Raw genomic sequence first — 111770 nt, 5'->3', positions numbered from 1 at the left:
ACTTCTGCAAGGTCTCGGCACTGTCTGTGGCGCTCATGCCGTCCTGCTCGTGCTTCAGCATCCCCGCATACAGCGCCTCGACCTCGGCCCGGAGGGAAGAGACCGGCTTGATCCGGGTCGAGATGTAGCCATCCTCGGTCGGCGCCACCAACGCGTAGACCCAGTAAAATCGCCCGCAGATCCGCCGGTTCTTGACATAGGCCCCGGTCGGCTTGCCCGCCTTCAACCGTTCCCAGAGCATGTGAAACACGCCCTTCGGCATGTCCGGGTGGCGGATCAGCTTGTGCGGGGCGCCAAGCAGCTCTTCCCATTCATGTCCCGCGACACGCTGGAACACCTCGTTGCCCGCCTTTATCACCGCCCGCTTGTCGGTGCGGGAATAGAAAGCCTCGTTCACCTGGAACGTGGCCTCTGATTTGGACACCCCGGACGGGAATGCGGGATCGAGTTCGGACATGGGCGCGCCTCCTGCTTGGGGACGACCCTAAAACGCAAACCCTTTTCGAATCCTGAACGCAAACGCGCGGCACCGGGGTGCCGCGCGTCCGATTTTCGTTGGATTTGATCCTTAACCCGGGCTCATACCCCGCATCTTCTCCGACCGGCGGCGCAGGATCTCGACCGTGGTCAGCAGCATGATCGAGATCGCGACAAGGATCGTCGCAACCGCCAGGATCGTCGGGCTGATCTGTTCCCGAAGGCCGGTGAACATCTGCCAGGGCAACGTCTGCTGCTGGGCAGAGCCGACGAAGATCACAACCACGACCTCGTCAAAAGAGGTGATGAAGGCGAACAGGCCACCCGAAATCACCCCCGGCAGGATCAGCGGCATCTGCACGCGGAAGAAGGTCGTGACCGGGTCCGCGCCCATATTGGCCGCCGCCCGCGTCAGCGAACGGTCGAAGCCCACCAGCGTCGCGGTGACGGTGATGATCACGAAGGGAATGCCAAGCGCGGCATGGGCCAGGACCACGCCCATCAGCGTCCCCTGCAGGCCGATCCGCGAGTAGAAGAAGTACATGCCGGCGGCCGAGATGATCAGCGGCACGATCATCGGCGAAATCAGGATCGCCATGATCGCCCGACGGAACGGCACATGTTCCGAGCTGAGGCCGATGGCCGCCAGGGTGCCGAAGCTGACAGACAGCAGCGTCGCCAGCGGCGCGATGATCAGCGAGTTGCGCAGTGCCTGTTGCCATTCCGACGAGGTAAAGAAGTCGCGGTAATGCTTGAGGCTGTAGCCCTCGGGGTCGAACCGCAGCATCTCCGGCGTGAAGGTAAAGAAATCCTCGGCGTTGAACGACAGCGGCATGACCACGAGGATCGGAGTGATCAGGAAGACGAAGATCGCGCCGGCGATCACGCGGAAACTGTATTCCCACAGCACCTGCCCGGAGGTCAGGTAGGGCGGCAGCGGGACGCGGTGACGCCCCATGCCGATCCAATAGGTGAACCAGCCAAAGAACCAGCCGAAGATCGCACCGACCACGAGGCCCGGCAGGCCACCGAGCAGGTAGCCGGCCACCGCCATGACGGCGATCAGGACCAGCTTGAAGGTCTTTTCCAGTTTCGGGTCCAGCACGGCCAGCGCGACAAAGGCCAGCGCGGCCAATATCACGAACCCCAGCAGGATGCCCATCAGGACCGATCCGTTGGCGGCCCCGACGAAGACCCCGGCAAAGCCCCCTGCTGCCCCGACCACGGGGGCGGAAAACTGGATCGGCTGTTTGACGGCTTGTGTCTCGACGGCCATTGCTCAGCGCTCCTGCGTCTTGGGCGCGGACATTGCGCGCGCCTTTTCGATTGCCGCCCGCATCACGTGCGGACGGAATTCGGTATCGGGCTGTTCCAGAAAAATGGTCATCCTCAGCCCCCGAGCTTCACGTTGTCGATGCCGACGATCCGGTCGTAGGCCCAGTAGAGGATCAGCACGACCGCCAGCAGGATCGTCCCAAGCGCGGCCGCGAGGCCCCAGTTCAGCGACGACGAGATGTGATAGGCAATCCGGTTCGAAATGAACGTACCGGTGGTGCCGCCCACGATCTCGGGCGTGATGTAGTAGCCGATCGACAGGATGAAGACCAGGATGCTGCCTGCGCCGATCCCCGGCACGGACTGCGGGAAGTAGACCCGCCAGAAGGACGTCCAGTTCGTCGCGCCCAGCGATTTCGCCGCGCGGACGTAGGTGGGCGGGATCGTGGACATGACCGAGTACATCGGCAGGATCATGAAGGGCAGCAGGATATGGGTCATGGCGATGATCGTGCCAAGCTGGTTGTTGATCATCACCAATCGCCCGTCATCGGCCACAAGTCCCAGCCAGACCAGCACGTCGTTGATCACCCCCTGTTGCTGCAGCATGACCTTCCAGGCCGAGGTCCGCACCAGCAGCGAGGTCCAGAAGGGCAGCAGCACCAGGATCATCAGCAGGTTGGCGGTACGCATCGGCAGCGTCGACAGCAGGTAGGCCACCGGGTAGGCCAGCGCGATACAGCTGAAGGTGATGACAAGGCTCATGAACATCGTTCGCTTGAACAGCAGGCCGTAGATGCGTTCGTCCTCGTCCCGCATGGCGGCGCCATCCGGCGTCTTCTGCATGTCCACCGCGTTCAGGAAATAGCCGTTGGTGTAAGCGGGGCTGTAGGTCTTGATGGTCTGCCAGACCCGTGTGTCCAGCCAGTCCTCGTCGATCTCGCCGAATGCGGCCTGAAGATCGGCAGTCTGGAAATCAGGGCTGTCCACCAGCGCGTCGGCTGCCTTGAGCATCTCGGCGCGGGGTCCGTTATAGGACGAGACATCGCCATCACGCAGGTCTTCGTAAAGCCGGGTGACAACGAGGGTCCAGGGTTCTTCCTCGAACGGGCTGTCCTCGTCCTCGTCACGCACGAAGGTCGCGAACCGGCTATAGGCCTCTGCCGTGCGCGGCAAGACATCGGCGATGTCGTCGCGCATCTCGAAGGCCGGGATAGGATCGTTGAAGTCCTCGTTGTTCTCCTTGGCCTTGTCCTCGGCTTTGACCCAGGCCTTGTAGGCCGCCACGCTGTCGGCGGTGCCCATCAGCTCTGCCCAGGGCAGCGCCTCGTCCCAGGCCTCGTCGAGGTCCTCGAACTGGTCCAGGTAGACTTCGCCGATGTCGTCCAGGCCACGACCCGACTTGCGGAACAGCGAAGACACGCCGGTCAGCTCGTAGTTGAGACGCGAGCCCAGCCGCGTGTGCAGCTTGTATTCGGCGGCCAGGAAGATGTCCGTGTAAGCCGCGTCGAAGACCGCATCGCCCGGCAGCTCGCCGCTGGTGTCATCCCAGTCGGCCAGCGCCTCGACGGTGCGGGGCAGCGTGTCGCGCACGATCTGGTTTTCCACCGACCGGAACAGCATGTCCGCGATGGGGGCAATGAAGGTCAGCAGCACGAAGATCAGCAGCGGCGCGATCAGGGCCAGCGCGCGCATCTTCTGCGCCCGCAGGGCCCGCGCCAGGCTGCGTTTCAGGGGTGTCCCGTCGGCGGCCAGCACCGGGCCCCCATTGCCGGAGCCGTGCCGCGGTTCACTTTCCCGCGCGTCCAGTGCGGCCGCCTCGTGAAAGGCATCCTCCGGCGTCGGTGCGTCGGACGTCTGCGGTCCGGATCCCTTCAGCGTGCTCATGCCGCGCCCTCCACTAGAATGAGTGTGCCCTCGGAATGGGCCTGTCTGATTTTCACGAGGTCCTGGTAGGCCGGATCGTGATAGGCGGCCTTGGCCGCGTCATAGCTGGGATAGGCGATCACCACGTGGCGCGCTCCCAGTTCCCCCTCGAGCACTTCGGCCCGTCCGCCGCGCACGATGTACCGCGCGCCAAAGCCGCGCATGATCGGGGTGTTGCCGTCGACATAAGGCTTGTAGGCCTCGGGATCGTTCACCGTCACATGGGCGATCAGGTAGCCCAGCGGCGCCTCGCCGGCCGGCTCGGGCAGATCCTCGTCATTGCCTTCGGCGACCATGATCGCGCTGGTCGCATTGTCCCGGCGGATCTTGGCAACGTCCTGGTAGTCGGGGTCGTGATAGGCCTTCAGCGCCGTATCGTAGCTGTCGAATTCAAAGACGACGTGCCGCTCGTTGGCCGTTCCCTCGACAACTTCGGCCTGCCCGCCGCGCACCAGGGGCCTGGCGCCGTAGCTCAGCAGGATCGGCGTGTCCCGGGCCACGTACTCCTTGTACGGTTCGGGATCGGTCACCGTGATGTGGCCGATGATATAGCCCTTCGGCATGTGGTGTCCCCGTCGTTTGTCTTGGTCCGTGGCGGGCGGTGCCGCCCGCCACGAACGATGTTGTCCTCACGGGGCGGGGATCATCCCCGCCACGGCGCGAGATCAGTTCTGGGCGAGCCAGGACTGGAATTTCGCGTCGATGTCGTCGCGGTAGTCAGCCCAGAACTCGTAGTTGTAGAGCAGGGTGTTGCCCGCGTTCGCCGGATCGGTCGGCATGTGCGGCGCCATGTCGATGCCCAGTTCGGCGTGCTGCGACACCATCGGGGCCGAGCTTTCGCGCGCCGGACCGTAGGAGATGTACTTGGCCTGGTCGGCCAGACGCTGGGTGTCGGTCGCGAAGTAGAGGAAGTCCATCACGCGCGCCAGGGCGTCGTCGGACAGGCCCTCGGGCACAATCCAGCCGTCAAGGTCGAACACCTGCATGTCCCAGAGCATCGCCACCGGCTGGTCCTGCTCCTCGATGACCGAGAAGAGGCGGCCGTTGTAGGTCGAGCCCATGAAGATCTCGCCATCCGCCAGCAGCTGCGGCGTGTCGGCGCCGGCCGACCACCAGACCACCTGATCCTTGATGGTGTCCAGTTTCGCAAGCGCGCGGTCCTGGCCTTCGTCGGTTTCCAGGACGTCGTAGATCTCGTCCTTGGCCACGCCGTCACAGTACAGCGCCCATTCCATGTTGTTCAGCGGGCGCTTTTCCAGCGCGCGCTTGCCCGGGTAGGTTTCCAGGTCGAAGACGGCGCAGACGTCGGACGGCGGCTCGACGCCTTCCGGCACCATGTCGGAACGATAGCCGAAGGTGGTCGAGTAGACGATCTGCGGGATGAAGCAGTCGGAGACGATCAGGTCGCCGAAGTCATCTTCCGCGCCGGTGCCATCGGGCGCTTCGGCCAGCACGTCGTCAAAGTCGATTTCCATCGCCAGGCCTTCGTCGCAGAGGCGGATCGCCGATGCGGCGGTCACGTCCACGAGATCCCAGGTGATGTTGCCGGCTTCGTTCATCGCGCGCAGCTTGGCCACCGCCTCGGCAGAGCTTTCGTCCCATGCCACCGACACATCCGGGTGCATTTCCAGATAGGGTTCGACGTAGGCTTTCAGCTGCGAGTTCTGGTAGGCACCGCCCCAGCTCACGATGGTCATGTCTTGCGACATGTCCTGAGCCGAAACGCCCGCGGCTGCCACGGTCAGGGCCGTGGAGGCCAGCAGTGTCTTTGTGAGTTTCATTATTTAACTCCCTAGTTAACCCGTTATCTTGGTTGAGGCGATGTTACGGGTACGAACCTCGCCCCAAGGTCGCGTCCCCGCGCGCGTGCAAACGGCGCAGGCGACGGCATTCGGATCACCCGGCGTCGAGTGCCCGGCAATCTTCGGGCAGCCAGCCGATCTCGATCTGGCTGCCGGGCTCCAGACGCACCTGGTCGGGTGCGTTACGGGTCTTGATGACGAAGTCGTCATTGCCCGCGACACGGAGCCTCGTACGGAAGATATCGCCCATGTAGATGAATTCCAGCACTTCGGCCTTCAAAGTGTGCGCGCCTTCCTTCAGGCGGTCCTTGTTGAACTCGACCCGCTCGGGCCGGATCGAAACCCGCGTGCGCTCACCCACTTCGCTGACGTTGACCGGAGTCGCGTCCAGCATCTCGCCGCTGTCCAGCTTCACCTCGCAGGTATCGCCCTTCATCGCCGTGACCACGCCTTCCAGCGTGTTGTTCTCGCCGATGAACTGCGCGACGAAGCTGTTCTGCGGCTTTTCGTACAGTGCGTCCGGCGGCGCCAGCTGCTGGATGCGCCCGTCGTTGAAGACGGCGACGCGGTCCGACATGGTCAGAGCCTCGGTCTGGTCGTGCGTGACGTAGACCACGGTGATGCCCAGCTGGTGCGCCAGGTTGGTGATCTCGAACTGCATGTGCTCGCGCAGCTGCTTGTCCAGCGCGCCCAGCGGTTCATCCATCAGGACCAGCTCGGGCTCGAAGACCAGCGCGCGGGCCAGCGCGATCCGCTGCTGCTGACCACCCGACAGCTGCGCCGGGCGGCGGCCGCCAAAGGCACCCATCTGGACCATGTCCAGCGCATGCTTGACCTTCTTTTCCCGGTCGGCCTTGCCGATCTTGCGCACCTCCAGCGGAAAGCTGAGATTCTCGGCCACGGTCATGTGCGGGAACAGCGCGTAGTTCTGGAACACCATGCCGATGCCGCGCTTGTGCGGCGGGATGTTGTTGATGCTGATGCCGTCCAGCTTGATTTCGCCATGCGTGGCGGTCTCGAACCCGGCCAGCATCATCAAACACGTGGTCTTGCCTGACCCGGACGGCCCGAGCATCGTCAGAAATTCGCCCTTCGGCATGCTGAGGTTCAGGTCTTTGACGACGAGCGTTTCGCCATCATAGCTTTTTTGCACGCGCTCAAAGGCGACAAATGCGTCGCCACTAGCTCCATCAGCCACGTCAGACTCCCTGTCTGTTATTTCGCGGATGTTTCTCCGCTGTATTGTGCTCAGACTAAAGCGCGTGACGTTTGGACATGCAAGCAAATCGCTGAAATCTGCGTATGCGGCAGGCAAATACGGCTCTTCCGGTTACAAAAACGGCGTGCAACCAGCCGATCGGAAGGTCAAATCGCCCGATTCGGGCAATATGCCTGCGCCCTTGACAGCGGTTTTGACCGCCCCGGCCCGGCACGACACGCCATGACCACTGGTCAACGGAGCCGTCCGGGCAGAGTCCGCGCCAGGGTTTCGGGCACGATCAGCCGTGTCTCGGGCGTGATCCGGACCGCGATCTTCAGCAGGTGGTCCGGACGGAATGCGATGCAGCCTTCGGTCGGGAACCCCGGTCGGCGCCAGCGGTGCAGGAAGATGGCAGAGCCCCTGCCCCGTTCGGCCCGGGGCCAGTTCCAGTCGGTCAGCAAGACGAGATCATACAGGCGGTCGGCACGGCGCAGGCGCTCATGGCTCCCCGCGTAGGGCGCGCGCACCATGAGGTTATAGTCCTCGTCGCCGGGATCGTCCGACCAAAGGTCACCCGGCCCGATCGGCACCGCCCAGTCGGCGGGTCGCGCGATCCGGTCAGGGCGGTAAAGCATGCCCGTGATGCGGTGCTCCCCCGCCGGGGTGGCGCCATCCCCCTCACGCTTGTCCGTACTCACGCCACCCCGTCCCACAGAACAGGGCCAGACCCGCCCTGCGAAACGCAGCCCGCGCGGCGTCAGGATCATGTCGCCGGCGCTCATCGTATTCCGGGCTCCAGCTCGCTCGGATCGGCGACCTCGACGCGCCAGAACGCGCGCGCCTCGGGCGGCAAGGCGGCCAGCGCGCTTTCCCACTCCGGCCCCCGGATGGCGCGCCGCAGGGCCCAGGCCACCGACTCTATGCAGCTGTCCGGGGTCAGGTTGTGATTAGGTCTGAGCGCCTGCGCCTCCCGGATCAGATCATCGCGCGATGCCCAGGGCGCAGGCGGCACCTCTGGCTGCCAGCCCGCAACGAAAATCGCCCGGGGCACGCTGGGCAGCACACTGGCAAAGCGCAGCCCCTCTTCCGCCGTCACCCGTCTCCGGAAAACATGAAACACGCCATCCAGCGCCGTGTAGGCCATGTTGTCCGACTCGAGGTTCATCCGCGCCTTCAGATCGTCCAGGAAGGCCCGGTATTCGCGGCTGGCGTGGCGGTATGTCCAGGGCTGCGGCACGGCTCAGGCCGCTTCGGCGCGGTTGATGCGCTGCATCACCTGGGCGCCGATCTCGAAGGATCGCAGGCGCGATGCGTGGTCGTGGATCTGCCCGGTCAGGATCACCTCGTCCGGCGCGAACCGGTCGATAAAGCCCCGCAGTTGCGCTTCAACCTGCCCCGCGTCGCCCACGGCACTGATCCGCAGCGCCTCGTCCAGCGCGGGCATCGCGCCCGGGGGCACAACAGAGGACAGGTCCTCGACCGGGGCGGGCAACTTGCCCGGCTTCCCGGTCCGCAACCGGAAAAAGGCCTGCTGCATTGTCGTACGCAGCCTTCGCGCCTCGGCCTCCGTATCGGCGGCAAAGACGTTGATCGCCACCATCGCATGGGGCCGGTCCAGCGTGGCGGAGGGCCGAAAATGCCGCCGGTAGACTTCCAGCGCCTGTTCCAGCGCCTGCGGCGCGAAATGCGAGGCAAAGGCATAAGGCAGCCCCAAAAGAGCCGCCACCTGCGCCCCGTGCAGCGAAGACCCCAGGATCCACAGCGGCACCTCGGTCCCCTCGCCCGGCAGCGCGCGCACCGGGCGGCCTTCCTGCGGCGGCCCCAGTAGCTCGCGCAGCTCGCCCACCTCGGCATGGAATTGCTCGGCGCGTTCCGGATGCACCCCCAGCGCCCGCATCACCATCGCGTCGCCCCCAGGCGCGCGGCCAAGGCCAAGGTCGATCCGGTCGGGGTACAGCGTCGCCAGCGTGCCAAAGGCCTCGGCCACGGCCAGGGGCGCGTGATTGGGCAGCATGATGCCCCCGGCCCCCACGCGCATCCGGCTGGTCAGACCGGCGACATGGCCCACAAGGACCGCCGTCGCCGCCGAAGCGATGCCCGGCATGTTGTGATGTTCCGCCATCCAGTAGCGGTGATAGCCCCAGGCCTCGGCCTTTTGGGCAAGATCGCCGGTGTTGCGCAATGCGTCGGCGGCGGTGAACCCCTCGGGCACCGGCGACAGGTCGAGCAGGGAATAATGCATGTGCGTCTCCTTCGGACCAAAGCTAGGCACGCGAGGCCGCGCTGACAACGCCGCCTCCGCTGCGCCACCGGCTTGGGACCGCCTATCGTTTCTTTGGGCTGAAAATACCTTTGGGGGTCCGGGGGCAAGGCCCCCGGCGACCGCCACGGGCGCTCACTTACAGCAGGTGCCCCGACTTCGCCGCCTTCACCGCCAGATAATGGGTGTTGTGCACGGTCTCGCCCACCTTCAGCGGGACGCGCTCGGCCACGCCAATGCCGCAGCTTTCCATCATCCGCATCTTGGCCGGGTTGTTGGTCATCAACCGGACAGCGGAAAAGCCCATCTTGTCCAGGATCTGCGCCCCCAGCCGAAAATCGCGCTCGTCATCCTCGAACCCCAGCCGGTGGTTCGCCTCGACCGTGTCGAACCCCTGGTCCTGCAAGGCATAGGCGCGCATCTTGTTCGCCAGACCGATCCCGCGCCCTTCCTGTTGCAGGTACAGCAGCACGCCCGCGCCTTCCTGCCCCATCTGCATCAGCGCCGCGTTCAGCTGCGGGCCACAGTCGCATTTCAACGATCCCAGCAGATCGCCCGTAAAACAGGCCGAATGCAGCCGCGCCAGCACTGGCCGGGCACGGTCGGGGCGGCCGATCTCGATGGCATAATGTTCTTCGGACCCGTCCGCGGGGCGATAGATGTGCAGACGCGCGTTTTCGGCGGCGCGCAGGGGCACGCGGGCGGAGACCACATGCTCCAGCTCCGGCAGGGCCTCCAGCAGCGGGGCCGCCTCCATGCCGTCTATTTCCAGCAGGCCCTGTGCCGCGGCGGTTCCGGGCGCCACGGGCACGACCAAGGCTGCCGGCAGCAACCGCGCGCCCTTGCACAACTGCAGCCCCAGCCGGTGCAGCATGACCGAGCCGTCGCGCCGGGTCTGCAACGGGCCTTTCATCGGGTTGGCCAGGTCATCGGCGGGATCGGCTAGGTCCTGCACCCAGGACAGGCGCGCATCCCCGGGCACGATCACCCGCGCCACGTCGCCGTCATAGGCCCGCGCCTTCAACGTGGCCGCCCGCCGGTCGGTCAGGGCCAGGTCCAGAGGCCCCAGCGCCCGCATCGCGCACAGCCGCGCCTCGGACAGGGTCTCGGCAGCGGCGACGAGCACATGCGCGCCATCCGCGCGCAGACCCACGGGCACCCCCATGCGCAGGTCCGCCCGGGCCCGCGCCAATGTTTCATTCAGGTCCGGACCCAGTCCCACCTCTGCACCCTCCGGCTGGTCAACTCCCCGGCATCCTGTAACATTTCCGCCCTCAGCACACGAGGACGTGAAAGTCTTGCAGCAAAGCTTGCCGGAGGCGCACTCTGTCCACATCTGCGAGAAAAGGCAACACGGAGGGCCGCACAATGGCGCAACTGCGAAACATCCTGCTGGTCGACGACGAAGAAGACCTGCGCGAGGCCCTGGCCGAGCAACTGGTCATGACCGAGGACTTCGAGGTCTTCGAGGCGGATGCAGGCGCCAGCGCGATGGCCCGGGTCAAGGAACAGATCTACGACCTGGTGATCCTGGACGTCGGCCTGCCCGACACCGACGGGCGCGAATTGTGCCGGTTGATGCGCAAGCAGGGCGTGAAGTCGCCGATTATCATGCTGACCGGACATGACAGCGACGCCGACACGATCCTTGGCCTCGATGCGGGCGCCAACGACTATGTGACCAAGCCGTTCAAGTTCCCGGTCCTGCTGGCGCGTATCCGCGCCCAGCTGCGCCAGCACGAACAGTCCGAGGACGCGGTGTTCACTGTCGGCCCCTATACCTTCAAACCCTCGATGAAGATGCTGGTCACGGAAGACGAAAAGAAGATCCGTCTGACCGAGAAAGAGACCAACATCCTCAAGTTCCTCTACCGGTCGACAGAGGGTGTCGTGCCGCGCGACACCCTGCTGCACGAGGTCTGGGGCTACAATGCCGGCGTGACGACGCACACGCTGGAAACGCATATCTATCGCCTGCGGCAAAAGATCGAACCCGATCCGTCGAACGCGCGCTTGCTGGTGACAGAATCTGGCGGATACCGCCTTGTAAGCTGAGTGGCACACACTTAGGTCGCATTGCACGGAACAAAGATGCACGGCTAAGTTTTGTTTCGAGCGGATTTGACCCAGATCATAGTTTCATGACTCGGTCATGTTTTAATCTGGCTCCAAGAGGTCCCGTCGCATGTGCGGGTTATCGCATGCACCTCCCTGTTGGACCTGGCCGGGCATCTTGCCCGGCCTTTTTTTGTTCCGATCCGTCAAGGGGTTCCAATACGCACACAAAGGGTCGGGTCCCGGCGATGACACCGGGACCCCGGGGTGCGTCCCGTGAGTGCCGAAGGGGGCGTTCCCGTGTCAGTGCTATCCCGATTTACGCGCGAGGGCATAAGGGTAAACAAGGGGCCGTCGTTCCCCTTGGCCGCCACGCCGACAGAGCCCTAGGCGGCGGGATCGTTCCGCACGGGGTCCAGTTCCGCCTCGTCGCGCAGGTTGTCGCGCAGGGTCATCACCTCGTCTCGCAGTCTTGCCGCGTCGCTCATGGTCAGCCCCGCCCGTTCCAGGAAACAGCGCGCTATATCCGCGCTCTGGGCCTGTAATGCGCGCCCCTCCTCGGTCAGCCGGATGCGCACCTGGCGTTCGTCCTCCGGGTCGCGGCGCCGGGTCACAAGGCCCTTGGCCTCCAACCGTTTGACAAGGGGCGTCAGCGTGTTCGAGGCCAGTTGCATCTGCACCGCCAGCGATCCCAGCGGCCGGTCATCCGCCGACCAAAGCGCCGTCAGCACCAGGTATTGCGGATAGGTCAGGCCAAGCGGATCCAACAGCGGCTTGTAGGCCTGCTGCATGGCGTGGCCCGCCGAATACAGTGCGAAGCAGAGCATTTCCGAGGGAGAGAGAGAACTGGACATGACACAGGAATAGATCGCGCAGGATAAAATCGCAAGCATTGACAAATCCACACACGACACAGATGTTTCGCACACGATAAATTCCTGCACGAAAGGAGAATGTCATGAGTGTCGACACGAAATATTGGACCGAGGCCTGGGCCACCGGCGGCGGCCGCAACGGCTCTGCCGGCCTCGAGTCGGGGATGCTGACGGTCACGATGACCAGCCCGACAGAGCTGGGCGGCTCGGGCAAGGGTCACAACCCCGAAGAGCTCTTCGCCACCGGCTATGCCGCCTGCTACCTCGGCGCCATGCGCTTTGTCGCCCAGAACGAAAAGCTGGGCACCGTGCCCGAAGACGCCAAGGTCACAGCCCATGTCGGTATCGGTGGGCGTAGCGAAGGTGGCTTCGGCCTGAAGGTGAAACTGGCGGTCTCGATGCCCGGCGTCGACCGTGACGTGGCCGAAAAGATCGCCGAGCGCGGCCACTTCATCTGCCCCTATTCGCACGCAACCAAGGGCAATATCGAGGTCGAGACCGAAGTCGTCTGACCCAGTTGGCGCGGGGCGCGGCTTCAGCCGCCCTGCGCCTCTATGAACTGGCGCACGGCCTCCTGGACATGGCGGAAACGATCGCCGCCCAGGTGCTTGCCACCGTACCAGCGCGTCACCACCACGATGGTGTCGCGCAGGTCCTCACGCTCCAGCATGCGCAGGATCACCATGCCGGCGCCGCTTTCGCCATCGTCGTTCTTGAGCGGGCCGCCCTCGGTCAGGCAGGCCCAGGTGTTATGCGTGGCCTTGGCGAATTTCTTGCGCCGTTTCAGCTCCTTGAGAAAGGCCGCCGCGTCGTCGGCACTGCGGCAGGGCCCGCCGGAGACCGCGTAGCGCGACCCCCGGTCGCTGATGATATTCTCCAGCACCAGCACGGGCGCCTCAATGTGTCCCGGTGCGCGGCAGCCGGTCCAGGAACTCTGCCGGGTTGAAGAGATCGACGTAGCCGCCGACACCATAGGCCCGGCATTCCAGGAAACGGTCCGGCGCGCAGCGGCGGTACAGGTCGTCGGTCAGGGCCAACACGCCATGCACGTCGTCAAAGGCCCAGCTTATGAGGAACCCCGGCGCGCTGACCGCGCGCACGGAATTGCCCGTCGCCCCGTCCAGCCAGACGGCGACCTCGTCCCGGTCCAGCGCCTCGCGCGGGGCCGGCAGGGCATTTTCGCGGTACTCATCCCACAGCATGATCTCGTCGATGCCCAGCGCCTGCAGGTAGTCACTCAGCATCGGTTCCATGATCGCGGGCATGCAGTCTTCTTCGGGCGGATAGATGCCCTGCGCCGTGCAATAGCGGGTCAGCGCCGCGCGCATCCCGTCGTCGGTATCGTCGCGCTCGATGTTCAGCGCCCAGAGCCAGACCGTCCGCTCGAACAGCGCCCGGTCCCGGGCGCCAATCGCCTGGCGCACCGCCTCCCAGCGCAGCGGGCTGCCGCTCTGCTTGATGAGGTCGGGAAACTCGTCCGGCGCCGGGTTTTCAGGCACGGGCGGGGCCTCGGCCAGCGCGCTCAACTCGTCGGCGGAGGACACGGTGATGCGCGCAGGCCCGTAATGGGTCGTGTCCGGATGATGCCCCGGAACGGTGAAAAACGGGTTGTAGACCGCAAAGACGTGGTCGTAGTCGCGCGCCCAAAATTCCAGGACGGGAAGCTCTGTCGGGGGATGCTGAATGGCCCGGCCAATGTGATGCATGGGGTCCTGTCGTCGTCTCGTATCAAAGTGCAAACGGGCGGCCCAAAGGCCGCCCGTCCGGGAAACTGCCGAAGGCGCGTGCCGCCGGCGGGCAGCGGGGATCACTCCTCCGCTTCTTCCTTTTGCTTGGTGATCTCTTCACCGGTCTCCTGGTCGACCATCTTCATCGCCAGGCGCACCTTGCCGCGGTCGTCAAAGCCCAGCAGCTTGACGTAGACTTCCTGGCCTTCCTTCAGAACGTCCGAGGGATGGTTCAGGCGGCGGTTCTCGATCTGGGAGACGTGCACCAGCCCGTCACGCTTGCCAAAGAAGTTCACGAAGGCGCCGAAATCGACGATCTTCACGACCTTGCCCTTGTAGACCTTGCCCTCTTCCGGCTCTGCCACGATCGAATAGATCATGTCATAGGCCTTCTGGATGGACTCACCGTCCGGCGAGGCGATCTTGATGATGCCCTCGTCGTTGATGTCCACCTTGGCGCCCGACACTTCGACGATCTCGCGGATCACCTTGCCGCCCGAGCCGATCACTTCACGGATCTTGTCGGTCGGGATCTGCATGGTCTCGATGCGCGGCGCGTGCACGCTGAACTCACCGGCCGAGGACAGGGCCTTGGCCATCTCGCCCAGGATGTGCAGGCGACCGTCCTTGGCCTGTGCCAGCGCGGCCTTCATGATCTCGGGCGTGATGCCCGCGACCTTGATGTCCATCTGCAGCGAGGTGATGCCGTTCTCGGTGCCCGCAACCTTGAAGTCCATGTCGCCGAGGTGATCCTCGTCGCCCAGGATGTCGGTCAGGATCCCGTAGGAGCCGTCATCTTCCAGCACCAGGCCCATCGCCACACCGGCAACCGGCGCCTTCAGCGGAACGCCCGCATCCATCATCGACAGCGAGCCACCGCAGACGGAGGCCATCGAGGACGAGCCGTTGGATTCGGTGATCTCGGAGACCACGCGGATCGTGTAGGGGAAATCGGTTGCCGCCGGCAGCACCGCCTGCAGCGCACGCCATGCCAGTTTGCCGTGGCCGATCTCACGACGACCGGGCGAACCAACGCGCCCAACCTCGCCCACCGAATAGGGCGGGAAGTTGTAGTGCAGCAGGAAGTTCGACCGGTAGTTGCCGTGCAGCGCGTCGATGATCTGCTCATCGTCGCCGGTGCCCAGCGTGGTCACGACCAGACCCTGGGTTTCGCCACGGGTGAACAGCGCCGACCCGTGGGTCCGCGGCAGCAGGCCGGTTTCGCAGACGATCGGGCGCACCTGGTCAAGGGCGCGGCCGTCGATGCGGCGGCCGTTCTTGACCACATCACCGCGCAGCACCATCGATTCCAGCTTCTTGATCGCGGAACCCAGGTTCGGATCTTCAAGCTGTTCCTCGCTGAGGCCGGCCTTGATCTCTTCCTTGACGGCGGCAACCGTGGTCACGCGCTCCTGCTTGTCCGAAATCGCGTAGGCGGCGCGCATCTTGTCTTCGCCCGCGGCCTTGATCACGTCGAACAGGGCCGAGTAATCCGGCGGCTGGAAGTCGAAGGGTTCCTTGGCCGCGTCTTCGGCCAGCGAGATGATCAGGTCGATGACCGGCTGGATCTGCTCATGCGCGAAAAGAACCGCGCCCAGCATCTCGTCTTCGGTCAGTTCGTAGGCTTCGGACTCGACCATCATGACCGCGTCCTTGGTGCCCGCGACAACCAGGTCGAGTCGCTGCTCGGGGTTGTTGCGCAGCTGGTCCATGTCCTCGACGGTCGGGTTCAGGACGTATTCGCCATCTTCAAAGCCGACGCGCGCACCGGCAATCGGGCCCATGAAGGGCGCGCCGGAAATGGTCAGCGCGGCGCTTGCGGCGATCATCGCCACGATGTCCGGGTCATTGACCAGGTCGTGCGACAGGACGGTGCACATCACCAGCACTTCGTTCTTGAAGCCGGGGACGAACAGCGGGCGGATCGGACGGTCGATCAGGCGCGCGGTCAGCGTTTCCTTCTCGGTCGGCCGTGCTTCACGCTTGAAGAAGCCGCCGGGCACCTTGCCGGCCGCGTAATATTTTTCCTGGTAATGGACGGTCAGCGGAAAGAAGTCCTGGCCTTCCTTCTGCTGCTTGGCAAAGGTCACGTTGGCCATGACGCTGGTCTCGCCCAGGGTGGCGATGACGCTGCCGTCGGCCTGACGGGCAACCTTGCCGGTTTCCAGTGTGAGCGTTTCCTCGCCCCACTGCATCGACTTTTTGACTTCTTTGAACATCAGTTATCCTCTAGGAGGCGCTCCGGCCCCTGCCGGTCCTCCGTTTGAATGGCGGCCCCATTGCCGCCGACCCCTTCATCATCCCATGCGCCGGGGTCAAAGCGTCACGTCTCAGATGACTGGCGCCATACAGCAGCAAGCGCCTTTTGTGAAGCCGTTGCGTTCCATGCCAGCCGCCCCAAAGTCCGATTTTTTGCGGCCCGGCAGGTTCTTGGCGGCGGGTTCGGCCCGGATCATTGCCATTTGCCGTTACCAGAGGGCGTGCTACAGCGCGGAACGTGATTTCATCAGGCCAAACCCATGAACATTCTTCAGATTGCTTCCCTCCTCATCGTCCTTGCCGCGGTCTTTGGTGCCATCAACTATTTCGTCCTGCGCCTGCCTTCAGCGATCGGCATCCTCGTCGTCGCCCTGCTGACCTCGATGGCGGCCCTTGCGCTGGACACGATGGTGCCCTCGCTCACCCTGGCCGAGGATCTGCGCGCCATCGTCACCGGCATAGATTTCTCCGACGCCCTGCTGGAGGGGATGCTGGGACTGTTGCTGTTTGCGGGCGCCCTGCACGTCAAACTCTCGGACCTGCGCGCGGTCTGGCCCACGGTCCTGCTGATGGCCACCATCGGCGTGGCGCTGTCTACCGCGGTGATCGGGCTTGGCTTTCACTGGCTGACCGGCGCGCCGCTGCTGATTGCGCTGGTCTTCGGGGCGCTGATCTCGCCCACGGATCCCGTCGCCGTCATGGGCGTCCTGAAACAGGCCAACCTGCGCAAATCACTGGAAACCCAGGTCGCGGGCGAAAGCCTGTTCAATGACGGCGTGGGCTATGTCGTCTTCCTGGTGCTGGTCGGGCTGGCCTTTCCGGCGCTCTCGCATGGCCACGGCGATGCCGCCCACGCCAGCCCCGCGCTGGACGCGGCCAGGCTCTTTGCACAGGAGGCGCTCGGCGGTGCGGTGCTGGGCCTTGTCCTGGGCTGGCTGACCTTCCGCGTCATGCGCCATATCGACGATTATTCCCTCGAGGTGTTGATGACCTTGGCGCTGGCCTTCGGCGGCTACGAACTGGCCATCGCGCTGCATGTCTCGGCCCCCATCGCGGCGGTCTGCGCCGGCCTGCTGATCGGCGACATCGGGGCCAAGCACGGCATGTCCGAGGAAACCCGCGAATACGTCGAGAAATTCTGGGTACTGGTGGACGAGATCCTGAACGCCGTCCTCTTCATGCTGATCGGGGTCGAAATCTTTGCCGTGCAACTTGAAACCGACATGCTGGTGACCGGCGTCATCTGCATCGCGCTGGCGCTGTTCGGGCGGCTTTGCGCGGTGGTGGTACCGATCCTGATGCTGCGGCCGTTCCGGAGTTTCGCCCCCGGCGTCATGCCGATCATGACCTGGGGCGGGCTCAAGGGCGGCATCTCTGTCGCCCTCGCCCTGTCGCTGCCCGACAGCGAGTGGAAGCCGCTGATCCTGACCGTCACCTACGTGATCGTGGTCTTCTCGATCATCGTGCAGGGGCTGACCATCGGCAAGCTGGCCAACCGGGTCGGGCGCGAACCCGACCTGGTCTGAGTCACAGGCCCGCCCTGTCCAACGTCGCGCGCTCTGCCCGGTTCAGCCGCTCGAGCGCCTCGTCCGGGCCACCGGCACGGCGCCAGATCGCCAGGCAGGATTCCGGCGACCAGGGCAGCACCGCCCCGGCCATCCAACGCCGCAGCGGCGCCGGCAGGCTGTCGTAGACCCGCATCGCGTCGCCCCGGCGGCGGCGCGGCCTGATCGCCACCGCACCACGGTTGCCGTTGCGGCGGGCCATCACGCCACCTCTCGCGCGTCCCGCCACTGGGGGAACGGGTCCGGTTGTTCCGCCCCCGTCACCTCAGACACAAGACAGGCTTCCAACCGCGCCTTCAGGTCGGCCCAGTCGATCCCCGCACCGATAAAGACCAGTTCCTGCCTCCGGTCGCCAAAAGGCTCGGCCCAATGGGCCAGGAAATACTCCTGCGCCCGCGCATCCTTGGGCCAGTTCTCCTTCGGGACCGTCGCCCACCACTTGCCCAGCGGTTTCACGCTCGACAAGGCGCCCGCCAGCGAGAATTCGGCCACCCAGTCGGGCCGCGTCGACAGCCAGAAATGCCCCTTTGCCCGGATCACGCCCGGCAGGCTGCCGTTCAGCAGCGCGTGGATACGCTCCGGGTCAAAGGGGTCGCGCGCCCGGAAGACGTAGCTGGCGATGCCGTATTCCTCGGTCTCGGGGACGTGATCGGCAAAACCGTACAGTTCCTTCGCCCAAGCGGCATGTTCATGCGCCTTGTCGAAATCGAACAGTCCGGTTTCCAGGATCTCGGCGGTCGCCACCTCGCCGTGATCCGTGCGGATGATGCGCGCATCGGCATTCAGGCTGCGGATGATCTTTTGCGCTGCGTCCACCTTGAGCGCGCCCGCATCGCTGACCTTGTTCAGAACGACGACATCGGCAAACTCGATCTGGTCCGTCAGCAGGTCGACAAGGGTGCGCTCGTCTTCCTCGCCCAGGCTTTCGCCCCGGTCCGCCAGGAAATCATGGCTGGAGAAATCCTCCAGCAGGTTGCAGGCATCCACCACCGTCACCATCGTGTCCAGCCGCGCGACATCCGACAGGCTCTGGCCCGCGTCATCCCGGAAGGCAAAGCTTGCTGCCACCGGCAGCGGCTCTGCGATGCCGGTCGATTCGATCAGCAGCGTGTCGAAACGCCCCTCTTCAGCCAGCTGCCGCACCTCGATCAGCAGGTCCTCGCGCAGGGTGCAGCAGATACAGCCGTTGGACATTTCCACCAGCGTCTCGTCCGTCTGGCTGAGGTTCGCGCCGCCCGCGCGCACAAGGTCGGCGTCTATGTTCACCTCGGACATGTCGTTCACGATCACGGCGACGCGCCGCCCTTCGCGGTTGTTCAACACCCAGTTGAGCAGCGTGGTCTTACCCGCCCCCAGGAATCCGGAAAGCACGGTCACGGGGATGCGGGGATCGGTGTCGGGCATGGTCAAGCTCCCTATTCGACAAGAAACAGGTGTATGTTATAGTATAACATAACAAACCCGGCCAGCCCCAAACTCCACTGCGCAAAGAAAAACCGCGCTTCCCGGAGGGGAAACGCGGTCAATCCGTTCAGCGACGGGACAGTGCCTTAGCGGCGGATGCCCAGGCGGCCGATCAGCGAGCGATAGCGCTCTTCGTCCTTGCCCTTGAGGTAGTCCAGCAGCTTGCGGCGCTGGGCAACCATCATCAGAAGGCCACGACGCGAGTGGTTGTCCTTCTTGTGGGTCTTGAAGTGTTCGGTCAGGGTCGAGATACGCGAGGTCAGGATGGCCACCTGCACTTCGGGCGAACCGGTGTCGCCTTCCTTGGTGGCGTATTCCTTCATCAGGCGGGTCTTTTCTTCCGCGGTGATCGACATCGGGGTCTCCTTTCGGATCAAAGGGTTATGGCACAAGCCGGGATGTCGTCCAGCAAGGCCCGTGGAGAGGTCCGCCAAAGCGGATGCGCGCAGGTACGCGATTCCAGCCCCCTTGGCAAGCCCGCTAACCTACGTCGCCAGGTCCAGCGCGGCGGCATCGCTTTCGCCCACCAGCACGATCGAGGACAGCGGCGGCGCCTCGGCAGTGAGCAGGCTGGCCAGAACCGTCCCGCCCAGGCGGATCTCGGTCGTCTCCGGATCATCCTCGCGGGCGGACACCTCCAGCTCGGGTTCCGGTCCGCCGGCGCTGTCGTCATAGACGATCACCAGCTGATCTTCCTCCGCGTCGTAGTCCAGCGGGTCCGCGCCGGCAAGCTCTGCCGACGCGTCGTTCGGCGCCGCCGGCACATCGACCCCAAAAGACTCCAGCTGCAAGGCCCCTGCGCCCGTCTCTGTCCCCGTCTCTGCCAGCTCAGCATCCTCGACCGGGTCCAGCCCGGCGAGGTTGATCAACCCCATGCGCGCAAACAGCGACCGCCCGTCCTCAAGCGCGGCGCCCTCCGGCGTGCCCTCGTCGATCCCCTGCGGAAAGAACTGGAACACCCCCAGTGAGGCCGGCGACAGGGGCGAGGCCGGCAGGCCATCGTCCCCATCGTCGCCCGTGTCGGCAAGCGCCTCGTCCGCATCGTCACCGATGCTGACGATGGCCACCGAACCAAGCGCTATCAGCCCCATGAGCCCGGCCAGTAGATACATCGTTGCAGCCCCGTTTTCCGCCGTACCGGCAACGACGGGCACACCACGCCGCCCCGGTTCAGGCCGCGACTATGGCAGCACGGGGTAAAGCAAGGCTTACTCGGCCTCGTCGATCTTGATTTCCTCGATCAACGCGGTCGCCCAGTCGCCCAGGATCGGGATGAACTCGATCTGGCTCAGCAGCAGGACAACGACCGAAACCAGCGCCGTGGCCCCCAATGCCGTCCCCAGGCCCAGCATCATGCCCCGCAGGAACTGAAAGGCCATCAACCGCGCCAGGTTGTTGTGCACCCGGACAAAACGGTGCTGGTTCAGGCGCTTGACCTCATCGGCCAGGCGCGCCACTTCCTGCCGCAGGGCCTCGGTCTCTGTTTCAGGCGGCATAGCGCATCTCCATCGGCCAGGGTTCGGGGTGGACCGCGTAGGACACATAGAGCGGGTGGCGCGGGTGGCCCGCCTTTGTCAGACCCAGGTGGCGCACATCGCCCCGCAGCAGTGGCGCCGCACGCGGCCCCGCCCCTTGCAAGGCGCCATGCACACCCCAGGCCGCCAGCGTCAGATCCGCCGCGCCCGACCAGTCGCGCAACAGCGCGGCATTCTCCGGCCCTTCCGGGTCCTCGGCGCGGCGCAGGTCCTGGGGCCGGGTGGCGCGAAAGGCGAACAGGTTGGCGATCCGCATCGCCCCGTAGCCCAGCGCCTTCGTCCGTCGCTGGCAGCGCTCGATGGTCGGGTCGTTCGCCAACTCACTGGCCGTCGAGGGGTTGAGCATCACGAACAGCACCTCTCCCGCGCCCGGATCCCAGACCCGGCGCAGCCCGTAACGATAGCGCTCGCAAGGCGAATACCAGGCGGTGCTCCGCTCTCCATCCTTTTCCGCGTGCCTTTCGATCATGGCCGCAAGCTGCCCCGCCCGCGCCGGGGGTTCAAGGGCGATTGACATTCACACCTGCCTGCGGCCCCCTGCCGCCACAGTCACCGGAGCACCCCATGAACATCCAGATGATCGAGGCCGCCGCCACCCGCGCCCGCAGCATCACCCGCCGCACGCCGCTCTTGTCCTCGCCGGCGCTGGACGCCATCGCCGGGCGCCGCGTCCTGGTCAAGCCCGAGTGCCTCCAACATACCGGCAGTTTCAAGTTCCGCGGTGCCTGGTCGGCCCTGACCGCCCTGCCGGAAGACCAGCGCGCCAAGGGCGTGATCGCCTTTTCCTCGGGCAACCACGCGCAGGGGGTGGCGCTGGCCGCGCAAAAGCTGGGGGTTCCGGCGGTGATCCTGATGCCGTCAGACGCGCCCGCCGCCAAGATCGAGGGCACTCGCAGCTACGGCGCCGAGGTTGTGCTCTACGACCGGACAACCGAAAGCCGCGAAGAGATCGGCGCCGCGATTGCCGCCGAACGCGGGCTGACGCTGGTCAGACCCTACGACGAACCGCAGGTCATTGCCGGCCAGGGCACCTGCGGACTGGAAATCGCCGAACAGGCCGCCGAGGCAGGTGTGACAGAGGCCGACGTGCTGGTCTGTTGCGGCGGTGGCGGCCTGACCGCCGGGATCGCCCTGGCGCTGGAGGCCCGCGCGCCGGGGCTGCGCGTGCGCCCCGCCGAACCCGAGGGCTACGATGACACCGCGCGCTCGCTGCACTCGGGCAGTCGCGAGCGTAACGCGCAAGAGGCCGGTGGTCTCTGCGACGCGATCCTGACCCCGATGCCCGGAGAGCTGACCTTTCCGATCAATGCCCGCCTCTGCGGCCCCGGCGTGGTGGTGACGGACCAGGAGGTGCTGCGTGCCATGTCGCTGGCCCTGCGGCACCTCAAGCTGGTGGCCGAACCGGGCGGCGCCGTGGCCCTTGCGGCGGCGCTCTTTCACGGTGACGAACTGGCCGGTGAGGCGGTGATCTGCACCATTTCCGGCGGCAACCTGGATCCGGCCATGCTGGCCCGCGCGCTCGAGGTCTAGGCGCGCCGGGAGGTCAGGAAAACCCCGCTCCCGACGTTGCGTCAACCTGCTATACTGCAGGCCAGACACGCCTGTTGGGAGACACCCATGTTCCGCCGCCTGACCATTGCCGCCGCGCTCCTGCTTGCCACGCCGCTGGCCGCGCAGCAGGACCGCCTGCTTGGGTTCGACCTCGACAGCTTTGGCAAGACCGTCCTGTCGCGCAAGCAGTTCGGCAGCGATGTCATCCCCGAGGCCGCCTACGGCGCCTACAACAACGAATTCATCTCCGCCTATTCCAGCCAGTCGGTCTTTGCCCGCATCGGGCGCTCCGTCGGGCGGCTGGACGTGGCGACGGACAAGGGCGTTTTTCCCTGCACCGCCTTCCTGGTCGGTGACGACATCCTGATGACCAACCATCACTGCGTGCCCGGCATCCTCGACGACAGCCGGGCCGCGGCGAAATCCATCGTCGGCGTGCGGTTCGTCATGGGCTACACTCAGGAAGGCGTGACCGAGGGCACCAGCTCCTTCCTCGTCGACCCGGTCCCGGTCGAGACCTCGAAACCGCTGGATTACACGCTGCTGCGCATCCTGGGCGACACGCCGGGGCGCGATTTCGGCACGCTGGAACTGGCCGCCGTCACGCCCCATGACAACGATCCCTACTGGATCATCGGCCACCCGATGGGCGAGGCGCAGCGGATCAGCCGCGAGAAATGCCGCGCCAATGCCCCCGCGCTTTCGGACAACAAGCTGCTGCACACCTGCGATACCATGCCGGGCAACTCCGGCTCTCCGGTGATTGACGCAGGCACGCGGCAGGTGGTCGGGCTGCATCATGCCGGATCGGCGAACAACAGCGTCAACTATGCCATTCCGATGGCGGCGATCCTGGCCGCCTCGAACCTGCTGTCGCCCGCCAAGGGGTCCGGCGGTCCGGACAATGCCGAGGGCCGCGCCCTGACGCGCCTGTCCGACGCGCTGCTGATCGACGATGACGACGACCGCCGCAGCGCGCTTGAATCGCTGGTAACAGAGGCGCCCGGCACCTCTGCCGCACGCACCGCCGCCCGGCTGCTGGCGGCACTGCAACCGGCCCCACCGCCCCCGCCCACGCTGGCGGAACGCATGGCGGCAAATGCCGACGTGCAGGCCTGCGACCGTCTCGCCGGGGACAGGTTTCACCCCGACCGCGCGGCGGGCTTGATGCGCAGCGACGGCACGGTCTTCGAGGCAATGGATGCCAGTGCCGCCATCGCGGCCTGCCAACGCGCTCTGGACAGCTTTCCCGCTCACCCCCGCATGACCGCCTTCCTGGCAGAGGCATTCAGCGCCGCGGAACGCTATGACGAGGCCTTTTCCGCATACAAGGCCGCCGCCGACACCGGCGACGCCGTCGGCCAGGCGGGCCTGGGCGTTGCCTACCTCTGGGGATTGGGCACACCGAAGAACCAGAACAAGGCATTGGAGATGTTCGAGAAATCCGCAGAACAGGGTCACCCGATCGCCAAGACCGGGCTGGGCGTGATCTACCAGCACGGCCAGGGTGTCCCCGCCGATCCCGACCGGGCCCTGACCCTCTACCGTGAGGGCGCCGAGGCCGGTTATCACGGCGCGCAGGACCAGCTGGGTGACCTCTACCTGGCCGGAACCATCGTTGATCAGTCGGACGAAACCGCCGCCTACTGGTTCGCCAGGGCCGCCGAACAGGGCAACGCCGCGGCGCAGTTCAACCTCGCCCTTCTGTACGAAAACGGGCGCGGGGTCGACAAGTCCATGACAACCGCCGCCCGCTGGTACACCGCCGCCGCCGAACAGGATTACGCGGAAGCCCAGCAGGCTCTCGGCACTCTCTACATGACAGGGACCGGCGTGACCGCCTCCGATGCCACGGCGATCGGCTGGTATCGCAAGGCGGCGGCGCAGGGTGACCCGGTCTCGCTCGCAAGCCTGGCATGGATGACCGAGAATGGGCGCGGCACCAGCCAGGACCCGGCAGAGGCGGCCCGGCTCTACATCGAGGCCCTGCGCGCAGGCAGCGACGGGCCCGTGACCCGCGACACCGCCGACTGGCCCCGCGACACCGCCCGCGCCTTGCAAGAGGCCCTGGCCCGCGCGGGCGTCTACCAGGGCCCCACCGACGGCCGCATCGGCCCCCGCACGCGCGAGGCGATGCGCAGCCTCCTGCCCTGACGCCCGGAATCGCCCCTGCCTTGCTCCCCTGTCCTCCCCCGGTGTACGAACAGGCGATATGGCGAAACGAAACCCAAGCCCGATGATCCGATCCTTGCTCGCAGTCCTGGCGACAACCTGTCTTCTGGCCAGTCCCGCCGCGTCCGACTACGAAAACATCTTCCCGACCGACAGCTTCGGGGACACCGTCCTGCCTCTTCCGCTCTGGATGCAAGGCGACCGTGGCGAGGGATACCTGCCTTTCGGAATGCCCGAAATCGAAGAGGTCGCGCGTTTCGGCAAGACCTCCATGATCGCGCAGACCGGACGCCCGGTCGGTCGGCTGGATGTCAGCACCGGTACAGGCGTCCTGTCCTGCACCGGGTTTCTCGTCACCGTGGATCTGCTGCTGACCACCGCGCTCTGCGCCCAAGGCACCCCTCGCCCGGCGGGCAAGGCCGCAGAGATCGAGTCCATCCGTTTTACCCTCGGCTACCTGGACAAGACCGATCCCGACAGCGCCGAAGCCTTCGAGGTCGATTCGACCCCGGTCGAAATCGACGAGGCCCTGAATTATGCGGTTCTCAGGATCACGTCGGGCCAGCCGGGCGAACGCTACGGTACCCTTGCGCTCACCCACTCAGCCCCGCTCGGCCATCAGCCTCTCCGGCTCTACGGGCATCCTTTGGGCTTTCCCCAAAACGTCGCTTACGAGGATTGCTGGGTCGCCACACCGGCCATACTGGACGGCGATCTACGGCACACCTGCGATACCCTGCCGGGAAACGAAGGCTCTCCGCTTGTCCACGCTCTCGAAACCCGGGTGATCGGCCTGCATCTCGGCGGGTTCGGGAACAGCGTCGAACACGCGATCCCGATAGGCCGAATCCTCGAACGCTCACGCGTTCTCAAGCCCGCGGTTCAGGACTGACCCTCAGTCCAGCCGCCGCGCCTCGTCCTGCAGCATGACCGGGATGCCGTCGCGGATCGGATAGGCCAGCCCCGCCGCCGTGCTGATCAATTCCTGCCGGTCCACGTCATAGCGCAGACCAGTCTGCGTCACCGGGCAGATCAGCGCCTCCAGCATCCGCCGGTCAAATTCAACGCTCATTGAATCAGGTCCTCCTCGCCGCCGCGCAGCGCATATTCGATCAATGTCACCAGCGTCTCGCGCCGTGTGCTCAAAGAGGGCGCTTCCAGCAGCGCCTGCTTGTCCTCGGGGTTGAAGTCCAGCAGCATCGACAGCGAGTTCACCAGCAACTCGTCATCCGCCTGCTGCAGCGTATCCCAGTCCGCCGACAGGTCCTTGGCCGCGAAAAAGCGATCCAGCAAGTCCATGAAACGCACCCGCTCAAAGCACGTGTCCGTCTCTGCCCCCTGCTGGTCGCGTTCGAACCCGTCCCAGTTGACCTCGCAACAGCGGTAAGGCGTGAACCCCTCGACCTCTCGCACGATGCGAAAGCGCGATATTCCGGTCAGCGTGATCATGTAACGCCCGTCCTCGGTTTCCGAGAACTGCGTCACCCGGCCCGCACAGCCGATCCGGTGCAGGCCCCGTTCCTCGCGGCCCGGCACCTGGTGCGGCTGGATCATGCCGATCAGACGGGTTTCCGTTTTCAGGCAATCGTCGAGCATCGCGAGGTAGCGCGGCTCGAAGATGTGGAGCGGAAGGCGCGCCCGCGGCAGCAGGAGCGCCCCCGGCAGGGGGAAAACCGGGATCTTGCCCGGCAGATCTTTGAGCCGTGTCATGCCCGACAAGGTAGACTGCGCGACCGGTCAGGCAAATATCATCGAGCTCAATTTGCGGCGTCCGTTCAACGCCACCGGATCATTCGGCTTCAGCGCCTCGAAGATGGTGAAAAGCTGCGCCTTTGCGGCGCCGTCGTTCCACTCGCGGTCGCTGCGGAAGATCTCCAGCAGCTGGTCCACCGCGCCAGCGGCATCGCCATTGGCGTACATCGCCTGCGCCAGGTCGAACCGCGCCTGCTTGTCCTCGGGGTCGGCTTCGACCTTGGCGGTCAGTTCGGCCACCGGGCCCGCATCCGCCGCCTGTTTCGCCAGTTCCAGCGCCGCATGGGCCGCTTCCAGTTCCGGTGCCTTGGAAATCTCGACCGGGGCGCCGTTCAGGATCGCCTCGGCCTGCTCCAGGTCGTCCATCGCAATGTGGGCGCGCACCAGTCCCGCGTAGGCGGCGGCATTGGCCGGGTCCTCTTCCAGGATGGCGGCAAAGGTCTGCGCCGCATCCACCGCCGCGCCCTGGTCCAGCATCTCTTCGGCTGCGGCCACGGCATCATCCAGCCCGCCCGAGGCATCGCCACCCGCCGCCTGCACGACGCGATCGACAAAGGCCTTGAGTTCGGATTGCGGCAGCGCGCCCTGGAACCCGTCCAGCGGCTGACCCTTGAAGAAGGCATAGACCGTCGGGATCGACTGGATGCGCAATTGCCCGGCGATCTGCTGGGCCTCGTCTACGTTGACCTTGACCATCTTGACGGCGCCCTTGGCCGCCTTGACCGCATCTTCGAGCATCGGGCCAAGCGTCTTGCAGGGGCCGCACCAGGGCGCCCAGAAATCGACGATGACGGGAACCTCGGCAGAGCCGTCCACGACTTCCGCCATGAACTCCGCTTCGGAGATGTCTTTGATCAGGTTGTCCGCAGCCGGTTGGCCGCCGCCCAGTTCCAGCATGTCGCCCTCACGCGGTTGAATATGTTCAGTGGCGTAGATGGCGTAGCGTGGCCCGGGATGCAAGGGCGGCGGCCCGGTTCATCCGGTTTGGCCGCCTCCGGCGCGTTTTGTACGTTTTGCCGATTTCGACGTACAAAACGTACGTTTTGTACAAAAAACTAGAGGTCGAAACTGGCAAAGACGGGCGCGTGATCCGACGGTTTTTCCCAACCGCGCGCGTCGCGCAGGATACGGCTGCCGTGCGCCGCGTTGGCGATGTCCGGCGTTGCCCAGACGTGGTCCAACCGCCGCCCCTTGTCAGCGGCATCCCAGTCCTTCGCACGATAGGACCACCAGCTATAGAGCTTGCCCACGGGCAAGTCCTTGCGGGTCACATCCACCCAAGCCCCAGCATCTTGTGCCTCGCCCAGCGCCTCGACCTCGACCGGCGTGTGCGAGATCACCTTGAGCATCTTCTTGTGATCCCAGACATCATCCTCCAGCGGGGCGATGTTCAGATCGCCCACCAGTATCGCCTTTTGTGGTTTTTCAGAGGCAAACCAGTCGCGCATCCCGGCGACGTAATCCAGTTTCTGGCCGAACTTCACGTTCTTGTCGCGGTCCGGCACATCGCCGCCAGCGGGAACGTAAAAATTGTGGATTGTCAGACCGTTATCCATGCGTGCCGCAACATGGCGCGCGTGCCCCAGGTCAGCGAAATCCTTGTCGCCCACGTCCTCGATGGGCAGTTTCGACAGGATCGCCACGCCGTTATAGCCCTTCTCGCCCCGCGCAACCATGTGCGGATAGCCCAGCGCTGCAAAGATCTCGTGCGGGATCTTGGCCACCGGCGACTTGCATTCCTGCAGGCACAGCACGTCCGGCGCTTCCTCGGTCAAGAGCTTCTCGACCAGCCCCGCCCGCAGCCGGACCGAGTTGATGTTCCAGGTGGCAAGCGTAAAGGGCATAGGCGACTCCGGGTTTCAGGCCCGGCGAGACTGCCAAGCCGGGACGGCCTGCGCAACCACGTTTCCCCACGCCGGGAGTGTGGAAATAAACTCTTTGAGATCAATCAGATGATCTCATCCTCATCGAAGAGGGGCGGCGCCTCCAGGTCGGCATCGAACCGTTCCGCCGCCGCTTCGGCCTTTTCGGGTTCCAGCGGTTCGGCAATATGGAACAGGGCATCGCCCTCGTTCACCACGGGCAGGTCGGACCGTCCCACCAGGATGCCGGTCACATCTGCGATCACCTCGGCCTCGCGCTCTCCGAACGGGTCGGAGACGACGCCCAGCACCTGCCCGGCCTCGACGTAATCGCCCCGGCGTTTCAGCGTGCGCAGAAGCCCCCCGGAGGAGGCCCGCACCCAGGACGACCGCTCGCAGATCACCGAGCCGACCCGGGCGCGCGGCACACCGCGCCCCGCGATCATGCCCAGCCGCGCCATCACCCGCAGGATCCCCGAGACCCCGGCACGGGCCGCGTGTTCGTCGAACCGCAGCCCCTCGCCCGCCTCGTACAGCAGCACATCGACACCGGCGTTCTGTGCCACAAGGCGCAGCGACCCCTCGCGGGTCTTGGACATCATTGTCACCGGTGCCGCAAAGGCCCCCCCCAGTTCGCGCAGACGCGCATTCCCCGCCGTCAGTCGGATCTGCGGCAGGTTAGTGCGGCCGACGGCGGCGGAATGCAGGTCGATGCCGACGTCGCAGCGGGTTACGATCTCGGTCAGGAAAAGATGCGCAAGGCGCGCCGCCAGCGACCCCTGAGGAGAGCCCGGGAAACTGCGGTTCAGGTCGCGCCGGTCAGGCAAGTACCTGGAACGATTGATAAAGCCGAAGGAGTTGACGATCGGCACCGCCACCAGCGTCCCCGACAGCCGCGCCACCGGCGCCGCCCGCAAGAGGCGCCGAACGATCTCGACCCCGATGACCTCGTCGCCGTGGATGGCAGCCGAGACGAACATGACCGGACCGGGCCGTTTGCCATGCACCACATGTGCAGACAGCGTCACCGGGGTATGATCGGACAGCACGGAGACCGGCAGATCCACCGTCCGCCGTGTGCCGGGGGCAACCCTCTGGTCGCCAAGAATGAACGGGTCCCGCATGGTGAGGCCTCCTGTTCCATTCCGATTAGGCCGCGACGTCCCCGCGTGCAAGCGCCCGGTATCAATGAAAACGGGCGCCCCACATGGGACGCCCGCCTGTCTGTCGGGTCCGGGGCCGGATCAGGCCGGCATCTTGGTGGTGCGCAGGTAAGGCAGCACGACGTTGACCTCGCCGAACTTTTCCTTGGCCTGCTCGTCGTTCAGCGACAGCGCCACGATCACGTCCTGGCCCACGGTCCAGTTGGCCGGGGTGGCGATCGGGGTTTCATAAGTCGCCTGCAGGGCGTCCAGCGCGCGCAGGACCTCGGCAAAGTTGCGTCCCACCGACATCGGGTAGGTCATCATCAGCTGCACCTTCTTGTTCGGCGCAACGATGAAGACCGAGCGCACCGAGGCGCTGTCAGCGGCGGTACGACCATCGGGCAGGTAGGCGTCCGCGGGCAGCATGTCCAACGCCTTGGACACCGCCATGTCCTCGTCCGCGATGATCGGGAACGCAGCCGCCGCACCGGAGGTCTTTTCGATGTCACCTTTCCACTGCTTGTGCTCTTCGACACCGTCGACGGAAATGCCCATCACTTTGGTGCCGCGCTTTTCCCACTCGGCGGCCAGCTGTGCGACGGCGCCGAATTCGGTGGTGCAGACGGGGGTGAAATCCTTGGGGTGCGAGAACAGGATCGCCCAGCTGTCGCCAATCCAGTCATGCAGAGTGACCTCGCCCAGGTCGGTGGTCACGGTAAGGTTGGGAAGTTCGTCGTTGATACGCAGGGCCATAATCAGATGTCCTTTCCTGTCCGAAATGCTCGGGTTTGACTATGCTTGTTTAGATACATTCTAAATTGCAGATGTAAAGCCCCGTCTTGCGCCTCTGTGGAGGGGGTGACAGAGTGCCGCAAAACGGGCGTCCGGCCGTTTCGGGAGCTTTCCGGAACGGCCGGACGCCTGTCTTTCTACGCAGGAGTTATGACATGATCGAGAAACGTCAGTTCTACATCAACGGCGCCTGGGTCGAGCCGCTGGCGGGCACCGCCCACGAGGTGATCGACCCGTCCACGGAAGAACCCTGCGCCGTGATCTCGCTGGGCGGCGAAGCCGATACCAATGCCGCCGTGGCGGCCGCCAAGGCCGCTCTGCCCGGCTGGATGGCCACGCCCGTCGAAGAGCGCATCGCGGCACTGGAACGCGTCTACGCAGCCTACAAGACACGGACCGAGGACCTGGGCACTGCGATCAGCATGGAAATGGGCGCCCCCATCGACATGGCCAAGACGCTGCAGGCCGGCGCCGGCATCCGTCACCTCAAGACCTTCATCCAAGCGGCCAAGGAATTCCCCTGGGAACGTCCGCTGGGCGACCACGCCCCGAACGACCGGATCATCCACGAGGCTGTGGGCGTCTGCGCCCTGATCACCCCGTGGAACTGGCCGATGAACCAGATCACGCTCAAGGTGGGCGCGGCGCTGGTGGCGGGCAACACGATGGTCCTGAAGCCCTCCGAGGAAAGCCCGCTGGACGCCATGATCTTTGCCGAGATCATGGAGGCCGCCGACCTGCCGCCGGGCGTGTTCAACCTGGTCAACGGGGACGGTACGGGCGTCGGTTCGCAACTGTCCAGCCACCCGGACGTCGACATGGTCAGCTTTACCGGCTCGACCCGCGCGGGGCGGCTGATCTCGATCGCCGCGGCGGACACGCTGAAGCGCGTGCACCTGGAGCTTGGCGGCAAGGGCGCGAACCTGGTCTTTGCCGATGCGGATGAAAAGGCGGTCAAGCGCGGCGTGCTGCACATGATGAACAATTCGGGGCAAAGCTGTAACGCGCCCAGCCGGATGCTGGTCGAGGCGCCGATCTATGATCGCGTGGTCGAAGAAGCGGCGGCGATTGCCGAGAAGATCACGGTGGGTCCGGCCTCCGAGGAAGGGCGGCACATCGGGCCCGTGGTCAATGGCAGCCAGTGGGACAAGATCCAGGGCCTGATCGAAAAGGGCATCGAGGAAGGTGCCCGGCTGGTCGCAGGCGGTCCCGGCCGTCCCGAGGGGTTCAACAAGGGCTTTTACGTCCGACCCACGGTCTTTGCCGATGTCACCAACGACATGACCATCGCGCAGGAGGAGATCTTTGGCCCGGTGCTGTCGATCCTGAAGTTCGAGGACGAGGACGAGGCGGTGCAGATCGCCAATGACACGCCCTACGGGCTGACCAACTATGTCCAGAGCCAGGACGGCGCGCGGCGGGCGCGGATGGCCCGCGCCCTGCGGTCGGGCATGGTCGAGATGAACGGCGAAAGCCGGGGCGCGGGCGCGCCCTTCGGCGGCATGAAGATGTCCGGCAATGGCCGCGAGGGTGGCAGTTGGGGCATCCATGATTTCGTCGAGGTCAAGGCCGTGTCGGGCTGGGCAGCGGAGTGATCCGACGCCACGCCTGACAGTCTGCCGGCGCGAAGGGATTTCGACGCAACGCCCGCGTGGCGTTGCGTCGACGCCCCTACTGGCCGCCCTGAAAGGACCATTGCCCCGGGGCCCTTATCGGCGCGCATGTCGAAGCAAGTCGCAGCCACCTGCAGACACGGCTCTGTGGATCAGGATGAAGGAACCGGCGTTCGAGCGGCGACAGTCCTTCCATCGGCGCCCGCAGATCCCGCAATAGCCAAGCCAGCGGTAGCTGCTCGACCTGGTGCCAATGCGCTGGGTCCCGGTTCCGGGTTCTGAACGCCTTCGCCGACTTCGGCGCGGGATGCCTGAATGCCCGCGTAGACACATCCATCAACCGCAGAAGGGCCGCCCGCAAGGCGGATCGCTTTGCGCGATCAAGCGACAGGACTCAACGACCGCAAGCACCACCTTCCCTGGTCCCCCTTTCGACGGAGCACCCGGCGGGAGCGTCCTCAGCGTTTGGAAACAGCCCCACTGGATTGGACCAACGTAACGATGCGGAACAAGGGTATAGCAGTTCAGCGCAAACCATCGCCGAATTGACAGTCAGTTGGCCCTGTGCGTGACTATTCTCCGAATTGTTTTGGCGACGGGGTTTCGAAAATGTCATTTGATGGGACGGGCAAAGAAAGCCCGGGCGACCTTATTCTCGAACTGACCGTCGCGCGGAAAGTGAATTTCGCCTCTTCTCAGAATGGTGTTTCCATCCTGAAAAAGGTGCAATTGCAGAACTTGTCCGATACGCCGCTCGACAATATTACACTCGATTTGACCTGCATGCCCGGATTGATCCGTTCAAAAAGCTGGACGCTGGATCGACTGGTCCCCGGGCAGCGACAAGATCTGCATGACCTGGAGACCCCGTTGTACACCACCCTCCTGGGTGGCCTCAACGAGGCCGAATGGGGAGACCTGCACTTCCTTGTCCGGCAGGGCGACACCGACCTGCTGATTGAACGACGCCCGATTGAAATGCTCGCTCGTGACGAGTGGGGCGGAGTGGGCGACATGGCGCATCTGCTTGCGGCCTTTGTGTCGCCCAACGACGCGGTCGTTGCCGGCATCCTCAAAGAGGCCAGCCGACTCCTGGAAGGCGCCGGGCAGAACGGCGCGATGGACGGTTATCAATCCCGTGATCCCGCCCGCGCGTGGATGTTGGCCGGCGCGATTTGGTCGGCAGTCACCGGCATGGGGCTGACCTACGCGGTGCCACCTGCGAGCTTTGAAACGCGTGGTCAAAAGGTCCGCGATCCGGGCCGGATCAAATCCGAAGGTCTTGCAACCTGCCTGGACAGCGCCCTGTTGCTGGCCGGTTGCTTCGAGGCCGCAGGTCTCAATCCCGTGGTGCTGTTCTCCGAGGGGCATGCCTGGACCGGTGTCTGGCTGACCGAACGGGATTTCGGGACCGTCAGCGAGCCGGACGTAATGACGGTCCGCAAGGCGATAGATGCGCGTGAGTTCGTGGTCATGGAGACCACGCTGCTGACGAAGAAACCCAGTGTCGGTTTCGAACAAGCTGTCGAAACCGCGCGAGAACTGACCTCCGAGCGGAATGAACACAGCTTCGTCATGGCGGTCGACATCCGGCGCGCCCGGGCCGCAAGGATCCGTCCGCTTGCAGGCCATCGTCTCGAACGAGAATCGGAGGTGGAAGAGCCGGTCGCAAGCCCGGCCGCCTTGCCGCAACCGCTGGATCTGGGCCTGCTGCCGGGAGAGTTGATCGAGGACGCAGCCGCGACGCCGGCGGACCGGATTTCCCGATGGCAGCGCAAGTTGCTGGACTTGTCGCTGCGCAATCGACTGTTGAACTTCAAGGACAGCAAGCAGACGCTGCCTTTCCTGTGCCCTGATGTCTCGGCACTTGAGGACCAGCTTGCCGACGGCAAGAAGTTCCGCGCCTTGGCACTGAAGGACGAGGACCCTGTCGGCACGCGCGATCTCCTGGCACAGGAAGAACCCAGGCTCCTTGCGGAGGTCGCAAAGGATGCCTTCGGGAAAGGCCAGATCGCGGTGCCGCTGACGCGCAAGGAAAGCGACCGAAGGCTGCTTGAACTGCATCGCCGGGCCAAGAGCGACATGCAGGAGGGCGGTACGAATACGCTGTTCCTGGCCGCCGGTTTTCTGCGCTGGAAAAAGTCCGAAGGAGATACCCGCAACTACCGCGCCCCCTTGCTTTTGGTGCCGGTGAAAATCTCGCGAAAGTCCGCGCAATCGGAGTTCGTGATCGAACATCACGAAGACGAGGTACGCTTCAACACCACGTTGCTGGAATTCCTCAAGCGCGATTTCGACCTGCAAGTACCAGAGCTGGAAGGCGACCTTCCGCGCGACGAGAGCGGTTTCGACCTGCCTCGGATCTTCGAGATCATGCGCCACAAGGTCCGCGACGTCGCCGGTTTCGAGGTGGTCGAGGAACTGGCGCTCTCGACCTTTTCTTTTGCCAAGTTCCTCATGTGGAAGGACCTGGTAGAGCGGACAGACAGCCTGCGCGAAAGCGCGCTGGTCAAGCACCTCGTCGACAACCCGACCGAGCCCTTCCTGGCCGAAGACATGCCGGGGCTGCCGATGGCGGTCGATGTAGACAGAAGGCTGGCACCGCGCGACCTGTTCACGCCGTTGCCCGCGGATTCCTCTCAGCTTGCCGCCGTCCTGGCCGCGCAGGAGGGACACGATTTCGTCCTGATCGGCCCGCCGGGGACCGGCAAGAGCCAGACCATCGCCAACATCATCTCGCAATGCCTCGCCATGCAGAAAACTGTGCTGTTCGTGGCCGAGAAATCGGCAGCGCTGGACGTGGTGCAGCGGCGGCTTGCGTCGCACGGGCTTGGTGATGCGGTGCTGGAACTCCATTCCAACAAGTCCGACCGAAAGTCGGTGCTGAGCCAGCTTGGCCGCAGTTGGGCCCGTTCCGCCAGCGGCGCGAGGGACGAATGGATCGAGGTGACGGATGAGCTATCCGTCACCCGGGAACAGTTGAACACATACGTTACGGCGCTGCACGCAAAGGGGACACAGGGTTTCAGTGTCTTCCAGGCCATCGGGACAGCCACAGGCCACGAACACCCCTTCAGCCTGTCCTTCGCGCACAAGGACGCTCATGACGCGGAAAGCTACACACACCTTCGGAAAATGGCCGAGTCCCTGGGACGATGCCGGGAAATCGTCGCGGACCGCAAGCCCCTTCCACTGGTGCAGGCAGAAGAGTGGTCCTTCGGCTGGCAAGCGGATCTTCTGGACCGCTGTGCCAAGCTGAGCACGGCAACCCGAGAGCTGGCCGAGGCAACCGAGGCCCTCGCTCATCATGCCGGGTTGACCTGGACGGGGACCGGCGAGACTGCCGAGCTGGCTCCACTGCTGGCCCTGTCCTCGATCCCCGCCGATGGTGACGACGTGAGCTGGGCACTGGCGCACGATGTCGAGGAAATGCAGGCGCAGGCCGAAATGCTGCGGGACAGGCTTGCGGCCTACACCGCCGCTGCCGGACGGACCGCCGGGCGCTATCCGATGGATCGGTTGGATTCCATTCCGTTGGATCAACTCGATGCCGATTGGCGGCTCGCGCAGACCAAGATGTGGCCTTTCTCGGTCTTTGCCAAATCCTCGGTGCGCAAGCTCTTGCAGTCCTACGCGGAGGGCGGGAAAGCGGATCCCCATTCGGACATCACCGCGCTGGCTGACGCCAATCGCGCCCGGGCCGAGATCGCGGCAACCCCGCTGACCGAATGCCCCGCGGTCAAGGGCGTGGAAACCGATGCGGCACACCTTGCCAGCTGGATCGAACAGGCGCGCACATTGAAGGCCGCGCTTGCCGAGGCCGCACCTGCCGTCTCAGACCCGGCCCGCTGGGATGGGGCGTGCCTGAGCCTCGCCAAACGGAGTGCCGGCGATCTGCGAAACGCAGTGACCCGGTTCCAGCGCAAGCACGACACCTGGAAAGAGCACATCGCCGCCTTCGCGCAAGTATCTCAGGCATCGCCCGAAGGTCTCGCCCTGTCAGAGCTGCTCGTAGCCTTGCAGGAAATCCAGGACAACAAGGAACACTTGCAGGACTGGACCCGGTGGATCGAAGTGCGTTCTCAAGCCAAGGGCGCCGGGCTCGATGCCCTGGTCCTTGCGGTCGAAGAGGGCCGGATCGAGGGCGACGTCGATGCGGCCTTTGCCGCGGCCTACGCGGCTTGGTGGCTTCCGCGAACGATGGATGCGCAGCCCGAGCTGCGCGGCTTCTCGCATTGGTCGCATGAGGATGCGATCAGGCGGTTCCGGGCGTTGGACGACCGCGCGACGGAGATGGCCGCCGGTCAGGTCCTGTCCCGCATCCAGCATGGGCTGCCCGCACAGGACGGCGTGCCTCGCAAATCGGAACTCGGAACCCTGAGGCATCAGCTGAACCTGCAGCGGCCCAGCATGCCGATCCGCAAGCTGATCTCGGAAATGCCCGACGCCTTCACCAAGCTGGCGCCCTGTGTGCTGATGTCCCCTCTTTCGGTGGCACAGTACCTCCCGGCCGGGCAGGCCGCCTTCGACGTGGTGATCTTCGACGAGGCGTCGCAAATCACCACCTGGGATGCGATTGGCGCCATCGCGCGTGGCAAACAGGCGATCATCGTGGGGGACCCCAAGCAGCTGCCCCCGACAAATTTCTTCGGGCGCAGCGACTCCGGCGAAGAAGAATTGCCCGAGTCAGAGCGCGATCTTGCATCGATCCTGGACGAGGTCGCCGCAGCAGGTATCCCGACCCAGCAGCTCGACTGGCACTACCGCAGCCGGGACGAGGCCCTGATCGCCTTCTCCAACTGGCATTACTACGGCGGCCGCCTGGTGACCTTCCCGTCTCCGGAAACGGCTTCGGGGGCGGTCAGCCTGCACCAGGTCGATGGCGTATACGGTCGGGGTCAGGGCCGGACCAACGAGGCAGAGGCCCGCGCCATCGTCCGCATGACTGTTCGGCGCCTGAACGAATGGCTGACCTGGCCGGAGGAAGAGAGACTGACGCTCGGCGTCATCACCTTCAACGCCGAGCAGCAGGGGCTTATCCTGGACCTGCTCGACGAAGAGCGGCGCAAGAACCCCGATCTGGAGTGGTTCTTCGAGGACGCCCGGGAAGAGCCGGTCATCGTCAAGAACCTGGAGAACATTCAGGGCGACGAACGCGACGTGATGCTGTTTTCGATCACCTTCGGTCCAGATCATGCCGGCAAGCTGTCAATGGCCTTTGGCGCCCTGAATGGCGATGGTGGCGAAAAGCGTCTAAACGTGGCAGTCACCCGCGCGCGAGCCGAGTTGCATGTCTTTGCTTCGATCCGTGCCGACCAGATTGATCTGACCCGGACCAGGGCCATTGGCGTAAGGCATCTCAAGAACTTCCTGGACTTCGCTGCGCGCGGTCCCGAGGCGCTCCCCGCCCAGGACGAAGGTTCGCTTGGCCCGGTCGAGAACCTCTTCGAGGCCGCGATCAAGGCCGCCATCGAGGCGAAAGGATGGGAACTGCGCCCACAGATCGGCGTGTCAGGCTTCCGTATCGACCTGGGCGTCGTGCATCCGGATCATGCTGGCATCTACCTCGCCGGGATCGAATGCGACGGCGCAACCTATCACGGCTCTGCCACGGCGCGAGATCGTGACAAGTTGCGGCAGGCGGTGCTTGAGAACCTTGGCTGGACGATATTTCGGATCTGGTCGACCGACTGGTTCCGCAACCCCGCGGCAGTGGTCGAACGCATAAACGCCGCGCTGACCGCGCATCTTGAAATGGATCGCATCAAGAGAGCTGAAAAAGACGCGGCCCGCAAAGCTATGCGTCCAGAGCAGCAGGATGAAGTCACCGAAGTCTCGAATGACCGTCAGCCAGTGGCTCCCGATACCGCCAAACCCATTGTCAATGAAACAACCGCAGAGCCCGATCCTGTCCGGCAGGAGGCCCAGTACACCAGGGCGTCAGACGCAGCCGTCGCAGAGCGGTCGAACGATGCAGGTTTGGATGAGGCGATCCCGGACCCCGAAAAATTCTACGATGCCGAGTACATTCTCGTCCTTGAAAGGCTGATTGCGGGCATCGTCAAGCGCGAGGGGCCCATGCCGGTCGCCCTGCTGGGCAAGCGGGTTTCCGGAATGCATGGCTGGCAGCGGACTGGCCGGCGAATCTCGGGACAGGTCTCCAAGGCGCTCCGCCTGGTCGAGATTCATAAGGAGGGAGATACCGAATTCCTTTGGGCCGCAGGGACGAAGGCCGACAGGCTGGCGTTCCGCCCGGGGATGGACCGATCCATCAGGGATATCTCACGCACGGAGATCGCCGACCTCTATGATCGCCATAGTTCCGAATTGAACAAGAGCGAGGACCCGGTTCTCGACCTGGCGCGCCATGCGGGCATTGCCCGCCTGTCGGCCGATGCCCGGGCCTATCTTTCGGACTGCGTGGCCTGGCGAGCAAGCCAAGCGAGTTGACCCTATTCGAGGGATGGTCCTTTGGACCGGCCCAGAAACCGGATCGACGAGGCCGACGTGGCAGATTTGCGCAAAGAATTGGGGCGACTATTGCAGCGCCTTCGCAAACGCGTCGTTTGGCATCCCGTTTGCCAGAGACAGGAGCGAGGCGGGCGGCACGACGGCTCTCAAAGGCCGATCACGACGCCACAAGTCCCACCGCGTTAGCGCGCTTGGAGCGCCTTGCAACCAGTCCCTCAGAACGGCGCAGGCGCCCGGAATTTCATGCCCTTGCCGCTCTCGGGGTGGTTCAGGCGCAATTCCTCGGCATGCAGCATCATGCGCGGGTACTGATCCGCCGTCTCCGGCGCATACAGCGTGTCACCAAGGATCGGGTGCCCAAGGGCCAGCGTGTGCACCCGCAACTGGTGGCTGCGTCCGGTATGCGGAAAGAGGCGCACGCGGGTCTCACCTTCATCGCTCTTGAGCACCTTCCAGCCGGTCAGCGCGGGTTTGCCCGTCTCGTGGCAGACCTTTTGCCGGGGCCGGTTGGGCCAGTCGACGATCAGCGGCAAGTCGACCTCTCCGGTTGCAGGCTCCAGGTGACCGTGCAGGCGGGCGAGATAGGTCTTTTTCGTCTTGCGCGTCTCGAACTGGTTGCCCAGGTGACGCTGCGCATGGGGCGTCAGGCCAAAGACCATGACACCCGATGTATCCCGGTCCAGCCGGTGCACGAGGCGGACAGTGGGAAAGGCCTTTTCCAGTCGGCTCAGCAGGCAATCCTGCAGGTCCTCACCCTTGCCGGGGACGGACAACAGCCCGGCGGGCTTGTCGACGACCAGCAGGTCGGTGTCCTCGTAAAGAACGGGAATTTCGCCTGTGGGGGGATCATAGTCGGATGCCATGTCCCCCTTTGACAAGTGGGGCGCCCGGGCGCAACCCCGTCTGCCTAGACCTTCACCCGTTCCGATTTCGGATCGTAGAGCGGTTTGAGCGAGGCCCGCGCCTGCACACGCGTACCGGCCACGTCGATTTCATAGCTCGACGACAGAAGTTGATCAGCGGTTTCGCCCTTGCAGGGAACATAGCCCAACCCCACGGCGCCCCCGAGCGTATGACCATAGGCGCCCGAACTCAGGTGGCCGACGATCTGACCGTCCCGAAGGACGGGCTCGTTGTGGTAGAGCAGCGGTTCGGCATCGTTCAGAAGGAATTGCACCAGCCTTTTGTCCAGCCCCGCCTCACGCTTTGCCAATACCGCGTCACGGCCGATGAATTCGGGCTTGGCGGTTTTCACGGCAAAGCCCAGCCCGGCCTCCAGGACGTGATCCTCGCAGGTGATGTCATGGCCAAAATGGCGAAACGCCTTTTCGGCGCGGCATGTGTCCATGACATGCAGTCCGGCGAGGGTCAGCCCAAAGTCCTGCCCCGCCTGCCAGAGCGTGTCGAAGACATGGCAAGCCATGTCGGCCCTGACATAGACCTCCCACCCCAGTTCGCCGACGTAGGAGACGCGATGAACCCGTGCCTCTCCCATGCCGATCTCGATCCGCTGCGCGGTCCCGAAAGGGTTGGCCGCGTTTGAGAAATCATCGGGCGAGACGGCCCGCATCAGGTCACGCGCCTGCGGCCCCATGACGGCCAGCACCCCTTCTGATGCGGTCACATCGGTGATGACGACGTTTCGGTCGCCCGCGTGGCGGCGCAGCCAGGTTTCGTCGGCCCGACGCGTGGCGGCGGGGGTTACAACCAGGTAGGCGGTTTCGGAAAGTCGGGTGACGGTCACATCCGCCTCGATCCCCCCTCTGGTGTTGAGGAACTGGGTATAGGTGATCTTGCCCACCGGGGTCGACAGATCGGCGCCACAGACGTGGTTGAGAAAGGCTTCGGCATCGCGCCCTTCGACCCGCAGCTTGCCGAAAGACGACATGTCGTACATGGCGACGTTTTCGCGGATGGCGCGGTGTTCTTCGGCGGCGTTCTCAAACCAGTTCTGGCGCCGCCAGGAATAGCGGTACTCCGGATCCTCTCCGGGGCGCGCGTACCAATTGGCACGCTCCCACCCGGCCAGTTCGCCAAAGACGGCGCCACGCTCTGCCAGCCGGTCATGAAAGGGAGACCGGCGGATGCCCCGCGCGGTTTCCTTTTGCCGATAGGGATAGTGATCGGCGTAAAGCAGGCCCAGCGTTTCCGACACACGGGCGGCAAGGTAGCTGCGGTTGGTCTGAAAGCCCTGCGCGCGAGCGATGTCCACGTCGCCAAGATCAAAGGGTTTCTCGCCGTCGTTCATCCACTGCGCCAGGGCCATGCCCGCGCCACCCGCCGACTGGATACCGATGGAGTTGAAGCCCGCCGCGACCCAGACATTCGCGCGCCCGGGACACAGCCCCATGTAATAGGCATTGTCGGGCGTAAAGGATTCCGGCCCGTTGAAGAAGGTATGGATGCCCGCACTGGCCAGGATCGGCATACGGTGCACGGCCTTTTCGAGGATCGGCTCGAAATGGTCGAAATCCTCGGGCAGTTGATCGAACTCGAAGTTCTGCGGGATGCCTTGCAGCGCCCAGGGCTTGGCCCCCGGCTCGAAGGCGCCCAGCATCAGCTTGCCCGCGTCCTCCTTGTAATAGGCGCATTCGTCGGGGACGCGCAGGACCGGAAGCTGGGTCAGGCCCTGGATCGGTTCGGACACGATGTAGAAGTGTTCGCAGGCCTGAAGTGGGACGTCGGTGCCCAGCATGGCCCCCACCTCGCGCCCCCACATGCCCGCGCAATTGACCACGTGCTCCGCCGCAATGCTGCCCGAGGTGCCATCCTCTGCCTGCCAGTGAACCTGCGTGATCCGGTCGCCATCGGCAGTGACGCCGATGGCCTTCGTCCGCTCGGCAATCACGGCGCCGCGCTGGCGCGCGCCCTTGGCAAGCGCCAAGGCGATATTGGCAGGATCGCCCTGACCGTCCCTGGGCAGGTAGACCCCGCCCAAAACGCCATCGGTGTTGAGATGCGGGTACTTGCGGGCGATCTCGCCCGTCTCGATCTCGTCGATTTCGACCCCGAAGGCGCGGGCCATCGCGGCGGAGCGGCGCAACTCCTCGTGCCGTTCGGCGGTCAGGGCGGCAGTGATCGAGCCCACGCGCCGGAACCCGGTGGCAATGCCGGTTTCCTCCTCGAGCCGACCATAGAGTTCCTGGCTGTATTTCGCCAGCCGGGTCATGTTAGCAGTGGCGCGCAGCTGCGCGATGAGACCGGCAGCGTGCCAGGTGGTGCCGGAGGTCAGCTGCTTGCGCTCCAGAAGGACGACGTCGGTCCAGCCGAGTTTCGCCAGGTGATAGGCAAGCGAACAGCCGATGACACCGCCGCCGATGATGACGGCGCGGGCCTGTGCGGGAAGGGACATGTCAGAACCTCATGGGGTTGCGGACGCAGACGCGTCCGACCGGCGCGCCCTTCGGGCGCGGTTTGGGGTATTTTCACCAAGAAGAAACATCAGGCGATCTCATGCCCAGCGGCACGCAGGCGGCGTGCGATTTCGGCGATATGTGCGGGGTTCGTCTCGCAGCAGCCGCCAACGATGGAGGCACCCCGGTCGACCCAGCCCATGACGTGATCCGCGTAGGCCTCTGGCCCCATGTCGCGGCGGGCAGAAAGCGCAGCGGCGGTGGTCCCCCCGGCCACGTACTCCTTGGTCAGCGTGGTGAAGGCATTGGCATAGGCACCGAAGGGGCGGTCGCCCGCGGAAAAAGCGTCGAGAGCGGCAGGCATCGCCTCGGGCGCCGAACAATTCGCGAGCACGGCGTCGGCCTCTTGCGCGATCCGCACCGCCTCGGAGACCGGCTCACCGGAACGCAGGCGGCTGCCATCCTCGTCGTCGACGGTGAAGGCCAGCCACACAGGAAGCCCGGTCTGCCGGCCCGCTGCCAGGCAGGCGCAGGCGGCAGCGAGCGACGGGATGGTTTCGAACAGCAACAGGTCGACGGAGGGCGCCAGGAGCTTCGCCACCTCGGCATAGAGCGGGATGGCCTCGGCCTCTTCCGGGTGCAGGTCGGCGCGGTAACTGGCCCCCAGCGGCCCGATGGAGCCCGCAATGCGACCGCGATCGCGGACCGCCCCGGCCTCTTCCATGGCGGCACGGTGCAGATCCGCGAACCGCGCTTCGAGGTCCGGCAGTTCGGTGCCGTCGGCGGCATAGTGGTTAGAGGCCCCGCCCCGCAGCCTGTCGCGGTGGATGGCATAGGTGTTGGTCGTGGCCACGCTGGCCCCGGCCCGGGCATAGTCGCGGTGCACCTCTGCCACCAGGCCGGGACGATCCAGCATGACCTGCGTCGCCCAGAGCGGGCTGACCGGAGCACCGCTGCGGCGCACCAGTTCTTGCCCCATGCCACCATCCAGCAGGGTTATGCGGGTCATGCCTTCAACCTTTCGTTTTGCGGATCCCAGAGCGGTCCGTCCGGCTGAACCGTGGCACGGCACCTTTGACCGAAGATGTCCACGGTCAGTTCCGTACCCGGCACGGCCAGATCAGCCCGCACCATGCCCAACGCGATGGAGGCGCCGACACGGTATCCCCAGCCGCCGGAGGTGGTCTCTCCGACGATTTTACCGCCCTGCCAGAGGGTCGACATGTTGGGGGCATCCGCCACGCCCGCCTCGACTTTCAGCGTGACAAAGCGTTTCTTCGGCCCCGTGGCCACTTCGGCCGTCAGCGCCTCCTTGCCGGGGAAATCCTGCGGCTTGTCGAGCCTGACGAACCGTTCCAGCCCCGCCTCGACAAGAGAATAGTCGGTGGACAGGTCGCCTTTCCAGGCACGATAACCCTTTTCGAGGCGCAGACTGTCGAGGGCAAACATGCCGAAGGGCCTGGCGCCAGCCGCCAGAACGGCCTCGTAGATGGCCGGGATCTCGTCCGTTGCCGCATGGATTTCCCACCCCAGTTCCCCGGCGAAGGACACGCGCGCCAGCCCGCAAGGGACCCCGGCGACGACCGCCTGCTGCACAGACAGCCAGGGCAGCGCCAAGTCCGCCTCTGTGCCAAGTGCCACGAACAGGTCCCGCGTCTTGGGGCCGGTGACAATCAGGGCGAAAAAATCGCGCGTGCGGTCGGTCACGGTGACCTCCGCCGGTTTGTCCGCCAGCAGGAGGTCACGGTCGTGCCATTGCGCGGCGGCGGCGGTGATCAGCATGAAATGATCGGGGCCATGCGCCATGACGCTCATCTCTGTCAGGATACGGCCCCGAGCATCGGCGAAATAGGCCAGGTTCATGCGCCCGGGCTCCGGCAGCGTTCCGGCAATCCGCGACAGCAACCAGTCTGCCGCGCCCGGTCCCTGAACGTCGAACCGCGAAAAGCCGGGCAGGTCCAGCACGCCGACACCGTCGCGCACCGCCTCGCATTCCTCGCGCACGCGCGCCTCCCAAGGGCCTGCACGATCCCAGGTCTGGGTCGCGGCCTCGGAGGTGTCGTCACCCGGCTGCGCGAACCAGTTGGCCCTCTCCCAGCCATTGTAGGCGCCCATGACACCGCCCAACGCTTTGACCCGATCATGCACTGGCGAGGTCTTGCGATCCCGCGCGGCGGGCCAGGAGTGATGCGGGAAATGCATGGCGTATTCGTGGCCGTAGACCTCCATCGCCTTGTCCACGCAGTACTGCGGGTCAGTGTGATCGGTGAACCGGCGGGGGTCGGTGGCCCACATGTCCCATTCGGTCTGGCCCTCAGTGACCCATTCCGCCAGCACCTTGCCCGCACCGCCCGCCTGGGTGATGCCGAAGGTAAAGACACAGGCCTCGAAGGCATCGGGCACGCCGGGCATCGGACCCAGCAAGGGCAGACCGTCCGGCGCATAGGGGATGGGGCCGTTGATATTGCGCCCCACACCGCCCTCACCCAACAGCGGGACGCGCGCCATCGCGTCCTCGATGTACCACTCCAGCCGCTCCAGGTCGTCAGGATAGAGCTGGAACGAGAAATCCTCGGGCATGGGATCGTCGGGCGTGGTCCAGTGCGCCTTGCAGTTGCGCTCGTAGGGGCCAAGGTTCAGGCCGAATTTCTCCTGCCGCAGGTAGTAACTGCTGTCCACATCCCGCAGCAGGGGTAACTTGCTGTTCTCCTGCGACCATTCCTTCAGCGCCGGGATCTCCTCGGTCAGGAAATACTGGTGGCTCATGACCGCCATCGGCACCGTGCGCCCACCGAAGGGCCTGAACCACTCGCCAACGCGCTGCGCGTAGTAACCGGCCGCATTCACCACCTTTTCGCAACGGATGTCGCCCTTGTGCGTGTGCACGATCCATTCACCGTTCTCGCGGCTGACACCTGTCGCCGGGCAGAACCGCTCGATCCGCGCCCCGGCCAGACGCGCGCCCTTGGCAAGGGCCTGGGTGAGCTGCGCCGGGTCGATGTCGCCGTCATCGGGATCGTAGAGCGCGCCAGCCAGATCATGTGTCTCAAGGAACGGGTAGCGCGCCTTCAGATCCGAAACCGCAAGCATTTCAAGGTTCATGCCCTGGTATTGCCCCATCGAGCGCGCGCGCTCGAACTCCATCATGCGTTCACGCGAATGGCCAAGGCGGATCGACCCGGTGACATGGTAGTTCATCGGGTAATCGACCTCATCCGCAAGGCGACGGTAAAGGTCCAGCGAATAGCGCTGCATGTTCATCACCGCCCAGGAAGTGCTGAACGAAGGACAATTGCCGGCCGCGTGCCAGGTCGACCCGGCGGTCAGCTCGTTCTTTTCCAACAGGACGCAGTCCCAACCCGCCTTGGCAATGTGATAGGCACAAGAGGCGCCGACCGCCCCGCCGCCGATGATGACCACCCGGGCCTGTGTCGGAAAATCGGACATGATCGCCTCGTTCATTTTTGCGGAACCCCGTCCGCGATCTCGTAGTAATCGCCCTTGTCGGCGGTGAAGATGTGCTTTTCCAGGCGCAGCCCGGTCGGCGTGTCCAGCGCCCCCAGGGCAAAGCTCATCGTGTCCTCGTCATGAGCGTGCCAGAACAGGAAACTGCCGCAGGTCGGGCAAAACCCCCGCTGCGCACTGGCAGAGCTGTCGTACCAGCGTACCGGCCCTGAGAGCCGCAGCGCCGCGCGCGGGACATAGGCAGAGGCCCAGAGATGCCCCGACTGGCGCCGGCACTGACCGCAGTGGCAGACGCTGACACCCTTGGGTGTTGCATCGGTTTCAAAGGTGATGGCCCCACAAAGGCATTGCCCGCTGGTCATGATCTCGACTCCGATCTTGGGGAAGAAGCGCAGCCTGCCGCTTCTTCTTTCTGAAAACACTCCCGCAGGCGGCATCCGACTGCGCCACTGGCACCCCGCCCCGGCATCAGTAGACGGGCGGCGCAATCACCCAGATCGCCACCGCAGCCTCATCAAAGGGGTTTTCCCAGCGGAACGGCTCGCCCCGGATACGGAAACTGTCACCGGGATGGATCGTGAAACGCGCCCCCCCGATGGTCAGCACCAGCTTTCCGGACACCAGGTAGCCCAGTTCCTGGGTGGGCCGCGTCACCGTCTCGCCGATCTCGGAATGCGGCTCGAAGGTGGAATGCACCATCTCGAAATCATCGGTCAGGTCGGGCGAAAGCAGTTCCTCGACCAGCCCCGTCATGCGGGATCCGATCGGGCGGCGCGTGCCGTGCCGAACGATCCGGCCAGCCTCCGGCCCGACCGTGGCCTCGTGCCGGGCCAGCGTGGAAACAGAGACCTGCAGCGCATCGGCCAGGTGACGCAGGTCGGTGATCGAGGGGTCGGAAAGATCACGTTCCACCTGGCTCAGCCACCCGACAGAGCGGCCAAGCCGGTCGGCCAGTTGCTGCAGCGTCAGCCCGCGCGTGCGCCGCAGCGCGCGCAGATCGGCGCCAAGCGTCTTGGGCAGCGGGGAGGGATGCGACATCGTGTTGTCCGTGAAAAAACAGGTTCAGATTTCACGTTGCCCGAGTCGCATGAAATTTCCAAGACCTTTTTCACGAAAAGCCCGAAGTCTCGCGATAAAATGCGCCCAGAAGGGTCTGTGGGATGTCGGTGAACGGGGCCGGATTCCCGGCCCCTCTCCGCGTCAGATCCGTTCGATGGCGATGGCCGTGCCTTCGCCGCCGCCGATGCAGATCGCCGCCACGCCCCGTTTCGCCCCGCGCTTTTCCAGCGCGTTCAGCAGCGTGACGATGATCCGCGCTCCCGAAGCGCCGATCGGGTGGCCCAGAGCACAGGCGCCTCCGTTGACGTTCACCACGTCGCGCGGCAGACCCATTTCATGCATGAAAGCCATTGGCACCACGGCAAAAGCCTCGTTCACCTCCCAGAGGTCGACATCGCCGATCTTCCAGCCGATCCGCTCCAGCAGCTTGCGCGCGGCCGGAACGGGGGCCGTGGGGAACAGGGAGGGGGCCTGCGCGTGCGATGCGTGCCCCAGGATCCTGGCCCGGGGCGTCGCCCCGGCGGCCACGGCGGCATCCAGGGTCGACAGCACCAGTGCCGCCGCCCCGTCAGAGATCGAGGAGGAATTGGCCGCTGTCACCGTGCCATCTTTGCGGAAGGCGGGCTTCAGCATCGGGATCTTTTCGGGCCGCGCCTTGCCGGGTTGTTCGTCACGGGTGATGATTTCTTCGCCGTGCCGCATGTGCAGGGTGACAGGCGTGATCTCGTCATCGAAGGCACCAGAGCGTTCCGCGTCCAGGGCGTTGGACAGGGAGGCCAACGCATACTGGTCCTGCGCCTCGCGGGTGAACTGGAAAGCCTCGGCGCAATCCTCGGCAAAGGTGCCCATCAGGCGGCCCTTGTCATAGGCGTCCTCCAGCCCGTCGAGGAACATGTGGTCGATGACCTGTCCATGCCCGATGCGGGCGCCGCCGCGCATCTTGGGCAGCATGTAGGGCGCCTGGGTCATCGACTCCATCCCGCCGGCGACGACGGTTGCGGCATGGCCCAGCGCCAGCCGGTCCCAGGCCATCATCGCGGCCTTCATGCCAGACCCGCACATCTTGTTCAGCGTTGTGGCCGGCACCTCTTCGCCCAGTCCCGCGGCAAAACCGGCCTGGCGCGCGGGGGCCTGTCCCTGTCCCGCCGGCAGTACGCAGCCCATCAGCAGTTCGTCGACCGCGGGCCGACCCGCCTGCGACAGCGCCGCGCGGATCGCCGCGCCACCCAAAGTGCTGGCCGCCTGTTCGGCGAAAACCCCCTGAAAGCCCCCCATCGGCGTCCGCGACGCCCCGGTGATCACGACAGTTTCCATGCGAATGCCTCCCTTTACCCGGATGTGCATACAGAAAGGTAAGGATTGCCGTCTAGGGTCCTCCCGATCCATGACTTGGGGAACCGCATGAGACTTACCACAGATCACCGCGACGGCGTGGACATCATCACGGTCGACGCAGCCCGAATCGATGCCGCCGTGGCGATTCAATTCAAGGACCGCATGCGCGAGATCCTGGGAAACGAGAAACCCCGCTACGTGCTGGACCTGAGCCAGGTCGATTTCATCGATTCCAGCGGCCTGGGCGCAATCGTCGCGGCGATGAAACTGATGCCGAAGGGCGGCAAACTGGAACTGGCCGGCCTGCGCCCCGCGGTGGACAAGGTGTTCCGCATGACGCGGATGGATTCGATATTTGCCATCCACCCCTCCGCCGAAGCCGCCGCCAGCGCTTGATCCCGGGCCGGAGCGACAGACCATGCAGGCGGAGCGGCTCGAGGACGGTGCATTCCTGGTTTGCTGCCGAATGGACAGCACGGCAGAAGATGTGCGCGCGACCCTGACAGGCATCAACGAGCTGCTGCAGGGCCAGGAAATGGCCCCGCCGCGGGACAGCAACTGGGAACTGGTGATCGCCGAAGTCCTCAACAACATCGTCGAACATGCCTATGAGGATCGGGCCGGCGGCGACATCCTGCTCCGGCTGGTGTTCTCGCCAGACAGGCTGTCGGTGGAATTCACCGATTTCGGCCAGCCCATGCCCAGTGGAACGCCCCCATCGGGAGCGCCGGTAGACCTCGATGTCTCGGTCGAGGAATTGCCGGAGGGCGGGTTTGGCTGGTTCCTGATCCGCTCGCTGTCCGAAAACCTCGACTATCATCACGACGGGGAAAGCAACCGGCTCCGCCTGTCCATCCCCCTGCGCTGAACCGGACAGCGGCGCAAGTGTCGCCGAATTGCCCGGGGCGCGCCCAAATGCGGCCCGGATTCGCAGCCATCCTGTTTCCTGTAAGCTGCACATGGCTTCCCTCGGCGTCGCGCGTTTTCAGCCCCCACCCAGTGCGCGGCGCCGAGGACTTCCCCCAGAACATCATACATTCGTCGCCGCCCGTCGCGATCAATCCGCGCCCGGGCCGCCGGTTGATGCCCGTGCCTGCACGGTGCCATGACATTACCCGGACACCTCCACATTTCCGCCCGCATTGGCGGGCAATCTGGTCTTGTAGCTGCATATGGCTTCCCTCGGCGTCACGCGTTTTCAGCCCCCACCCAGTGCGTGATGCCGAGGTTCCTTCCTCCCGATTGACGCCGCTAGACGCCACCGTATGCTCTGCCCGGCAACAAGGGAGCAGAGAGGCAGATGCGCGATTTCCACAGACCCGGACGATCCCCCGTGCTGGCCCTGAACGGACTCTGCGCGACCTCGCACCCGCTGGCCGCGCAGGCCGCGGTCGACATCCTGCAACGCGGCGGCAATGCGATGGACGCGGCAATCGCCGGCGCCGTCCTGCTGGGCGTGGCCGAACCGGCGATGACCGGGCTGGGCGGCGACTGTTTTGCGCTGGTCTCACCCGCAGGCGGGGACGAGGTGGTCGCGGTCAACGGATCCGGCCGCGCACCGGCGGCGGCCAATGCCGCTGCCCTGCGCGCCGAAGGCCATCAGGCGGTGCCCGTGGCCAGCGCCCATGCCGTCACCATCCCCGGCGCGGTCGATGCCTTCTGCACCATGTCCGAACGCTGGGGCCGGCTGGGCCTGGCAGACAGCCTGGCGCCCGCGATCCGGGCGATGGACGACGGCGTGCCGGTGGCGCCGCGCGTCGCCTTCGACTGGGACGAGGCCCAGGGGCGCCTGCAAGACGCAGGACGGGCGCACTACCTAGACGGCGGCGCGGTGCCCGTGACCGGCGGGATATTTCGCCTGCCCGGCAATGCCGAAGTGCTGCGCCGCATCTCGGCCGAAGGGCGCGATGGCTTCTACGCCGGAGAGGTGGCCGAGGACATGTGCGCCACGCTGAACGCCGCCGGTGGCGTGCATAGCCTGGATGATTTCGCAGCGACAGCCTGCACCATCGGCGACCCGATCTCGGGGACCTACAAGGCCCGCGAGGTCCTGGAGCATCCGCCCAACGGCCAGGGCGCGACCGCCCATCTGCTGCTGAACATCCTGTCGCATTTCGACATTGGCTCGATGGACCCGTTCGGCGCCGAGCGCATCCACATCGAGGCCGAGGCCGCCAAGCTTGCCTATGATGCCCGCAACCGTTTCCTGGCCGATGCCGATCACATGACCCGGCTGGACCACCTGCAAAGCCCGGAAACGGCCGCGCGGCTGGCGGCACTGATCGACCCCGGTCGGGCGATGGCCTCGGCCACGACCCTGTCCGAAGAGGTACACCGCGAGACGATCTACATCACCGTGGTCGACCGCGATCGCATGGCCGTCTCGCTGATCTACTCGATCTTCAACAGCTTCGGCTCCGGGATCGCCTCCGAGAAATACGGCATCCTGTTCCAGAACCGGGGCGCGGGCTTTACCCTGGCCGAGGGGCATCCGAACGAGATGGCCGGCGGCAAGCGACCGATGCATACGATCATCCCCGGGATGCTGGTCGAAGAGGGCCGCGTGGCCATGCCCTTTGGCGTCATGGGCGGACAGTACCAGCCCAACGGCCATGCGCGCGTGCTGACCAACATGATCGATTTCGGCATGGACCCGCAGGCCGCGCTGGACGCGCCACGCAGCTTTGCCGATGGCAGAAAACTGCAGCTGGAACGGGGCCATGACGAGGCGGTCTTTGCCCGGCTGGCCGAGATGGGACACGAGATCGAGGTGCCCAGCGCCCCGATCGGCGGCGCGCAGGCGATCCGCATCCACCGGAACGGCGTGCTCGAAGGGGCATCGGACCCGCGCAAGGACGGCTGCGCGATCGGCTATTGACGAAAGGAAACGCGCCCCGGTTCAAGCCCGGGGCGCGTGTCACTTGGATCAGAAACCGCTCAGTAGGAATACTCGGCGTAGATCCGGCTGAGGTCGCCGTTCCAGTCGCCGTTATAGTGCTCCAGCAGTTCGTCCGCCGGCACGCTGCCGGATTCGACACTGTCCTTGAGCGCATTCAGGAAATGCGTCTCGTTCGGGACAAGTCCACCGGCACCGGGGCGCGCACGGGCCACCAGACCCGCCTCGGCGATCTCCAGCACGTTGCGCGCCAGGTCGTGCATCCGGATATCACCGACCTGCGCCTGCAAGCCGTCACGCGTCGCCGCGAGGCGCAGGGCCTCGCGGGTTTCCGCGTCCCAGCCCTTGGCCAGGTCCCAGGCCGCGTCCAGCGCGGTCTGGTCGTACATCAGCCCGACCCAAAAGGCGGGCAGCGCACAAAGACGGCGCCAGGGGCCGCCATCGGCGCCACGCATCTCGATGTATTTCTTCATCCGCGCGTCCGGGAAGGCGGTGGTCAGGTGGTCGGCCCAGTCGGACAGCGTCGGCACCTCACCCGGCAATGCCGGCAGCTTGCCTTCAAGGAAATCGCGGAAGGACATGCCAAGCGCGTCGACATACACCCCGTCGCGGTAGACAAAGTACATCGGCACATCCAGCGCGTATTCGACCCAGCGTTCAAAGCCGAAACCCTCTTCGAAGACGAAAGGCAACATGCCGGTGCGGGAATCGTCCAGCGTCTCCCAGATCTGCATCCGCTTGGATTTGACGCCCACCGGCTTACCCTCGAAGAAAGGCGAATTGGCAAACAGCGCGGTGGCCACGGGCGACAGCGCCAGCGCGACGCGCATCTTCTGCACCATGTCCGCCTCTGACGCGAAATCGAGGTTCACCTGAACGGTGCAGGTCCGGCGCATCATCTGTTTGCCCGTCGTGCCCACCTTGTCCATGTAGGCGTCCATGAGCTTGTAGCGCCCCTTGGGCATGAGCGGCATTTCCTCATGCGTCCAGATCGGCGCGGCGCCCAGACCGATGAAACCCACGCCGATCTCGTCGGCGATGTCCTTGACCTGGGCCAGGTGCTCGTTCACCTCGTCGCAGGTCTGGTGAATGGTTTCCAGCGGCGCACCCGACAGTTCCAGCGCGCCGCCCGGCTCCAGACTGACATTGGCGCCGTCCTTAGTCAGGCCGATGATATGCCCGCCCTCGCTGACCGGGTCCCAGCCGTGGCGGTCGCGCAGCCCTTCGAGCACCGCGCGGATCGAACGCTCGCCGTCGTAGGGCAAGGGTTTGAGCGAGTCCTTGCAATAGCCGAACTTCTCATGCTCGGTGCCGATGCGCCATTGGTCCTTCGGCTTGCAGCCCGAGGCCAGGTACTCTGCCAACTGATCATGAGAGGTGATCGGCCCGCCGCCGGATTGGGGAATGGACATGTTGGGGCTCCCGGTCTGCTCGCGGTTCTGAACTTAACCTGTTGTCGCCAATCCGCCAGAGTGTCAATGCAGCCTTCTGGCGGCATCGCGCACAGATGCCGCGCGCCAGATGACAACCTGGTGTGCCGCGCCCTCTTGCATCTGGCGCAACATGTGCTCTGTCCGGATGCCCGGCAGGGTGGCGAAGGCATCGAACAGCTGGTCGGCGCCCTTGGCAGTCAGGGGAATTTCAAGACGCGGCTGGCCCGGCGCCATCAGCAGCCAGACCGGCGGTTCCGAGGTCGGATCGAGGCTAAGTGCCTCGAGCGCGTCCAGATCGACGATCCCGCCCGACAGCGGCCCGAAATAGCTGACCCGACGTTCGACCACCTGCACCACGCCGGGACCGCCGCCGCCCCGGCGAAAGCGCGCGCGCTGCACGCCGGTGACTGTCAGGGCCACGCCAAGGAGGATCACCAGGTAGCCGATCCAGTGCAGCAGCCCACCACCGGTGAAGAACCCCCAGTAACCGCCCAGCGCCATCGTGGCGAGCCCGATCAGCGCCTCCTGCCACTGGCGCAGGGCCTCTGCGGCCTCCCGCCGGATCACCGGGGATCTCCCAGCAGGGTGGCCTGTTCCAGCATGGCAATGCGATAGCCGCCAACACGAGCAAAGCCGATGCGCTCATAGGTCTTGGCCGCCTCCGGCGATGCGGCAAACAGAATGGCGGTCGTGGCGCCCTGCCCTGCCATTTCGGCCAGAAGCGCCTGCACAACCTGCCCGCCGAACCCCTGTCCGCGCCGGTCCGGGGGAACGAAGACCCCGCCGACCTGGACCGCCTGCCCGGCCTTGGCGTTGATCGCTGCCATCGCCACGGGACTGCCGTCGCGATCCATGATGCGGATGCGCGGCGCCCCCACGGCCAGTTCGGCCCGGCGCGTTGCGGCGGCGTGCAGGTCGCCCGGCGGCGCTGTCTGCGTTTCCGTCATGTACTGCGCGAACCAGTCGGACAGCCACGGCACATCCGCCTCGGCAGGCGGGCGGATGTCGCTGCCAGGGGTCAGGCCACCGATGTCCATACGGTAGAGTGGTTCGATCCGGTTTAGCCTCCAGGCCTCTGGCGGGACGGGCAGCGCGTCCAGGATCACCTGGACCTGGTCCGCCTCACCGGTCATGCCTTGCAGCGTGTATCCCTTCAGCAGGTGGGCATAGGTCTGCGCCTCTGTGGCCGTCAGCCCGGGCAACTGGCACATCAGGAAGCCGCCGTTGGTGCAGCCGAAGACCCCCGTGATGCCATCGCCGGTCTCACGCAGGAAAAAGGCGGTGCCATGCGGATGGGTGGTGTCCTCGGTGCCGTGCGCCTCCAGGTTGCCCAGGAGGAACATCGACGTCTCGACATGGGCGTCGAGAAAGGCCGCCATCGGGCCGATGTCTGCGGGCGTTGCCTTGCGGATCATCGCCAGTCTCCCAGGGTGGTCTGCCAGAGGGTCAATGCTGCAACTGCGGCGGTGTCCGCACGGAGGATGCGCGGGCCAAGCGCCACCGCATGCGCATAGGGCAGCGCGTGCAGCCGGGCACGTTCGGCATCGGAAAAGCCGCCTTCGGGCCCAATGAGAATCGCCCAGGGGGCATCGGTGTCGGGCAGGCGCGCGTGTGCCCCGGCCTGCGCCTCGTCGCAGAACATCAGCTGCCGGTCCTCTGGCCAGTCGGCCAGAAGCCGGTCCAGCCGGTGCAGCTCCGTGACCTCGGGAACGAAGGTGGCGCCACATTGCTCGGCCGCCTCGGTGGCATGGGCCTGCAGCCGGTCCTGCCGGATGCGCTCGGAATTCGTGAATTCCGTCTGGATCGGCAGGATGCGGCGCGCGCCCATCTCGACCGATTTCTCGACGATGAAATCGGTGCGCGCCTTCTTGATCGGCGCGAACATCAGCCAGAGATCGGGCGGCATCGACTGCGGCGCGATCCGGTCACGACAGACCAGCGTGCCGCCACGCTTGCCGGCCTCGACGACCTCGGCGCGGTATTCGCCGTCCTGCCCGTTGAACAGGGCCACCTGCGCGCCGGTAGTCAGCCGCATCACCCCAAAGAGATAATGCGCCTGCTCCCGCGACAGGGTCACCTGTTGTTCCTCGGCCAAAGGGTGCTCTACAAAGAGCCGGATTTTCGGTGTCACCGTCATGGAGGGGACCATATGTCCGGGACGCATCAGAGACCAGAGGCCGAAGGACAGGTCCGCGACGCAGTGCGCGGCAACTGGGTCGACAGCTGGGCGCCGCAGTGGACGCGGCCTTACCTGCGATTGAGCCGCGCGGACCGGCCCATCGGGACATGGCTGCTGTTGCTGCCCTGCTGGTGGGGACTGCTGCTGTCGATGGTCAACAACGGGCAGGCCTACTGGTTCGACCTTTGGATCTTTGCGGGCTGCGGGATCGGGGCGGTGCTGATGCGCGGGGCGGGCTGCACCTGGAACGACATCACCGACCGCGGCATCGACGGGTCGGTGGCCCGGACGGCCTCGCGCCCGATTCCCTCGGGGCAGGTGACGACGAAACAGGCCCTCGCCTGGGCGGTCATCCAGTCCCTGGTCGCCTTCTGCATCCTCATCACCTTTCCGCCCGCGGCCATCGCGCTGGGAGTTCTGAGCCTCTTGCCCGTCGCAGTCTATCCCTTTGCCAAGCGGTTCACATGGTGGCCGCAGATCTTCCTGGGCATCGCCTTCAACTGGGGCGCCCTGCTGGCCTGGACCGCCCACAGCGGGCGTTTGGAACTGCCCGCGGTACTGCTGTACCTGGCCGGAATGGCGTGGACGCTGTTCTATGACACCATCTACGCCCACCAGGACAAGGAAGACGACGCGCTGATCGGGGTGAAATCCACCGCCCGCCTGTTTGGCGATGATACCCCGAAATGGCTGCGCCGGTTCCTGGTCGCAACCGTCGTGCTTATGGGACTGGCCATCGTGGCGGCAGCGCCGGACGGCAACCTGCTGGCCCTGATCCTGATGATCGGCGGCCCCTGGGCAATGGGCTGGCACATGGTCTGGCAATTGCGGCGCCTGAAGATGGACGATCACGACCGGTTGCTGAGCCTGTTCCGATCCAACCGGGACGCCGGGCTGTTGCCTGTGCTGTTTTTCGCCATCGCCCTGATCGCCTGATTGCACCCCCCGACGGGCTTGCGTATCAGTTCTGAAAAAACAAGGAAAACCCAGCGCCCATGCGCCTCTCCTCGTTAGTCATCACTGGTGGCATATTCGCCGCGGCGGGCGTGCTCAGCCTCGTGACCGCAAATTTCGCCGGCAACGCCGTGGAACGCGCCTCGCTGACCGGCGTCCTGTCCGAACTGGATTCGGACGGTCTGACCTGGGCCGAGGTCGACACCAACGGCCTTCAGGTCTTTCTTTTCGGCACCGCCCCGGACGAAGCGGCACGCTTTCAGGCGCTGAGCGCGGCGGGCCGCGTCGTCGATGCCAGCCGGGTGATCGACCAGATGCTGGTCGAAGAGCCCGAGGCAATCGCACCACCCAGTTTCTCGGTCGAGATCCTGCGCAACGACGCCGGGATATCCGTGATCGGACTGGTCCCGGCCTCCACCGACCGCGATGCACTGATCGAGGGTTTTCGCAGCCTTTCAGGCGACGGTCAGGTGATGGACCTTCTGGAAACCGCCGATTTCCCGGAACCCGACGGCTGGGCCGACGCGCTGGGATTTGCCTCTGCCGCCCTCAAGGACCTGCCCCGCTCCAAGATTTCCGTCGCCGCCGACCAGGTGGCGATCAAGGCCATGACCGAAAGCCCCGAGGCCCGCAGCCGGCTGGAAACCGCACTGTCCCGGCGCAAGCCTCAGGACCTGCGCCTGGCGTTGGATTTCTCGGCCCCGCGCCCGGTCATCTCTCCATTCACGCTGCGCTTTGCCATCGACGCGGACGGCGCACGGTTCGACGCCTGCTCCGCCGATACCGAGACCGGTCGCGACCGTATCCTGCGGGCAGCCGCCCAGGCCGGCCTCGAAGGCAAGGCAAGCTGCCGGTTGGGTCTGGGCGTGCCGTCGCGCCGCTGGGCGGACGCGGTGGAAATCGGCATTGCCAAGCTGGCGGAACTGGGTGGCGGCACGCTGACCTTTTCGAATGCGGACGTGTCTCTGGTGGCGCTGGAAGGCACCAACCAGGCGCGGTTCGACCGGGTTGTCGGCGAGCTGGATGCCGCGCTGCCCGATCTCTTTGCCCTGACCGCCGACCTGCCCAAGACACCCGAGGCGGAACCCGAGGGCGCACCGGATTTCGTGGCCACGCTCAGCCCCGAGGGGGCCGTGCAGCTGCGCGGGCGGCTGGGCACGGAACAGGCCCGCGCCACGGCGGACAGTTTTGCCCGGGCGCTTTTCAGCTCCGAGGCTGTCTACACCGCGGCCCGCGTCACAGAGGGCGTGCCCGGGGACTGGACGGTGCGGGTTCTCGCCGGTCTCGACGCTTTGGCGCTGTTGTCGCATGGCGCGGTCACGGTGACACCCGACCTTGTGACCGTCACCGGCAAGACCGGCAACACGGAGGCCAGCGCCCAGATCGCGGATTTGCTGGTGGCCAAGCTGGGTGAAGCCGCGGCCTTCGAGATCGACGTGGAATACGTCGAGGCGCTGGACCCGGTTGCCGGCCTGCCCACGCCCGAGGAATGCGAAGCGATGATCGTCGAGATCATCGGCGACCGGAAAATCACCTTCGAACCCGGCTCTGCCCGGCTGGATGCCTCGGCCGAGGACATCATGGACGAACTGGCCGACCTGCTGAAGCAATGTGGCGACATCGCGCTGGAGATCGGTGGTCACACCGACAGCCAGGGCCGCGAGATCATGAACCAGGAGCTGAGCCGCGACCGCGCCCAGGCGGTTCTGGACGCGCTGCGCGCGCGGCGGGTTCCCACGCGGTCCTACACCGCCAAAGGCTATGGCGAGACGATCCCGATTGCCGACAATGGCACCGAGGAGGGCCGCGAGGCCAACCGCCGGATCGAATTCAAGCTCTTGAAACCCGAACCGGAAGAGGGTGAAGAAGGGGCGGAACCGGGCGATTCGGACCCGGCCGCGGATGCAGATCCTGTTGCGGCAGACGCCGACCCGGAAACGGTGGACGCGCCCCCCGCAATCGAACCCGGTGCACCGGCAGAGGCGCAACCGGATCCGGAACTGGGCAGGATCAGGCCGCCAAAGGGCAGAGGAACTGGGGATGAATAGGACCGAATTCATCGTGACGACCGCAGCGATCCTCTTCGTTGCCTTCCTGCTGGGCTGGTTCGCCCATTGGCTGGTGCATCGGTTCAAGCGCGTCAGCCAGGCCGACATGGACCAGCTGGAAAAGATGAGCCAGGAACTGCACGAGGCCGAGGAAACGCGCGACCAGGCCATCACTTACCTGCAACAGCGCGAGGCCGAGCTGACCAACCAGCTGGCCCAGACCGAGGCCGAGCTGTCGGCGGCGATGGAGGGCCTGCGCGAGGCGCGTTCGGACGCCGAGGAAATGCGCGCCCACGTCGAGCGGATGAACCAGCAGGCCTGAAACGGGCCTGAGGGCCCCGGCCCTTTCCAGAGCGGTCGGTATATGGGATGAGCGGGTCGACAATCGCGCGACGAGGACCCGCCGACATGACCCAGATCATCACCGCCCTTTCCGAAATCTCCGACCGTTACGACGCGCTCTTCGTCGATCTCTGGGGTTGCGTGCACAACGGCGTGCAGGCGATCCCCTCGGCCGTCGAGGCGCTGCAGGGCTACCGCCAGCGCGGCGGCTGCGTGATCCTCGTGACCAACGCCCCTCGCTCACGTCACGAGGTCGCCAAGCAACTGGACCGTTTCGGCGTGCCTCAGGATGCCTGGGACGACATTGCCACCTCCGGCGACAGCGCCCGGGCCGCGATGTTCCGCGGCGCCGTCGGGCGCAAGGTCTGGTTCATGGGGCAGGCCTTTGACCATTCCTTCTTTGAACCGCTCAAGATCATCGAGGACCCGGTCGAGATCGAGCGGGTCGAACTGGACGAAGCCGAGGGCATCATCTGCTGCGGTCCCTTCGACCCCCACGCCGACCCCGAGGTGAACCGCCCGCAGTTCCTCTATGCCAAGCAGAAGGGCATCAAGCTGCTCTGCGCCAATCCCGACATCGTCGTCGACCGGGGCGAGCGGCGGGAATGGTGTGCGGGCGCGCTGGCGAAACTTTATACCGAGATGGGCGGAGAGAGCCTGTATTTCGGCAAACCGCATCCGCCGATCTACGACCTGGCCCGCCGCCGCCTTGCCGAACACCGCAAGGGTGTACCGGACGCGGGCATCCTGGCCATCGGCGACGGCGCGCATACCGACATCGACGGGGCGATGGGCGAGGATATCGATTCCCTCTTCATCAGCGGCGGATTGGCGCGGGCAGAGACCAAAACGACGCAGCAACCCGACCCAGACGCGCTAAAGGCCTATACCGAAAAGGAAATGATCAATCCAATCTTCACCATTGGAACGCTCCGATGAGGCAGATTTTGCTTGCCTTTGCTGCAACCGCAAAGTAATAAAATTACCGAAAGCGCGGACAACCCGCGCATTTATTACCGCACGGTTTGCACATGGAGGGCCGGATGTTGGACAATATGCCCCGCGGCACGATCTGCATCGAAGACATCGAAATGGGGATGACCCGCTACCTGCGCAAACAGGTGACGGATCAGGACATCGAGATGTTCGCCGAGGTCTCGACCGACCGGAACCCGGTGCACCTGGATGACGACTATGCCCAGGACACGATCTTCGAAGGGCGCATCGCCCACGGGATGCTGACCGCCGGCCTGATCTCTGCGGTCATCGGCGAGCAGCTACCGGGTCACGGCACGGTCTACATGGGCCAGACACTGAAATTCCTCGGCCCCGTCCGCCCCGGCGACATGGTCTATGCAGAGGTCAAGGTGATCGACATCGACCACGCCAAGCGCCGCGTGACGCTGGAAACCCATTGCTCGGTCGATGGCAAGAAGGTGCTGATCGGCGAGGCCAAGGTGTTGGCGCCGTCGCGCAAGTTCGACTGATCGGGCGGCCCTCGGGCCATCAGAACGCGTCTTGAGCGCCCCGCGTGCCGGACCTATGGTCCGGCACGATTCATTTTCCCGAGGGCTTTCATGATACGCTGTCTTTCCCTGTTTCTCCTCGCCGCCGGGCCGGTTGCCGCCGACTGTTCCACCTCAGACGCCACCTTTGTCCAGTGTCGTATCGCGGGGTCAACGAAGATCCTCGAGGTCTGCGCGGAACAGGATGCCGCCGTCTATCGCTTTGGCCCTGCTGGGCGCCCTGAGATGGAGCTGTTCGAACCCTATGCCATGCTCGACTACCAGCCCTGGCCGGGTGTCGGACGGGACATCTGGGAAGAGGCCAGTTTTCGCAACGAAGAATACCGCTATACCGTCTTCGCCGGGGTCGAACGGCAGGTCGGCGACACCGAAACGTCGCAACGCTTTGGCGGCGTGACCGTCTCCAAGGACGGAAAGGACCTCGCCCGGCTGGAATGCGATCCGGATACGGTGACCTTCGGGTTCGGAACGGGTTTGTCGGACGGCAAGTCCCGCGCTGGCTATCGCTGGTTGCCGGGCGAGGGCTGGGTCCGTTGACCCGCAGGGCCGCTCTTCGCCCGGTCCCGTCCGCATAGCACGCACGTCCCTCGACGGTCGCGCGTACCTTTTGGTGTCCCCTTAACCCTAGCGGGCACGGAAGCCGCGGACGCGGCAACTTTCAGATATTATTCAGAACTTCTTCAGGACATGCCCCCGGGGCCAAACCGTAGGATCGACGCCATATTTCAGCGGAGGTCCATTCATGATAGAACTAGTCTTTGTCACCTGCCTGCTCCTTGACCGCGGTCACTGCGAAGAACGGCACTTCCTTTTCCAGGACGTCAGCCTGATGGCCTGCATGCTGCACGGACAGGCCGAGCTAGCAAAATGGACGAACAGCCACCCGGGCTGGCGCCTGCACAGCTGGAAGTGCCGCATCCACGATCCGCGCCAGGCAGACGCCTGACATCCTCAGCGCAGGGCGTCGAAACCGAAACCTGCCGGGATAGCATCGCGCCCCTCCAGCATCAGGTCAGCCATGACCTCGCCCACCTTGGGCGCCATGCCAAAACCGATCTTGAACCCGCCGTTGGCCACGAAATGCCCAGCACGTCCCGGCCAGGCCCCCAGAAGGGGCGCCCGAGAGCGGGCGCGCGGGCGGACCCCGGCCCAACGCTCCAGCACGGCGGCGCCATGCAGGGCAGGCACCGCCACATAGGCCCGATCGACCAGCGCCTGGCACTGATCGTCCACCGACAGCGGATCGTCAAAGTCACGCTCCGAGGTCGAGCCGATGGCCACGGTCCCATCCGCATGCGGGACGATGTGCAGCCCATCGACGAACAACTGCGGATCGTCCTGTGCCGCGTAGCGAAGGAGCACCGCCTGCCCTTTCACCCCGTCTCCGACCTTGCGGCCCAGCGCCTCGGTCAGGTCGTGAAGGCCCCTCCAGCCCGTCGCCCAGACCACGGCCCCCGCTTCCGGCGCCTCGGTCACGATCTCGACGCCGGACACTTCCAGCGCCGCCACCAGTGCGGCGCAGGCGCGGCGCGGACACATGCGGGCCGTCAGGGTATCACGGATCAGCATGCCCGAAGGGGTCTGCGGTGACAGACCGGACAGCCCCTCGGCCGGGATCACCTCCCAATGCGCCCTGCCCTGCCAAAGCGCCTCGGCCCCCTCGGCACGGGTCCGGGCCAGGGCGATGGCGGCTTCATCCGCAAGCGGCTGCAACCGGCCGGTGCGGGTATAGCCGGGACTGACGCCGCCGGTTTCCCCGACCCTCGCCCAGAACCCTTCTGCCATCAGCAGGCTGTCGAGCTGAAAGGCCTTCTTCTCGTTCCAGTTCTCGGGCACATGCGGCGCCAGCGCACCGACGATCCCGCCCGACGACCCGGCCCCCGGGCCATAGGGGTCGACGACGCGCACCTTCGCGCCCCGCCGCGTGCAGGCCCAGGCCACCGACAGGCCGAAGATCCCCGCCCCGCGCACCGTTACCTCGACGCTTGCCATTGCCTGCCCTCCTCGTCAGAACTCGGCCCGTTGATAAGGAAGAATGCCATGCCCGACCAGAGCAGCGATCTGGACTGGCGGGACGAGATCCCGGTCTCGACCCGTTTCGACGATCCCTATTACAGCCTGGAAAACGGGCTGGCCGAAACCGCGCATGTCTTCCTGTCGGGCAACGGCCTGCCGGACCGGTTCCGCGACGGGTTCCGGATCGCGGAGCTGGGGTTTGGCACCGGGCTGAACCTTCTGGCCGCGCTGCGGCTCTGGCGCGCCTCCGGTCAAACCGGCGTCCTGCATTTCACCACCTTCGAGGCCTTCCCCCTGTCGCCCGCCGAAATGACACGCGCACAGGCAAGGTTCCCGGAGATCGCAGATCTTGCCGGCGCGCTGGCGCCGCACTGGGGACAGGCGCGTTTTGACCTGCCCGACCTGCACTTCGAGATGATCCAAGGCGATGCGCGTGAAACCCTGCCGCTCTGGGACGGTCTGGCCGATGCCTGGTTCCTCGACGGGTTCTCGCCGGCCAAGAACCCCGAGCTTTGGGACGCGGATCTGCTGGCAGAGGTCGCCCGGCACATGCCCCCCGGCGCCACAGCGGCGACCTACACGGCAGCCGGCCACGTCCGCCGCGCCCTTGCGGCAGCGGGGCTTGAGGTCACACGCGTGGCGGGATATGGCCGGAAACGTCACATGACGACAGCCCTAAAACCGCCGGTCCCCGGCTGACCCCGCGCGACGGGGCCATGCCACGCGACGGCGCGACCCCGGACATATCGCAATGGCTCAGCAGAACACGCGCCTCGGCATCTGGCTCATGGTGGCCACCACCTTCGTCTTTGCCCTGCAGGACGGCATTTCGCGCCACCTGGCGGGGGAATACAACGTCATGATGGTGGTGATGATCCGTTACTGGTTCTTCGCCGCCTTCGTGTTGACGGTGGCGGGCCGCAAGGCGGGGGGCCTGCGCGCGGCGGCGCAAAGCGCCTTTCCCTGGCTTCAGGTCTTTCGCGGTGCGCTCCTGGTGGTTGAGATCAACGTGATGGTCTTGGCCTTCGTCTTCCTCGGTCTGGTCGAAAGCCACGCTGTCTTTGCCGCCTATCCGCTGCTTGTGGCCGCGCTGTCCGGCCCGGTGCTGGGCGAACACGTCGGCTGGCGCCGCTGGACGGCCATCGCGGTGGGCTTTGTCGGGGTCATCATCATCCTGCAGCCCTCGGGCGGAGTATTTTCACCCTATGCCGCCATCCCGTTGCTGGCGGCGCTGATGTTCGCCCTATACGCATTGCTGACGCGCTACGTGGCACGGGGGGACAGTTCCGCCACCTCGTTCTTTTACACCGGCGTGTCCGGCGTCGTCGTGGCCACGGCGATCGGGGGCTGGTTCTGGGTGCCGATGACCGGACCGGACTGGGCCTGGATGGGCCTCCTGTGCCTGACCGGCGCGGCAGGACACTACCTGATGATCCGCGTCTACGAGGTGGCCGAGGCCAGCGCGGTTCAGCCCTTTGCCTACCTGCAACTGGTCTTTGCCAGCACCCTGGGGCTGGTCGTCTTTGGCGAGACGCTGCGCTGGAACGTGGTCTTCGGTGCCGGGATGATCGTGGCGGCCGGGCTCTTTACCCTGTGGCGCGCACGTCAGAAAGAGGGTTGAAGACCCCAAGGCACCCGCCGTGTTTCTTTGGGCTCCAAATACCTCAGGAGTGAATGGACCGCAGGTCCAGAGGGGGCAGCGCCCCCTGCCCCCGCCGCACCTGTCAGTCCAGCACCGCCTTCAGCGTGCCGCCCACAAGTTCCTGGCTGAAGGGCACCGGGTGCGGCGGCTTGCCCAGCCGCGCGCGGTAGACCGGCAGGCTCTCGGTGACGCGCATGACGTAGTTGCGGGTCTCGTCGAAGGGGATCATCTCGATCCAGTCGATGATGTCGATGTCGCCTTTGCGGGGATCGCCAAAGCGTTCCATCCAGCCGATCGGCCGCCCCGGCCCCGCGTTGTAACCCGCCGCCATCATCACCGCGTTGCCGTCGAACCGCTCCGACAGCCCGGCCAGGTAGCGCGAGCCCAGCTTGGCGTTGTAGCCCGGATCGGTCAGCAGGCGGTCAAGGTCGTACTCCAGCCCCAGCTGGCCCGAGACCAGCTTGGCCGTACCGGGCATCAGCTGCATGTAACCGCGCGCACCGGCCCCGGAAATCACCCCCGGGTCGAACTCGGACTCGCGCCGCGCGATGGAGAGCACCAACTCCTTGGGTACGGGGTATTCGCCTTCGGTCACCTGCGGATCCAGTGCGTAGTAGGGGCCCGGCAACTGGATGCCGAACTGTGCCGCACGCTTGCCCAGCATGACCTGGATATGCGGCCGGTTCATCTCCATCAGCATCATACCCATGCGGCCCATGCCTTCGCGGTCCAGCGACTCGGCGAGGTGTGTCAGGAAACGCTCTCCCAGGTTGGTCTCTCCTGCGGCCAGCAAAAGCACCGCCGCCTCAAAGACGCTGGACTTGGTAAAGTCGGCCTGGCGCCAGTCCGGAAAGGCCTCGTTGCCCGCCAGGGTCGGGTCCGGTGGCAGGCCCGCGCGCTCCGCAGCCAGCAAGCCGTAGAATGACGTCTGGTACTCGGCCCCGATCGCATAGGCCTCTTTCGCCTTCTCGGCCTCGCCCGCCGCCTCGTAGGCACGGCCCAGCCAATAGCCCCCGCGTCCGACGGAAATCGGCGTCCAGACCCCCTCGCGGAAATTCTCGAAGTGCATCACGGCCAGGTCGGCCCGGTCGAGGAACCGCAGCGCGATAAAGCCCGCGATCCATTCCAGCTCGGCAAATTCGGTGCCTTCGACCAGCCAGTGCCGGGCGGCGATCTCGTAGGCTTCGGCATAGGCGCCTGCGCGCATCCGCTCGCGGGCCAGGTCGATCCGCTCGGGCGCCCAAGCCCAAGGCTCGCCCAGCCCCGCCGGGCTGACCGACTGCGCACGCAACAATTCGATGGCGTCTTCGGTGCGTCGCTTGCGCACCCGCCACAGGAACCGCTCGTAGGCCAGGCCCGGGTGATCGGCCAATTCCTCGGGGACCTTGGCGATCAGCGTATCCACGCCCGGCGCAGAAGATCGCAGCGCCAGGCGCGCCTGCGCCAGCGCCTGCCAGCCCTCGTCGACAAGACCCATCATCTGGCCGGCATCGCGGCTCCACCCCTGCCACAGCGCCATGTCAAGGCGGGCCTCGTGATGGTCGCGCAGGATCTCGCCCCAGGTGGTCAGAAAGGCGCGTCGTTCGTCCGAGGTCATCGACAGCGTGCGCCAGGCCAGAACGATGTCAGCCTGGGCCGCGCCCTCGTTGCCTTGCGCCATATGCGCCTTGGCCAGGGACAAGGCGCCGCTGCCGGTCTGCGGCAGCGCGTCGGCAAAGAAGGCCCGGATCTCGTCCAGCGAGGCCTCGGACATGGCAGGTTCGGATTTCTCGCGCAGGTAGGGCAGGCCCGGCCAATCCGGGTGACGCGACAGGAAGTCCTGAACTTCGCGCGCATCGCCCCGCCCCGCCCGAAGCGCGTGCCAGAGGATCACGTCCACCGCCGCCTGCCCGTCGCCGCGCGCCGCGATTCGGGCCGCCGCCCAGTTGCCCTCGCGCATGGATTGCATGGCCTTGGCCAAAGAGGCTCCGCGCTCCTGCGCAAATGCCGGCAGGGCGGTGACGAACAGCAACAACAAGGCAAGGAGACGTGACATCGACTTGCTTTTTCCGTGATGAAAAGGAATAGACGCTTCTTGCAAAGGATACGTCCGGGGCGGACTCGTGCAACTCACATAGTCGCGGGGTCGGCGGGTTTCCACCGCAAGTCGCACCGGGCCGGAAAAATGAAAGGAGCGTGTCATGTTCAAAGGTTCAATGCCTGCCCTGGTCACGCCGTTCAAGGACGGCGCCGTGGATTTCGACATGCTCAAGAAGCTGGTCGAATGGCACATCGAGGAAGGCTCGCACGGGCTGGTTCCCGTGGGCACGACCGGAGAAAGCCCGACGCTGACGCACCGTGAACACGAAGAGGTCATCGCCTGCGTGGTCGAGGCGGTCGCGGGACGCATCCCGGTGATCGCCGGGGCCGGGTCGAACAACACCGACGAGGCGATCCGCTTTACCGAATATGCCGCCAAGGTCGGCGCCGATGGCGCGCTGGTGGTGACGCCCTATTACAACAAGCCGACCCAAGCGGGGCTGATCGCGCATTTCAAGGCAGTGCACGACTGCGCCGACATCCCGATCATCATCTACAACATTCCCGGCCGTTCGGTCGTGGACATGTCGCCGGACACGATGGGCGAACTGGCCAAGCTGCCGCGCATCGTCGGCGTCAAGGATGCCACCGGCGACCTGGCCCGCGTCTGCCAGCAGCGCATCACCTGCGGCCAGGACTTCCTGCAGATCTCGGGCGAGGATGCCACCGCGCACGGGTTCAACGCCCAGGGCGGGATCGGCTGCATTTCGGTGACCGCGAACGCGGCGCCCCGCCTCTGCGCCGAACTGCAAGAGGCCTGCCTGGCCGGTGACTACGGCAAGGCGCTGGAAATCCAGGACCGGCTGATGCCGCTGCACCAGGCGATCTTTACAGAGCCGGGCCTCTGCGGCGCGAAATACGCCATGTCGCGGCTGGGGCTCTGTTCCGACGAGGTCCGCCTGCCGCTGGTGCCGTTGACCGAAGGGACACGCGCCAAGGTGGACAGCGCCCTGCGCCACGCGGGCCTGATGAATTGACCTGGGTGGGGGCGAAGCACATTCTGCTTGGCCCTCACTCGCTCCGCGCCAGGAAACGCATGATCCTGGCAGGAGTGGCGGGCTTCATTGTGTTCTTCGGAATGTTTCTCGGGCTTGAATATGCCTTCGGCGTCCGATCGGATTTGATTGCGGTCATGAGCAGTTTGTCCCTTGGGTACGCAAGTTGGATCTTGATGTTTCGGATTATTTTTCCAACATTTTCTCCGTTATTCCTGATGCTTGACGTTCGGGCCGGGCGCCCTCCTGTGCTGGAGCCAAGAATTGTTAAGATTTACGACACGAGATTTTTTCGTTGGTTTTTGTTCCTACCCCAAGACGGCGATTTTGCGGAGGTTCTCAAAGCCCGTCTTGAACAGATGCGATCGGGCGAGAAATAATCCCGCCCCGATTGACTGTTACTGCCCCACCGTCGCCTCCAGCCCCTCGGGCTGGCCGACCACGACAAAGTGCAGTTCCTCTGGCTTCATCAACTCGCCCGCCACGCGCTTGACGTCTTCCAGCGTGACCGCCTCGATCTTGGCGTTGCGCGTCGTGATGTAGTCGGGCGACAGGTCGTCCATCTGCATGCCCACCAGGATCCGGGCGATCGGTGCGTTGCCATCGAACCGTAGCGGATAGGCGCCGGTCAGGTAGGTCTTGGCGCGCTCCAACTCCTCGGGCGTCGCACCCTCGGTCGCCATCTTGGTCCATTCGTCGCGGATCACCTGCACCGTCTCTGCGATGCGGTCATTGGCAGAAGCCACGCGGCCCAGCATCAGTTCCGCGTGCTCGCGCGGCGAAAGGTAGGAATAGACGCCGTAGGTCAGGCCCCGCTTCTCGCGCACCTCGTTCATCAGTCGGGCCTCGAATCCGCCGCCGCCAAAGATCGTGTTCAGCACATAGGCGGCAAAGAAGTCGGGATCGTCCCGCTTCATTCCCTTGTGGCCGAAGATCGCCACCGATTGCGGGGTGTCAAAGGGCACCACGGTCACGCCGGCCTCGGTCTGCACCGCCACGTCGGCGGGCTGCGGCGCGCCGGTTTCGGGCAGGTCCGAGAACAGCCGATCCAGCAAAGCACCCAGTTCCTCGGCACTGATGTCGCCTGCGGCGCCGACAAAAACGCGGTCCTGCGCCAAGGCGGCGCGATGCGCATCGACGATATCGGCCCGGGTCAGTGCGGTGACACTGGCGACCGTGCCGTTCTGGTTGGTGCCATAGGGGTGGTCGCCAAAGACCAGGTCGTAAAAGGCATCGCCCACGATCTCGTCCGGGTCGGTGGCGTCGGATCGGATACCGGACAGCACCTGCGCGCGGACACGCTCGATGGCAGCCTCATCGAAACTGGGCGAGACCAGCGACGAGCGCAGCAGGTCCACGGCTTCGTCCCGCGTCTCGGTCAGGAACTTTGCCGAAACGCTGACCGTATCGTCACCAACGTCGTAACGGAACTGCGCCGCGATCCCGTCACGCGCCTCGGCAAAGCCGCGCGCATCCAGTTCGTCGGCGCCCTCTTCCAGCAGACCGACCATCAGGTTGGTCGCCCCACGCTTGCCCGGCGCATCCAGCGACGCACCGCCCAGGAACCGGATTTCCAGCGCAACGAAGGGGATAGACGGCTCTTCGACCAGCCAGGCCTTGAAGCCACCGGGGCTGGTCACCTCCTGGATCTCGATCTCGGCATGGGCGGCGAAGCCGGCACAGATCATGCCGAAGGCAAGGACAAAGCGGCGGATCATTGGGTCACCTCCTGCTGCGGGGTCTGCGCGTCCGGCGCCATCAGGTAGCCGGTCACGGAATGGCGGCGGTCGAACACCTTTTGCGCGGCGGCCACGATGTCCTCTCCGGTCACGGCCTGCAGGACATCGGGCCAGTCTTGCACGTCTTCCACCGTCAGGCCGGTGGTCAGCGCATTGCCGTAGCGCCGCGCGATGCTGGCCGGGTTGTCCAGCGCATAGATCTGGGCCGCCTTGATCTGGAACTTGATCCGGTCAAGCTGGTCGGGGTCGATCCCCTCCGCGATCACCTCGGCCAGCACATCGTCCAGCGCGGTTTCCGCCTCTTGCAGGCTCACCCCCGCTGCCGGCACCACGACCAGCGTAAAGCTGGACGCATCCAGCGTCGTGTCGTCGTAATAGGCGTCGGTATAGACCGCGACCCGGCTTTCGAACTGCAGTTTCTGGGTCAGGACAGAAGTCTGCCCACCGGCCAGGACCTCCGACAGGATGGCCAGCGCGGCCGCCTCCTGCTGGGCGCCGCTGGTGCGGGCCGGGGCCAGGTAGCTGCGAGTGATATAGGGCTGCGAGACGCGCGGATCGGTATAGGTCATCCGCCGTTCCGACAGGTGGCGCGGTTCCGTCGGGCGGGCGCGCTCCCCAAGATCGGGATTGGCAGGCAGGGGGCCATAGTGTTCCTCTGCCAGGGTGCGCACCTCTTCAGGCGTCACGTCCCCGGCCACCACCAGGATGGCATTGTTGGGCGCGTAGAACTGGCGGTAGTAGGCCAGCGCATCGTCCAGGTCCAACTGCTCCATCTCGTGCCGCCAGCCGATCACCGGCGTGCCGTAGGGATGGTTGAGATATAGCGCGGCGTCCTTCTGTTCACGGAAAAGCGCCCCGGGGCTGTTTTCCACCCGCATGTTGCGCTCTTCGATGATCACCTCGCGTTCGGTCAGGATATCGGCCTCCGACAGGCGCAGGTTGACCATGCGGTCAGCTTCCATCTTCATCATCAGGCCCAGCCGGTCGGCCGCGACGCGCTGGTGATAGGCGGTGGTGTCGTAGCTGGTAAAGGCGTTGTCGGTGCCGCCATTGAGCGCAACCGTGGCGCTGAACTCTCCGGGCTCAAGCGTATCGGTGCCCTTGAACAACAGGTGCTCCAGGAAATGCGCCACCCCCGACGACCCGGGGCGTTCATCCGCCGATCCCGCGCGGTACCAGACCATGTGGACCACGACCGGTGCGCGGTGATCCTCGATCACGACAACGTCCATGCCGTTGTCCAGCCCGAAGGTCGTGACCTTGCCGGCCTCCTGGGCGGAGACGGCGACAGGCGCGGTCATTGATAGGGCGAAAGCGAATAACAGGGTCAGTCGGCGCATGCGGCATCCTCTGGTTTTCCGGATGTCGCATTAGGTACGCGCGGCGGCGGCAACTTCAAGCCGGAGTTACGGTCTCGTGACCGGCGCGCGGGGCGCGGTTCCTCATTCGGGCGGCGCGGCCGGTGTCGTGGCCCCGGCACGGCGGTAGACGCGCAACCAACGATAAGGGTCCAGCGTCTCGCGCCTGTAGGCGCGATTGTAGTCGTCCTGCGGCACGATCGACCAGTTGAAGATCGACTTGGAGCGACGGAAATCCGCGTCTTTCTGGGCCAGTTCCTGGCGCACGCCCGGATCGCGGCCAAAACGGCTGGCGCGCTGGATCAGTGCGCCGTCGCCCGCCGGAACACCCGGACCGCCGGCCACAAGGCGCGAAGGATTGCCACCCAGCGCGGCAACAGCGTCTGCCTTGGGCGTCTGGTCGGTCCGGTTGGGACCTCCCGGCGTGGGCGGCGGCAGTTGCGCATAGCTTTCCGGCTGAACCAGAGGCTTGTTCGGAACGATGGCGAACTCCTCCGGCTCTGCGCTGTTGGTGCGCAGATCGTGCAGGGGTTTGTCACGGTCGATCGCCGAACAGGAGGCGATACCCGCCAGGCCAAGGATTGCAACAAGATGCGCGCGCCGCATCGCTTCCCTCCGAATTCCGAGTTTCGCCAGCCTTACCCCATCTCGGGACCGGCGTCACGGGGCCTTTTTGCGCGATGGAAAAAGGATCAGCCCGAAAGCGCCGATAAAGATCGCGATGTCCGCGACGTTGAAAGCATAGGGATTGTCGATGCCGCAGCACGACATGTTCAGAAAATCCGCCACCGCACCGTAAACCAGCCGGTCGATCACGTTGCCCAGCGCCCCGCCGATCAGGAAACCGGCCGAAATCAGGCCCATGACGCCCGGGGGATCTCGACGCATCCAGACCACGACGAACAGGACGATGCCCATCGCAACGGAAATCAGGATCCAGCGGGTGGCCGCCGCATCGCCCGAGAACAGTCCGAAATTGACACCATAGTTCCAGGCCATGCGGAAGTTGAGGAAAGGCGGCAGGACTTCGATGGCCAGCTTGTTGCCAAGCCCCATGACATGCACGACCAGGTATTTCGTCACCTGGTCCAGCAGGAAAATGACCAGCGTCACCCAGAACACCAGCCTCAACCCGCCAGTTCGTTTCGCCGCCTGTGCCAGAACCGCCTCCCGCATTTTTCGGTCGCAGACCTAGTGGGCCGCAACGGGGCGCGCAAGCGGCTTTGCCGCCCCGCGCCCCGCGTCAGGTTTCTTCCGGGTACAAATACCCCGAGGAGCCGCCGCCGGTGACGGGGGTCATGCTGAAAGCCCCCCCGATCACGACGCCCCCTACCCCTCAGTGGCGGAAGTGACGCATGCCGGTAAAGACCATCGCCAGCCCGGCCTCGTCGGCTGCGGCAATCACCTCGTCGTCGCGCATCGAGCCACCAGGCTGGATCACGCAGCTGGCCCCCGCTGCTGCCGCCTCCATCAGCCCATCGGGGAAGGGGAAAAACGCGTCCGAGGCCACGGCAGAGCCCTGCGTCAGCGGCGCAGGCAGGCCCAGCGCCTCGGCCATTCGCTCGGATTTCTTGGCCGCGATCAGCGCCGAATCGACCCGGCTCATCTGGCCCGCGCCAACACCTACCGTGGCTAGGTCCTTGACGTAGACAATGGCGTTGGACTTGACGTGTTTCGCAACCTTCCAGGCAAACAGCAGGTCCTGCATCTGCGCCTCTGTCGGGGCGACCTTGGTCACCACCTTCAGGTCGTCCAGCGCACGGGCGCCATTGTCGCGGTCTTGCACCAGCAAACCGCCAGCGACCTGCCGCCAGGCCAGACCGGCGGATGCGGGATTGGCAAGCCCCGGCGCCAGGATCAGGCGCAGGTTCTTCTTCTTGGCAAAGATGTCCTTTGCCTCCTGGTGGATGGCCGGCGCGATCACGACCTCGGTGAAGATCTCGGAGATCGCCTCGGCGGTCTCGCCGTCCAGCGCGCCGTTCAGGGCCACGATACCGCCAAAGGCCGAGGTGCGATCACAATCGAACGCCTTCTGGTAGGCCTCCAGCATGCTGCCACCGCGCGCCACGCCCGAGGGGTTGGCATGTTTGATGATCGCGCAGGCCGGGCCGTCGCCGGGCAGGAATTCCGACACCAGTTCAAAGGCCGCATCGGTGTCGTTGATGTTGTTGTAGCTGAGTTCCTTGCCCTGAAGCTGTTCGGCGGTCGCAACGCCCGGACGGTTGGACCCGTCGGTGTAGAACGCCGCGTTCTGGTGCGGGTTCTCGCCGTAGCGCAGGCTTTGCGCCAGCGTCCCGGCGAACACGCGGCGACGCGGGGTCGCCTCGCCGATGGCAGCGGCCATCCAGGTGCTGACGGCGGCATCATAGGCGCCGGTGCGGGCATAGGCGATCTGCGCCTGCCGCTTGCGGAATTCGATCGAGGTCAAGCCGTCGTTGGCATCCAGTTCGGCCAGCAGCGAGTCGTAATCCTCGACATCGACGATGGTGGTGACAAAAGCATGGTTCTTGGCCGCGGCGCGGATCATCGCCGGGCCGCCGATGTCGATGTTCTCGATGCAGGTGTCATAATCGGCGCCCTTGGCCACTGTCTCCTCGAACGGGTAGAGGTTCACCACCAGGAGGTCGATCGGCACGATGCCATGTTCGGCCATCGCCGCCGTGTGCATCCCGTTGTCGCGCAGTGCCAGCAGCCCGCCATGCACCTTGGGATGCAGCGTCTTGACCCGACCGTCCATCATCTCGGGGAAACCGGTCAGGTCGGCCACGTCGCGCACCTCCAGCCCTGCCTCGCGCAGCGCCTTGGCGGACCCGCCGGTCGAGAGCAGCTCTACCCCCCTGGCGGCCAGCGCGCGGCCCAGGTCGGTCAGGCCGGTCTTGTCGGATACGGAAAGCAGCGCGCGGCGCACGGGCTGAAGGTCGGACATGGAGGATCCCCTCGGAAGGTCGTTCTATTGCGGCAAGAGACCGTGTCAGGCGGTCTCGTCCACCTCGTCGCGGACAAGGTCACGGACGGCAAGGGCCGTCTCCTGTGCCTTGGCCAGCGACCAGCGGACGCGCGTCGCATACTGCATCGCGCGCCCGGATAAAACGACCTGCTTCGTCGCACGCGGCTGCAATCGTCCCTTTTCCAGATAGACAGAGGGTTCCAGCGCCATGTCCACCGCCCCGTCAAAGCGGAACACCCAGATTTCGCCAGAGCGCAGCGCCATCGAGACGGCAGTGCCGCCCATGTCCAGCGCCACGTCGACATCCGGATGCAGGTGAAAGCGGATCTCGTAAGGCAAGCCGGCCAGCTTCATCGAATCCATCGCCCGGTCGAACCGTTTCTTCGATGGCGCGTCGAGAGCCACGAGGTAGTCCTCGCCCCGCAGGCTGCGCCCGTCCAGCGACAATTCCAGGCTGCGCGCATGCGTCAGCCCCTGCACGGTGACATAGCCGTCATGCCCGCCCTCAAACCGCAGGCTTTCGGGCAGGTGACTCATCTGCACCGGAACATGGCGCGGCGCGTCCTCCAGCAACTCGCGCCGGGCCTCACCGATCCAGCGCGGCGCCCCCAGCCGGGCCGAGGAATAGCCCTGCAAGCACAGGGTGGAATGAGAGGGCGTGGCGCGACCCGCCCGTCGCCATGCCTCGCCGAACCCACCGCCGGAGCCACAGTTGACGATCACCGGGCGCCGCCCCGAGGTCAGTTCGAACGCCAGGGTCGAGGCATGGGCGCGGGCCGAGGCCGCCCCTGCCGGTGGCGGCGCGGCGTCGACGATGATCGAGGTGCGCATGGCCGAGAGCCGGGCAAACCCCATCGCCAGCCCGTCCGCCTGCCGTTTCTTGTTGCCCGAGGCCGCCAGCGCCCGGTCCAGCCGCCCCTCAAGACCCCGTCCACCACTGTGAAACCGCGCCAGCCCGCCATCGGCATGGCGCAGCGTCCGAAGTGTCGGCGCAATGCGCCCGATCGCCTGGACGTGGCGCGGATCGGGGTCGAGGTCTGCCTCCTGCAGCGCCTGCTGCGCCCAGGTCAGCAGGGTAAAGACCTCCAGCAGTTCCTCGGGATTGCGGGTGGGAATGCCGCCCTGCGCATCGACCTGTTTGGCGCAATCCGACCCCAGCGCCTCGCGCGCGGGGGCAACATGCGCCTCCATCCCCTGCAGAGAGAGGCCCGCGTACAGCAGCCCGGTCATTGCCTCGAACCGCGGCAGTCCGGGCGCGGCCACATGGGCGCGCTTGGCCAGAAAACGGGTCTGCGCCGCAAGGGCGGTATAAAACGCCTCGCTGTCGTCGGCCTTGCGCCCGCGCAGCAGGAACAGCGCATGATGGATCCAGCGGATCACCCGACGCCCGCTCAGCTCCGGTGTCCAGCCGGGCCCCCGGCCCTTGCCATAGCGACGGACCCATTCCCAGAGCCAGGCCTGCGCCAGCGCCCGCGCCTTGGCATCCCCCACCGCCGCCAGGTCATCGAGCCAGCCGAAACCGTGGATTTCCTCCTCGAAGGCGGGATCGGGCGGATCTATGGCCCAGATCGACCGCCCCTCGGCCTGCACCAGGTGGCCCGCGAACATCAGGTTCCCGGCCAGCATCTGCCGACCCCGGGCAAAGAACCCCACGGTGCGCGGTTCAGGTTGAGACACGAACCCTTCGGCCGGACGGGCACTGGCCGACATGCGCGCCTGCATGCGGTTCATCATCCGCGCATGCGCGGTTCGCCAGTTTCGCGCCGTGGACATGGGCCGGTTGCTCTGCGATCTGCCTCGGGTCGCCCGTTTCGGGCTTGTTTGTAGCAGGATACATCGCTCCCCGGCGGAAGTCACCACAGAGTTAACCGCGCGTGAGGACCGCCATGAAGAACCCGTCCATGCCGCCCCTGGACGCCCAATAATCGGGCCGCAGCCGCAGTCCGCCCTCCTCGGACCGCCAGCGGTCCTCGATCCAGGGTGCCTCTGGCGGGATCACCTGCAGGTCCGGATGGCGGGCCAGCGCCTCATCCACCTGGCATTCGCCCTCGTCCGGGATCAGCGAACAGGTGGCGTAGACCAGGCGCCCTCCGGGCTTGAGCAGGCGCAGCGCATGGTCCAGCATCGCTTCCTGCAACCCGATCAACTCGCTGATGCGCTCGCCCACGTGGGCGTGCGGCAGGTCGGGGTGGCGGCGGATCGTGCCGGTGGCAGAACAGGGCGCGTCCAGCAGGATCGCTTCGTACTGGCCTTCGTGTTCTAGCGCGTCGCCTGCAACCAATGTCGCCGTCAGCCCGGTCCGGTCGAGGTTTTCCTGCACCCGCTTCAACCGCGCCTCGGACAGGTCCAGCGCGGTGACCTTGGCCCCCGCTGCGGCCAGTTGCAGCGTCTTTCCACCGGGCGCCGCACACATGTCCAGCACAGGTTGCCCCGCCACATCGCCCAACAGTTTCGCCGGCAGCGCAGCAGCGGCATCCTGTACCCACCAGTCGCCTTCGGAAAATCCCGGCAAGGCACTGACCTGACCCGCGTCGCGCAGGCGCACAGACCCGGTGGGCAGCAGCTCGCCCCCCAGCGCCGAAAGATCCGCGCCCGGCTTCGGTGTCAGGTCCAGCGGCGCACCTTCGAAATGAACACGCTCCATGTTGGCCACCGCCTGCGGCCCCCATGCCTCGACCAGAGGATCGCGCAGCCATTTCGGCAAGCGCGGGATGCGCAGCTTGCCCCAGGCTGCCGGCCCCTCTTCGGCCAGCTTGCGCAGCACCGCGTTGACCAGACCGCGCGCGCCCTGCGTGCGTTTGCCGGCGGCGGCGATCTCGACACAGTCGCTGACCACGCCGTGCGCGGTCCCGCCCAGGCACAGTTCCACCGCACCCAACCTCAGGATGTTCATGACCCTTGGCGCAGGCGCCTTGCGCAGGTGCGCTTTCAGCAACCGGTCGGCCCGTTCCATCCCACGCAGCGTTTCCGTGGCCAGCCGCTGTGCTGCCGCGCGGTCCGATGGCGCGAGGACCTCCAGCCTTTCGCTTTCCGACAGGGGTCGCCCCTGTCCCAGAACCTGGTCCAGCAGGTCGACGGCGGCAAGGCGGGCCGGGCTGGGGGCATTGGACATGGGCGATCTCCGGAACGGCGGTTGGGGGCGGGGTTGCCCGACAGACCGGCGGGCGTATATCAAGCAGCACCAGACGAGGAAAGCCCATGTCCGAGACCGACCCCAAGACCGACAGGCCCGATCTCCCCCCCGCCGCACAGCGCGCGCTGGCCGAAGCCGCCGAACGCCGCGCAAGGGCCGAGGCCGAAACGCAGGCCCTCCCCCGGGAACTGGGCGGCCGCGACGGTCCCGAACCCGTGCGCTACGGCGACTGGGAGAAGAAGGGCCTCGCCATCGACTTCTGATCCGGGTGCGCCCGGAAAGTACGGCAGACCGCCCGCGCCCGCCTGCCGAACGGAGCGCGCGGGTGGGCGTCGCTCCGGGCGGAGCGCGGGCGCGGGACTTATTTCAGCCCCAGCACATCCAGCATGTCGTATTCGCCCGGTCCCTTGCCCTGCCCCCAGAGCGCTGCCTTCAGCGCGCCTCGGGCAAACAGCGCCCGGTCCGAAGCAATGTGTTTCAGCACGATCCGCTCTCCGGCTGCGGCAAAGATCACCTCGTGCTCGCCCACGATGTCGCCACCGCGGATCGCATGGAACCCGATGTCCCCTTTCTTGCGTGCACCGGTGATCCCGTCGCGACCGCGATCAGATACGTCGGACAGCGAGACGCCCCGCCCCTCGGCCGCGGCCTCGCCCAGCATCAGCGCAGTACCAGACGGCGCGTCCACCTTCTGGTTGTGGTGCGATTCGACGATCTCGATGTCCCAGTCCATGTCCAGCGCCGCCGCCACCTGCCGCGTCACCGTCGTCAGCAAGTTCACGCCGAGGCTCATGTTCCCTGCCCGCACCACCACCGCGTGCCGCGCTGCAAGCGCGATCTTCTCAAGATCGCGCTCCGCCAGCCCGGTTGTGCCGATCACATGCACCAGCCGCGCCTGGGCGGCGAGTTCGGCAAAGGCCACGGTCGCCGCCGGCGAGGTGAAATCGATCACCGCATGGGCACGGGCAAAGGCCTCCAGAGGGTCATCCGAAACCATGACACCCAATGCCGCGCCGCCCGAGGCCAGCCCCAGGTCCTGCCCCACCCAGGGGTGTCCGGGCCGCTCCAGGGCTCCGCAAAGGTGCAGCCGCTCATGCGCTGTCACCTGTTGAACCAGCATCTGGCCCATCCGGCCCGAAACGCCGGTCACCACAACGCCGTAATCCTCCATCGTCCCGCTCCTTGACGCCACTGTTCCGCCCCTGTTACCGCTCCTCTCCGGCAAATGCACGCCCCACGCGGGGCGCTTGGCAAACGAAGACAGCAAGCTTAAGTCTGGACCTATGGCACGCAACAGATTCCACGACGGCCCCGGGCCCAGCCAACGCCAGCTTAGGGTCGCCGAGCTGATCCGCCGCACCTTGTCCGAGGTGCTGCAACGCGGGGATATCCACGATCCCGATCTCAACCGGCTCTCGATCACCGTGGGCGAGGTCCGGGTGTCACCCGACCTCAAGGTCGCGACCGCCTATGTCGTGCCCCTGGGCGGCGAGCACCAGGCCGACATGTTCGAGCTGCTGGACCGCAACAAGGGGGAGCTGCGCCGCGCCGTGTCGCGCGGCCTGACCCTGAAGTTCGCGCCAGAGTTGCGCTTTCGCCTCGACGAGACCTTCGACCACCTCGACGACACCCGGCGCCTGTTTTCCGACGACGCCGTGCGGCGCGATCTCGACGACTGAGCTCATGCGCCGGATTGCCGCCTGCCTTGCCCTGCTGACCGCCACGCTGGCCATTGCCCCTGCGGCACAGGCGGTGACATGCCGCGACATCGACCATGAGGGCAACGCCTATGTGGTCTGCGAGGTCGATCCGGAACGCGAGAACCTGCGCCTCTTCCGCGCCGACGAAAGCGGCGACGCCTACGGCCATTTCAGCCTGCTCAAGGCCGACCTGGCCAGCAAGGGCAAGGATCTTGTCTTTGCCATGAATGCCGGAATGTACCACGAGGACCGCTCTCCTGTCGGCTACTACCTTGAGGATGGTCGCGAAGAGATGCGCGTGATCTCGGGGCCGTCGCAGGGCAACTTCGGACTTCTGCCGAACGGCATCTTCTGCATCGGCGAGGGCTGGGCGCGGGTGATCGAGACACGGGATTTTCTTGCTCGCCGTCCGCGCTGCCGCCATGCCACCCAGTCGGGCCCGATGCTGGTGATCGAAGGCGCCCTGCACCCGCGTTTCCTGCCGGACAGTTCGTCACGCTACATCCGCAACGGCGTGGGCACTTCGGCAAACGGTGACCGCGCGGTCTTTGCCATCTCACAGAACACGGTCACCTTTCACGAGTTCGCCCGCCTGTTCCGCGATGTGCTGAAACTGCCCAACGCCCTGTTCCTGGACGGAAACATCTCGCGCCTTTATGCGCCCCAGATCAACCGCGCCGACCTTGGCCGCCGCATGGGGCCGATCGTGGCCGTCACCGAGAGCACACGCTAGAACCGGTCAGCTCTGCCAGGATGCCGCACATGCGCAGCAGTCCGAACGCCCTGCAAGAATGGGCATATCCATGTTCAGTCCGGGCTCGTTTCCGGCCCCGGTGCTGCCCGGGCGAATAGTCACATCGGTCATGGAAAAGGGCTGCACGGCGCTCAACAAGGCAATGCGCCCATCACAAATCGCCTTGGCCCCGAACATCGCCACCCCCTGATTGTCCCAGTCGGATCAGGCTATTTCCGAAACCGGGCACAGGGAAACGGCCTTGGCCTTGCCTCTCTTCCCGGTCCGGCTTACCTCGGAGGGACATCAATCCAGAGGCTCCCATGACCGACACCTGCCAATCGCTTGCCAATGCCCTGCTCGACGCCGCCCGCAAGGCAGGTGCCGACGCGGCGGACGCCCTGGCGGTCGATGGCGCGGCACAGTCCATCGACGTGCGCGGCGGCGTCCTGGAACAGGCCGAGCGGGCCGAGTACCGCGACCTCAGCCTGCGGGTCTTCCTGGGGCAGCGCAGCGCATCGATCTCGGGGTCGGACATCCGGCCAGAGGCGCTGGCCGAAATGGCCACCCGCGCCGTGGCAATGGCGCGCGAGGCGCCCGAGGACCCCTATGCCGGCTTGGCCGATCCTGATCAGATCGCCACGGACTGGGACGTCGCGTCGCTGGAGCTGGCCGATCCCGCGCCGGAACCCGCACCCGCCGCGCTGGAGGAAGATGCACGGCAGGCAGAGGCCGCAGCCCTGTCGCACGACGGCATCACCCGGATCGACAGCGCGGCCGCGCAATACACCGCACAGACCATCGCCCTGGCGGCAACCAACGGGTTTTCAGGCAGCTACAAGCGGACGTCGCGCGCGCTTTACTGTGTCGCCATCGCGGGCGAGGGCCTGGGGATGGAGCGCGACAGCGACGGCGACAGCCGCACCTTTCAGTCCGATCTGCGCAGCGCGCAGGACATTGGCGACAGCGCTGCCGCCCGCGCCCTGGAACGGCTGAACCCGCGCAAGCCCAAGACCGGCGCCTACCCCGTGCTTTTCGACGAGCGGGTCGCCGCGTCCCTGATCGGTCACATGGTCGCCGCCGCGAACGGCGCCCAGGTGGCGCGCGGCCAGTCCTGGCTGCGCGGGGCCCTTGGCGAACAGATCCTGCCCGACCATCTCAGCCTGGTGGAGGACCCGCACCGCCCCCGTGCCAGCGCCTCGCGCCCCTTCGACGCCGAGGGCCTGCTGACCCGCAAGCGCGCCGTGATCGACAAGGGCAGGCTGACCGGCTGGACGCTGGACCTGGCCAACGCGCGGAAACTGGGCATGGAGAGCACCGCAAATGCCGCGCGCGGCGGGGCCTCTGTTTCGCCGGCATCGTGGAACCTGACCCTGACCCAAGGTTCGCAAAGCCGCGCGGACCTGATGCGCGAGATGGGCACCGGCCTGCTGGTCACCTCGATGATCGGGTCCACCATCAACCCCAACACGGGCGACTATTCGCGCGGCGCGGCCGGTGTCTGGATCGAGAACGGCGAACCCGCCTACCCGGTGTCCGGCGTGACCATCGCGGGCAACCTGCGGGACATGCTGCGGACCATCGTACCCGCCAATGACGCGCGCACCTATCTCAGCCGCGTGGTCCCCTCGCTGCTGGTCGAAGGATTGACCCTTGCCGGCGAATGATCTCGACCTACTGATCGAAGCGGCCCGCCGCTCTGCCGAAGTGGCCACCGCCTTTGTCGGCGGCGACCTGGGCGTGCAGTACAAGGCTGTTGACGACAGCCCCGTCACCCACGCCGACCTGGCGGTGAACACGCTGCTGACGCAATTCCTGCGTGAGGCACGGCCCGATTACGGCTGGCTGAGCGAGGAAACCCCGGATGGCACCGACCGGCTGAACACGAAACGCGTCTTCATCATCGACCCGATCGATGGCACGCGCTCTTTCATCGAAGGCGAAAACACCTGGGCCCATGCGCTTGCGGTGGTCGAGGACGGGCAGGCGATCGCTTCGGTCGTCTACCTGCCGATGATGGACAAGCTCTATTCCGCCAGTTTGGGCGGCGGCACCCATCTGAACGGAGACCGCGTGACTGCCAGCGCCACCGCGCGGCCCGACGAGGCAGAGGTGCTGGCCACCCGCCCCAGCCTGGATGCCGGACACTGGCCCGGCGGCCTGCCAAAGCTCAAGCGCAGTTACCGCCCCTCGCTGGCCTACCGGCAAAGCCTGGTCGCCGAGGGCCGCTACGACGCGATGTTCACCTTTCGCCCGACATGGGAATGGGACATTGCCCCCGGCGCCCTGATCCTGTCCGAGGCCGGGGCACGCATCACCGACGGCAAGGGCGCGCCGTTGCGGTTCAACGCAAAGATCCCCAAGGCCGAAGGCATGATTGCCGCGAACCCCGATCTGCATGCCGCCCTGATGCAACGCAGGCTCTAGCCGCATTGCATGGATCGCCCCGGCTGCAAACCGCCCAAGGCGGGGGCATTGCCCGGTACGCAGCCCGTCACAGCGCCGCGCCCCTTCACCGCGCCTTGACCAGCGGTGCGCGTTCGCTAGGGTCGCGCTGACCCCGCAACCCAAAGGGAGCGCGCCTCATGCAACGCCTTCACCTCGTTTTCGGCGGCGAACTCGTCGATCCGTCGAAGACCGTCTTCAAGGACGTGAACGACCTGCACATCGTCGGCATCTTTCCCAATTACGAAGAAGCCTACAACGCCTGGAAGGCCGAGGCACAGCGCACCGTCGACAATGCCCACATGCGCTATTTCATCGCCCATCTCCACCGTCTGCGCGAAGAGGCGCAAGAGGCGTCCTCGACCGAGGAACTGGGCTGACCCATGACGCGCCGCGCGCTGAGCCTCTCGGCCTACCTGGCCTATGCGCGCAGCGCCTCTGCCCCGGGCGAGACGCCGGACTGGCCCCCGCGCCCCTCCGGCCCGCTGGTCTGGGGCTTTGCCGAAGACCGCGAAACCGGGCGCGCGCTGGCCAGCCTTGGAGCGCGGCTGACCGCACAGCGCCCCGAGGTCACGGTCTGGCTCAGCGGGCGGGTGCCGTCGCGCCCGGGGCTGATGACCGTCCCTATGCCGCGCGACATGGCCGCCGACGATCTGCGCAGCCTTCGCCAGTTGCGCCCGGATGTGGCGCTGTGGACGGGGCAGGCACTGCGTCCCGGCCTGCTGTCGGCCCTCGCGGAAAGTGGCAGCCACATGATCGCCCTGGACCTGGCCGATGCTCCTTTTCCGGCAGAGGCACCGCGCTGGCTGCCCGATCCGGCGCCGGCCGTTCTGGCACTGTTCGACAGTCTCTACACGACCGGCCCCGATGCCAGCCGCCGACTGAGGCGCCTTGGCATCGAAAGCGGCCGCGTGCACGATGCCACGCCCTTTCTGGACACCGAGGCGCCGCTGGATTGCTCTGACGGGTTGCACGAGGAAATTGCCAGCCTGATCGCCGGCCGTCCCGTCTGGCTGGCCGCCCGCGTCCGCCCGGACGAGGCACGCGACGTGCTGATGGCACACCGCCAGGCCAGCAGGCTGGCCCACAGGCTGCTGCTGATCCTGGCCCCGGCGGATCCCGCCGACGCGGACAGGATCGCGGCCATGCTGCGCCGCGACCAGATGCGGGTCTGCGACTGGGAAAACGGCGACATGCCGGACGAGAACACGCAGGTCCTGCTGGCCGGCGGGCCGGAAGAGTTGGGACTGTGGTATCGGCTGGCGCCCTTGGCATTCCTGGGCGGTTCGCTGACCACCGGCGGCACGGGAGAGGATCCCTTCGAGGCGGCGGCGCTTGGTGCGGCCGTGCTTTATGGCCCCAACGTGGGGGCACACCTGGGTGCCTACTCGCGGCTGGTCGGTGCCGGGGCCGCGCGCATCGTGCGCGACGGCGATTCCCTGGGGGCAGCGGTGTCACACCTCGTCGCCCCGGACCAGGCGGCGGTCATGGCCCATGCGGGCTGGGACGTGATCTCGTCCAGCGCGCGGCTGGTCGACCGTGTCCTTTCCGAGATCTGCGACACGCTGGACGCGAGGGCCGAGGACTGATGCGCCCGCCTCGCTTCTGGCAGACAGAACCCGACACCCCGGCGTGGCAGGCGCGCCTGCTGGCGCCATTGGCGGCACTCACCGCACGGGCGACGGCCCGCCGTGTCGCCCGCCCGCCAAAAGTGCGGCCCGGCATTCCGGTGATCTGTGTTGGCAACGTCAACGCGGGCGGCACCGGCAAGACACCAACCGTCATCGCCCTTGTCCAACGCCTGATCGGGCGCGGGCTTGTCCCGCATGTGGTGTCACGCGGGTACGGCGGCCGCCTCACCGGCCCGGAACAGGTCGACCCCGGCCGGCACACCGCCGATATGACCGGGGACGAACCGCTGTTGATCGCTGCCTTCTGCCCCACATGGGTTGCGCGGGATCGGGCGGCGGGCGCCCGGCAGGCAGAGGCCGCGGGCGCCGACGTGATCGTGCTGGACGACGGGTTGCAGAACCCGGATGTTGCCAAAGACCTGACCGTCATCTGTGTCGACGCGGTCGCCGGGTTCGGCAATGCGCGCTGCCTGCCTGCCGGGCCGCTGCGTGAACCGCTGGCGGTCGGTCTGTCACGGGGCGACCTCCTGTTGTCGATCGGACCGGACGCGGCGCAAAAAAGGTTCTCCGCAGACTGGAGCCGGCGCATTTCCTTGCCGCATCTGACCGGGCACCTGGCGCCCCTTCAGACCGGCATGGACTGGGAAGGCTTGCCGACGCTCGCCTTTGCCGGAATCGGTCACCCGGAAAAATTCTTTGCCACCCTGCGCAGCCTGGGCGCCGATATCCGCCGCGCCGAGGCGCTGGAGGACCACCAGCCCTTCACCAAGGCGCTTGTCACCCGGTTGATGCGTGAGGCACAGCTGCTGGGCGCGCAACTGGTCACGACGGAAAAGGACGCGGTGCGCCTGCCGCCGGAGTTGCGGCGCGAGGTACTGACCCTGCCTGTCCGGCTGGACCTCCACGATCCCGCGCCGCTGGACGCGGCGCTGGACCGGCTGTTCGACCGCCAGACGTGACAGGTTATTCCGCGGCCAGTTGCTGCTGACCTTCGCTGCCAAGCGCCGCCAGTTCCGCCACCACGTCGCGCAACCGGCGCCGGACAGAATCGAACTCGGCGTTCGGCAGGATCTTTGCCTCGTCCATGTACAGCGCCCGGTCAATTTCCACCTGAACCGCGTGCTGCCCCCGCGACGGGCGGCCATAGTTCTGCGTCGTATAGGCCCCGGCAAAGGGCGCGTTGCGCGCCACGACGAAACCGGCGGCGGCAAAGGCCGCCTCGACCTGCTCGACGATCTCGGGACGGGCCGAAGCACCGAACCTGTCACCGATCACGACCTCGGGCCGCCGTGCACCGTGACGGGCGGAACCGTCCAGCGCCTCATGCGGCATCGAGTGGCAGTCGATCAGCACTGCCTCGCCAAAGCGCGCCCGCGCATCGTGCAGCAAGGCGTGCAGCTTGTCGTGGTAGGGCTGCCAGATTCGCGCGATTCGCCGGTCGGCCTCTGCCCGCGTCAGCTTGCCGCGATAGATTGCCCGCCCGTTGGCCACCACGCGGGGCACGACACCCAGCCCGCTGGCCACCCGTGGATTATGCCCGCCGCGACGCAAGCCCTCGATCAGCGCCGGGTCCAGTTCGTCGGCAGCGCGATTCAGATCAATGTAGGCACGCGGCGCCCCGGCCCGCAGCAAGGGCGCCCCGAACTCCGGCGCGCAGTCGAAAAGCCGGTCTACATAGGCATCTTCGGAGGTCCGAATGCTGTGATTGTCCAGAATCGTTGTACGCAGAAAGCTGTCGGGATAGTCCCGGCCCGAATGCGGAGAGGCGAAAACCACGCGCGACGCGGGTGTTTCGGGCATATGCAGGTGGTACGAAGTTTCAGGCATCCGCGCTCCTTTTCGGGGATGAGAATAGACCGAAAATTCCACCCTCCAAAAGCCCTTGATCCCCGGAAAGAAGCCATTTATAGACCCTCCACCGGCGCGCATCACCGGGTGCTTCGAAAGAGGCGGACGGGAATGTGCAAGGGTCATATAGGGCGGTTAGCTCAGCGGTAGAGCACTTCGTTGACATCGAAGGGGTCACTGGTTCAATCCCAGTATCGCCCACCATGAATTCATCGCCCGGCACCCCGGGAGGCATGCCTCTCGGTGCGTCGGGTATTGGCCGCAACCAATGGCGCTCGCGCGCCGCGACGACAGGAGAAGACCATGAAGGTCGTAAACTCGCTCCGCTCGCTCAAGAAGCGCCACCGCGACTGCCGCGTTGTGCGCCGCAAGGGCCGCGTCTATGTGATCAACAAGACGCAGCGGAAATTCAAGGCACGCCAGGGCTGAACCCCGGCTTTATGCCTTGGGGCCTCTGGCCCGATCCGAATAACCCCCGCCGGCATCCGCCGCGGGGGTTTTTCTTTGGGCAGGTGCCCCATTTCTGGGCCAGACCGGATCAGTCCCGGTCCAGCCCGATGATTCCATCTGCCAAGAGCCGCACCACCGTCTGCTCGTCGAGATAGCCCGACACACGCAGCCCGCGCGAATCCTGGTATCGGCGTATGGCCGCCCGCGTGTTCTCGTCGAATCGGCCGTCCACCTTGCCCGGTTTGAGGCCCAGCTGATCCAGCCTCCGTTCGGCCAGCTGGCGGGCCACGAAGTTCAGGTTCATCGCCTGCTCTTCCTGCCGTGCCGCCACCGCGTCGCGCACCTTGGAGGCATCGTGTTCCAAAAGGGCGATTCGCTGCTGCGCCTCGGCGCGGAAGGCGCCGTTGGGCCAGTCCTGCAAATAGGTCCGGTAGGCGCTTGTCGTGTTGGCCTGTGCCGCCTTGGCCCAGTCGCGCCTGTCCTGACCGGCGGCCTGTTCCGCGCGGCGGTCGTCGATCTCCTGCAGCACGCGGCGGGCCTCTTCGGCGAACTGGCCTTCGGGATACTTCTGCAGGTAGTCCCGGAACCCGGCTTCTTCGCCCCGTCGTTCGACCTGCCGCCAATAGGCCCGCTCTTCGCGTTCCCGCTCCAGCCGCCGTTCTTCTGCTTCGCGTTCCAGTTCTGCCGCACGCCGGGCCGATTGATCCTGCAGCCGCACGATCTGGTCCCGGCTGAGATAGCTGGTCACGCGCAGGCCCGAATCCTCCTGCCAGCGCCGGATCGCCCCCCGGGTTCCGTCGCCAAAGATGCCGTCGATGCCGCGCGTGTCATACCCAAGGATCGACAAGGCCCTCTGGATGCCCCGCCGTTGCTCTCGTGTCAGCTCCAGCGCCTCTTCGGCGCGGCGCTCGCGGTAGAAGGGCTCGGAATTCAGCGCATTCAGGCGCTGCCGCGCAGCATTGGCATTCTGCCCGTCCGGAAATCCGTCAAGGTAGGCGCGATAGCCGTCGGGCGAATCCGCCTCCTGGGCCAGCCGCCAGGCCGCCTCATCCGCCGCCCGCGTAAAGGCCGCAGGGTCGGGTCGTCCAGGTTCCGACGGATCACGGGGCCCGGTCACATCCTCGGCGCGCACGATCACCTGCGTATGCGGCGCGTAACCCTCGACCTCCAGTTCATAGTCCAGCGCCGCGCGCAACACGAAGCGTCCGGTGCGGGCCAGGTCACGTGCCGCATAGCGCGCGACGTCCACCGCCGGTCCGCGAATCACCGTCACCCCCTGCGGGATGTCCAGTTCACCCAGCCCCTCGGACAGGAACAGGCCCAGGTCGGGATCGGTCGGGGTCTCCCCCAGGACCAGGAAGGCCCGTCCCTGGTAGGCTGACAGGATCGACAGGGCCGCGTCCAGCGGAAAACCCTGGACCAGCACCTCGGCCTCGTCGATCCGCCCCGACCCGGTGACCGGGACCAGGTAGCTGCCCCCGACCCCATGCACGAATGCGCCCGAGAGCAGGATCACCACGGGCCCGCCATCATCGTCCAGCATCGCTGCGAACTCGGCGAAGGCGCGGCGCATGCCGGCGGCATCCGCGTCCTGCGCCAGCGACACGTCAAATCCCTTTTCGCGCAGGGCATCGGCCGCCACGGTCACACGTTGCGCCCCGAACAGCGTCTGGACAGCGGTGTAGCGGCTGTTGCCGATCACCAGCGCGTCGCCGGTCGCCTGCGCGCCCGTCGCGCCCAGGATCGCGCCCGCCAGGGCAAGGGCGAATATCCGCATGAGAGGTCCTCCCGGTCGTCTGTTACCGGACAAGCCTACCGCCTGCCCGCCACAGGACAAGCGTCACCTCCGGGGAAAATGGGCGGCCTTTCGCCCAAGTCATCCCTGCACCGTCCCTACGGACGCGAAAACGGGCCGGCGCGCCCCTGTTTCTTTGGTTTTTCAAAATACCTCGGGGGAGTCCCGCAGGGACGGGGGCAGAGCCCCCTCCCCGCTCAGTCGTAGCTGCGCTGGTCCTCGATCACCAACCCGTCGCGTGGCAGTGCCCCGGGGGCGACCAGTTCGACCTTGCCCTTCAGCTTCAACACCTCGGCCACGGTCCCTTCGTAGGTCGCGGCATCGCCGCCTTCCGCCTCGATCCGGACCGTCATCACGTCCATCTCGCCTTCGCGACTGGCCACGACGCGGGCGCGCGCGATCTCTGCGTGTTTGGCCACCAGTTGCGCCACCTGTTCGGGGCGCACGAACATGCCCTTGATCTTGGTCGTCTGGTCGGCGCGGCCCATCCAGCCCTTGATCCGGGTGTTGGTCCGGCCGCAGGGGCTTTCCCCCGGCAGCACGGCGCTCAGGTCACCGGTGGCAAAGCGGATCAGCGGATAGTCGGGGTTCAGCGTCGTCACCACGATCTCGCCCACCTCGCCCTCGGGAACCGGGTCACCCGTGCCCGGCGTGACCAGCTCGACGATCACATGTTCATCGAGGATCATGCCTTCCATCTCGGGGCTTTCGTATGCGACATTGCCCAGGTCCGCCGTGGCGTAGCATTGCAGGCACTGGATGCCGCGATCCGCATAATACTGACGCAACGAGGGAAAGAGCGCGCCGCCCCCGACCGCCGCCCGCGTGATGCCCAGTTCCAGCCCCATCTCGTCGGCCTTTTCCATAATCATCTTGAGATAATCCGGCGTCCCCGCGTAGGCCGTCACCCCGATGTCCCGGGCCGCCCGCGCCTGCAGTTCAGTCTGGCCCGTCCCGGCGGGCAGCACGGCAGCCCCCACCGCCCGCGCACCGGACTCAAAGATCATTCCCGCCGGGGTCAGGTGATAGCCGAAACAGTTTTGCACGATGTCGCCCCGCCCGATCCCGCAGGCATTCAGGAAACGGCCCATGCGCCACCAGTCGTGGCTGAGTCCACCCGGCTCGTAGATCGGTCCCGGGCTTTGAAAGACATGCGCCAGGTTCGACACCGGCAACCCGCCAAAGGGCGGTTCCGCCGCCTGTTTCGCAACCAGGTCGGCCTTGCGCAGCACCGGCAGAGCGGACAGGCCCGACAGGTCTTCCAGCGGGTCGATCCCCTGCCTGGCCAACTGTACGTTCAGCGCCTCCAGCTGTGCCGCCTCGCGCGCATCGCGGCTGCGCGTCTCCAGCTCGTCGAAATAGGTGCTCATCACGCTCTCCTTCGAAAGTCCGTCGTACGGGCGCAGGCGGCCCTGCCCCGCGTCCCCGTCATCCCCGGTCCCGGCCGGACGCGCCGGTCCCGTCTTGTGTTCACGCCGCGGCTCTGTTGTGCCGGCAAGCAAATTGATCTGGAACAAGGTGCCCCCCGGCCACTGCCCCTAGGGTCTGCCCAGTCAAAGGGAGAGGAGGCCCCGAGATGCACGACGATATTGATGCCCGCATCCGGTTCGACGACGTCCGCCAGGTGATGGAGGTCGATTTCTCCGGCTTCGACTTCGACAACTCGGCCACGGTGAACCGCTTCTACGACCGGATCGAGGCCCGCATCGCGGACACCGGCGAAGAGCTGTGGTTCTTCCTGATCAATCTCAACGGAACACGCATCGACAGCACGGCCTGGGTAGCCTACGCCCGTCGCGGTCGGGCGCTGAACATGGCACACTCGATGGGATCGGTGCGCTTCGACGCCTCGCCGGAGACCGCCGCCCAGATCGAACGCGCCGCACGGACCGAGGCCTTTGATCCCAACCTGTTCACCAACCGCGCCGATGCGCTGATCCGGCTCGGCCAGATGCCTTCCCGCCGCCGCGCCCATGTGCAGCACGATCCGAACTACACTCCGCAGGATTTCTTTCACCGGATCGCCTTCGACGAGGAAGCCGGCATCATGGAGGTGGATTTTTCCTGGTTCACCTTCAATCATTCCCGCGACGTCAACGATTTCTACGACCACATCGAAAGCCGCATCGCCGACAGCGGGCGTGACAGGTGGTTCTTCCTGATCAACTACGAGGGCACGCAGATCCTGCCCGCCGCCTGGGTGCAATACGCGCACCGGGGCAAGAAGCTGAACCTGGATCATTCGCTGGGGACGGTGCGCTATGCGCCGGGCTCCGAGACTGAGGCCGACATCCGGCTGCGCGCCGAAAGCCAGGACTTTCGTCCCAACATCCGCAACACGCGCGCCGAGGCGCTGGCCCGGATCGAGGACATGCGCGCGAAACATGGCTATCGATCCGCCCGGCCCACGACGCAGGACGCCGTGGCTTCGCAGGGGCGCGGGTAGTGTTTCCCTCGCCCAGCGTTCCGGTATGCCGCATCCCGTGCCATCACGTCACTCGACCGGCCAGGAAAAGGGTTCCAGGACGTTGACCACATAGGTCACCATCAGTTCGATATCGCTGTCGCCCAGGTTGCGCAGCGGGCCATGTGCATCCCCTGCGGACACAAAGATCACGGTCCCCTCGGCCAGCACCTGTTCGGCGCCGTCCGGCCCCTCGATGCGCCCGCCGCGCAGAACGACCGCATGCATGTCGCCGGGATGGGCATGGCGCTCGATCATACCGTCCGGCTTGATCGTCATTTGGCTGATGACCACCTTCATGTCCGGCGCATCCGAGAGCGGTTGTTCCGACAGCACCTCATGCACCACCAGGTCGCTGGCCTGCACGGGCGTCGCGCCCAGCAGCGCCGCAGAGGCCAGCATGGCGGCGCCAGCAAACGCAAGACAGGGCGGGACAGAACGGATCATTGCATCACTCCTCTGGAAGGACCGGCCTTCGCGCCGGCAATCGGGGCCGTATCGGCAGCGACTCAGGCCAGCCACCGCTTGCGGCGCCGGTAGGACCGCACATCGCGGAAGGATTTGCGCCCTTCGTCCGACATCCCCAGGTAGAATTCCTTGACGTCGGGGTTTTCCCGCAGCTCGGCGGCGGGTCCGTCCATCACGACGCGCCCGTTTTCCAGGATATAGCCGGAATGGGCGTATTTCAGCGCCACGTTGGTGTTCTGCTCGGCCAGCAGGAAACTTACGCCCTCGTTCTCGTTCACCGATTTCACGATCTCGAAGATCTGTTCCACCAGCTGCGGCGCCAGCCCCATGCTGGGTTCATCCAGCAGGATCGTTTCAGGCCGCGACATCAGCGCCCGCCCGATCGCCGTCATCTGCTGTTCCCCTCCCGAGGTATAGCCAGCCTGGCTGCGGCGGCGCTCCTTCAGGCGCGGGAAATAGGAATAGACCATCTCTAGGTCCGCCTCGACGGCCGCCTTGCCGTCCTTGCGCGTATAGGCACCCGTCATCAGGTTTTCCTCGACGGTCAGGTGCTCGAAACAATGGCGGCCTTCCATCACCTGGATCACGCCGCGTTTCACCAGCGCCGCCGGGTCAAGGTCCTGCACCCGCTCGCCCTTGTAGACGATGGAGCCCTTGGTCACCTCGCCGCGTTCCGAGTGCAGAAGATTGGAAATCGCCTTCAGCGTCGTGGTCTTGCCCGCGCCGTTGCCGCCCAGAAGCGCGGTGATCCCGCCCTTGTTCACGGTCAGGCTGACGCCCTTCAGCACGAGGATCACGTGGTTGTAGATCACCTCGATGTTGTTGACCTCGAGCAGGGCCTCGTCCGTCCGTCCCGCATCCAGCATCGTCTCACCTCGCGCTTTGGGTCGGCCCGGTGCCGCCCCTGCTGCTTCTTCTCTCTGAAAATATTCGAAAATCGGCCCCGGCGAGGCGGGTGCTCCGCCGGGGCCTGTCGCGATCACATCGCGTCACAGCCTTCGTTCACCGGCCAGGGAGCGTTGGCATCGGCGTATTCCTTCGCCTTTTCCTCTGCCAGCGCCTGGTAGCCTGCCACGTTCGGCGTCAGCAGATCCGAGACCTTGACGAACTTCTCGCCGTCCCATTCCAGCATCCAGCCGCCCGAATGGCCGGTGTGGTTGGCACAGGAGGTCTTGAAGGGCGGCACCATGCCGTCCAGTCCCAGTTCTGCGATGCGCTCTTCGGTCATGTCGATGTGTTCAAGACCCCAGCGCAGCTGTTCCGCGTTGATCTCGGCGGTGCCATACTCGGCCTGAGCCGCGCGGATCCCCTCGGCCAGAATCGCCGAGATCACGATACCGCGCGAGTAGAACACGCCTTTCATCTCGGTCTCGTCGGTCTTGGACATGCCCTTGTCGATGACCATCGACTGGATGTCCTTCATGACCGGCGCATCCATTTTCGGGAAGGACCAGCTGATCGACTTGTAGCCCTTGGCGTCCGCGCCGGCGATAGCAAGATCGGCATCATGACCGGACCACCAGACACCCAGGAAGTTCTCCATCGGGAATTTGGTCTTCACCGCTTCTGTGATGGCGCCGGCGTTCATCGCGCCCCAGCCCCACATCACGACATAGTCGGGACGCATGCGCCGGATCTGCAGCCACTGGGCCGACTGGTTCTGCATTTCCTTCAGGCCCACCGGGATCGGGCTCAGCTCAAAGCCCTTTTCCGCGGCCAGTTGCTCCAGAACCGGGATCGGCTCCTTGCCGTAGGGGTGATCGAGGTGCAGGAAGGCAATTTTCTTGCCGTTCAGGCTGCCCTGGCTTTCCAGATACTGGATGATCATGTCAGCGGCATCCCAGTAGCCCGCCGGCGTGTTGAACGCCCACTGGAAGGTCTTGCCGTCCATCATCGGGCTGAAGCCATAGCCCGGCGCCAGGATCGGGATCGCGTCGACGTTGGTCTTGGGCAGCACCTGCAGGGTGATCCCGGTCGACCAGGGCTGGGTCACGATGGCCTTACCCTTGGTCTTTTCATAGCATTCCACACCCTTTTCCGTGGAATAGCCGGTTTCGCATTCCTCGAAGTCGATCTTGGCCCCGCCGATACCGCCATCGCGTTCGTTCAGCAGGGTCATGTAGTCGGCCTGCCCGTTCATCAGCGGGATGCCCGTCGCGGCAAAGGGGCCGGTCCGGTATGCAAGGTTCGGCGCGTAAAGCTCCTGCGCCATCGAGGCCCCGGCGGTTGCCGCCGCCAAAGCGCCGGCAAGGGCCAGTCTGGTAAAGTGTTTCATGTCTTTCCTCCCTTGGAATGTCTCATTGGGTATTGCGTCTTGGTCTTCTTCTTGGGCCGCAGAACGCGGCCGTAGGATGGGTGCTTTGCACCCATCTCAATAGGGGAATGGCCAGAGGATCAGTTTCTCCCGCAGCAGCCGCCAAAGCTGCGCCAGGCCGTGCGGCTCGACGATCAGAAAGAACACGATCAGCCCGCCCACGATCATGAAGTTCAGGTGTTCCACCATCGAGGACGACAGCGGGATGCCAAGCGCCTCGGGCACCAGGTTCAGCACCACCGGCAGCCCGACGATCAGGATCGCACCCAGGTAGTTGCCCAGGATCGACCCCAGCCCGCCGATGATCGCGATGAACAGGATCCGGAACGACAGCGGAATGTCGAAAAGGTTGGGTTCCGCCGCGCCGCGCCACATGAAGACGAACAGCGCCCCCGCCACGCCCACGATGTAGGACGAGATCGCAAAGGCCGTCAGCTTGGATTTCATCAGGTTGATGCCGATCAGCTCGGCGGCGATGTCCATGTCGCGCGTCGCCTTCCACGTCCGGCCAAGGTTGCCGCGCGTGAGGTTGATGCAAACCCAGGTCAGCAGACAGACGATGAACAGCACCAGGTAATACTGGACAATCGAATCCGCCTGCGGGCCGGACACATACAGCCCGAAGATGTCGAGGTTCGGCACCTGGATCGCGCCCGAGGCATTATAGTTGTAGAGCCAGGCCCATTTCTCGAACAGCCAGACCAGGAAGAACTGCGCCGCCAGCGTCGCGATCGCCAGGTAGAACCCCTTGATCCGCAGGCTGGGGATGCCGAAGGCCACGCCGACGCCCGCGCTGAAGACACCCGACAGCAGGATCGCGATGATCGGGTTCATCCACGGCATGATGGTGATCATCTTGTAGCAGGCATAGGCGCCCACCCCCATGAAGGCCGCCGTGCCCAGCGACAGCTGCCCGGCGTAGCCCGTGAGGATGTTCAGCCCCAGCGCGGCAAGCGAATAGATCAGGATCGGGATCAGCAGCGTCTGAAAGGTGAACTCGCTGGCCGTCAGCGGAAAGATCACCCAGGCCAACACCATGATGAAGCCCAGCAGGAAGGCGTCCTGCTTGACCGGGAACAACGCCTGGTCTGCCTCGTAACTCGTCTTGAACTGCCCAGCGGTGCGATACAGCATCGCCGTCCTCCCCTTGTCTCGTCGCGGTTCAGCCCGCGGCTTCTCCGATGTAGCCGCCGGGACGGACAGGCCGTCCCCGCAGGCAGAAATTCAACAGCGCGATCAGCGCCGGCAGCGGCACGAACAGGAAACCGGCCACCGATCCGATCTGGATCCAGCTCAGGTCCTGCCCCGGGTGATCCGCCTGCTGCATCCGCACCAGTCCGATCACCGCCCAGTTCACCGCCGCCCAGGACAGCGAGGCCAGCAGCAGCGTGCCCCAGGCCTGCCAGCGCGGCGGCGCGGTCTCGCCGATGTCCTGTTCAGCCGCACGGACCCGGCTAAGCACCGACAGGCAGACCCAGGGCACCGGAACGGTCACGGCCAGCACGACGATCCCCAAGAGGAACTCCGGCCCACCGCCCAGCATCGCGAAGAGAAAGAGCCCCAGCACCACGGCGGCGAGTCCGGTCACGCCGGCAGAGACAAGCCCTGCCGTCAGCCAACCGTCCTTGCCTGCCGCAGCCTCCGTCATGGCTCAGCCTTCCTCCCGGTCATCCTGCTGGCGGCGCCTTGGAACGGACCCTAGTCCGGCCAGACGTGCCATCATGTTCAGCGTCAGCGCGGCACCGGACAGGCCCACCGCCAGCGCGCCATGCATCCCTGCCGAGACCATCCCCGTCATGGCGTTGGTCATCTTGACCATGTCGTCGCTTTCGCCCAGCCCGTTGGCACCGCGTGCCAGGTCGGCAATCCCCGGATCGGGGCGCTGCACGGGGCGCGCGACCTGCCGTCTCTCCCGAGGCGTGCTCATCTTCTCAGCCCTCCAGCCCTTCGTCCGCCTCGTAGCGCGCCCGGCTTGCCGCCGGTTTCGCATAGCCGGTCGCCTCGGAATGGCGCACCAGCCAGAAATAGGCCCAGAGCCCCACCGCGGCACCCGCCGCCGCCAGCAGCAGCGCGATGGTCATGCGTCCCCCCGCCTCCGGGTTTCCGGTCAGGGCAAGGTAGCCGAAGGACCAGAACCCGGCCCAGGCGATCACGTTCAGAATGGCTATCAGCTTCGACATTTCCGCCCCTCCTCCGGGCGTCGGGTGGACCAGCGCCACCCGCTCCTCCGACCTTGTCCGATCCGGGCAGACCCGGACCGCCCTAGACCCTTTCGATGATACGTTCCCCGAACAGGCCCTGCGGGCGGAACAGCAGCACGATCAGCGCCAGCACGAAGGCGAACCAGGTCTCGGTGTTGCCGCCCAGGATCGGGTAGCCCCAGTAGCCGTCGAACAGCTTTTCCAGGATGCCGATCATCAGCCCGCCGACGATGGCGCCGGTGATGCTTTCCAGTCCCCCCAGCATGAGCACCGGCAGGGCCTTGTAGGCGATCACCTCGAGGGCAAAGCTCACCCCTGCCCGCGCGCCCCAGGCAATGCCCGTGACCAGCGCGATGATCCCTGCAATGAACCAGACCAGCACCCAGATCGTCTGCAAAGAGATGCCAACCGACAGCGCCGCCTGGTGGTCGTCACCCAGCGCGCGGATGGCCCGGCCCATCTTGGTATAGTTGAGGAAGGCCAGCAGCGCCGCCACCAGCACCCCGCCAACCACGACCACGGTGATGTCGAGATGCGGCAGGATCAGCAGACCGCCCCAGGGTTCCAGCAGGGTTTCCCCGGTGGGAATGCCCAGCTCGCTGGTGATCATCTGCTTGTTCTCGCCGCCAAATATGATCTCGCCCAGGCCGATCAGGAACAGGCTGACCCCGATGGTTGCCATGAAGAGTATGATGTCAGGCTGGCCCACAAGCGGCCGCAGCACCACCCGTTCGATGCTGACCGCCAGCACGAACATCACGCCCAGGGTCAGCAGCACCGCGATCCAGGCGGGGATGCCATATGCATAAAGCCCCACCAGCGTCAGCGCCGCAAAGACCACCATGATGCCCTGGGCAAAGTTGAAGATCCGGCTCGACCGGAAGATCAGCACGAACCCCAGCGCGATCAGTGCATAGAGCACGCCTGATACCAGCCCCTCCCAGAGGGTCTGCAGGAACAGGTCCGGCGCCTCGTACATGTCCACGAAAGGATTGATGAAGATGTCTCTCAGCATGTCTTGCGCTCCCCGCCCCGGACCGGGGCCTCATGGCTGGCGTGGAGATCCCGGATCGGGCCCGGGACGGTGTCGTGTTCAGGTCTCAATGCGGCACCCCCAGGTAGGCGTCGATCACGTCCTGGTTGTTGCGCACCTCGTCGGGCGTGCCGTCGCCGATCTTCTTGCCGTAATCCATCACCACGACCCGGTCGGAGAGGTCCATGACCACGCCCATGTCGTGTTCGATCAGGCAGATCGTGGTGCCGAACTCGTCGTTCACGTCCAGGATAAAGCGGCTCATGTCCTCCTTCTCCTCGACGTTCATCCCCGCCATCGGTTCGTCCAGTAGCAGGATCGACGGTTCGGCGGCCAGCGCGCGCGCCAGTTCGACCCGCTTTTTCAGACCGTAGGGCAGCCGCCCCACCGGCGTCTTGCGGATGGCCTGGATCTCGAGGAAGTCTATGACCTTCTCGACGATCTCGCGGTTTTCCATTTCCTCGTTGCGCGCCCGGCCCCACCACAGAGCTTGGCTTGCGATCGAGGCGTTCATATGCGTCAGCCGGCCGGTCATCACGTTGTCCAGCACCGTCATCCCCTCGAACAGCGCGATGTTCTGGAAGGTGCGCGCCACGCCCATGCGGGCGACCTCATAGGGTTTCATCTGCGGGCGCTTTGCGCCCTTGTACCAGACCTCGCCGATGGTCGGCGTATAGAACCCAGAGATGATGTTGAGCATCGAGGACTTGCCCGCACCGTTCGGGCCGATGATCGCCCGGATCTCGCCCTCATGCACGTCAAAGGAGATATCGGAAATCGCCGTCACCCCGCCGAATTTCAGCGTGATGTTCTTCATCTCCATCAGAACGCCGCCAATCTGGCGCCCGTCCGCGGTGACGTATCCTTCGGTGTCTTTCACGCGACTGCCCCCTGCTTCTTCTTGGTGAAAATACCCCGGCATACACCGCCACCTGGTTCGTCCCCCGGACAAGGGCGCCCAAAGGGATGGTGGGCGGGGCGATACGCGCCGCAGGCGTGGGAGCGTCCGACCATCATTCCGCCGCCATCGCCTTGGGCTTGACCGGCCAGACCTTGGCGTCGCGGATTTCCAGTGTCGCCTTGATCTTGCCCTTGCGCCCGTCCTCGTAGGTGACCTCGGTCTCAGTGTAGACGCTCTCCGACCCGTCATACAAAGCGGTCACCAGGTCCTCGAACTTCTCTCCGATGATCTTGCGGCGCACCTTGCGGGTCCGGGTCAGTTCGCCATCGTCGGCGTCCAGCTCCTTGTGCAGGATCAGGAAACGGTGCACCTGGCAGCCCGACAACATGTCGTCCTGCGCCACGCTCTCGTTCACCTCCTCGACGTGTTTCTGCACCGTCTCCAGCACCTGCGGATGCCCGGCCAGTTCTTGGTACGAGGCATAGGCGATGTTGTTGCGTTCCGCCCAGTTGCCCACCGCCGTCAGGTCGATGTTGATGAAGGCCGTACAGCGATCCTTGCCCGCGCCAAAGACCACCGCCTCCAGGATATTGGGAAAGAACTTCAGCTTGTTCTCGACGTATTTCGGCGCGAACAGCGATCCATCCGCCATCTGGCCCACGTCCTTGGCCCGGTCGATGATGCGCAGGTGGCCGGTGTCTTCCTCGATGAAACCGGCATCGCCCGTGGCCACCCAGCCTTCGGCATCCTTGGTGTCGCGCGTGCTTTCGGGGTTCTTGTAGTACTCCACGAAGGCGCCGGGCGACCGGTAAAAGACCTCGCCATTCTCGGCGATGCGGATTTCCACCCCCGGCGCGGGCACACCCACCGTATCCGAGCGCACCTCTCCATCGGGCTGAACGGTGATGAAGACGCTGGCCTCCGTCTGACCGTAAAGCTGTTTGAGGTTGATCCCCAGCGAGCGCCAGAAATCGAAGATTTCCGGCCCGATCGCCTCGCCCGCCGTATAAGCCACGCGGACCTTGGTCATGCCCGCGCGGTTGCGCACAGGTCCATAGACCAGAACCTGGCCCAGCGCATATTTCAGCCGATCCATGAACCCGACCGGCTTGCCGTCCAGAATCCGCGGCCCGACCTTGCGCGCATGGGCCATGAACGTGTCATAGAGCCATTTCTTGACCCGGCCCGCGTCTTCCATCCGGATGGTGATCGCGGTGATACGCTCCTCGAAATAGCGCGGCGGGGCAAAGAAATAGGTCGGCCCGATCTCGTGCAGGTTCTCGTACATGGTCTGCGGCGCCTCGGGGCAGTTCACGCAGAAGCCACACCAGTAGGCCTGACCGATGGAAAAGATGAAATCGCCCACCCAGGCCATCGGCAGATAGGCCAGCACGCTGTCGCTGCGCCGCAAATGGTCGAACTCGGACGAGGACTTGGCCGCCTCGATGATGTTGCGGTTCGACAGGACCACGCCCTTGGGCTTGCCCGTGGTGCCCGAGGTGTAGAGCATCACGCAGGTGTCGTCGTAGGTCAGCTTGTCACGCCGCCGCTTCAGCTCGGGCAGGTATTCGTCGCGCGCGGCGCGTCCCTGATCCTGGACGTGGCTGTATTCGTGCAGGTGGGAATGCTCGTATTTCCGCATGCCGCGCGGATCGACGTAGATCAGGTGTTCGAACTGGTGCAGGTCGTCCTGCACCTCGATGACCTTGTCGGCCTGTTCCTGGTCCGCGACGATGGCAAAGCGCGCGCCGCAATGGCCCAGCACGTATTCCATCTCTTCGGCCACCGCATCCTGGTACAGCGGCACCGGGATCGCGCCGACACTTTGCGCGGCAACCATCGACCAGTAAAGCGTGGGACGGTTGCGCCCGATGATGGCGACGTAATCGCCCTCGTTGACGCCGAGGTTCAGCAGGCCCAGGGCCAGCGCCTCGATTTCCTTTTCCGTCTCCGCCCAGGTCCAGCTCTGCCAGATCCCGTATTCCTTTTCACGGTAGGCGGGCGCATTGCCGAACTCGGTGGCATTGCGATGCAACAGTGCCGGGACAGAGCGCAGACCTTCCACGCCCTCAGCCAAATGTGCCAAGTCTATTCCTCCCATGCCGGTCCCCCGACATCCCTCGTGGTGCCCATGTGTCCGGGCCGCTCGCTGTTGATCGCGATTCTGGCCTTCATTTGGGCAAGTCCCAAGCTTGCGGTCAACTTTTTCCGCAAGATTTCCCAAATGTAACGAATTCCTACAGGGCGGCAGACAGCCCGTCCCGATGCGCAGCCCTCTGGCGCCGCCGCCGCAGCCGCCCTAGGCTTGGGCCATGAAAAACCTTGCGCTCACGCAGGCCGGGCTGAACCTCATCCAGCAGGCCCTGACGATCTACGACAGCGACCTGCGGCTTGCGGTCTGCAATGCGCCCTTTGCGCAGATGTTCGATCTGCCCCATGCCCTCACCACGCCCGGCGCGCGGTTCGAGGATACCATCCGCCACCTTGTCGAGCGCGGCGAATACGGCCCCGTCGACGACCCGGAAACCTTCATTCATGACCGCGTCGAGACCGCCCGCGCCTTTGAGCCGCATTACATGGAGCGCACCCGCGCCAACGGCCGCACCATCAGCGTCGAAGGCGCGCCGCTGCCGCAGGGCGGCTGGGTCACGGTCTACACGGACATCACCCAGACCCGCGCGCAGGAACAGTTGTTGCGCACGCGCTCGGAACTCCTGTCGGAGGAGGTTCTGAAACGGTCCGAGGAACTGGCCCGCACCAACCGAAATCTCGCCGCCACCAACAAGGCGCTGGAAGAGGCGCGTCGCGAACTGGTCGAGACAGAGGCCCGCACCCGCACCACGACCCAGATGATGCCCGCCCATATCGCCCGCGTCGATGCCGACGGGCACTATACCTTTTCCAACAACCGCCTTGGTGACGTGATGCCCGGTCGCCCGGCGAATATCCTTGGCCTGCATATCTCGGAAACCCTGGGACCGCAGGCCTATGCCAAGGTCCGCCCGCACCTGGAGGCCGCGCAGGACGGACGGCAAAGCACCTTCGAATTCAACGACGAGATGTCCTCGCGTCGTATCCGCGCCGCCTTTACCCCCGATCCGCTGGAACCGGGGGTCTACATCCTAAGCCAGGACGTGACCGAGGAAACCCAGGTCCGTGCCGCCCTTCAACAGACCAGGCGCCGTGAGATCGCGGCCCAGCTGACTTCGGGCCTCGCGCATGATTTCTCGAACCTCTTGACGATCATCCTCGGGATGCAGTCGCGACTGGCACGGATGGAGCTGGGGCCAGAGGCCGAACCGCTGATTTCCGCCACCCTCGCAGCGGCGCGGCGGGGTGGGCGGCTGCTCGACCGGATCGCCGACATGACCAGCCAGCGGGGCTGGCAGCCGCGCCCGCTCTCCCTGTCCGATTTTCTCGACGAATTGCGCGTCCTCGCCACGCCGTCACTGCCCGAGCGCATATCCCTGCGCACCCGCGACGACACCAGTGGCGCCTACATGGCCGATCCCGGGCTCTTGCAGGATGCGCTGTTGAACCTGGTGCTGAATGCCCGCGATGCTTGCGGCGAGGCGGGGACAATCACCCTGATGGCGCAAGAGGTTCAGGACACCTGGCTGGAACTGTCGGTCGAGGACAGCGGCCCCGGCTTTTCCGAAACCGCGCTGCGCCACGGGCTTGAACCGTTTTTCACCACCAAGGGTGGCGAGGGGTCGGGGCTGGGCCTCGCGATGGTTTATGACATGACCAAGCTGGCGGGCGGCTCTGTCCGGCTGGCGAACACCGGTCGGGGCGCGCGCGTCTCTTTGCGCCTGCCGCTGCGCCGCGCGGCACAGGCCCCCGTGCCGGACACCGGCCTTGTCCTTCTGGCCGAGGACAGCCCCGATCTGCGCGAAGCGATCCGAGAGATGCTGACCGGGCTGGGGTTTTCCGTGGTCGAGGCCGCATCGGTGGATGAAGCCTGCGCCCTGGCCGAGGGTCTGCCCGATATCGCACTTGTCCTGTCCGACATCTCTTTGGAGGGCGACAGCCCTGGCCTTGCGCTGGCTGACCGCCTGCCGCACCTGCCCGTCCGCTTCATGACCTCGCTGCCGCCGGACCATTCGCTGCATGTCCGCGCGCACAGACTTGGCCCGGTACTGCCCAAACCCTTCGCTGCCGCCGACCTTGCCGGTTTCCTCGGGCTTGTGCCTCTTCCGGCGCCCGCGCAGATGGGCTAACCCCCGGACCATGAGCGCCCTTGTCACCATCCTCGACGACGAACCGGCCATCCGCCAAATGCTGTCCGACGCGCTGGCAGAGGCGGGGTTCCGCACCATGTCCTTTGGCCGCGCAACAGAGTTCGAGGCCGCCCTGCGCCGCACCACGCCGGACGTCTGCCTTGTCGACCTGGGCCTGCCGGACCGTGACGGGCTGACCCTGGTGCACCGGCTGGCGCTGGAACAGGGGGCGACGGTCATCATCATCTCGGGCCGCGCGCAGGTGCAGGACCGGGTGACGGGGTTGGAACTGGGGGCGGATGACTACATCATCAAACCCTTCGACCCGGCCGAGGTCGTGGCCCGCATCCGCGCCCGCCTGCGCACCCGCACTCGCTCTGCCCCCTCGGACACGGCGCGGTTCAACGGCTGGACCGCGCATTTCGACCGCTACGCGCTCGAGGACGAGACCGGCGAGGAAACCACCTTCAGCCATGCCGAGGGCGAGGTGCTGCGGCTGTTCCTCGAAAGCCCCAAGCGCCTGATCACCCGCGCCCACATGCAGGAATCCCTGGGCGGCGCGGCGGGTGAGAGTTTTGACCGGGCGATGGATGTGCGGATTTCGCGCCTGCGGACCAAGCTGCGCGAGGACCCCAAAAATCCCCGCCTGATCAAGACGATCTATGGCGCGGGCTATATCTTTCTGGGGGATGTCAGCTGGAGCTGAATGACCCCGCCCCGCGCGACCCGGGGCCTCCTTTCGATATGCCTCAGGGCTGTATCGTCGTATAGGCCTCTGCCACGCCCAAAAGGGTTTTCACATGCGGCAGCACGCTGACCGCGAGCACGCCGACAAGCGCCCCGACGCCCAGCCGGATCGGCGCCGCGCCCAGTTTCGGCCCCGCAAGGCCCAAGAGCCCGCAGACCGAGGCATAAAATCCTAGCGATACAGGGTCCATGTTCGCACCTCCTGCGGGTCAGCCTAGAACAGGCAGGGGCGTGGCGATACTCCGGAATTCCCGCGTCTTAGCCGGCGATCCGCGCCGCCGCGCCTGCCAGCACCTGCAGGCCGCGCACAAGGTCGGCCTCGTCCGTGTCCTCGGCAAAGTCGTGACTGATGCCGCCGATCGAGGGCACGAAAAGCATCGCCGCCGGCATCATCCGCGACATGTTCGAGGCATCGTGCAGCGCCCCCGAGGGCATCTCGCGCCAGCGGCCCGGCACGACCTCTTCTGCCGCCTCGCGCAGCGCGCCGCGAAAGCCCGCGTCCATCGCCACCGGCGCCACACCCAGCATCGGCCCGAACTCCAGCGCCAGCCCCCTGTCGCCCGCGATTTCCTGCGCCGTCTCGCGCACGATCGCCTCCATCCGGTCCAGCCGGTCGGGATCGCCATCCCGCCACTGCATCGAGAATTTCACCCGCCCCGGCACGATGGAATGCGCGTTCGGATGCAGGCTGACATGGCCGATGGTCCAGACCGTCGCCGGGGTCACCACGTTCCGCAGCCGGTCGTTCAGAAGGCTGTTGAAAGCGCCCAGCGCCTGAAAGGCATCCTTGCGCAGGGCCATCGGCGTGGTGCCCGCGTGGTTCTGCTGACCTTCGAAGCTGATCACCATGTCGCGGATACCGACGATGGCCTCGACAACGCCCGCCGCCTCGCCGCTTGTGTCCAGCACGGGGCCTTGTTCGATGTGCATCTCCAGGAACCCCGTGAACCGCGCCGGCTCGATCCAGTCCCCCAGCCTGTCGCCCATCGCCGCCCGCGCCTCGGGCAGGGTCACGCCCTGGGGATCGACCAGCCCGTCCACCTTGTCGCGCGCCAACGCCCCCGACCAGGCCGCGCTGCCGGTGGTGACGCCGAACCGCCCTTCCTCGTCCTGGAACGAGACGCAAGAAACCGGCGGCCCACCCGCCTCTTTCGCGGCGCGCGCAACCTCCAAACCGGCAATGACGCCCAGCGCCCCATCCAGCCAGCCGCCCTCGGGCTGGCTGTCGGAATGCGACCCGATCAGCAGCGAAGGTCCCTCGACCAGCCCGAACAGCGAGCCCATCGGATCGAACTGCGGCGCCAGCCCCGCCTCCTTCATCCGTTCGGCCAGCCAGTCCCGCGCGGCAATGTCCGCCTCTGTATAGGCGGGCCGCTGCACCCCCTTGCCGACACCCGCCGCCCCGAAGGAACGCAGGGTGTGAAGATCCTCCAGAAACCGCTTTTCATCGACCGCGATCATGTCCGCCCCTCCAGGTTCAAGTTCATCGCGACCCTAACCCGGAGCTTCCTGGCTCTGCAAATGGCCGGCGAGATCGCCAACCTCCGCTCCGCACGACGCGCTCACCTTGAAAACAGCCCCGAGGGGTCCCCCGTGCCAAAACGATTTTCCCGATGCCACTGAATATTTGCCGGATGCGGCCAGTCGCGGCGATCCTCCGGCAAGGTCAACCGCCTGTCGGGCCGGATCAGACGATCCGCCACATCCCGCGGCACCTTGTTGTCGGAAACCAGGACCCGGACATCCCCGGGAGCCGCCGGATCAGGGATGTCCAGGGCAATCAAACCCCGGTCGAACATCCAGTGAAGCGTTGCCGATAGCGCAAGGCCATTCCGAACCGAGTCACTGGCATTTTCCTCGACCGGACGGATATGTGCCGCCTGAACCTCGGGCCGTCCACCGCCGTTCCGTAGCCCCAGCCCTGAAATCGCGCAGCGTTCCTCATAAGCGGCCCGCACCTTACGCCGAAAGGCTACGTCGCGATAGGCGCGCCGCGTCAGTCGCTCGAGCACCGGCCGTTCGAAGAGTGCAGCGCGGTCAGCCATATCAATATTAACAGTGTACCGCCGCGCCTCACTGGCCTCCAGATCCTGCGGCAGCCCCATGTTCACGATCTGGGAAAACTCGGGATCCGGCAGGCGCCGGACCGCAAGCTGCTGGGCACCGCCTTTCTTCGGGGTTCCGTCAGGCTCGCGCAGAGCCATTTCCAGCGGGCTGCCGTGCAAAAGCCGAGGTACGAAACTATCGAACTCCAGATAAGATCCGGGCGCGATCATCGCCCACCACATCCCGTTTCCACTTGGGCTCTCTATCACCTCGTTCACCTGCGCGACGGCAAAGTACCCGCGCGGCCCAGCTTTCACCGGCTCATAGTAGACAATCCAGTCGCCGACGGCTTCACGCACCGCTTTCAGATAGGTCTTTGGAAACTCGTAACGCACGTCTGGCGCGTCATCGTAGATCGAGTCCGCCCTGTGCAACAAAACAGCCTTGCCCATGTGGGCTAGGAAGCCCGGCTTGCCAGGAAAAAGCAAGCCAGGCATCAGCCAAGTTTTGCTACTCCGCCGCGATCTCCCCGGCCTCCACCGCCTCGACCCGCACCGCCGAGTACTTGAACTCGGGGATCTTGCCGAAGGGGTCCAGCGCCGGGTTGGTCAGGATGTTGGCCGCCGCTTCGACATAGGCGAAAGGCAGGAACACCATGTCCGGCGCCACCGCGCGGTCGGCCCGCGCCATGACCTCGACCGAACCGCGCCGCGTGGTCAGCCGCACGAAGCCGCCCGGCTCGACCCCCAGCTTGCGCAGGGTCGACGGGTGCAGCGAACAGTTGGCTTCCGGTTCCACCGCGTCCAGCACGCTGGCCCGGCGGGTCATCGAGCCGGTGTGCCAGTGTTCCAGCTGTCGCCCCGTGGTCAGGATCATCGGGAAGCTGTCGTCGGGCACCTCGGCCGGGGGCGTCACCCGGGCGGGGGCGAACATGGCCCGTCCCGCGCGACGCGGGAACCCGTCGCCAAAGACCACCGCCTGCCCCGGATCGTCCGGGCCGTTGCAGGGGTAGGTGACGGCCGACTCGGCCTCCAGCCGTTTCCATGTGATGTGGTGCAGGCTGCGCATCGACATCTTCATCTCGTCGAAGACGGATTTCGGATCGTCATAATCCCAGTCCAAGCCGACGCGCCGCGCCAGTTCGACCAGGATTTCCCAGTCTTCACGCGCCTCGCCCGGCGGGTTCACCGCCTTGCGGGCCACCTGGACCTGGCGGTTGGTGTTGGTCACGGTGCCGGATTTCTCGGGCAGGGCCGAGGCGGGCAGGATCACGTCGGCGAAATTCGCGGTTTCGGTCAGGAAGATGTCCTGCACCACCAGGTGATCGAGCTGGCCCAGCGCCTTGCGGGCGTGTTCCACGTCCGGGTCGGACATGGCCGGGTTTTCGCCCAGGATGTACATGCCCTTGATCTCGCCGCGATAGACGCGGTCCATGATCTCGACCACGGTCAGGCCCGGCGTTTCCTGGATCTCGGTGCCGCGCCAGATGTGCTTGAAGAGCGCGCGCACCTCCGGGTCTGTCACCGACTGGTAATCCGGCAGCACCTGTGGGATCAAACCGGCGTCCGATGCACCCTGCACGTTGTTCTGACCGCGCAGCGGATGCAGGCCCGACCCGGGTCGGCCCACCTGCCCGCAGAGCAGCGCCAGCGAAATCAGGCATCGGGCGTTGTCGGTGCCGTGGATGTGCTGCGAAACGCCCATGCCCCAGAAGATCATCGCCGCCCGCGCATCGGCATAGGTGCGCGCCACGGTGCGGATCGTTTCCGGGTCGATACCGCAAAGTTCCGACATGCGCTCGGGCGTGAAGGCGCGGATGTGCTCGCGGAATTCAAAGAACCCCTCGGTGAAGCCCTCGATGTACTGGCGGTCGTAGAGCTTTTCCTCGACGATCACGTTCATGATCGCGTTCAGCAGTGCCACATCGGTGCCCGGACGGAATTGCAGCATGTGTTCGGCGTGACGCTTCATCGCGGTGCCGCGCGGGTCCATGATGATCAGCTTGCCGCCGCGCTTGGTGAACTGCTTGAAATATGTCGCGGCGACGGGGTGGTTCTCGGTCGGGTTGGCGCCGATCACGATGGCCACGTCGGCGTTCTCGATCTCGTTGAAAGTGGCCGTCACGGCGCCCGATCCCACGTTCTCCATCAGCGCCGCCACCGAGGATGCGTGGCACAGTCGGGTACAGTGGTCGACGTTGTTGTGGCCAAAGCCCTGGCGGATGAACTTCTGGAAGAGATAGGCCTCTTCGTTGGTGCACTTGGCACTGCCGAAACCGGCGACCGACTTGCCACCGTAGTAGCTGCGCAGGTCGGCCAGGCCATGCGCGGCCTTGTCCAGCGCCTCTTCCCAGGTTGCTTCGCGGAAATGGGTCCAGGGATTGTTCGGATCGACGTTCAGCCCCTTCTCCGGCGCGTCGTCACGACGGATCAGCGGTTTCGTCAGGCGGTGCGGGTGGTGGATGTAGTCAAAACCGAAACGGCCCTTGACGCAGAGACGGCCTTCGTTCGCTGGGCCATTGATGCCCTCGACGTATTTGACCTTGCCATCCTTGACCTTGACCGAGACCTGGCAGCCGACGCCGCAGAAGGGGCAGACCGATTTCACCTCTTCGTCGAAGTCCTTGCTGTCGCCCTGCTGGTTCTCGTCCATGACGCTGGACGGCATCAGCGCGCCGGTCGGGCAGGCCTGCACGCATTCGCCGCAGGCCACGCAAGAGGAGGCGCCCATCGGGTCGTCCAGGTCGAAGACCGGGTAGGCATCGTGGCCGCGACCGGCCATGCCGATCACGTCGTTGACCTGGACCTCGCGGCAGGCGCGCACGCACAGGCCACACTGGATGCAGGCATCGAGGTTGACCTTCATCGCGACGTGGCTGTCGTCCAGCAGCGGGATACGCTCAGCCTCGAGCGTCGGGAAACGCGACTCGGACACACCGCTTTCGGCTGCCATGTCCCAGAGGTGGCTCGACTTGTCATGCGCCGCCGACTGCTCGGGCTGGTCGGCCAGCAGCAGTTCCATGACCATCTTGCGGGCATTCCTGGCGCGGGCGGTGGCGGTTTGCACCACCATGCCGTCTTGCGGCTCGCGGATGCAGGAAGCGGCCAGCGTGCGCTCTCCCTCGATCTCGACCATGCAGGCCCGGCAGTTGCCATCGGGGCGATACCCCGGCGCCGGCTTATGGCAAAGGTGCGGAATCTTGAGGCCGCGGCCATTGGCCACTTCCCAGATCGTCATGCCTTTTTCCGCCTCGACCTCCTGGCCGTCGAGCGTGAATCGGATCGTCTCGGACATGCGCGTCTCCCGTCGTTTGGGCCATCTTAAAGCATGACACCGAAGGCCCGCGCCTATCAATCCCGACCTTCGAAGGCATTTTTACGCCTCCCGGGTTTCCGATGGGCGACGCGGCGTGATCCGCCGGCACCCGGGCAACGGAACTGGCCTGCCGGCGCTCCTGAAAACGCCAAGATATGCCGTTTTCAGCATCCATACGCCGCCATAGTGACCATCTGCACTATCCCCTGCCATGCGGGTTTCACGTGCGCAGGCGGCATGCGGACCGCAACCCCCTGGTTTTTCGACGACTTCAACCGGCGCGGACACCCGGCGCCGTCACGGAACGCGGCCCGCCCCCTCTGGACCTTCTCCGCCGCCGCGCCTAGCTTCTCGCCAACTCGAAGGAGACTGACATGGCAACCGGCACGAATATCCGCACCTATTTCAATGGCACCTGGCACGAGGGCGACGCGATGGTGATGCGCGCCGCGGATCACGGCGCCTGGCTGGGGTCGTCCGTCTTCGATGGCGCGCGCTATGCGCAGGGCGTCACGCCCGACCTCGACGCCCATTGTGCGCGGGTCAACCGATCGGCAGAGGCCATGATGCTGCGCCCCACCGTCACGACCGAGGACATGGTGACCATCGTCGAGGAAGGTTTGAAAGCTTACGAACCGGGCACAGCCGTCTATATCCGCCCCATGTACTGGGGCATCAACGGCGACGTCACCGCGATCGTCCCGCAACAGGATGAGACGGGCTTCGCGCTTTGCCTCGAGGAAATCCCGATGGCGCCGGACAGCGCCACCGCAACGCTGGGACGCACCCGGTTTCGCCGCCCGGTGATGGAAAGCTCTGTCGTCAATGCCAAGGCCGGCTGCCTTTACCCCAACAACGCCCGGATGCTGGCAGAGGTCCGCGGTCGTGGCTTTGCCAACGCGCTGGTGACGGATGTCATGGGCAACGTGGCCGAAACCGCCACGGCCAACATCTTCATGGTGCGTGACGGCGTGGTGCTGACGCCGATTCCCAACGGCACCTTCCTGTCCGGGATCACCCGTGCCCGGCACATGGCCAACCTGCGCGCCGACGGGATCGAGGTGCAGGAAGCGGTGCTGACCTTCGAGGACTTCGAACAGGCGGACGAGGTCTTCATGTCCGGCAACATGAACAAGGTGACACCCGTGACCGGGTTTGAGGACAAGTCCTACCAGATCGGCCCGGTCACGCGGCGTGTTCGCGAGCTTTACTGGGACTGGGCGCTCAGCGCCTGATCGGGCGGGCTTGCGCAGATGGGGCTGAAACTCGTCGTCATCCTTGTCGTGCTGGGGCTGTTCGCGGCTGCCATTGCTGCGATCCACCGCGCCAACCGCCCCTCGCCGCAACGCCTGCCGGCAGCCCCTCCGCCCGAGGGGCCGTCTCTGGACGAACAGATCGCCGGGCTGGCCCGCGCGGGGCTGCATCTGTCCCCAGGTGTGACCCGTGCCGACATTATCGACTTCGGCCCCGAGGAAACCTATCGCGGCGACCCCTGGCGGCTGCTCTTGCTGACCTATTCGATCCCGGTCGACCGCCCACCGCACCCTCCTTTCTGCCCCCGCGCCTGCCTGCTGCAGACCGATGGCTTTGACAGCCTGCAGGATTACGCCGAAGCCGTCGCCGAACTGTCGCGCGTGGCAGCGGTGCCTTGCGAGGTCACCGTCTCGGACGATCTGCACCTGCGCTTTGCGGAAACCGATCTGAACCTTGCGCCCAGGATCGGGACAGGCCAAATCGACAGGGACATCCTGCGCATGATCCTGACGGCCCTGACGGACCGGATGCCGGGCGACAGCGGGCTTTTTGCGCTCGACAATTTTCCGCAGATCGCCGTCTTTCACCTAGAAAAGGCCGGGTTCGACCAGATCGACACGCTCGCGCCGGACCTGCTGTCGGCCGATCCCCTGCACTGACGGCGCTGGACAGAGGCCCACCCCTCTGCCACGATCCGCCTCCAGGAGAGTCCTCATGCGCAAATTCCTCGTCGTCCTCGATGACAGCCGCGAGTGCCTGAACGCGATGCGTTTCGCGGCCATGCGCGCCGCCAAGTCGGGAGGCGGTGTCGCGATCCTGTCCGTCATCCCCCCGGACGAGTTCAATCACTGGATCGGCGTTGGCGACATCATGCGCGAAGAGGCCCGTGAACGTATCCACGCGCATTTCGAGGTCTTCGCCAAGTGGATGCGCGACAAGCAGGGCGTCGACCCCGAACTGGTGATCCGCGAAGGCGACCCGACGACGGAAATCATCGCGCAGGTCCAAGACGATCCTGAAATCGGCCTGCTGGTGCTGGGCGCGGCCGCGGACAAGAAGGGCCCCGGCCCACTGGTCAGCCACATGACCCGAAACTCCGGCGCCTTGCCGGTTCCCGTCACGATCGTGCCGGGCGACCTGTCGAAGGAACGGCTGGAAGCCATCACCTGATTCCGGGCCAAGCCCACTTTAGAATGGTTCCAATCCTTGACGGTCGGCGCATGGAGGCGCATATAGGAGGCAACCAGAAAAGGGTGATCCCAGATGTTCATTCAGACCGAATCGACGCCGAACCCCGCCACGCTCAAGTTCCTGCCCGGTCATACCGTGCTGGACATGGGCACTGCCGACTTCCCCTCGGCCGAGGCCGCCAGCGCCTCGCCGCTGGCACAACGGCTGTTTGCCGTCGAAGGTGTGTCGGGCGTGTTCTTCGGCAATGATTTCGTGACCGTGACCAAGACCGATGCAACCGACTGGGACCACCTGAAGCCGGCGATCCTTGGCGCGATCATGGAACATTTCCAGTCCGGTCAGCCGGTCATGGCCGATGGCGCCACGCAGGCCGGCGGTCACGCCGACCACGACGGTGCCGATGCCGAGGTCGTGGGCCAGATCAAGGAGCTGCTGGACAGTCGCGTGCGTCCGGCCGTTGCGCAGGATGGTGGCGACATCACCTTCCACGGGTTCGATCGCGGCGTCGTCTACCTGCACATGCAGGGGGCCTGCGCCGGCTGCCCCTCGTCCACGCTGACGCTGAAGATGGGTATCGAGAACCTGCTGCGCCACTACATCCCCGAGGTGACAGAGGTGCGCCCCGTCGCCGTCTGATCCGCTGACACCGGATCGTGACATTTGCCCACCGCGCCCCTCGGCGCGGTGTTTGCATTTCCGGCCCGCGTCAGGGCGGGTTTGCAACCCCCGCGCCACGCGGCAATAACCCTTCCCATGATTCTCGGTTTCGACACGTCTTCCGCCCATGTCGGCGCGGCACTGCTGGACAGCAACCGCATCGTCGCCGCCGCCCATGAGGATATGGCGCGCGGCCAGGCCGAGCGCCTGATGCCCATGCTCGAAGAGGTCCTGGCCCAGGGCGGCGCGTCCTGGCAGGACCTGACCGCCATCGGCGTCGGCATCGGCCCCGGAAATTTCACCGGCGTCCGCCTGTCGGTGGCCGCGGCGCGCGGATTGACCCTGTCGCTGAACGTCCCGGCGGTCGGCGTGAGCCTGCTGGAGGCTACGGCGCTGGACACCCCAGGCCCCGTGCTCACCTGTCTGAGCGCCCCGCGCGACCAGGCCTATGTCCAGTCTCAGGGCATGGCGCCGTCGATCCCCGCGCAGTTGATCGCCATGCCCGAGATGCCCGGCACATGGGCGCACCCCGGGCTGACCTGCGTGGGACCCGCCTCCGCCCAGGTGGCCGAACGGCTGGGCACAACGGCCCTGCCCGCCCGCCATGCACCCGCCGAGGCGATCGCCCGCATTGCCGCCTTGCGTTGGCGGGACCGCCCGCCGCGCCCCGCGCCGCTCTACCTCAAACCCGCCGATGCCGCGCCGTCGCGCGATGCGCCCCCGGTGATCCTGGAATGACGCCCGAGGCAATGGCGTATCTGGCCAAGCGCGCCTACCGGCACATGAAGCCCTGGACAACGGCGCAATTCGCCGAAACGCTCGCCCGTCCGCACACCCTCCTGGCCGCCACGGAACATGCCTTTGTCCTTGGCACCGTGATCGTGGACGAGGCGGAAATCCTCGCGCTTGCTGCAGACCCGGATCACCAGCGCCAAGGCGCCGCCAGCCGCGCGCTGGACGCCTTTCACGCCCAAGCGCTGGAACGGGGTGCCCGCCGGGTATTCCTGGAGGTAGCCGCCGCCAACACCCCGGCGCGTGCCTTCTATACCCGCCACGGATACGGTGAAACTGGTCTGCGCCGGGGGTATTACCCGCGCCCGGACGGCCCGCCGGATGACGCCGTGGTCATGTCGCGCGCACTGCCCTGACGTCACCCGCGCCACCGTGGCGGCGCGGCAAAAACCGGTTGACCCCTCCCGCCCCCTGCGGCTTTGATTGGCCCATCACAAACGGAACGGGTGGCCATTGCCTCCGTCACACCAGGGAGCCTCACATGACATTCTTTGCCAAGACCCTCGGCACCGTCGCAGCACTGGCGCTGAGCGCCGGCGCCGCGCTGGCCGATCCGGCGCTGATCTACGACCTCGGCGGCAAGTTCGACAAATCCTTCAACGAGGCGGCCTACAACGGTGCGGAACGCTGGGCCGAGGAAACCGGCGGCAGCTATCGTGACATCGAGATCCAGGCCGAAGCCCAGCGTGAGCAGGCCCTGCGCCGCTTTGCCGAAGCTGGCTTCAACCCTGTCGTGACCACCGGCTTTTCCTACGCCTCGCAGATCGCGGCCGTGGCACCCGACTACCCGGACACCAAGTTCGTGACCATCGACGGCTACGTCGACCCCGAGGCGCACCCGAACGTCCTGTCGATCCTCTTCGCAGAACACCAGGGCAGCTACCTGGTCGGCATGATGGCGGCGATGGCCTCCGAATCCGACACCGTCGGCTTTGTCGGCGGCATGGACATCCCGCTGATCCGCAAGTTTGCCTGCGGCTATGCCCAGGGTGTGCTGGCGGTGAACCCTGACGCGACCGTGATCGCCAACATGACCGGCACCACCCCCGCCGCATGGAACGACCCGGTCAAGGGCGCCGAACTGGCCAAGGCGCAGATCAGCCAGGGCGCGGACGTGATCTATGCCGCCGCCGGTGGCACCGGTCTGGGCGTGCTGCAGACCGCCGCGGACGAGGGCATCCTGTCGATCGGCGTCGACAGCAACCAGAACTACCTGCACCCCGGCTCGGTCCTGACCTCGATGCTGAAACGCGTCGACGTGGCCGTCTATGACGCGATGACCGCGGGTGCCGACCTGCAAACCGGCGTGATCGCCCTGGGCCTGGACAGCAACGGTGTCGGCTATGCACTGGACGACAACAACGCCGACCTCGTGTCGGAAGAGATGAAGGCCGCCGTCGATGCAGCGCGTGAGCAGATCATCGCGGGCGAAGTCACCGTCCACGACTACTCCGAGGACGACAGCTGCCCGGCTCTCGACTTCTGATCGAAATCGCCCGGGCACGCCGCCCGGATGATTGACCCGAGGGGCCGCAAGCCAGCGCGGCCCCTCTCCCTTACGTCCGCGAAAGCCGCCCAGACATGACCGACACCCCCGCCATCGAGCTCAAGGGCATTTCCAAGTCCTTCGGCCCCGTGCAGGCCAACAAGGACATCTCGATCCGCGTGATGCCCGGCACGATCCACGGCATCATCGGCGAAAACGGCGCGGGCAAGTCGACCCTGATGTCGATCCTCTACGGGTTCTACAAGGCCGACTCGGGCGAGATTTTCATCAACGGCAGACAGACCCAGATCCCCGACAGCCAGGCCGCCATCGCCGCTGGCATCGGCATGGTTTTCCAGCATTTCAAGCTGGTGCAGAATTTTACCGTCCTGGAGAATGTCATCCTGGGCGCCGAGGATGGCGGATTGCTGAAACCCTCGCTGGCCAAGGCGCGCGGCGTGCTGCAGCACCTGGCCCAGGAATACGAGCTGAACGTCGATCCCGACGCGATGATCGAGGATCTTTCGGTCGGCCACCAGCAACGGGTGGAAATCCTCAAGGCACTGTACCGCGAAGCGGAAATCCTGATCCTTGACGAACCCACCGGGGTGCTGACCCCGGCAGAGGCCGATCACCTGTTCCGCATCCTCGAAGGACTGAAGCGCGAGGGCAAGACGATCATCCTGATCACGCACAAGCTGCGCGAGATCATGGAAATCACCGATACCGTCAGCGTCATGCGACGCGGCGAGATGACCGCCACCGTCAAGACCGCCGAAACCTCACCCGAGGAACTGGCAGAGCTGATGGTGGGCCGCAAGGTCCTGCTGCGGGTCGACAAGACCCCCGCCAAGCCCGGCAAATCGGTGCTGGAGGTCGAAAACCTGCGCCATACGGACAGCGCGGGGGTCGAACGGCTCAAGGGCATTTCGCTCAAGGTGCAGGCCGGCGAGATCCTGGGCATCGCGGGTGTGTCGGGCAACGGCCAGTCCGAACTGCTTCAGGTGCTGGGAGGGATGAAGACCGCCACCGGCACCGTGCGCGTCAACGGCGAAGAGATCGACCTCACTGGGCGCTATTCGGACGGCCAGTCGCGCCGGGCGCGGGGGATCAGCCATGTCCCCGAGGACCGGCAGCACGAAGGGCTGATCATGCCCTATACCGCCTGGGAAAACGTCGCTTTCGGCTATCACCACGATCCGAAATACCAGAAGAATGCGATCCTGATGGACAATGCCGCCATCAAGCGTGACGCCGAGGGCAAGATCGAACGGTTCGACGTGCGTCCGCCCAATGCCAACCTCGCCGCCCGCAACTTTTCCGGCGGCAACCAGCAAAAGATCGTCCTGGCGCGCGAGATCGAGCGCAACCCTGACATCCTGCTGGTGGGCCAGCCCACCCGCGGTGTCGATATCGGCGCCATCGAGTTCATTCACCAGCAGATCGTCGCCCTGCGCGACCAGGGCAAGGCAATCCTGCTGGTCTCGGTCGAACTGGACGAGATCCTATCGCTCTCGGACCGGGTCGCGGTGATGTTCGACGGGCAGATCATGGGCGAACGCCTGCCTTCAGAGACCAACCAGACCGAGCTGGGCCTGCTCATGGCCGGCGTGACCCAGATGCCCGACAAGGACAAGCCGCTGATCCACGTTGTGGACGAACAGCTTGACGCGCAGAAAGAGCGGGAGGCCAAAAGACATGGCCACAGCTGATTGTCGCGTGAAACCGTTTTTGCTTAAGGAACCGCAGAATGGATAAGATGCCCGCCTGGGCCGACGCGGTGCTCGTGCCCCTGATTTCC

At 65.6% G+C, this 111770-nt stretch carries 107 protein-coding genes and 1 tRNA gene (2 of these 108 cut by a window edge); 44 read left to right on the top strand and 64 right to left on the bottom strand.

Annotation, left to right across the window (positions count from 1 at the left end; genetic code table 11):
- From BLQ71_RS06630 to ribA, 10 genes are all read right to left on the bottom strand, one after another.
- Positions 1-457 carry the 5' end (the start) of a PAS domain-containing protein gene (locus BLQ71_RS06630; RefSeq protein ID WP_074621148.1) on the bottom strand. The gene continues 782 nt to the left of window position 1, outside the view, so 457 of the gene's 1239 nt are visible here — the first part of the coding sequence; it begins with the start codon at positions 455-457; its stop codon lies off the left edge, out of view.
- Positions 458-568: 111 nt separating this feature from the next.
- A complete protein-coding gene (locus BLQ71_RS06625) occupies positions 569-1753 on the bottom strand; it encodes an ABC transporter permease (RefSeq protein ID WP_043136254.1) in 1185 nt (394 codons plus the stop codon).
- A gap of 113 nt (positions 1754-1866) precedes the next feature.
- Positions 1867-3639: an ABC transporter permease gene (locus BLQ71_RS06620; protein WP_083242254.1), complete on the bottom strand. Its 1773-nt coding sequence runs from the start codon at positions 3637-3639 to the stop codon at positions 1867-1869.
- A complete protein-coding gene (locus BLQ71_RS27045) occupies positions 3636-4241 on the bottom strand; it encodes a DUF1330 domain-containing protein (protein ID WP_308421209.1) in 606 nt (201 codons plus the stop codon). Before BLQ71_RS27045 ends, BLQ71_RS06620 begins: the two co-directional genes overlap by 4 nt.
- Before the next feature lie 102 nt (positions 4242-4343).
- Positions 4344-5459, bottom strand: coding sequence for an extracellular solute-binding protein (locus BLQ71_RS06610; RefSeq protein WP_069209221.1), 1116 nt, complete (start codon positions 5457-5459; stop codon positions 4344-4346).
- Positions 5460-5574: 115 nt separating this feature from the next.
- Positions 5575-6678, bottom strand: a complete 1104-nt coding sequence (locus BLQ71_RS06605; protein ID WP_043136250.1) for an ABC transporter ATP-binding protein — start codon at positions 6676-6678, stop codon at positions 5575-5577.
- 254 nt (positions 6679-6932) lie between these two features.
- Positions 6933-7463, bottom strand: a complete 531-nt coding sequence (locus BLQ71_RS06600) for a L,D-transpeptidase family protein (RefSeq protein WP_043136247.1) — start codon at positions 7461-7463, stop codon at positions 6933-6935.
- Positions 7460-7918 carry a DUF2267 domain-containing protein gene (locus tag BLQ71_RS06595; RefSeq protein WP_074621147.1) on the bottom strand — a complete coding sequence of 153 codons (459 nt, stop codon included), beginning with the start codon at positions 7916-7918 and terminating at the stop codon, positions 7460-7462. The genes BLQ71_RS06600 and BLQ71_RS06595 overlap by 4 nt, the downstream gene beginning before the upstream one ends.
- 3 nt (positions 7919-7921) lie before the next feature.
- Positions 7922-8923, bottom strand: coding sequence for an LLM class flavin-dependent oxidoreductase (locus tag BLQ71_RS06590; RefSeq protein WP_069209225.1), 1002 nt, complete (start codon positions 8921-8923; stop codon positions 7922-7924).
- 157 nt (positions 8924-9080) lie between these two features.
- Positions 9081-10163 (bottom strand): GTP cyclohydrolase II, encoded by a 1083-nt coding sequence (gene ribA, locus BLQ71_RS06585; RefSeq protein WP_074621146.1) that lies wholly within the window; start codon positions 10161-10163, stop codon positions 9081-9083.
- A gap of 146 nt (positions 10164-10309) precedes the next feature.
- Here ribA and BLQ71_RS06580 point away from each other — a divergent pair, with 146 nt between their 5' ends.
- On the top strand, positions 10310-10996 hold the full coding sequence (locus BLQ71_RS06580) for a response regulator transcription factor (protein WP_043136238.1): 687 nt from the start codon (positions 10310-10312) through the stop codon (positions 10994-10996).
- Between the two features lie 386 nt (positions 10997-11382).
- On the opposite strand, the gene BLQ71_RS06575 is transcribed toward BLQ71_RS06580, so the two are convergent.
- Positions 11383-11889: a MarR family winged helix-turn-helix transcriptional regulator gene (locus tag BLQ71_RS06575; RefSeq protein WP_269799308.1), complete on the bottom strand. Its 507-nt coding sequence runs from the start codon at positions 11887-11889 to the stop codon at positions 11383-11385.
- Positions 11890-11954: 65 nt separating this feature from the next.
- Between BLQ71_RS06575 and BLQ71_RS06570 the strand changes: the two genes are divergently transcribed.
- Positions 11955-12383 carry an organic hydroperoxide resistance protein gene (locus BLQ71_RS06570; protein WP_043136236.1) on the top strand — a complete coding sequence of 143 codons (429 nt, stop codon included), beginning with the start codon at positions 11955-11957 and terminating at the stop codon, positions 12381-12383.
- A gap of 23 nt (positions 12384-12406) precedes the next feature.
- Here the strand turns inward: BLQ71_RS06570 and BLQ71_RS06565 are convergent, their stop codons facing one another.
- The 3 genes from BLQ71_RS06565 to pnp all read right to left on the bottom strand — a co-directional run bounded on the left by BLQ71_RS06565 (position 12407) and on the right by pnp (position 15817).
- Positions 12407-12760, bottom strand: a complete 354-nt coding sequence (locus BLQ71_RS06565; RefSeq protein ID WP_043136235.1) for a YigZ family protein — start codon at positions 12758-12760, stop codon at positions 12407-12409.
- 7 nt (positions 12761-12767) lie between these two features.
- Complete coding sequence (locus BLQ71_RS06560; RefSeq protein ID WP_074621145.1) at positions 12768-13577, bottom strand: DUF2711 family protein; 810 nt, start codon at positions 13575-13577, stop codon at positions 12768-12770.
- Between the two features lie 101 nt (positions 13578-13678).
- Positions 13679-15817, bottom strand: coding sequence for a polyribonucleotide nucleotidyltransferase (pnp, locus tag BLQ71_RS06555; RefSeq protein ID WP_069209228.1), 2139 nt, complete (start codon positions 15815-15817; stop codon positions 13679-13681).
- Between the two features lie 300 nt (positions 15818-16117).
- Here pnp and BLQ71_RS06550 point away from each other — a divergent pair, with 300 nt between their 5' ends.
- Entirely contained in the window at positions 16118-17383 is a 1266-nt protein-coding gene (locus BLQ71_RS06550) for a cation:proton antiporter (protein WP_074621144.1), read from the top strand.
- 1 nt (position 17384) lies between these two features.
- Here the strand turns inward: BLQ71_RS06550 and BLQ71_RS06545 are convergent, their stop codons facing one another.
- The 6 genes from BLQ71_RS06545 to BLQ71_RS06520 form a co-directional block, all read right to left on the bottom strand.
- A complete protein-coding gene (locus tag BLQ71_RS06545; protein WP_043136228.1) occupies positions 17385-17624 on the bottom strand; it encodes a DUF6525 family protein in 240 nt (79 codons plus the stop codon).
- The gene (locus tag BLQ71_RS06540; protein ID WP_074621143.1) at positions 17624-18826 is read right to left on the bottom strand and encodes a GTP-binding protein; all 1203 of its coding nucleotides are present in this window, start codon (positions 18824-18826) and stop codon (positions 17624-17626) included. The genes BLQ71_RS06545 and BLQ71_RS06540 overlap by 1 nt, the downstream gene beginning before the upstream one ends.
- A gap of 146 nt (positions 18827-18972) precedes the next feature.
- Positions 18973-19242: a 30S ribosomal protein S15 gene (gene rpsO, locus BLQ71_RS06535; protein ID WP_043136223.1), complete on the bottom strand. Its 270-nt coding sequence runs from the start codon at positions 19240-19242 to the stop codon at positions 18973-18975.
- A 129-nt stretch (positions 19243-19371) separates the two neighbouring features.
- Positions 19372-19998, bottom strand: coding sequence for a hypothetical protein (locus BLQ71_RS06530; RefSeq protein WP_074621142.1), 627 nt, complete (start codon positions 19996-19998; stop codon positions 19372-19374).
- 96 nt (positions 19999-20094) lie between these two features.
- A complete protein-coding gene (locus BLQ71_RS06525; protein WP_043136218.1) occupies positions 20095-20382 on the bottom strand; it encodes a DUF5665 domain-containing protein in 288 nt (95 codons plus the stop codon).
- Complete coding sequence (locus BLQ71_RS06520; RefSeq protein ID WP_069209358.1) at positions 20372-20890, bottom strand: DUF1643 domain-containing protein; 519 nt, start codon at positions 20888-20890, stop codon at positions 20372-20374. Before BLQ71_RS06520 ends, BLQ71_RS06525 begins: the two co-directional genes overlap by 11 nt.
- Positions 20891-20985: 95 nt before the next feature.
- On the opposite strand from BLQ71_RS06520, the gene BLQ71_RS06515 reads away from it, so the two are divergent.
- The 3 genes from BLQ71_RS06515 (at position 20986) to BLQ71_RS06505 (ending at position 25036) form a co-directional block, all read left to right on the top strand.
- The gene (locus BLQ71_RS06515; RefSeq protein WP_074621141.1) at positions 20986-21951 is read left to right on the top strand and encodes a threonine ammonia-lyase; all 966 of its coding nucleotides are present in this window, start codon (positions 20986-20988) and stop codon (positions 21949-21951) included.
- Between the two features lie 87 nt (positions 21952-22038).
- Positions 22039-24126, top strand: a complete 2088-nt coding sequence (locus BLQ71_RS06510; protein ID WP_074621140.1) for a trypsin-like peptidase domain-containing protein — start codon at positions 22039-22041, stop codon at positions 24124-24126.
- A gap of 94 nt (positions 24127-24220) precedes the next feature.
- Positions 24221-25036: a trypsin-like serine peptidase gene (locus BLQ71_RS06505; protein WP_175459225.1), complete on the top strand. Its 816-nt coding sequence runs from the start codon at positions 24221-24223 to the stop codon at positions 25034-25036.
- Positions 25037-25039: 3 nt separating this feature from the next.
- On the opposite strand, the gene BLQ71_RS06500 is transcribed toward BLQ71_RS06505, so the two are convergent.
- The 6 genes from BLQ71_RS06500 to BLQ71_RS06475 form a co-directional block, all read right to left on the bottom strand.
- Entirely contained in the window at positions 25040-25216 is a 177-nt protein-coding gene (locus tag BLQ71_RS06500; RefSeq protein WP_074621138.1) for a Trm112 family protein, read from the bottom strand.
- A complete protein-coding gene (locus BLQ71_RS06495; RefSeq protein WP_043136209.1) occupies positions 25213-25854 on the bottom strand; it encodes an LON peptidase substrate-binding domain-containing protein in 642 nt (213 codons plus the stop codon). Before BLQ71_RS06495 ends, BLQ71_RS06500 begins: the two co-directional genes overlap by 4 nt.
- A 27-nt stretch (positions 25855-25881) precedes the next feature.
- Positions 25882-26793 carry a thioredoxin gene (gene trxA / locus BLQ71_RS06490; RefSeq protein ID WP_074621137.1) on the bottom strand — a complete coding sequence of 304 codons (912 nt, stop codon included), beginning with the start codon at positions 26791-26793 and terminating at the stop codon, positions 25882-25884.
- A gap of 158 nt (positions 26794-26951) precedes the next feature.
- Positions 26952-27740 (bottom strand): exodeoxyribonuclease III, encoded by a 789-nt coding sequence (locus BLQ71_RS06485; RefSeq protein WP_074621136.1) that lies wholly within the window; start codon positions 27738-27740, stop codon positions 26952-26954.
- 104 nt (positions 27741-27844) lie between these two features.
- Positions 27845-28882, bottom strand: coding sequence for a succinylglutamate desuccinylase/aspartoacylase family protein (locus tag BLQ71_RS06480; protein ID WP_043136201.1), 1038 nt, complete (start codon positions 28880-28882; stop codon positions 27845-27847).
- Positions 28883-29002: 120 nt separating this feature from the next.
- Entirely contained in the window at positions 29003-29656 is a 654-nt protein-coding gene (locus tag BLQ71_RS06475) for a peroxiredoxin (protein ID WP_074621135.1), read from the bottom strand.
- Positions 29657-29850: 194 nt separating this feature from the next.
- Here BLQ71_RS06475 and BLQ71_RS06470 point away from each other — a divergent pair, with 194 nt between their 5' ends.
- Positions 29851-31290 carry an aldehyde dehydrogenase family protein gene (locus BLQ71_RS06470; protein WP_074621134.1) on the top strand — a complete coding sequence of 480 codons (1440 nt, stop codon included), beginning with the start codon at positions 29851-29853 and terminating at the stop codon, positions 31288-31290.
- Positions 31291-31917: 627 nt separating this feature from the next.
- The gene (gene proA, locus BLQ71_RS06465) at positions 31918-37758 is read left to right on the top strand and encodes an anti-phage protein ProA (RefSeq protein WP_074621133.1); all 5841 of its coding nucleotides are present in this window, start codon (positions 31918-31920) and stop codon (positions 37756-37758) included.
- Between the two features lie 236 nt (positions 37759-37994).
- On the opposite strand, the gene BLQ71_RS06460 is transcribed toward proA, so the two are convergent.
- The 7 genes from BLQ71_RS06460 to BLQ71_RS06430 all read right to left on the bottom strand — a co-directional run bounded on the left by BLQ71_RS06460 (position 37995) and on the right by BLQ71_RS06430 (position 46970).
- Entirely contained in the window at positions 37995-38642 is a 648-nt protein-coding gene (locus tag BLQ71_RS06460) for an RluA family pseudouridine synthase (protein WP_074621132.1), read from the bottom strand.
- Positions 38643-38686: 44 nt separating this feature from the next.
- The gene (locus BLQ71_RS06455) at positions 38687-41131 is read right to left on the bottom strand and encodes a GcvT family protein (RefSeq protein WP_074621131.1); all 2445 of its coding nucleotides are present in this window, start codon (positions 41129-41131) and stop codon (positions 38687-38689) included.
- 89 nt (positions 41132-41220) lie between these two features.
- Positions 41221-42141, bottom strand: a complete 921-nt coding sequence (locus BLQ71_RS06450; protein ID WP_074621130.1) for a homocysteine S-methyltransferase family protein — start codon at positions 42139-42141, stop codon at positions 41221-41223.
- Positions 42138-44579 (bottom strand): GcvT family protein, encoded by a 2442-nt coding sequence (locus BLQ71_RS06445; protein WP_074621279.1) that lies wholly within the window; start codon positions 44577-44579, stop codon positions 42138-42140. The genes BLQ71_RS06450 and BLQ71_RS06445 overlap by 4 nt, the downstream gene beginning before the upstream one ends.
- A gap of 11 nt (positions 44580-44590) precedes the next feature.
- On the bottom strand, positions 44591-44959 hold the full coding sequence (locus BLQ71_RS06440; RefSeq protein ID WP_175459224.1) for a GFA family protein: 369 nt from the start codon (positions 44957-44959) through the stop codon (positions 44591-44593).
- Positions 44960-45065: 106 nt separating this feature from the next.
- Positions 45066-45635, bottom strand: a complete 570-nt coding sequence (locus BLQ71_RS06435) for a helix-turn-helix domain-containing protein (RefSeq protein WP_043136184.1) — start codon at positions 45633-45635, stop codon at positions 45066-45068.
- A gap of 162 nt (positions 45636-45797) precedes the next feature.
- Complete coding sequence (locus tag BLQ71_RS06430; protein ID WP_074621129.1) at positions 45798-46970, bottom strand: acetyl-CoA C-acyltransferase; 1173 nt, start codon at positions 46968-46970, stop codon at positions 45798-45800.
- An 87-nt stretch (positions 46971-47057) separates the two neighbouring features.
- Here BLQ71_RS06430 and BLQ71_RS06425 point away from each other — a divergent pair, with 87 nt between their 5' ends.
- From BLQ71_RS06425 to BLQ71_RS06415, 3 genes are all read left to right on the top strand, one after another.
- Positions 47058-47387 carry an STAS domain-containing protein gene (locus BLQ71_RS06425; protein WP_074621128.1) on the top strand — a complete coding sequence of 110 codons (330 nt, stop codon included), beginning with the start codon at positions 47058-47060 and terminating at the stop codon, positions 47385-47387.
- Between the two features lie 70 nt (positions 47388-47457).
- Complete coding sequence (locus BLQ71_RS06420; protein ID WP_043136732.1) at positions 47458-47859, top strand: ATP-binding protein; 402 nt, start codon at positions 47458-47460, stop codon at positions 47857-47859.
- Positions 47860-48291: 432 nt separating this feature from the next.
- Positions 48292-49869 carry a gamma-glutamyltransferase family protein gene (locus tag BLQ71_RS06415; RefSeq protein ID WP_074621127.1) on the top strand — a complete coding sequence of 526 codons (1578 nt, stop codon included), beginning with the start codon at positions 48292-48294 and terminating at the stop codon, positions 49867-49869.
- Between the two features lie 59 nt (positions 49870-49928).
- Here the strand turns inward: BLQ71_RS06415 and BLQ71_RS06410 are convergent, their stop codons facing one another.
- The 4 genes from BLQ71_RS06410 to BLQ71_RS06395 all read right to left on the bottom strand — a co-directional run bounded on the left by BLQ71_RS06410 (position 49929) and on the right by BLQ71_RS06395 (position 53451).
- Positions 49929-51299, bottom strand: a complete 1371-nt coding sequence (locus tag BLQ71_RS06410; RefSeq protein WP_074621126.1) for a glutamate--cysteine ligase — start codon at positions 51297-51299, stop codon at positions 49929-49931.
- Between the two features lie 63 nt (positions 51300-51362).
- A complete protein-coding gene (locus BLQ71_RS06405) occupies positions 51363-51887 on the bottom strand; it encodes a hypothetical protein (protein ID WP_074621125.1) in 525 nt (174 codons plus the stop codon).
- Positions 51884-52735, bottom strand: coding sequence for a GNAT family N-acetyltransferase (locus BLQ71_RS06400; RefSeq protein WP_074621124.1), 852 nt, complete (start codon positions 52733-52735; stop codon positions 51884-51886). Before BLQ71_RS06400 ends, BLQ71_RS06405 begins: the two co-directional genes overlap by 4 nt.
- Positions 52732-53451 (bottom strand): 16S rRNA (uracil(1498)-N(3))-methyltransferase, encoded by a 720-nt coding sequence (locus tag BLQ71_RS06395; RefSeq protein ID WP_175459228.1) that lies wholly within the window; start codon positions 53449-53451, stop codon positions 52732-52734. The genes BLQ71_RS06400 and BLQ71_RS06395 overlap by 4 nt, the downstream gene beginning before the upstream one ends.
- An 18-nt stretch (positions 53452-53469) precedes the next feature.
- On the opposite strand from BLQ71_RS06395, the gene ubiA reads away from it, so the two are divergent.
- The 7 genes from ubiA to BLQ71_RS06360 all read left to right on the top strand — a co-directional run bounded on the left by ubiA (position 53470) and on the right by BLQ71_RS06360 (position 59315).
- On the top strand, positions 53470-54435 hold the full coding sequence (ubiA, locus tag BLQ71_RS06390; RefSeq protein ID WP_074621123.1) for a 4-hydroxybenzoate octaprenyltransferase: 966 nt from the start codon (positions 53470-53472) through the stop codon (positions 54433-54435).
- A 59-nt stretch (positions 54436-54494) separates the two neighbouring features.
- Positions 54495-56501 carry an OmpA family protein gene (locus BLQ71_RS06385; protein ID WP_083342168.1) on the top strand — a complete coding sequence of 669 codons (2007 nt, stop codon included), beginning with the start codon at positions 54495-54497 and terminating at the stop codon, positions 56499-56501.
- The gene (locus BLQ71_RS06380) at positions 56494-56823 is read left to right on the top strand and encodes a hypothetical protein (RefSeq protein ID WP_043136725.1); all 330 of its coding nucleotides are present in this window, start codon (positions 56494-56496) and stop codon (positions 56821-56823) included. Before BLQ71_RS06385 ends, BLQ71_RS06380 begins: the two co-directional genes overlap by 8 nt.
- 86 nt (positions 56824-56909) lie before the next feature.
- Entirely contained in the window at positions 56910-57782 is an 873-nt protein-coding gene (locus tag BLQ71_RS06375; protein ID WP_074621122.1) for a TIGR01459 family HAD-type hydrolase, read from the top strand.
- A gap of 104 nt (positions 57783-57886) precedes the next feature.
- Positions 57887-58330: a MaoC family dehydratase gene (locus tag BLQ71_RS06370; protein WP_043136158.1), complete on the top strand. Its 444-nt coding sequence runs from the start codon at positions 57887-57889 to the stop codon at positions 58328-58330.
- A 90-nt stretch (positions 58331-58420) separates the two neighbouring features.
- Positions 58421-58906, top strand: coding sequence for a hypothetical protein (locus BLQ71_RS06365; RefSeq protein ID WP_074621121.1), 486 nt, complete (start codon positions 58421-58423; stop codon positions 58904-58906).
- 205 nt (positions 58907-59111) lie between these two features.
- Positions 59112-59315, top strand: a complete 204-nt coding sequence (locus BLQ71_RS06360) for a hypothetical protein (protein WP_069209251.1) — start codon at positions 59112-59114, stop codon at positions 59313-59315.
- Positions 59316-59320: 5 nt separating this feature from the next.
- Here BLQ71_RS06360 and BLQ71_RS06355 read toward each other — a convergent pair whose 3' ends face one another.
- A complete protein-coding gene (locus tag BLQ71_RS06355; protein ID WP_074621120.1) occupies positions 59321-60361 on the bottom strand; it encodes an NAD(P)/FAD-dependent oxidoreductase in 1041 nt (346 codons plus the stop codon).
- Between the two features lie 48 nt (positions 60362-60409).
- Here BLQ71_RS06355 and mnmC2 point away from each other — a divergent pair, with 48 nt between their 5' ends.
- Together mnmC2 and BLQ71_RS06345 are read left to right on the top strand one after the other, a co-directional pair.
- The gene (mnmC2, locus tag BLQ71_RS06350; protein WP_074621119.1) at positions 60410-61084 is read left to right on the top strand and encodes a tRNA (5-methylaminomethyl-2-thiouridine)(34)-methyltransferase MnmC2; all 675 of its coding nucleotides are present in this window, start codon (positions 60410-60412) and stop codon (positions 61082-61084) included.
- A gap of 52 nt (positions 61085-61136) precedes the next feature.
- Positions 61137-62006, top strand: coding sequence for a DMT family transporter (locus tag BLQ71_RS06345; RefSeq protein WP_043136146.1), 870 nt, complete (start codon positions 61137-61139; stop codon positions 62004-62006).
- Positions 62007-62109: 103 nt separating this feature from the next.
- On the opposite strand, the gene BLQ71_RS06340 is transcribed toward BLQ71_RS06345, so the two are convergent.
- Complete coding sequence (locus BLQ71_RS06340) at positions 62110-64062, bottom strand: lytic transglycosylase domain-containing protein (RefSeq protein WP_069209254.1); 1953 nt, start codon at positions 64060-64062, stop codon at positions 62110-62112.
- Positions 64063-64207: 145 nt separating this feature from the next.
- Between BLQ71_RS06340 and dapA the strand changes: the two genes are divergently transcribed.
- Together dapA and BLQ71_RS06330 are read left to right on the top strand one after the other, a co-directional pair.
- Positions 64208-65083, top strand: coding sequence for a 4-hydroxy-tetrahydrodipicolinate synthase (gene dapA, locus BLQ71_RS06335; RefSeq protein ID WP_074621118.1), 876 nt, complete (start codon positions 64208-64210; stop codon positions 65081-65083).
- A gap of 59 nt (positions 65084-65142) precedes the next feature.
- Positions 65143-65481 carry a hypothetical protein gene (locus tag BLQ71_RS06330; RefSeq protein WP_074621117.1) on the top strand — a complete coding sequence of 113 codons (339 nt, stop codon included), beginning with the start codon at positions 65143-65145 and terminating at the stop codon, positions 65479-65481.
- Positions 65482-65499: 18 nt separating this feature from the next.
- Here BLQ71_RS06330 and BLQ71_RS06325 read toward each other — a convergent pair whose 3' ends face one another.
- The 7 genes from BLQ71_RS06325 to BLQ71_RS06295 form a co-directional block, all read right to left on the bottom strand.
- Positions 65500-66819, bottom strand: coding sequence for a M16 family metallopeptidase (locus BLQ71_RS06325; protein WP_074621116.1), 1320 nt, complete (start codon positions 66817-66819; stop codon positions 65500-65502).
- The gene (locus BLQ71_RS06320) at positions 66816-68180 is read right to left on the bottom strand and encodes a M16 family metallopeptidase (protein ID WP_074621115.1); all 1365 of its coding nucleotides are present in this window, start codon (positions 68178-68180) and stop codon (positions 66816-66818) included. The genes BLQ71_RS06325 and BLQ71_RS06320 overlap by 4 nt, the downstream gene beginning before the upstream one ends.
- 102 nt (positions 68181-68282) lie before the next feature.
- Complete coding sequence (locus BLQ71_RS06315; protein ID WP_074621114.1) at positions 68283-68804, bottom strand: DUF3035 domain-containing protein; 522 nt, start codon at positions 68802-68804, stop codon at positions 68283-68285.
- A 54-nt stretch (positions 68805-68858) separates the two neighbouring features.
- Positions 68859-69329 carry a signal peptidase II gene (gene lspA, locus BLQ71_RS06310; RefSeq protein ID WP_069209257.1) on the bottom strand — a complete coding sequence of 157 codons (471 nt, stop codon included), beginning with the start codon at positions 69327-69329 and terminating at the stop codon, positions 68859-68861.
- Positions 69330-69534: 205 nt separating this feature from the next.
- Positions 69535-71124 carry a bifunctional phosphoribosylaminoimidazolecarboxamide formyltransferase/IMP cyclohydrolase gene (purH, locus tag BLQ71_RS06305; protein WP_074621113.1) on the bottom strand — a complete coding sequence of 530 codons (1590 nt, stop codon included), beginning with the start codon at positions 71122-71124 and terminating at the stop codon, positions 69535-69537.
- Between the two features lie 45 nt (positions 71125-71169).
- The gene (locus BLQ71_RS06300; protein WP_074621112.1) at positions 71170-72918 is read right to left on the bottom strand and encodes a heparinase II/III family protein; all 1749 of its coding nucleotides are present in this window, start codon (positions 72916-72918) and stop codon (positions 71170-71172) included.
- Between the two features lie 91 nt (positions 72919-73009).
- A complete protein-coding gene (locus tag BLQ71_RS06295; RefSeq protein WP_074621111.1) occupies positions 73010-74257 on the bottom strand; it encodes an RsmB/NOP family class I SAM-dependent RNA methyltransferase in 1248 nt (415 codons plus the stop codon).
- A gap of 86 nt (positions 74258-74343) precedes the next feature.
- On the opposite strand from BLQ71_RS06295, the gene BLQ71_RS06290 reads away from it, so the two are divergent.
- A complete protein-coding gene (locus tag BLQ71_RS06290) occupies positions 74344-74541 on the top strand; it encodes a DUF1674 domain-containing protein (RefSeq protein ID WP_074621110.1) in 198 nt (65 codons plus the stop codon).
- Between the two features lie 98 nt (positions 74542-74639).
- On the opposite strand, the gene dapB is transcribed toward BLQ71_RS06290, so the two are convergent.
- On the bottom strand, positions 74640-75449 hold the full coding sequence (gene dapB / locus BLQ71_RS06285; protein ID WP_074621109.1) for a 4-hydroxy-tetrahydrodipicolinate reductase: 810 nt from the start codon (positions 75447-75449) through the stop codon (positions 74640-74642).
- 112 nt (positions 75450-75561) lie between these two features.
- Between dapB and rbfA the strand changes: the two genes are divergently transcribed.
- The 7 genes from rbfA (at position 75562) to lpxK (ending at position 81746) form a co-directional block, all read left to right on the top strand.
- The gene (gene rbfA / locus BLQ71_RS06280) at positions 75562-75957 is read left to right on the top strand and encodes a 30S ribosome-binding factor RbfA (protein WP_043136118.1); all 396 of its coding nucleotides are present in this window, start codon (positions 75562-75564) and stop codon (positions 75955-75957) included.
- A 4-nt stretch (positions 75958-75961) separates the two neighbouring features.
- Complete coding sequence (locus tag BLQ71_RS06275; RefSeq protein ID WP_052244203.1) at positions 75962-76711, top strand: phosphodiester glycosidase family protein; 750 nt, start codon at positions 75962-75964, stop codon at positions 76709-76711.
- Positions 76712-77034: 323 nt separating this feature from the next.
- On the top strand, positions 77035-78378 hold the full coding sequence (locus BLQ71_RS06265) for a TldD/PmbA family protein (protein WP_074621107.1): 1344 nt from the start codon (positions 77035-77037) through the stop codon (positions 78376-78378).
- Positions 78365-79138, top strand: coding sequence for a 3'(2'),5'-bisphosphate nucleotidase CysQ (locus BLQ71_RS06260; protein WP_074621106.1), 774 nt, complete (start codon positions 78365-78367; stop codon positions 79136-79138). Before BLQ71_RS06265 ends, BLQ71_RS06260 begins: the two co-directional genes overlap by 14 nt.
- 158 nt (positions 79139-79296) lie before the next feature.
- Positions 79297-79536, top strand: coding sequence for a DUF4170 domain-containing protein (locus BLQ71_RS06255; protein ID WP_043136110.1), 240 nt, complete (start codon positions 79297-79299; stop codon positions 79534-79536).
- Between the two features lie 3 nt (positions 79537-79539).
- Entirely contained in the window at positions 79540-80745 is a 1206-nt protein-coding gene (locus BLQ71_RS25930; protein WP_074621105.1) for a 3-deoxy-D-manno-octulosonic acid transferase, read from the top strand.
- Entirely contained in the window at positions 80745-81746 is a 1002-nt protein-coding gene (lpxK, locus tag BLQ71_RS06245; RefSeq protein WP_074621104.1) for a tetraacyldisaccharide 4'-kinase, read from the top strand. The genes BLQ71_RS25930 and lpxK overlap by 1 nt, the downstream gene beginning before the upstream one ends.
- Positions 81747-81750: 4 nt before the next feature.
- Here lpxK and BLQ71_RS06240 read toward each other — a convergent pair whose 3' ends face one another.
- Positions 81751-82614, bottom strand: a complete 864-nt coding sequence (locus tag BLQ71_RS06240) for an N-formylglutamate amidohydrolase (RefSeq protein WP_074621103.1) — start codon at positions 82612-82614, stop codon at positions 81751-81753.
- Between the two features lie 150 nt (positions 82615-82764).
- On the opposite strand from BLQ71_RS06240, the gene BLQ71_RS06235 reads away from it, so the two are divergent.
- Positions 82765-82839, top strand: a tRNA-Val gene (locus tag BLQ71_RS06235).
- Positions 82840-82938: 99 nt separating this feature from the next.
- Positions 82939-83064, top strand: coding sequence for a type B 50S ribosomal protein L36 (gene ykgO, locus BLQ71_RS06230; protein ID WP_043136100.1), 126 nt, complete (start codon positions 82939-82941; stop codon positions 83062-83064).
- 109 nt (positions 83065-83173) lie between these two features.
- Here ykgO and BLQ71_RS06225 read toward each other — a convergent pair whose 3' ends face one another.
- Both BLQ71_RS06225 and BLQ71_RS06220 read right to left on the bottom strand, forming a co-directional pair.
- A complete protein-coding gene (locus BLQ71_RS06225; RefSeq protein ID WP_069209265.1) occupies positions 83174-84862 on the bottom strand; it encodes a peptidoglycan-binding protein in 1689 nt (562 codons plus the stop codon).
- A 215-nt stretch (positions 84863-85077) separates the two neighbouring features.
- A complete protein-coding gene (locus BLQ71_RS06220) occupies positions 85078-86250 on the bottom strand; it encodes a phenylacetate--CoA ligase family protein (protein ID WP_074621102.1) in 1173 nt (390 codons plus the stop codon).
- 206 nt (positions 86251-86456) lie between these two features.
- On the opposite strand from BLQ71_RS06220, the gene BLQ71_RS06215 reads away from it, so the two are divergent.
- Positions 86457-87326 (top strand): hypothetical protein, encoded by an 870-nt coding sequence (locus BLQ71_RS06215; protein WP_069209267.1) that lies wholly within the window; start codon positions 86457-86459, stop codon positions 87324-87326.
- 48 nt (positions 87327-87374) lie between these two features.
- Here the strand turns inward: BLQ71_RS06215 and BLQ71_RS06210 are convergent, their stop codons facing one another.
- The 10 genes from BLQ71_RS06210 to BLQ71_RS06165 form a co-directional block, all read right to left on the bottom strand.
- Positions 87375-87791, bottom strand: a complete 417-nt coding sequence (locus tag BLQ71_RS06210; protein ID WP_074621101.1) for a cupin domain-containing protein — start codon at positions 87789-87791, stop codon at positions 87375-87377.
- Positions 87792-87853: 62 nt separating this feature from the next.
- A complete protein-coding gene (locus BLQ71_RS06205; RefSeq protein WP_043136089.1) occupies positions 87854-88678 on the bottom strand; it encodes an ABC transporter ATP-binding protein in 825 nt (274 codons plus the stop codon).
- A gap of 113 nt (positions 88679-88791) precedes the next feature.
- Positions 88792-90087 (bottom strand): ABC transporter substrate-binding protein, encoded by a 1296-nt coding sequence (locus BLQ71_RS06200; protein ID WP_074621100.1) that lies wholly within the window; start codon positions 90085-90087, stop codon positions 88792-88794.
- A gap of 96 nt (positions 90088-90183) precedes the next feature.
- On the bottom strand, positions 90184-91260 hold the full coding sequence (locus BLQ71_RS06195; RefSeq protein ID WP_043136084.1) for a branched-chain amino acid ABC transporter permease: 1077 nt from the start codon (positions 91258-91260) through the stop codon (positions 90184-90186).
- A gap of 28 nt (positions 91261-91288) precedes the next feature.
- Complete coding sequence (locus BLQ71_RS06190) at positions 91289-91774, bottom strand: hypothetical protein (RefSeq protein ID WP_074621099.1); 486 nt, start codon at positions 91772-91774, stop codon at positions 91289-91291.
- A gap of 3 nt (positions 91775-91777) precedes the next feature.
- Entirely contained in the window at positions 91778-92053 is a 276-nt protein-coding gene (locus tag BLQ71_RS06185; RefSeq protein ID WP_069209271.1) for a hypothetical protein, read from the bottom strand.
- A gap of 4 nt (positions 92054-92057) precedes the next feature.
- A complete protein-coding gene (locus BLQ71_RS06180; protein WP_043136079.1) occupies positions 92058-92306 on the bottom strand; it encodes a hypothetical protein in 249 nt (82 codons plus the stop codon).
- A gap of 82 nt (positions 92307-92388) precedes the next feature.
- Positions 92389-93342 (bottom strand): branched-chain amino acid ABC transporter permease, encoded by a 954-nt coding sequence (locus BLQ71_RS06175; RefSeq protein WP_043136078.1) that lies wholly within the window; start codon positions 93340-93342, stop codon positions 92389-92391.
- 85 nt (positions 93343-93427) lie between these two features.
- Positions 93428-94282, bottom strand: a complete 855-nt coding sequence (locus BLQ71_RS06170; protein ID WP_074621098.1) for an ABC transporter ATP-binding protein — start codon at positions 94280-94282, stop codon at positions 93428-93430.
- Positions 94283-94373: 91 nt separating this feature from the next.
- Positions 94374-96362, bottom strand: coding sequence for an AMP-binding protein (locus tag BLQ71_RS06165; protein WP_074621097.1), 1989 nt, complete (start codon positions 96360-96362; stop codon positions 94374-94376).
- A gap of 211 nt (positions 96363-96573) precedes the next feature.
- On the opposite strand from BLQ71_RS06165, the gene BLQ71_RS06160 reads away from it, so the two are divergent.
- Complete coding sequence (locus BLQ71_RS06160) at positions 96574-98481, top strand: hybrid sensor histidine kinase/response regulator (RefSeq protein ID WP_074621096.1); 1908 nt, start codon at positions 96574-96576, stop codon at positions 98479-98481.
- A 10-nt stretch (positions 98482-98491) separates the two neighbouring features.
- A complete protein-coding gene (locus BLQ71_RS06155; RefSeq protein ID WP_069209274.1) occupies positions 98492-99187 on the top strand; it encodes a response regulator transcription factor in 696 nt (231 codons plus the stop codon).
- A gap of 43 nt (positions 99188-99230) precedes the next feature.
- Here BLQ71_RS06155 and BLQ71_RS06150 read toward each other — a convergent pair whose 3' ends face one another.
- From BLQ71_RS06150 to fdhF, 4 genes are all read right to left on the bottom strand, one after another.
- The gene (locus BLQ71_RS06150; RefSeq protein WP_043136065.1) at positions 99231-99419 is read right to left on the bottom strand and encodes a hypothetical protein; all 189 of its coding nucleotides are present in this window, start codon (positions 99417-99419) and stop codon (positions 99231-99233) included.
- Positions 99420-99486: 67 nt separating this feature from the next.
- Positions 99487-100689: a hydantoinase/carbamoylase family amidase gene (locus BLQ71_RS06145; protein WP_074621095.1), complete on the bottom strand. Its 1203-nt coding sequence runs from the start codon at positions 100687-100689 to the stop codon at positions 99487-99489.
- Between the two features lie 101 nt (positions 100690-100790).
- Positions 100791-101771, bottom strand: a complete 981-nt coding sequence (locus tag BLQ71_RS06140) for an HNH endonuclease (RefSeq protein ID WP_254780702.1) — start codon at positions 101769-101771, stop codon at positions 100791-100793.
- Positions 101772-101784: 13 nt separating this feature from the next.
- Positions 101785-104568 (bottom strand): formate dehydrogenase subunit alpha, encoded by a 2784-nt coding sequence (gene fdhF / locus BLQ71_RS06135; RefSeq protein ID WP_074621094.1) that lies wholly within the window; start codon positions 104566-104568, stop codon positions 101785-101787.
- A gap of 395 nt (positions 104569-104963) precedes the next feature.
- Between fdhF and BLQ71_RS06130 the strand changes: the two genes are divergently transcribed.
- The 9 genes from BLQ71_RS06130 to BLQ71_RS06090 form a co-directional block, all read left to right on the top strand.
- Complete coding sequence (locus BLQ71_RS06130) at positions 104964-105824, top strand: branched-chain amino acid aminotransferase (RefSeq protein WP_074621093.1); 861 nt, start codon at positions 104964-104966, stop codon at positions 105822-105824.
- Positions 105825-105842: 18 nt separating this feature from the next.
- Positions 105843-106502, top strand: a complete 660-nt coding sequence (locus BLQ71_RS06125) for a hypothetical protein (protein WP_074621092.1) — start codon at positions 105843-105845, stop codon at positions 106500-106502.
- A gap of 55 nt (positions 106503-106557) precedes the next feature.
- Positions 106558-107013: a universal stress protein gene (locus BLQ71_RS06120; protein ID WP_074621091.1), complete on the top strand. Its 456-nt coding sequence runs from the start codon at positions 106558-106560 to the stop codon at positions 107011-107013.
- A 93-nt stretch (positions 107014-107106) separates the two neighbouring features.
- Positions 107107-107670 (top strand): NifU family protein, encoded by a 564-nt coding sequence (locus BLQ71_RS06115; protein ID WP_043136048.1) that lies wholly within the window; start codon positions 107107-107109, stop codon positions 107668-107670.
- A gap of 117 nt (positions 107671-107787) precedes the next feature.
- Positions 107788-108429, top strand: a complete 642-nt coding sequence (tsaB, locus tag BLQ71_RS06110; RefSeq protein WP_074621090.1) for a tRNA (adenosine(37)-N6)-threonylcarbamoyltransferase complex dimerization subunit type 1 TsaB — start codon at positions 107788-107790, stop codon at positions 108427-108429.
- On the top strand, positions 108426-108839 hold the full coding sequence (gene rimI / locus BLQ71_RS06105) for a ribosomal protein S18-alanine N-acetyltransferase (RefSeq protein WP_074621089.1): 414 nt from the start codon (positions 108426-108428) through the stop codon (positions 108837-108839). The genes tsaB and rimI overlap by 4 nt, the downstream gene beginning before the upstream one ends.
- Positions 108840-108964: 125 nt before the next feature.
- The gene (locus tag BLQ71_RS06100) at positions 108965-109969 is read left to right on the top strand and encodes a BMP family lipoprotein (protein WP_069209282.1); all 1005 of its coding nucleotides are present in this window, start codon (positions 108965-108967) and stop codon (positions 109967-109969) included.
- 95 nt (positions 109970-110064) lie between these two features.
- A complete protein-coding gene (locus BLQ71_RS06095; protein ID WP_074621088.1) occupies positions 110065-111681 on the top strand; it encodes an ABC transporter ATP-binding protein in 1617 nt (538 codons plus the stop codon).
- 38 nt (positions 111682-111719) lie between these two features.
- Positions 111720-111770: the 5' end (the start) of an ABC transporter permease gene (locus tag BLQ71_RS06090; RefSeq protein ID WP_043136036.1), read on the top strand. 1044 nt of this gene lie beyond the right edge of the window; 51 of the gene's 1095 nt are visible here — the first part of the coding sequence; its start codon is at positions 111720-111722; its stop codon lies beyond the right edge, outside the window.

The organism is Antarctobacter albus (assembly GCF_900101505.1).
Classification (GTDB): domain Bacteria; phylum Pseudomonadota; class Alphaproteobacteria; order Rhodobacterales; family Rhodobacteraceae; genus Antarctobacter; species Antarctobacter albus.
This window is presented reverse-complemented; position numbering and strand designations above follow the sequence as displayed.

What these genes read in the sequence shown, in the direction of transcription:
- BLQ71_RS06190 (WP_074621099.1), bottom strand. Translation starts at nt 91,774, where the DNA reads ATGACGGAGGCTGCGGCAGGCAAGGACGGTTGGCTGACGGCAGGGCTT.
- BLQ71_RS06340 (WP_069209254.1), bottom strand. Translation starts at nt 64,062, where the DNA reads ATGTCACGTCTCCTTGCCTTGTTGTTGCTGTTCGTCACCGCCCTGCCG.
- BLQ71_RS06620 (WP_083242254.1), bottom strand. Translation starts at nt 3,639, where the DNA reads ATGAGCACGCTGAAGGGATCCGGACCGCAGACGTCCGACGCACCGACG.
- BLQ71_RS06580 (WP_043136238.1), top strand. Translation starts at nt 10,310, where the DNA reads ATGGCGCAACTGCGAAACATCCTGCTGGTCGACGACGAAGAAGACCTG.
- BLQ71_RS06435 (WP_043136184.1), bottom strand. Translation starts at nt 45,635, where the DNA reads ATGTCGCATCCCTCCCCGCTGCCCAAGACGCTTGGCGCCGATCTGCGC.
- BLQ71_RS06360 (WP_069209251.1), top strand. Translation starts at nt 59,112, where the DNA reads ATGATAGAACTAGTCTTTGTCACCTGCCTGCTCCTTGACCGCGGTCAC.
- BLQ71_RS06500 (WP_074621138.1), bottom strand. Translation starts at nt 25,216, where the DNA reads ATGAGCGTTGAATTTGACCGGCGGATGCTGGAGGCGCTGATCTGCCCG.
- BLQ71_RS06415 (WP_074621127.1), top strand. Translation starts at nt 48,292, where the DNA reads ATGCGCGATTTCCACAGACCCGGACGATCCCCCGTGCTGGCCCTGAAC.
- rpsO (WP_043136223.1), bottom strand. Translation starts at nt 19,242, where the DNA reads ATGTCGATCACCGCGGAAGAAAAGACCCGCCTGATGAAGGAATACGCC.
- BLQ71_RS25930 (WP_074621105.1), top strand. Translation starts at nt 79,540, where the DNA reads ATGACGCGCCGCGCGCTGAGCCTCTCGGCCTACCTGGCCTATGCGCGC.
- BLQ71_RS06385 (WP_083342168.1), top strand. Translation starts at nt 54,495, where the DNA reads ATGCGCCTCTCCTCGTTAGTCATCACTGGTGGCATATTCGCCGCGGCG.
- BLQ71_RS27045 (WP_308421209.1), bottom strand. Translation starts at nt 4,241, where the DNA reads ATGCCGAAGGGCTATATCATCGGCCACATCACGGTGACCGATCCCGAA.
- BLQ71_RS06095 (WP_074621088.1), top strand. Translation starts at nt 110,065, where the DNA reads ATGACCGACACCCCCGCCATCGAGCTCAAGGGCATTTCCAAGTCCTTC.
- BLQ71_RS06170 (WP_074621098.1), bottom strand. Translation starts at nt 94,282, where the DNA reads ATGCCGGGGTATTTTCACCAAGAAGAAGCAGGGGGCAGTCGCGTGAAA.
- BLQ71_RS06195 (WP_043136084.1), bottom strand. Translation starts at nt 91,260, where the DNA reads ATGCTGTATCGCACCGCTGGGCAGTTCAAGACGAGTTACGAGGCAGAC.
- BLQ71_RS06210 (WP_074621101.1), bottom strand. Translation starts at nt 87,791, where the DNA reads ATGATCCGTTCTGTCCCGCCCTGTCTTGCGTTTGCTGGCGCCGCCATG.
- BLQ71_RS06445 (WP_074621279.1), bottom strand. Translation starts at nt 44,579, where the DNA reads ATGTCCGATTTTCCGACACAGGCCCGGGTGGTCATCATCGGCGGCGGG.
- proA (WP_074621133.1), top strand. Translation starts at nt 31,918, where the DNA reads ATGTCATTTGATGGGACGGGCAAAGAAAGCCCGGGCGACCTTATTCTC.
- BLQ71_RS06130 (WP_074621093.1), top strand. Translation starts at nt 104,964, where the DNA reads ATGGCAACCGGCACGAATATCCGCACCTATTTCAATGGCACCTGGCAC.
- BLQ71_RS06480 (WP_043136201.1), bottom strand. Translation starts at nt 28,882, where the DNA reads ATGCGGGACCCGTTCATTCTTGGCGACCAGAGGGTTGCCCCCGGCACA.
- BLQ71_RS06495 (WP_043136209.1), bottom strand. Translation starts at nt 25,854, where the DNA reads ATGACACGGCTCAAAGATCTGCCGGGCAAGATCCCGGTTTTCCCCCTG.
- rimI (WP_074621089.1), top strand. Translation starts at nt 108,426, where the DNA reads ATGACGCCCGAGGCAATGGCGTATCTGGCCAAGCGCGCCTACCGGCAC.
- BLQ71_RS06570 (WP_043136236.1), top strand. Translation starts at nt 11,955, where the DNA reads ATGAGTGTCGACACGAAATATTGGACCGAGGCCTGGGCCACCGGCGGC.
- BLQ71_RS06425 (WP_074621128.1), top strand. Translation starts at nt 47,058, where the DNA reads ATGAGACTTACCACAGATCACCGCGACGGCGTGGACATCATCACGGTC.
- BLQ71_RS06295 (WP_074621111.1), bottom strand. Translation starts at nt 74,257, where the DNA reads ATGTCCAATGCCCCCAGCCCGGCCCGCCTTGCCGCCGTCGACCTGCTG.
- BLQ71_RS06165 (WP_074621097.1), bottom strand. Translation starts at nt 96,362, where the DNA reads ATGGGAGGAATAGACTTGGCACATTTGGCTGAGGGCGTGGAAGGTCTG.
- BLQ71_RS06625 (WP_043136254.1), bottom strand. Translation starts at nt 1,753, where the DNA reads ATGGCCGTCGAGACACAAGCCGTCAAACAGCCGATCCAGTTTTCCGCC.
- BLQ71_RS06205 (WP_043136089.1), bottom strand. Translation starts at nt 88,678, where the DNA reads ATGCTGGATGCGGGACGGACGGACGAGGCCCTGCTCGAGGTCAACAAC.
- BLQ71_RS06455 (WP_074621131.1), bottom strand. Translation starts at nt 41,131, where the DNA reads ATGTCCCTTCCCGCACAGGCCCGCGCCGTCATCATCGGCGGCGGTGTC.
- BLQ71_RS06460 (WP_074621132.1), bottom strand. Translation starts at nt 38,642, where the DNA reads ATGGCATCCGACTATGATCCCCCCACAGGCGAAATTCCCGTTCTTTAC.
- BLQ71_RS06150 (WP_043136065.1), bottom strand. Translation starts at nt 99,419, where the DNA reads ATGGACCCTGTATCGCTAGGATTTTATGCCTCGGTCTGCGGGCTCTTG.
- BLQ71_RS06290 (WP_074621110.1), top strand. Translation starts at nt 74,344, where the DNA reads ATGTCCGAGACCGACCCCAAGACCGACAGGCCCGATCTCCCCCCCGCC.
- BLQ71_RS06545 (WP_043136228.1), bottom strand. Translation starts at nt 17,624, where the DNA reads ATGGCCCGCCGCAACGGCAACCGTGGTGCGGTGGCGATCAGGCCGCGC.
- BLQ71_RS06540 (WP_074621143.1), bottom strand. Translation starts at nt 18,826, where the DNA reads ATGCCCGACACCGATCCCCGCATCCCCGTGACCGTGCTTTCCGGATTC.
- BLQ71_RS06180 (WP_043136079.1), bottom strand. Translation starts at nt 92,306, where the DNA reads ATGTCGAAGCTGATAGCCATTCTGAACGTGATCGCCTGGGCCGGGTTC.
- BLQ71_RS06440 (WP_175459224.1), bottom strand. Translation starts at nt 44,959, where the DNA reads ATGACCAGCGGGCAATGCCTTTGTGGGGCCATCACCTTTGAAACCGAT.
- BLQ71_RS06200 (WP_074621100.1), bottom strand. Translation starts at nt 90,087, where the DNA reads ATGAAACACTTTACCAGACTGGCCCTTGCCGGCGCTTTGGCGGCGGCA.
- BLQ71_RS06155 (WP_069209274.1), top strand. Translation starts at nt 98,492, where the DNA reads ATGAGCGCCCTTGTCACCATCCTCGACGACGAACCGGCCATCCGCCAA.
- BLQ71_RS06450 (WP_074621130.1), bottom strand. Translation starts at nt 42,141, where the DNA reads ATGACCCGCATAACCCTGCTGGATGGTGGCATGGGGCAAGAACTGGTG.
- BLQ71_RS06590 (WP_069209225.1), bottom strand. Translation starts at nt 8,923, where the DNA reads ATGCATTATTCCCTGCTCGACCTGTCGCCGGTGCCCGAGGGGTTCACC.
- BLQ71_RS06325 (WP_074621116.1), bottom strand. Translation starts at nt 66,819, where the DNA reads ATGATCCGCCGCTTTGTCCTTGCCTTCGGCATGATCTGTGCCGGCTTC.
- BLQ71_RS06410 (WP_074621126.1), bottom strand. Translation starts at nt 51,299, where the DNA reads ATGTCCATTCCCCAATCCGGCGGCGGGCCGATCACCTCTCATGATCAG.
- BLQ71_RS06530 (WP_074621142.1), bottom strand. Translation starts at nt 19,998, where the DNA reads ATGTATCTACTGGCCGGGCTCATGGGGCTGATAGCGCTTGGTTCGGTG.
- BLQ71_RS06160 (WP_074621096.1), top strand. Translation starts at nt 96,574, where the DNA reads ATGAAAAACCTTGCGCTCACGCAGGCCGGGCTGAACCTCATCCAGCAG.
- BLQ71_RS06220 (WP_074621102.1), bottom strand. Translation starts at nt 86,250, where the DNA reads ATGAGCACCTATTTCGACGAGCTGGAGACGCGCAGCCGCGATGCGCGC.
- BLQ71_RS06510 (WP_074621140.1), top strand. Translation starts at nt 22,039, where the DNA reads ATGTTCCGCCGCCTGACCATTGCCGCCGCGCTCCTGCTTGCCACGCCG.
- BLQ71_RS06520 (WP_069209358.1), bottom strand. Translation starts at nt 20,890, where the DNA reads ATGATCGAAAGGCACGCGGAAAAGGATGGAGAGCGGAGCACCGCCTGG.
- BLQ71_RS06470 (WP_074621134.1), top strand. Translation starts at nt 29,851, where the DNA reads ATGATCGAGAAACGTCAGTTCTACATCAACGGCGCCTGGGTCGAGCCG.
- BLQ71_RS06185 (WP_069209271.1), bottom strand. Translation starts at nt 92,053, where the DNA reads ATGAGCACGCCTCGGGAGAGACGGCAGGTCGCGCGCCCCGTGCAGCGC.
- BLQ71_RS06575 (WP_269799308.1), bottom strand. Translation starts at nt 11,889, where the DNA reads ATGCTTGCGATTTTATCCTGCGCGATCTATTCCTGTGTCATGTCCAGT.
- BLQ71_RS06315 (WP_074621114.1), bottom strand. Translation starts at nt 68,804, where the DNA reads ATGCGGCGCGCGCATCTTGTTGCAATCCTTGGCCTGGCGGGTATCGCC.
- BLQ71_RS06145 (WP_074621095.1), bottom strand. Translation starts at nt 100,689, where the DNA reads ATGATCGCGGTCGATGAAAAGCGGTTTCTGGAGGATCTTCACACCCTG.
- BLQ71_RS06560 (WP_074621145.1), bottom strand. Translation starts at nt 13,577, where the DNA reads ATGCATCACATTGGCCGGGCCATTCAGCATCCCCCGACAGAGCTTCCC.
- BLQ71_RS06120 (WP_074621091.1), top strand. Translation starts at nt 106,558, where the DNA reads ATGCGCAAATTCCTCGTCGTCCTCGATGACAGCCGCGAGTGCCTGAAC.
- BLQ71_RS06610 (WP_069209221.1), bottom strand. Translation starts at nt 5,459, where the DNA reads ATGAAACTCACAAAGACACTGCTGGCCTCCACGGCCCTGACCGTGGCA.
- BLQ71_RS06475 (WP_074621135.1), bottom strand. Translation starts at nt 29,656, where the DNA reads ATGGCCCTGCGTATCAACGACGAACTTCCCAACCTTACCGTGACCACC.
- BLQ71_RS06550 (WP_074621144.1), top strand. Translation starts at nt 16,118, where the DNA reads ATGAACATTCTTCAGATTGCTTCCCTCCTCATCGTCCTTGCCGCGGTC.
- lpxK (WP_074621104.1), top strand. Translation starts at nt 80,745, where the DNA reads ATGCGCCCGCCTCGCTTCTGGCAGACAGAACCCGACACCCCGGCGTGG.
- BLQ71_RS06215 (WP_069209267.1), top strand. Translation starts at nt 86,457, where the DNA reads ATGCACGACGATATTGATGCCCGCATCCGGTTCGACGACGTCCGCCAG.
- BLQ71_RS06140 (WP_254780702.1), bottom strand. Translation starts at nt 101,771, where the DNA reads ATGCCTGGCTTGCTTTTTCCTGGCAAGCCGGGCTTCCTAGCCCACATG.
- BLQ71_RS06600 (WP_043136247.1), bottom strand. Translation starts at nt 7,463, where the DNA reads ATGAGCGCCGGCGACATGATCCTGACGCCGCGCGGGCTGCGTTTCGCA.
- BLQ71_RS06370 (WP_043136158.1), top strand. Translation starts at nt 57,887, where the DNA reads ATGTTGGACAATATGCCCCGCGGCACGATCTGCATCGAAGACATCGAA.
- BLQ71_RS06100 (WP_069209282.1), top strand. Translation starts at nt 108,965, where the DNA reads ATGACATTCTTTGCCAAGACCCTCGGCACCGTCGCAGCACTGGCGCTG.
- BLQ71_RS06175 (WP_043136078.1), bottom strand. Translation starts at nt 93,342, where the DNA reads ATGCTGAGAGACATCTTCATCAATCCTTTCGTGGACATGTACGAGGCG.
- pnp (WP_069209228.1), bottom strand. Translation starts at nt 15,817, where the DNA reads ATGTTCAAAGAAGTCAAAAAGTCGATGCAGTGGGGCGAGGAAACGCTC.
- ykgO (WP_043136100.1), top strand. Translation starts at nt 82,939, where the DNA reads ATGAAGGTCGTAAACTCGCTCCGCTCGCTCAAGAAGCGCCACCGCGAC.
- BLQ71_RS06225 (WP_069209265.1), bottom strand. Translation starts at nt 84,862, where the DNA reads ATGCGGATATTCGCCCTTGCCCTGGCGGGCGCGATCCTGGGCGCGACG.
- rbfA (WP_043136118.1), top strand. Translation starts at nt 75,562, where the DNA reads ATGGCACGCAACAGATTCCACGACGGCCCCGGGCCCAGCCAACGCCAG.
- BLQ71_RS06525 (WP_043136218.1), bottom strand. Translation starts at nt 20,382, where the DNA reads ATGCCGCCTGAAACAGAGACCGAGGCCCTGCGGCAGGAAGTGGCGCGC.
- BLQ71_RS06430 (WP_074621129.1), bottom strand. Translation starts at nt 46,970, where the DNA reads ATGGAAACTGTCGTGATCACCGGGGCGTCGCGGACGCCGATGGGGGGC.
- dapB (WP_074621109.1), bottom strand. Translation starts at nt 75,449, where the DNA reads ATGGAGGATTACGGCGTTGTGGTGACCGGCGTTTCGGGCCGGATGGGC.
- trxA (WP_074621137.1), bottom strand. Translation starts at nt 26,793, where the DNA reads ATGCTGGAACTGGGCGGCGGCCAACCGGCTGCGGACAACCTGATCAAA.
- BLQ71_RS06275 (WP_052244203.1), top strand. Translation starts at nt 75,962, where the DNA reads ATGCGCCGGATTGCCGCCTGCCTTGCCCTGCTGACCGCCACGCTGGCC.
- BLQ71_RS06300 (WP_074621112.1), bottom strand. Translation starts at nt 72,918, where the DNA reads ATGTCCACGGCGCGAAACTGGCGAACCGCGCATGCGCGGATGATGAAC.
- BLQ71_RS06355 (WP_074621120.1), bottom strand. Translation starts at nt 60,361, where the DNA reads ATGGCAAGCGTCGAGGTAACGGTGCGCGGGGCGGGGATCTTCGGCCTG.
- ubiA (WP_074621123.1), top strand. Translation starts at nt 53,470, where the DNA reads ATGTCCGGGACGCATCAGAGACCAGAGGCCGAAGGACAGGTCCGCGAC.
- BLQ71_RS06265 (WP_074621107.1), top strand. Translation starts at nt 77,035, where the DNA reads ATGACCGACACCTGCCAATCGCTTGCCAATGCCCTGCTCGACGCCGCC.
- BLQ71_RS06345 (WP_043136146.1), top strand. Translation starts at nt 61,137, where the DNA reads ATGGCTCAGCAGAACACGCGCCTCGGCATCTGGCTCATGGTGGCCACC.
- fdhF (WP_074621094.1), bottom strand. Translation starts at nt 104,568, where the DNA reads ATGTCCGAGACGATCCGATTCACGCTCGACGGCCAGGAGGTCGAGGCG.
- purH (WP_074621113.1), bottom strand. Translation starts at nt 71,124, where the DNA reads ATGTCCGACCTTCAGCCCGTGCGCCGCGCGCTGCTTTCCGTATCCGAC.
- BLQ71_RS06375 (WP_074621122.1), top strand. Translation starts at nt 56,910, where the DNA reads ATGACCCAGATCATCACCGCCCTTTCCGAAATCTCCGACCGTTACGAC.
- BLQ71_RS06320 (WP_074621115.1), bottom strand. Translation starts at nt 68,180, where the DNA reads ATGCGCCGACTGACCCTGTTATTCGCTTTCGCCCTATCAATGACCGCG.
- BLQ71_RS06240 (WP_074621103.1), bottom strand. Translation starts at nt 82,614, where the DNA reads ATGCCTGAAACTTCGTACCACCTGCATATGCCCGAAACACCCGCGTCG.
- BLQ71_RS06125 (WP_074621092.1), top strand. Translation starts at nt 105,843, where the DNA reads ATGGGGCTGAAACTCGTCGTCATCCTTGTCGTGCTGGGGCTGTTCGCG.
- BLQ71_RS06420 (WP_043136732.1), top strand. Translation starts at nt 47,458, where the DNA reads ATGGACAGCACGGCAGAAGATGTGCGCGCGACCCTGACAGGCATCAAC.
- BLQ71_RS06115 (WP_043136048.1), top strand. Translation starts at nt 107,107, where the DNA reads ATGTTCATTCAGACCGAATCGACGCCGAACCCCGCCACGCTCAAGTTC.
- BLQ71_RS06365 (WP_074621121.1), top strand. Translation starts at nt 58,421, where the DNA reads ATGATACGCTGTCTTTCCCTGTTTCTCCTCGCCGCCGGGCCGGTTGCC.
- BLQ71_RS06485 (WP_074621136.1), bottom strand. Translation starts at nt 27,740, where the DNA reads ATGCCCTTTACGCTTGCCACCTGGAACATCAACTCGGTCCGGCTGCGG.
- BLQ71_RS06515 (WP_074621141.1), top strand. Translation starts at nt 20,986, where the DNA reads ATGAACATCCAGATGATCGAGGCCGCCGCCACCCGCGCCCGCAGCATC.
- tsaB (WP_074621090.1), top strand. Translation starts at nt 107,788, where the DNA reads ATGATTCTCGGTTTCGACACGTCTTCCGCCCATGTCGGCGCGGCACTG.
- BLQ71_RS06380 (WP_043136725.1), top strand. Translation starts at nt 56,494, where the DNA reads ATGAATAGGACCGAATTCATCGTGACGACCGCAGCGATCCTCTTCGTT.
- mnmC2 (WP_074621119.1), top strand. Translation starts at nt 60,410, where the DNA reads ATGCCCGACCAGAGCAGCGATCTGGACTGGCGGGACGAGATCCCGGTC.
- BLQ71_RS06400 (WP_074621124.1), bottom strand. Translation starts at nt 52,735, where the DNA reads ATGATCCGCAAGGCAACGCCCGCAGACATCGGCCCGATGGCGGCCTTT.
- BLQ71_RS06255 (WP_043136110.1), top strand. Translation starts at nt 79,297, where the DNA reads ATGCAACGCCTTCACCTCGTTTTCGGCGGCGAACTCGTCGATCCGTCG.
- dapA (WP_074621118.1), top strand. Translation starts at nt 64,208, where the DNA reads ATGTTCAAAGGTTCAATGCCTGCCCTGGTCACGCCGTTCAAGGACGGC.
- BLQ71_RS06330 (WP_074621117.1), top strand. Translation starts at nt 65,143, where the DNA reads ATGATCCTGGCAGGAGTGGCGGGCTTCATTGTGTTCTTCGGAATGTTT.